This is a genomic window from Ectopseudomonas khazarica (genome assembly GCF_017915135.1).
Lineage (GTDB): Bacteria > Pseudomonadota > Gammaproteobacteria > Pseudomonadales > Pseudomonadaceae > Aquipseudomonas > Aquipseudomonas khazarica.
Genome location: NZ_CP068551.1, coordinates 798176 through 912869, shown reverse-complemented (window position 1 = coordinate 912869; position 114694 = coordinate 798176). Strand labels below are relative to the sequence as shown.

The 114694-nt window shown below is 64.6% G+C and carries 101 protein-coding genes, 4 tRNA genes and 1 pseudogene (1 of these 106 only partly in view); 56 read left to right on the top strand and 50 right to left on the bottom strand.

Annotation, left to right across the window (positions count from 1 at the left end; genetic code table 11):
• Positions 1-157: 157 nt before the first annotated feature.
• Positions 158-1006 carry a carboxylating nicotinate-nucleotide diphosphorylase gene (gene nadC, locus JLK41_RS04145; RefSeq protein WP_047592432.1) on the top strand — a complete coding sequence of 283 codons (849 nt, stop codon included), beginning with the start codon at positions 158-160 and terminating at the stop codon, positions 1004-1006.
• A 26-nt stretch (positions 1007-1032) separates the two neighbouring features.
• Here nadC and JLK41_RS25325 read toward each other — a convergent pair whose 3' ends face one another.
• The 4 genes from JLK41_RS25325 to JLK41_RS04125 form a co-directional block, all read right to left on the bottom strand.
• Positions 1033-1470 carry a pilin gene (locus tag JLK41_RS25325; protein ID WP_280527687.1) on the bottom strand — a complete coding sequence of 146 codons (438 nt, stop codon included), beginning with the start codon at positions 1468-1470 and terminating at the stop codon, positions 1033-1035.
• Between the two features lie 34 nt (positions 1471-1504).
• Positions 1505-2500 (bottom strand): acyltransferase family protein, encoded by a 996-nt coding sequence (locus JLK41_RS04135; RefSeq protein ID WP_210390434.1) that lies wholly within the window; start codon positions 2498-2500, stop codon positions 1505-1507.
• Positions 2500-3696: a serine hydrolase domain-containing protein gene (locus tag JLK41_RS04130; RefSeq protein ID WP_210390433.1), complete on the bottom strand. Its 1197-nt coding sequence runs from the start codon at positions 3694-3696 to the stop codon at positions 2500-2502. The genes JLK41_RS04135 and JLK41_RS04130 overlap by 1 nt, the downstream gene beginning before the upstream one ends.
• A gap of 97 nt (positions 3697-3793) precedes the next feature.
• Positions 3794-4267: a pilin gene (locus tag JLK41_RS04125; RefSeq protein WP_210390432.1), complete on the bottom strand. Its 474-nt coding sequence runs from the start codon at positions 4265-4267 to the stop codon at positions 3794-3796.
• 222 nt (positions 4268-4489) lie between these two features.
• Between JLK41_RS04125 and pilB the strand changes: the two genes are divergently transcribed.
• The 5 genes from pilB (at position 4490) to yacG (ending at position 9262) form a co-directional block, all read left to right on the top strand.
• A complete protein-coding gene (pilB, locus tag JLK41_RS04120) occupies positions 4490-6190 on the top strand; it encodes a type IV-A pilus assembly ATPase PilB (protein WP_210390431.1) in 1701 nt (566 codons plus the stop codon).
• A gap of 2 nt (positions 6191-6192) precedes the next feature.
• Entirely contained in the window at positions 6193-7413 is a 1221-nt protein-coding gene (locus JLK41_RS04115) for a type II secretion system F family protein (RefSeq protein WP_210390430.1), read from the top strand.
• Entirely contained in the window at positions 7414-8283 is an 870-nt protein-coding gene (locus JLK41_RS04110; protein ID WP_179553430.1) for a prepilin peptidase, read from the top strand.
• A 179-nt stretch (positions 8284-8462) separates the two neighbouring features.
• A complete protein-coding gene (gene coaE, locus JLK41_RS04105; protein ID WP_210390429.1) occupies positions 8463-9071 on the top strand; it encodes a dephospho-CoA kinase in 609 nt (202 codons plus the stop codon).
• Positions 9068-9262 carry a DNA gyrase inhibitor YacG gene (gene yacG, locus JLK41_RS04100; protein WP_037046227.1) on the top strand — a complete coding sequence of 65 codons (195 nt, stop codon included), beginning with the start codon at positions 9068-9070 and terminating at the stop codon, positions 9260-9262. Before coaE ends, yacG begins: the two co-directional genes overlap by 4 nt.
• 54 nt (positions 9263-9316) lie before the next feature.
• Here yacG and JLK41_RS04095 read toward each other — a convergent pair whose 3' ends face one another.
• Entirely contained in the window at positions 9317-9532 is a 216-nt protein-coding gene (locus JLK41_RS04095; RefSeq protein ID WP_047592473.1) for a hypothetical protein, read from the bottom strand.
• A 104-nt stretch (positions 9533-9636) separates the two neighbouring features.
• The gene (locus JLK41_RS04090) at positions 9637-10326 is read right to left on the bottom strand and encodes an energy-coupling factor ABC transporter permease (RefSeq protein ID WP_210390428.1); all 690 of its coding nucleotides are present in this window, start codon (positions 10324-10326) and stop codon (positions 9637-9639) included.
• A 119-nt stretch (positions 10327-10445) separates the two neighbouring features.
• Here JLK41_RS04090 and JLK41_RS04085 point away from each other — a divergent pair, with 119 nt between their 5' ends.
• The 4 genes from JLK41_RS04085 to JLK41_RS04070 all read left to right on the top strand — a co-directional run bounded on the left by JLK41_RS04085 (position 10446) and on the right by JLK41_RS04070 (position 13183).
• A complete protein-coding gene (locus JLK41_RS04085; RefSeq protein ID WP_037046220.1) occupies positions 10446-11075 on the top strand; it encodes a DUF1780 domain-containing protein in 630 nt (209 codons plus the stop codon).
• On the top strand, positions 11072-11620 hold the full coding sequence (locus tag JLK41_RS04080) for an MOSC domain-containing protein (RefSeq protein ID WP_210390427.1): 549 nt from the start codon (positions 11072-11074) through the stop codon (positions 11618-11620). The genes JLK41_RS04085 and JLK41_RS04080 overlap by 4 nt, the downstream gene beginning before the upstream one ends.
• Before the next feature lie 24 nt (positions 11621-11644).
• Positions 11645-11818, top strand: a complete 174-nt coding sequence (locus JLK41_RS04075) for a DUF3094 domain-containing protein (RefSeq protein WP_037046215.1) — start codon at positions 11645-11647, stop codon at positions 11816-11818.
• 63 nt (positions 11819-11881) lie between these two features.
• Positions 11882-13183, top strand: a complete 1302-nt coding sequence (locus JLK41_RS04070; RefSeq protein WP_037046213.1) for an NAD(P)/FAD-dependent oxidoreductase — start codon at positions 11882-11884, stop codon at positions 13181-13183.
• 210 nt (positions 13184-13393) lie between these two features.
• Here JLK41_RS04070 and JLK41_RS04065 read toward each other — a convergent pair.
• The 3 genes from JLK41_RS04065 to JLK41_RS04055 all read right to left on the bottom strand — a co-directional run bounded on the left by JLK41_RS04065 (position 13394) and on the right by JLK41_RS04055 (position 13636).
• Positions 13394-13469 (bottom strand) — tRNA-Lys (locus JLK41_RS04065).
• A 5-nt stretch (positions 13470-13474) separates the two neighbouring features.
• Positions 13475-13551: transfer RNA gene (locus tag JLK41_RS04060), tRNA-Pro, on the bottom strand.
• 9 nt (positions 13552-13560) lie between these two features.
• Positions 13561-13636, bottom strand: a tRNA-Asn gene (locus JLK41_RS04055).
• Positions 13637-13843: 207 nt separating this feature from the next.
• Here JLK41_RS04055 and JLK41_RS04050 point away from each other — a divergent pair.
• Together JLK41_RS04050 and JLK41_RS04045 are read left to right on the top strand one after the other, a co-directional pair.
• Positions 13844-16165, top strand: a complete 2322-nt coding sequence (locus JLK41_RS04050; protein ID WP_210390426.1) for a DUF1631 domain-containing protein — start codon at positions 13844-13846, stop codon at positions 16163-16165.
• Between the two features lie 9 nt (positions 16166-16174).
• On the top strand, positions 16175-16507 hold the full coding sequence (locus tag JLK41_RS04045) for a PilZ domain-containing protein (protein ID WP_037046209.1): 333 nt from the start codon (positions 16175-16177) through the stop codon (positions 16505-16507).
• 90 nt (positions 16508-16597) lie between these two features.
• On the opposite strand, the gene ettA is transcribed toward JLK41_RS04045, so the two are convergent.
• Positions 16598-18265 carry an energy-dependent translational throttle protein EttA gene (gene ettA, locus JLK41_RS04040; protein WP_037046207.1) on the bottom strand — a complete coding sequence of 556 codons (1668 nt, stop codon included), beginning with the start codon at positions 18263-18265 and terminating at the stop codon, positions 16598-16600.
• A gap of 372 nt (positions 18266-18637) precedes the next feature.
• Between ettA and JLK41_RS04035 the strand changes: the two genes are divergently transcribed.
• Together JLK41_RS04035 and glyA are read left to right on the top strand one after the other, a co-directional pair.
• Positions 18638-22858 (top strand): EAL domain-containing protein, encoded by a 4221-nt coding sequence (locus tag JLK41_RS04035; protein WP_210390425.1) that lies wholly within the window; start codon positions 18638-18640, stop codon positions 22856-22858.
• Between the two features lie 120 nt (positions 22859-22978).
• On the top strand, positions 22979-24232 hold the full coding sequence (gene glyA / locus JLK41_RS04030) for a serine hydroxymethyltransferase (protein WP_134676936.1): 1254 nt from the start codon (positions 22979-22981) through the stop codon (positions 24230-24232).
• A 69-nt stretch (positions 24233-24301) separates the two neighbouring features.
• Here glyA and JLK41_RS04025 read toward each other — a convergent pair whose 3' ends face one another.
• Positions 24302-24808: a DUF3015 domain-containing protein gene (locus JLK41_RS04025; protein ID WP_037046200.1), complete on the bottom strand. Its 507-nt coding sequence runs from the start codon at positions 24806-24808 to the stop codon at positions 24302-24304.
• A 164-nt stretch (positions 24809-24972) separates the two neighbouring features.
• On the opposite strand from JLK41_RS04025, the gene JLK41_RS04020 reads away from it, so the two are divergent.
• A complete protein-coding gene (locus JLK41_RS04020; protein ID WP_037046198.1) occupies positions 24973-25344 on the top strand; it encodes a PilZ domain-containing protein in 372 nt (123 codons plus the stop codon).
• Between the two features lie 5 nt (positions 25345-25349).
• Here JLK41_RS04020 and JLK41_RS04015 read toward each other — a convergent pair whose 3' ends face one another.
• A complete protein-coding gene (locus JLK41_RS04015) occupies positions 25350-25496 on the bottom strand; it encodes a hypothetical protein (protein ID WP_167494354.1) in 147 nt (48 codons plus the stop codon).
• A gap of 116 nt (positions 25497-25612) precedes the next feature.
• A complete protein-coding gene (radA, locus tag JLK41_RS04010; RefSeq protein WP_037046196.1) occupies positions 25613-26971 on the bottom strand; it encodes a DNA repair protein RadA in 1359 nt (452 codons plus the stop codon).
• A 93-nt stretch (positions 26972-27064) separates the two neighbouring features.
• Here radA and JLK41_RS04005 point away from each other — a divergent pair, with 93 nt between their 5' ends.
• Positions 27065-27559 (top strand): GNAT family N-acetyltransferase, encoded by a 495-nt coding sequence (locus JLK41_RS04005; protein WP_210390424.1) that lies wholly within the window; start codon positions 27065-27067, stop codon positions 27557-27559.
• Between the two features lie 15 nt (positions 27560-27574).
• Here JLK41_RS04005 and JLK41_RS04000 read toward each other — a convergent pair whose 3' ends face one another.
• Both JLK41_RS04000 and JLK41_RS03995 read right to left on the bottom strand, forming a co-directional pair.
• On the bottom strand, positions 27575-27853 hold the full coding sequence (locus tag JLK41_RS04000) for an HP1242/YdcH family protein (protein WP_037046191.1): 279 nt from the start codon (positions 27851-27853) through the stop codon (positions 27575-27577).
• Positions 27854-27932: 79 nt separating this feature from the next.
• Complete coding sequence (locus JLK41_RS03995; protein ID WP_037046189.1) at positions 27933-28175, bottom strand: HP1242/YdcH family protein; 243 nt, start codon at positions 28173-28175, stop codon at positions 27933-27935.
• Positions 28176-28346: 171 nt separating this feature from the next.
• Here JLK41_RS03995 and JLK41_RS03990 point away from each other — a divergent pair, with 171 nt between their 5' ends.
• Positions 28347-29375, top strand: coding sequence for a CNNM domain-containing protein (locus JLK41_RS03990; RefSeq protein ID WP_037046186.1), 1029 nt, complete (start codon positions 28347-28349; stop codon positions 29373-29375).
• On the opposite strand, the gene JLK41_RS03985 is transcribed toward JLK41_RS03990, so the two are convergent.
• Entirely contained in the window at positions 29376-30152 is a 777-nt protein-coding gene (locus JLK41_RS03985) for a ferredoxin--NADP reductase (protein WP_210390423.1), read from the bottom strand. It lies immediately after the preceding gene.
• 68 nt (positions 30153-30220) lie between these two features.
• Here JLK41_RS03985 and JLK41_RS03980 point away from each other — a divergent pair, with 68 nt between their 5' ends.
• Positions 30221-31345 (top strand): methyltransferase, encoded by a 1125-nt coding sequence (locus JLK41_RS03980; protein WP_210390422.1) that lies wholly within the window; start codon positions 30221-30223, stop codon positions 31343-31345.
• Between the two features lie 59 nt (positions 31346-31404).
• Here JLK41_RS03980 and JLK41_RS03975 read toward each other — a convergent pair whose 3' ends face one another.
• The 9 genes from JLK41_RS03975 to JLK41_RS03935 all read right to left on the bottom strand — a co-directional run bounded on the left by JLK41_RS03975 (position 31405) and on the right by JLK41_RS03935 (position 42243).
• Positions 31405-32724 (bottom strand): TldD/PmbA family protein, encoded by a 1320-nt coding sequence (locus tag JLK41_RS03975; protein WP_210390421.1) that lies wholly within the window; start codon positions 32722-32724, stop codon positions 31405-31407.
• Entirely contained in the window at positions 32724-34166 is a 1443-nt protein-coding gene (locus JLK41_RS03970; RefSeq protein WP_210390420.1) for a TldD/PmbA family protein, read from the bottom strand. Before JLK41_RS03970 ends, JLK41_RS03975 begins: the two co-directional genes overlap by 1 nt.
• 99 nt (positions 34167-34265) lie before the next feature.
• Positions 34266-36677 carry a TonB-dependent receptor gene (locus tag JLK41_RS03965; RefSeq protein ID WP_210390419.1) on the bottom strand — a complete coding sequence of 804 codons (2412 nt, stop codon included), beginning with the start codon at positions 36675-36677 and terminating at the stop codon, positions 34266-34268.
• A 246-nt stretch (positions 36678-36923) separates the two neighbouring features.
• Positions 36924-37841, bottom strand: coding sequence for a FecR family protein (locus JLK41_RS03960; RefSeq protein ID WP_081876403.1), 918 nt, complete (start codon positions 37839-37841; stop codon positions 36924-36926).
• On the bottom strand, positions 37838-38341 hold the full coding sequence (locus JLK41_RS03955) for an RNA polymerase sigma factor (protein WP_037046170.1): 504 nt from the start codon (positions 38339-38341) through the stop codon (positions 37838-37840). Before JLK41_RS03955 ends, JLK41_RS03960 begins: the two co-directional genes overlap by 4 nt.
• 95 nt (positions 38342-38436) lie before the next feature.
• A complete protein-coding gene (locus JLK41_RS03950; protein ID WP_037046168.1) occupies positions 38437-38583 on the bottom strand; it encodes a DUF2474 domain-containing protein in 147 nt (48 codons plus the stop codon).
• 77 nt (positions 38584-38660) lie between these two features.
• On the bottom strand, positions 38661-39668 hold the full coding sequence (gene cydB, locus JLK41_RS03945; RefSeq protein ID WP_037046165.1) for a cytochrome d ubiquinol oxidase subunit II: 1008 nt from the start codon (positions 39666-39668) through the stop codon (positions 38661-38663).
• A gap of 2 nt (positions 39669-39670) precedes the next feature.
• Positions 39671-41110 carry a cytochrome ubiquinol oxidase subunit I gene (locus JLK41_RS03940; protein WP_037046163.1) on the bottom strand — a complete coding sequence of 480 codons (1440 nt, stop codon included), beginning with the start codon at positions 41108-41110 and terminating at the stop codon, positions 39671-39673.
• A 242-nt stretch (positions 41111-41352) separates the two neighbouring features.
• Positions 41353-42243, bottom strand: coding sequence for a LysR substrate-binding domain-containing protein (locus JLK41_RS03935; protein WP_037046160.1), 891 nt, complete (start codon positions 42241-42243; stop codon positions 41353-41355).
• A 142-nt stretch (positions 42244-42385) separates the two neighbouring features.
• Here JLK41_RS03935 and ydiJ point away from each other — a divergent pair, with 142 nt between their 5' ends.
• The gene (gene ydiJ / locus JLK41_RS03930) at positions 42386-45415 is read left to right on the top strand and encodes a D-2-hydroxyglutarate dehydrogenase YdiJ (protein ID WP_210390418.1); all 3030 of its coding nucleotides are present in this window, start codon (positions 42386-42388) and stop codon (positions 45413-45415) included.
• A 164-nt stretch (positions 45416-45579) separates the two neighbouring features.
• On the opposite strand, the gene JLK41_RS03925 is transcribed toward ydiJ, so the two are convergent.
• Positions 45580-46857 (bottom strand): acetyl-CoA C-acetyltransferase, encoded by a 1278-nt coding sequence (locus tag JLK41_RS03925; RefSeq protein WP_210390417.1) that lies wholly within the window; start codon positions 46855-46857, stop codon positions 45580-45582.
• Positions 46858-47082: 225 nt separating this feature from the next.
• Between JLK41_RS03925 and JLK41_RS03920 the strand changes: the two genes are divergently transcribed.
• Positions 47083-48438, top strand: a complete 1356-nt coding sequence (locus JLK41_RS03920) for a 3-oxoacyl-ACP reductase (protein ID WP_210390416.1) — start codon at positions 47083-47085, stop codon at positions 48436-48438.
• A 131-nt stretch (positions 48439-48569) separates the two neighbouring features.
• Positions 48570-49517: an IS481 family transposase gene (locus JLK41_RS03915; protein ID WP_210390415.1), complete on the top strand. Its 948-nt coding sequence runs from the start codon at positions 48570-48572 to the stop codon at positions 49515-49517.
• Positions 49518-49603: 86 nt separating this feature from the next.
• Here the strand turns inward: JLK41_RS03915 and JLK41_RS03910 are convergent, their stop codons facing one another.
• Entirely contained in the window at positions 49604-50596 is a 993-nt protein-coding gene (locus JLK41_RS03910; RefSeq protein ID WP_210390414.1) for an AraC family transcriptional regulator, read from the bottom strand.
• 190 nt (positions 50597-50786) lie between these two features.
• Here JLK41_RS03910 and JLK41_RS03905 point away from each other — a divergent pair, with 190 nt between their 5' ends.
• The 8 genes from JLK41_RS03905 (at position 50787) to JLK41_RS03870 (ending at position 55471) form a co-directional block, all read left to right on the top strand.
• Positions 50787-51644, top strand: coding sequence for a MaoC family dehydratase (locus JLK41_RS03905; protein WP_210390413.1), 858 nt, complete (start codon positions 50787-50789; stop codon positions 51642-51644).
• Between the two features lie 210 nt (positions 51645-51854).
• The gene (locus JLK41_RS03900) at positions 51855-52160 is read left to right on the top strand and encodes a nucleotide pyrophosphohydrolase (protein ID WP_037046147.1); all 306 of its coding nucleotides are present in this window, start codon (positions 51855-51857) and stop codon (positions 52158-52160) included.
• Positions 52157-52906, top strand: a complete 750-nt coding sequence (locus JLK41_RS03895) for a methyltransferase domain-containing protein (RefSeq protein ID WP_150608030.1) — start codon at positions 52157-52159, stop codon at positions 52904-52906. Before JLK41_RS03900 ends, JLK41_RS03895 begins: the two co-directional genes overlap by 4 nt.
• A 76-nt stretch (positions 52907-52982) precedes the next feature.
• Positions 52983-53564, top strand: a complete 582-nt coding sequence (locus tag JLK41_RS03890; protein WP_134676952.1) for a DUF4136 domain-containing protein — start codon at positions 52983-52985, stop codon at positions 53562-53564.
• A gap of 18 nt (positions 53565-53582) precedes the next feature.
• Positions 53583-54140, top strand: a complete 558-nt coding sequence (locus JLK41_RS03885; RefSeq protein WP_421454884.1) for a DUF4136 domain-containing protein — start codon at positions 53583-53585, stop codon at positions 54138-54140.
• Positions 54141-54156: 16 nt separating this feature from the next.
• On the top strand, positions 54157-54639 hold the full coding sequence (locus JLK41_RS03880) for a GNAT family N-acetyltransferase (protein ID WP_047584416.1): 483 nt from the start codon (positions 54157-54159) through the stop codon (positions 54637-54639).
• Complete coding sequence (locus JLK41_RS03875) at positions 54636-55004, top strand: DsrE family protein (RefSeq protein ID WP_152487845.1); 369 nt, start codon at positions 54636-54638, stop codon at positions 55002-55004. The genes JLK41_RS03880 and JLK41_RS03875 overlap by 4 nt, the downstream gene beginning before the upstream one ends.
• 8 nt (positions 55005-55012) lie before the next feature.
• The gene (locus JLK41_RS03870; RefSeq protein WP_210390411.1) at positions 55013-55471 is read left to right on the top strand and encodes a glycine cleavage system protein H; all 459 of its coding nucleotides are present in this window, start codon (positions 55013-55015) and stop codon (positions 55469-55471) included.
• 8 nt (positions 55472-55479) lie between these two features.
• Here the strand turns inward: JLK41_RS03870 and JLK41_RS03865 are convergent, their stop codons facing one another.
• Complete coding sequence (locus JLK41_RS03865; RefSeq protein WP_210390410.1) at positions 55480-56490, bottom strand: HAD family hydrolase; 1011 nt, start codon at positions 56488-56490, stop codon at positions 55480-55482.
• 424 nt (positions 56491-56914) lie between these two features.
• Here JLK41_RS03865 and JLK41_RS03860 point away from each other — a divergent pair, with 424 nt between their 5' ends.
• Positions 56915-57538, top strand: coding sequence for a DUF502 domain-containing protein (locus JLK41_RS03860; protein ID WP_210390409.1), 624 nt, complete (start codon positions 56915-56917; stop codon positions 57536-57538).
• A gap of 90 nt (positions 57539-57628) precedes the next feature.
• Here the strand turns inward: JLK41_RS03860 and JLK41_RS03855 are convergent, their stop codons facing one another.
• Positions 57629-57835, bottom strand: a complete 207-nt coding sequence (locus tag JLK41_RS03855) for a hypothetical protein (RefSeq protein WP_210390408.1) — start codon at positions 57833-57835, stop codon at positions 57629-57631.
• A gap of 149 nt (positions 57836-57984) precedes the next feature.
• Here JLK41_RS03855 and JLK41_RS03850 point away from each other — a divergent pair, with 149 nt between their 5' ends.
• The 5 genes from JLK41_RS03850 to JLK41_RS03830 all read left to right on the top strand — a co-directional run bounded on the left by JLK41_RS03850 (position 57985) and on the right by JLK41_RS03830 (position 62181).
• Positions 57985-59187, top strand: a complete 1203-nt coding sequence (locus JLK41_RS03850) for an ISL3 family transposase (RefSeq protein ID WP_179553486.1) — start codon at positions 57985-57987, stop codon at positions 59185-59187.
• Between the two features lie 216 nt (positions 59188-59403).
• Positions 59404-59610 (top strand): hypothetical protein, encoded by a 207-nt coding sequence (locus JLK41_RS03845; RefSeq protein WP_080757014.1) that lies wholly within the window; start codon positions 59404-59406, stop codon positions 59608-59610.
• A gap of 480 nt (positions 59611-60090) precedes the next feature.
• Complete coding sequence (locus tag JLK41_RS03840) at positions 60091-60537, top strand: hypothetical protein (protein WP_210390407.1); 447 nt, start codon at positions 60091-60093, stop codon at positions 60535-60537.
• Positions 60538-60613: 76 nt separating this feature from the next.
• Positions 60614-60943 (top strand): RusA family crossover junction endodeoxyribonuclease, encoded by a 330-nt coding sequence (locus tag JLK41_RS03835; protein ID WP_210390406.1) that lies wholly within the window; start codon positions 60614-60616, stop codon positions 60941-60943.
• Between the two features lie 536 nt (positions 60944-61479).
• On the top strand, positions 61480-62181 hold the full coding sequence (locus JLK41_RS03830) for a BrnT family toxin (RefSeq protein ID WP_210390405.1): 702 nt from the start codon (positions 61480-61482) through the stop codon (positions 62179-62181).
• Positions 62182-62662: 481 nt separating this feature from the next.
• Here the strand turns inward: JLK41_RS03830 and JLK41_RS03825 are convergent, their stop codons facing one another.
• The gene (locus JLK41_RS03825; RefSeq protein WP_210390404.1) at positions 62663-62809 is read right to left on the bottom strand and encodes a hypothetical protein; all 147 of its coding nucleotides are present in this window, start codon (positions 62807-62809) and stop codon (positions 62663-62665) included.
• A 26-nt stretch (positions 62810-62835) separates the two neighbouring features.
• Between JLK41_RS03825 and JLK41_RS03820 the strand changes: the two are divergent.
• A pseudogene (locus tag JLK41_RS03820) lies at positions 62836-63096 on the top strand (tyrosine-type recombinase/integrase); the annotation flags it as partial.
• A 36-nt stretch (positions 63097-63132) separates the two neighbouring features.
• Positions 63133-63228 (top strand) — tRNA-Sec (locus JLK41_RS03815).
• A 290-nt stretch (positions 63229-63518) separates the two neighbouring features.
• On the opposite strand, the gene JLK41_RS03810 is transcribed toward JLK41_RS03815, so the two are convergent.
• From JLK41_RS03810 to fdnG, 8 genes are all read right to left on the bottom strand, one after another.
• Positions 63519-65213 (bottom strand): ATP-dependent nuclease, encoded by a 1695-nt coding sequence (locus tag JLK41_RS03810; protein WP_210390403.1) that lies wholly within the window; start codon positions 65211-65213, stop codon positions 63519-63521.
• 110 nt (positions 65214-65323) lie between these two features.
• A complete protein-coding gene (locus JLK41_RS03805; RefSeq protein ID WP_210390402.1) occupies positions 65324-65770 on the bottom strand; it encodes a hypothetical protein in 447 nt (148 codons plus the stop codon).
• Between the two features lie 289 nt (positions 65771-66059).
• Entirely contained in the window at positions 66060-68012 is a 1953-nt protein-coding gene (gene selB / locus JLK41_RS03800) for a selenocysteine-specific translation elongation factor (RefSeq protein WP_210390401.1), read from the bottom strand.
• Complete coding sequence (gene selA / locus JLK41_RS03795; RefSeq protein ID WP_210390400.1) at positions 68009-69415, bottom strand: L-seryl-tRNA(Sec) selenium transferase; 1407 nt, start codon at positions 69413-69415, stop codon at positions 68009-68011. The genes selB and selA overlap by 4 nt, the downstream gene beginning before the upstream one ends.
• A gap of 12 nt (positions 69416-69427) precedes the next feature.
• Positions 69428-70360 (bottom strand): formate dehydrogenase accessory protein FdhE, encoded by a 933-nt coding sequence (gene fdhE, locus JLK41_RS03790; RefSeq protein WP_210390399.1) that lies wholly within the window; start codon positions 70358-70360, stop codon positions 69428-69430.
• A gap of 838 nt (positions 70361-71198) precedes the next feature.
• Positions 71199-71831: a formate dehydrogenase subunit gamma gene (locus JLK41_RS03785; RefSeq protein WP_150607986.1), complete on the bottom strand. Its 633-nt coding sequence runs from the start codon at positions 71829-71831 to the stop codon at positions 71199-71201.
• A 9-nt stretch (positions 71832-71840) separates the two neighbouring features.
• The gene (fdxH, locus tag JLK41_RS03780) at positions 71841-72767 is read right to left on the bottom strand and encodes a formate dehydrogenase subunit beta (RefSeq protein WP_210390398.1); all 927 of its coding nucleotides are present in this window, start codon (positions 72765-72767) and stop codon (positions 71841-71843) included.
• 10 nt (positions 72768-72777) lie between these two features.
• A complete protein-coding gene (gene fdnG, locus JLK41_RS03775) occupies positions 72778-75849 on the bottom strand; it encodes a formate dehydrogenase-N subunit alpha (protein WP_210390397.1) in 3072 nt (1023 codons plus the stop codon).
• Positions 75850-76009: 160 nt separating this feature from the next.
• Here fdnG and JLK41_RS03770 point away from each other — a divergent pair, with 160 nt between their 5' ends.
• Positions 76010-76459, top strand: coding sequence for a DMT family transporter (locus JLK41_RS03770; protein ID WP_210390396.1), 450 nt, complete (start codon positions 76010-76012; stop codon positions 76457-76459).
• 1 nt (position 76460) lies between these two features.
• Here JLK41_RS03770 and JLK41_RS03765 read toward each other — a convergent pair whose 3' ends face one another.
• Positions 76461-77399 (bottom strand): SdiA-regulated domain-containing protein, encoded by a 939-nt coding sequence (locus JLK41_RS03765; protein ID WP_210390395.1) that lies wholly within the window; start codon positions 77397-77399, stop codon positions 76461-76463.
• A 288-nt stretch (positions 77400-77687) separates the two neighbouring features.
• Between JLK41_RS03765 and JLK41_RS03760 the strand changes: the two genes are divergently transcribed.
• Positions 77688-78824, top strand: coding sequence for a GGDEF domain-containing protein (locus JLK41_RS03760; protein ID WP_210390394.1), 1137 nt, complete (start codon positions 77688-77690; stop codon positions 78822-78824).
• On the opposite strand, the gene JLK41_RS03755 is transcribed toward JLK41_RS03760, so the two are convergent.
• The 4 genes from JLK41_RS03755 to JLK41_RS03740 form a co-directional block, all read right to left on the bottom strand.
• Positions 78814-80745 carry a methyl-accepting chemotaxis protein gene (locus JLK41_RS03755; protein ID WP_210390393.1) on the bottom strand — a complete coding sequence of 644 codons (1932 nt, stop codon included), beginning with the start codon at positions 80743-80745 and terminating at the stop codon, positions 78814-78816. The two genes, JLK41_RS03760 and JLK41_RS03755, sit on opposite strands and share 11 nt — an antisense overlap.
• Before the next feature lie 192 nt (positions 80746-80937).
• Positions 80938-83259: a peptidoglycan glycosyltransferase PbpC gene (gene pbpC, locus JLK41_RS03750; protein WP_210390391.1), complete on the bottom strand. Its 2322-nt coding sequence runs from the start codon at positions 83257-83259 to the stop codon at positions 80938-80940.
• A gap of 81 nt (positions 83260-83340) precedes the next feature.
• On the bottom strand, positions 83341-83685 hold the full coding sequence (locus JLK41_RS03745) for an endonuclease domain-containing protein (RefSeq protein WP_152487826.1): 345 nt from the start codon (positions 83683-83685) through the stop codon (positions 83341-83343).
• Positions 83686-83810: 125 nt separating this feature from the next.
• On the bottom strand, positions 83811-88709 hold the full coding sequence (locus tag JLK41_RS03740) for an alpha-2-macroglobulin family protein (RefSeq protein ID WP_210390389.1): 4899 nt from the start codon (positions 88707-88709) through the stop codon (positions 83811-83813).
• 163 nt (positions 88710-88872) lie between these two features.
• Between JLK41_RS03740 and JLK41_RS03735 the strand changes: the two genes are divergently transcribed.
• The 3 genes from JLK41_RS03735 to JLK41_RS03725 are packed head-to-tail and all read left to right on the top strand — an operon-like array spanning position 88873 to position 91731.
• Positions 88873-90252: an MATE family efflux transporter gene (locus tag JLK41_RS03735; RefSeq protein WP_210390387.1), complete on the top strand. Its 1380-nt coding sequence runs from the start codon at positions 88873-88875 to the stop codon at positions 90250-90252.
• The gene (locus tag JLK41_RS03730; protein ID WP_037052623.1) at positions 90224-91252 is read left to right on the top strand and encodes a GGDEF domain-containing protein; all 1029 of its coding nucleotides are present in this window, start codon (positions 90224-90226) and stop codon (positions 91250-91252) included. The genes JLK41_RS03735 and JLK41_RS03730 overlap by 29 nt, the downstream gene beginning before the upstream one ends.
• 17 nt (positions 91253-91269) lie before the next feature.
• The gene (locus JLK41_RS03725) at positions 91270-91731 is read left to right on the top strand and encodes a DUF2214 family protein (RefSeq protein ID WP_037052621.1); all 462 of its coding nucleotides are present in this window, start codon (positions 91270-91272) and stop codon (positions 91729-91731) included.
• 3 nt (positions 91732-91734) lie between these two features.
• On the opposite strand, the gene JLK41_RS03720 is transcribed toward JLK41_RS03725, so the two are convergent.
• The 3 genes from JLK41_RS03720 to JLK41_RS03710 are packed head-to-tail and all read right to left on the bottom strand — an operon-like array spanning position 91735 to position 93222.
• Entirely contained in the window at positions 91735-92166 is a 432-nt protein-coding gene (locus JLK41_RS03720) for a carboxymuconolactone decarboxylase family protein (RefSeq protein ID WP_037052619.1), read from the bottom strand.
• Complete coding sequence (locus JLK41_RS03715; RefSeq protein WP_037052616.1) at positions 92163-92786, bottom strand: FMN-dependent NADH-azoreductase; 624 nt, start codon at positions 92784-92786, stop codon at positions 92163-92165. Before JLK41_RS03715 ends, JLK41_RS03720 begins: the two co-directional genes overlap by 4 nt.
• A 1-nt stretch (position 92787) precedes the next feature.
• Positions 92788-93222, bottom strand: a complete 435-nt coding sequence (locus tag JLK41_RS03710; protein ID WP_051800588.1) for a GNAT family N-acetyltransferase — start codon at positions 93220-93222, stop codon at positions 92788-92790.
• 91 nt (positions 93223-93313) lie between these two features.
• Between JLK41_RS03710 and pdxR the strand changes: the two genes are divergently transcribed.
• Complete coding sequence (gene pdxR / locus JLK41_RS03705; RefSeq protein WP_210390385.1) at positions 93314-94726, top strand: MocR-like pyridoxine biosynthesis transcription factor PdxR; 1413 nt, start codon at positions 93314-93316, stop codon at positions 94724-94726.
• A gap of 3 nt (positions 94727-94729) precedes the next feature.
• Here the strand turns inward: pdxR and speA are convergent, their stop codons facing one another.
• The 4 genes from speA to JLK41_RS03685 form a co-directional block, all read right to left on the bottom strand.
• Positions 94730-96643 carry an arginine decarboxylase gene (gene speA / locus JLK41_RS03700; RefSeq protein ID WP_150607963.1) on the bottom strand — a complete coding sequence of 638 codons (1914 nt, stop codon included), beginning with the start codon at positions 96641-96643 and terminating at the stop codon, positions 94730-94732.
• A 123-nt stretch (positions 96644-96766) separates the two neighbouring features.
• Positions 96767-97138 (bottom strand): translation initiation factor Sui1, encoded by a 372-nt coding sequence (locus tag JLK41_RS03695; RefSeq protein WP_037052608.1) that lies wholly within the window; start codon positions 97136-97138, stop codon positions 96767-96769.
• Positions 97139-97435: 297 nt separating this feature from the next.
• The gene (locus JLK41_RS03690; RefSeq protein ID WP_047590801.1) at positions 97436-97984 is read right to left on the bottom strand and encodes an NUDIX hydrolase; all 549 of its coding nucleotides are present in this window, start codon (positions 97982-97984) and stop codon (positions 97436-97438) included.
• On the bottom strand, positions 97984-99051 hold the full coding sequence (locus JLK41_RS03685; protein ID WP_047590804.1) for a DUF2333 family protein: 1068 nt from the start codon (positions 99049-99051) through the stop codon (positions 97984-97986). Before JLK41_RS03685 ends, JLK41_RS03690 begins: the two co-directional genes overlap by 1 nt.
• 320 nt (positions 99052-99371) lie before the next feature.
• On the opposite strand from JLK41_RS03685, the gene JLK41_RS03680 reads away from it, so the two are divergent.
• The 13 genes from JLK41_RS03680 to JLK41_RS03620 all read left to right on the top strand — a co-directional run.
• Complete coding sequence (locus JLK41_RS03680) at positions 99372-100985, top strand: response regulator (RefSeq protein ID WP_210390383.1); 1614 nt, start codon at positions 99372-99374, stop codon at positions 100983-100985.
• A gap of 134 nt (positions 100986-101119) precedes the next feature.
• The gene (locus JLK41_RS03675; RefSeq protein ID WP_210390382.1) at positions 101120-103084 is read left to right on the top strand and encodes a methyl-accepting chemotaxis protein; all 1965 of its coding nucleotides are present in this window, start codon (positions 101120-101122) and stop codon (positions 103082-103084) included.
• A 153-nt stretch (positions 103085-103237) separates the two neighbouring features.
• Positions 103238-105013, top strand: a complete 1776-nt coding sequence (locus tag JLK41_RS03670) for a protein-disulfide reductase DsbD (protein ID WP_210390379.1) — start codon at positions 103238-103240, stop codon at positions 105011-105013.
• A 175-nt stretch (positions 105014-105188) separates the two neighbouring features.
• Positions 105189-105635: a type II 3-dehydroquinate dehydratase gene (gene aroQ, locus JLK41_RS03665; RefSeq protein ID WP_037052599.1), complete on the top strand. Its 447-nt coding sequence runs from the start codon at positions 105189-105191 to the stop codon at positions 105633-105635.
• Positions 105636-105685: 50 nt separating this feature from the next.
• Positions 105686-106150 carry an acetyl-CoA carboxylase biotin carboxyl carrier protein gene (gene accB / locus JLK41_RS03660; protein ID WP_037052597.1) on the top strand — a complete coding sequence of 155 codons (465 nt, stop codon included), beginning with the start codon at positions 105686-105688 and terminating at the stop codon, positions 106148-106150.
• A gap of 17 nt (positions 106151-106167) precedes the next feature.
• Positions 106168-107523: an acetyl-CoA carboxylase biotin carboxylase subunit gene (gene accC, locus JLK41_RS03655; RefSeq protein ID WP_037052595.1), complete on the top strand. Its 1356-nt coding sequence runs from the start codon at positions 106168-106170 to the stop codon at positions 107521-107523.
• A 127-nt stretch (positions 107524-107650) separates the two neighbouring features.
• Positions 107651-108529 carry a 50S ribosomal protein L11 methyltransferase gene (prmA, locus tag JLK41_RS03650; RefSeq protein ID WP_134678066.1) on the top strand — a complete coding sequence of 293 codons (879 nt, stop codon included), beginning with the start codon at positions 107651-107653 and terminating at the stop codon, positions 108527-108529.
• Between the two features lie 53 nt (positions 108530-108582).
• Entirely contained in the window at positions 108583-109818 is a 1236-nt protein-coding gene (locus JLK41_RS03645; RefSeq protein WP_210390378.1) for a DUF3426 domain-containing protein, read from the top strand.
• A gap of 229 nt (positions 109819-110047) precedes the next feature.
• Positions 110048-111046 carry a tRNA dihydrouridine synthase DusB gene (gene dusB / locus JLK41_RS03640; protein WP_037052578.1) on the top strand — a complete coding sequence of 333 codons (999 nt, stop codon included), beginning with the start codon at positions 110048-110050 and terminating at the stop codon, positions 111044-111046.
• Positions 111043-111363, top strand: coding sequence for a DNA-binding transcriptional regulator Fis (fis, locus tag JLK41_RS03635; protein WP_037052576.1), 321 nt, complete (start codon positions 111043-111045; stop codon positions 111361-111363). The genes dusB and fis overlap by 4 nt, the downstream gene beginning before the upstream one ends.
• Before the next feature lie 75 nt (positions 111364-111438).
• Complete coding sequence (gene purH / locus JLK41_RS03630) at positions 111439-113046, top strand: bifunctional phosphoribosylaminoimidazolecarboxamide formyltransferase/IMP cyclohydrolase (protein WP_037052574.1); 1608 nt, start codon at positions 111439-111441, stop codon at positions 113044-113046.
• A gap of 109 nt (positions 113047-113155) precedes the next feature.
• Positions 113156-114445 carry a phosphoribosylamine--glycine ligase gene (gene purD / locus JLK41_RS03625; protein ID WP_210390376.1) on the top strand — a complete coding sequence of 430 codons (1290 nt, stop codon included), beginning with the start codon at positions 113156-113158 and terminating at the stop codon, positions 114443-114445.
• Positions 114446-114653: 208 nt separating this feature from the next.
• A protein-coding gene (locus JLK41_RS03620; protein ID WP_210390374.1) for a hybrid sensor histidine kinase/response regulator crosses the window boundary here: on the top strand, positions 114654-114694 show its 5' portion. The gene runs 2740 nt beyond the window's last position; 41 of the gene's 2781 nt are visible here — the first part of the coding sequence; it begins with the start codon at positions 114654-114656; its stop codon lies off the right edge, out of view.

The window sequence follows — 114694 nt, the reverse complement described above, 5'->3', positions numbered from 1 at the left end:
TGGAGCCTACAGACTACCGCTGACAGCCGCGTGACGCCGCACCGACGGTCGGGCAGAGCTCGGCTCGTCACCCATGGATCGAAGCGATGCCCGCGAGCGCTGTAGCCCGATGCCGTCCTGCCTCTATAATCGCCCCTCGCCTACTCCGGAGCCGATCATGCCCAACCTGACCCTCGCCGACCTCAGCAGCGAAATCGAAGCCAATGTCCGCCGCGCCCTGGCCGAAGACATCGGCAGCGGGGACATCACGGCCCAGCTGATTCCGGCGGAGCGACTGGCCAGCGCCCGCGTGATCACCCGCGAAGCAGCGACAATCTGCGGCACGGCATGGGTCGATGCGGTCTTCCGTCAGGTCGATCCGCGGGTCACGGTGCACTGGCAGGTGCAGGACGGCGAGCGCGCCCAAGCCGAGCAGACCCTGTTCAGCCTGGAGGGCCCGGCACGCGCGCTGCTCAGCGGAGAGCGCGCCGCTCTCAACTTCCTGCAGACCCTGTCGGCAGTGGCGACCCGCTGCAGCCACTACGCCGACCTGGTCGAAGGCACCCGGGTGAAACTGCTGGACACTCGCAAGACCCTTCCCGGCCTGCGCCTGGCCCAGAAGTATGCGGTGACCTGCGGCGGCTGCCACAACCACCGCATCGGCCTGTATGACGCCTTCCTGATCAAGGAAAACCACATCGCCGCCTGCGGCGGCATCGCCCAGGCGGTGAACGCCGCCCACCAGATCGCTCCGGGCAAGCCGGTGGAGATAGAAGTGGAAAGCCTGGAAGAACTGCGCGAAGCCCTCGACGCGGGCGCCGACATCGTCATGCTCGACGAACTGTCACTGGAGGACATGCGCGAAGCGGTGAAACTCACCGCCGGCCGCGCGAAACTCGAAGCCTCGGGCGGCATCACCGACAGCACCCTGCGCGTGATCGCGGAAACCGGCGTGGACTACATCTCGCTGGGGACGCTGACCAAGGATGTGAAGGCAGTGGACTTGTCGATGCGGTTGGCGCTTTGAAGCGAGCAGACAGAACAACTTCCAGACTAGAAGCAACCCCGAGGCATATAGAAACTTTTCCAGGCGCCAGCACCTGACTCGTCTATATCGCAGCTCCACACACCGCTCACCGAACGCAATATAGAGACCTGAGCGCCTGACACAGTCGAGCTGACACTGCCACCAATTGTCACCTGTAGAGAGCCTGAACCGTCACTCAGAAAACTGGCGATATCTCCGGAGGCTGCCACAGTGACACTGGATGCGACATATCCCAGATCCGCATTGCTGATCACGTACTGCCCCTTGCTCAGCCGCTCCTCAACCGAGGTTTTATAGGCCGCCAACTCAGCATACGCGCGGTGCACCTGCGAACGCGCAACGTAATCCTGATATACAGGAATGGCCATCGCCGCCAGAACACCAACAATCGCCACGACGATCATCAGCTCAATCAGTGTAAAGCCTCTGCTATTTTGACACATGGACATTCCCTCCTTACCAACTCCTCAGCAAGCATCAGGCCAAGGTGTTGCGCGTCTCAGAAAAGCGAGGCTGGTAAAAGCGGCGCTCGACTAGGTAATGGCTGAGCACAGCGAACAGCAGCCCGAGACCTACCCCCAGCATCATGACTGCCGGCCACTCCCAGCCCTCACGACCTCGGACGATGCGCATGATCGGGTAATGCCACAGATAAAAGCCATAAGACATGCGACCTAGCCAAGCGAGTGGCGCAGCCCCCAACCAAGCGGGCTGGGCCAGTATTAGCAAGGCCGCCCCTACCTCTGTCAGCGTGAAACCATATCGAACAGTGGGCATCCACATCGTGCTAAAAAACGACATGGTGAAAAACAAAAGGAGCAGACCGACAGCCGCCCAATACCGATGAATGGTCATCCCCGAATAGCCCAACAAGCACCCTAGTAGCAATCCGCTGCTGTGAGTCTCCGTGCGCGTATAAAACCCCCAGAGCGAAAAATGCTCGCTACTCCACCAACGCAAAGCAGTAACTAATACGTACAATACAAATATCAGGCCCATCGCCATTGATCTGGGCAAGCGCAGCAGAGCAAGCAGCAGCAACGGCCAAAGTAGATAGAATTGCATTTCTACTGCCAGGCTCCAGACATTCCCCAGCACGGCCACCGGCGCCCCCAGAACCGTGGCGTAGTTCACCATATAAGTGGCCGACAGGAACGCGTCGCGTACGTGCTTGGCAAAGGCCACGTCAGGAAACAGCCACGGAGCTACTAGCAGATACGCCAGCAGCATCAGCAACAGCGCCGGCACCAGACGTCGCGCCCGACGAATGATGAAACGGTCGAACTGGAGGCCTCCAGTACTTGCCTTCTCGCACAGCAGCAAACGGGTGATCAGATAGCCGGACAGAACGAAAAAAACGTCTACGCCAAAAAAACCTCCCGTTAATCCAGGCAAATGAGCGTGATAGACCGCAACGGTCAATGCCGCAAGCGCACGAATTCCGTCTAGAGCTGGACTGTAAGCCTGGGGCATTATCGCGACATACCCAAGGCATAATAGGAGTCCAACTGCCTATAGATAAAGTCAATCATGTAATCGGTCGAACTCCCCTTGTATCGCATACCACTACCAACCCATACGGTAATACCACCATGATCGTCCAACAGCAGCAAAGAAGGACTGCCATACAGAAACCCTGGCTGTACCTGCAAGGTAAGCACGCCACCAGTTGTTCGGTAGCTAAATACGCTATATCCGTAGCAACCTCGGAGGCGCTCCTGCTCGCAGATGGGTTGCTCGACGGCCTGTGTCACGGGAAAACTCTGCCCTTCACGCAACGCTGCCCACAGAGATGCGAAAGCCGCAGCGCTACCAGACAACCCTGCAGCAGATGACAGCGCCCCGAAGTCGAAATAGCGCCAGTAACTCTCGCCGTAGAAGCCGCCATTACGAAAGTCATAGCTCACTTCATCATTCAGGTACGGCCCGTCGACAAAGCGTATTCCACGCACACTCAAACCATACTCGCGCTCCATCAACTCCCGGAACGACAATCCGGATACCTTTTCCAGCAGCATACCCAAGAGACAATAATTCAGGTTGGAGTAGGCATAGCGCTCACCCGGCACAAAGTCCAAGCGCACGGTAGCCAGCGGCTCAGCGGTGTACGGGCACCAAGGCCTACGATTCCGAACCACCATCGGATCTTCCGAGCGCAGACGGTCAAAACCTGAGCTATGGCGCAATAAGTTCTCAACCGTTACAGCCTGCAAACGGGCATCGACAACCTCTACGCCCGGCAATAGAAAATCCAGCACACGATCACTCAGCGCGAGTTTCCCAGCGCGCACTTGGCGTAGTACAGCATCGGCAGTCAACGCCTTAGTCATACTGGCATAGCGGAAGCGGCTTTGCTCGGTTACGCGGGGTGAAAAAAGGGGAAAACCGCTCCAGCCATAATGACACTCGTATACGTCCCCCTCTGCCGATACGTAGGCCAACTGACCGGATGGCGCCGAGTTATCTCGCATCGAAAACCCAGCCGATTTCTTGAGCCAGGCAGGAGAACCCGCAGTACAGGAGAGAGAAGGCGCTGTAACCGCAATCTGGACCGGATATAAAAAGCGCAAGACCTGCTGTCGATCACTGATCCAGAAATAGGCAGGCACACCCAGCAACAGCGAACCCAGCACGACTAGCAAGAACAGACTGAGCAGCCTTGAAAGCATGCAAACTCCCTAGCACCTACGATACGAATAGATCCATTTATAAAAAAGCCCCGCAAAAATGCGGGGCTTCTTAGGTCAGCAGACTAATCAGTGATGATTACTCTTCAGCTTCATTGGCACCGCAACCAGCAGGACGGTATTTGGCCTCAACGGAAGTTGTGCAAGCCCAAGTACCGGTGTCGCTGCGAGTCCAAGCAAGAGTCTCGTCATTAATTGCCGCAGAAGCGTTACCGCCGAACGTGGCAGTGACAGATGCAGTGTTATCTGCCAAGCTGATCTCTACATCCAGGCCATCTTGAGTATCAAAGCCTTCCGACTCGCCTTCACCAATCAGGTTGCTATCAGTCCAGCCCAGGTCACACACTGGATCGGTAGAAGAGTCTTTACCCTCCATCATGCAGGTTTCGATTGCAGTCTTCAGAGCACCAGTCTCGCTCATTACGCGGCTAACCTGCGACTTGGCAACATAGTTCTGATATTGCGGAATGGCGATGGCAGCCAGGATGCCGATGATCGCAACCACGATCATCAGTTCGATCAGGGTAAAACCCTTTTGCATTTGAGCTTTCATATTTCTCTCCTAGGAATGAACAGGTCCAGCGACCTAGCACCAGCAATGCAGCCAACGTGCCAACAACGATTTACGCACGCTACTGGCCCCGCGACGCTCTCGATCTCTCATGCCAGCCACGCTAGCCGGCACTAACTGCCATTTTTTGTCACCTCCGACACGCTCGTTTGGCAGCCCATCTGCAACTGCGCTATAACGCAGGCACTGTTTGTGGAGCATGTAATGAACGAGAGCATTTCCCTTTCCGGCCTGGCCAGGCAACTGGCGCAAACGGGATTGATGGACGAGAAGACCGCCCTGCAGGCCCAGCAGCAGGCCCAGCGCAACAAGCTGCCGCTGGTGACCTACCTGGTGCAGAACAGATTGGTAAAAAGCCGCGCCTTGGCTGAACTGGCTGCGGAGCAGTTCGGTGTCGCGTTTTTCGACCTGCATGCGATCGACAAAGATGGGCAACCCAAGGATCTGGTCAGCGAAAAGCTAATGCGCCAACACCGCGTGCTTCCCCTATGGCGCAGAGGCAACAAGCTCTTCGTAGCACTGTCTGACCCGACTAACCACCAAGCGGTTACCGATATCCAGTTCAGCACCGGTCTGACCACCGAAGCAGTCCTGGTCGAAGACGACAAGCTTGGCGATGCCATCGACAAGCTTTTCGATGCGGCCAATAGCGCACTGGATGACCTGGCTGACGTCGATCTCGACGGACTGGATGTCGAAAGCGCGGATGACGAGGCAGATGCAGAAAGCGGCACGGACGCAGATGACGCCCCCGTGGTGCGTTTCGTCAACAAGATGCTCCTGGATGCCATCAAGGGCGGCTCCTCGGACCTGCACTTCGAGCCCTACGAGAAGACCTACCGCGTGCGTTTTCGCACGGACGGCATGCTGCATGAGGTGGCCCGCCCGCCGATCCAGCTTGCCCCGAGAATATCGGCACGCCTGAAGGTCATGGCGGCACTGGATATCTCCGAGCGGCGCAAGCCGCAGGATGGCCGAATCAAGATGAAGATTTCCAAGACCAAGGCCATCGATTTTCGCGTCAATACCCTGCCTACCCTGTGGGGCGAGAAGATCGTGATGCGGATTCTCGACCCGACCAGTGCGCAGATGGGCATCGATGCACTGGGCTACGAGGAAGAGCAGAAGGAGCTTTACCTCAGCGCCCTCAAGCAACCACAAGGCATGATTCTGGTGACCGGACCTACCGGTTCAGGCAAGACGGTGTCGCTCTACACCGGGTTGAATATCCTCAACACACCAGACGTGAACATCTCCACCGCCGAAGACCCGGTGGAGATCAACCTGGAGGGGATCAACCAGGTCAACGTCAACCCGCGACAGGGCATGGACTTCACCCAGGCACTGCGCGCCTTCCTGCGTCAGGATCCGGACATCATCATGGTGGGCGAGATCCGCGACCTCGACACTGCTTCCATTGCCGTGAAGGCCGCGCAAACCGGACACATGGTGATGTCCACCCTGCACACCAACAGCGCCGCGGAAACCCTGACGCGCCTGCGCAACATGGGTGTGCCGTCGTTCAACATCGCCACCTCGGTCAACCTGATCATCGCCCAGCGTCTGGCACGCAAACTGTGTAACAGCTGCAAGAAGGTAATCGACGTACCACATGAGACCCTGCTGTCTGAAGGTTTCCCCGCAGACAAGATCGGCACCTTCAAAATCTATGGCCCGGTGGGCTGTGAAAATTGCAAGGGCGGCTACAAGGGCCGTGTCGGTATTTATGAAGTGGTTAAAAACACGCCCGACCTGCAGCGGATTATCATGGAAGAAGGCAATTCCATCGATATCGCCACACAGATGCGTAAAGACGGCTTTAATGACTTACGCACCTCCGCTTTGCTCAAGGCCATGCTTGGGGTTACCAGCCTTGAGGAAGTTAACCGCGTGACCAAGGATTAACCATGGCGCAGAAAGCTTTGAAAACCAGCGCGTTCACCTGGGAAGGCAAGAACAGAAGTGGAGCCGTCGTAAAGGGGGAGATCAGCGGCCAGAACCCGGCCATGGTCAAGGCACACTTACGCAAACAGGGCATCAACCCCACCAAGGTTCGCAGAAAGTCCAGCCTCGCCCTGTTCGGAAAAGGCAAGAAGATCAAACCCATGGACATCGCCCTGTTCACCCGGCAGATGGCGACCATGATGAAAGCCGGCGTACCGCTACTGCAATCCTTCGACATCATCGCCGAGGGCTTCGACAACCCCAACATGCGCAAGCTGGTGGACGAGGTGAAACAGGAAGTTGCAGCGGGCAACAGCTTCGCCGCCTCACTGCGCAAGAAACCCGAGTATTTCGACGAGCTTTACTGCAACCTGGTGGAGTCCGGTGAACAGGCGGGCGCCCTGGAAAACCTGCTGGATCGCATCGCGACCTACAAAGAGAAGACCGAAGCGCTGAAAGCCAAGATCAAGAAGGCAATGAATTACCCGATTGCGGTGATCGTCGTTGCAGTCATTGTTTCGGCCATCCTCCTGATCAAGGTGGTGCCGCAGTTTCAGTCCGTCTTTGCCAACTTCGGTGCGGAGCTGCCGGCCTTCACCTTGATGGTGATAGGCATATCGGAAGCCATGCAGAAATGGTGGTTCGTAGTATTGATCGCTCTTTTTGCGGGCGCCGTTGCTTTCAAGGAGGCGCACAAACGCTCGCAGAAGTTCAGGGACTCCATCGACCGGGGAATACTCAAACTCCCCATCGTTGGCGATATTCTCTATAAGTCGGCAGTTGCCCGTTTTGCTCGCACCCTGTCCACCACCTTCGCTGCAGGCGTACCATTGGTGGATGCACTCGACTCGGTATCAGGCGCGACCGGGAACGTGGTATTCAAAAACGCCACCAACAAGATCAAAGCAGACGTTTCCACCGGCATGCAGTTGAACTTTTCGATGCGGACGACGGATGTATTCCCGTCAATGGCCGTACAGATGACCGCCATCGGCGAGGAATCCGGTGCCCTGGATGAAATGCTGGGAAAGGTTGCCACGTTCTACGAGGACGAAGTGGACAACATGGTCGACGGCCTCACCAGCCTCATGGAGCCCATTATCATGTCGGTGCTGGGCGTCCTGGTCGGTGGCCTGATCATCGCCATGTACCTGCCAATCTTCCAGCTGGGTTCCGTAGTCTAAATGCTCGTCATCGATTTTCTGGCCAGCCATGTGCTGGCCTTTGTTTTATGCGCCCTCCTGCTGGGCCTGCTGGTAGGCAGCTTCCTCAACGTCGTGATCTACCGCCTGCCGAAGATGCTCCAGCGCGACTGGCAAACCCAGGCCCGCGAGGTGCTGGAGATGCCGCCGGCACCTCCAGCAGAAACCTTCAACCTGGTGCTGCCGAACTCCAGCTGTCCTGGTTGCGGGCATGAGATTCGCCCCTGGGAGAACGTGCCGGTCATCAGCTACCTGTTCCTGCGCGGCAAATGCTCGAACTGCAAGACGCCCATCAGCAAGCGCTACCCTCTGGTGGAACTGGCCTGCGGTGTGCTGTCCGGCTATATCGCCTGGCACTTCGGTTTCACCTGGCAGACCGGCGCCATGCTGGCACTGAGCTGGGGCTTGCTGGCGATGAGCCTGATCGACGCAGACCACCAGATCCTCCCGGACATTCTGGTACTGCCGCTGCTGTGGCTGGGCCTGATCGTCAACAGCTTCGGCCTGTTCACCAGCCTGGAAGACGCGCTCTGGGGCGCCATTGCCGGCTACCTGAGCCTGTGGTCGGTGTACTGGCTGTTCAAGCTGGTCACCGGCAAGGAAGGCATGGGCTACGGCGACTTCAAGCTCCTGGCGATGCTTGGCGCCTGGGGTGGCTGGCAGATTCTGCCGCTGACCATCCTCCTGTCTTCGCTGGTTGGCGCGGTACTTGGCGTGATCCTGCTGCGCATGCGCGGCAGCGACTCCAGCACGCCCATACCCTTCGGCCCCTATCTGGCCATTGCCGGCTGGATCGCGCTGCTGTGGGGCGATGTGATCACTGGCAGCTACCTGAAGTTCGCCGGCTTCTAGGAATCCATACCGCCCCCAAGATCCGCACTGCATGACGCTGACTCCTGCAGGAGTCAGCTCGCCAGCGATACACACGCTCATCCGCTCGCCAACAGGTACGTATCCACTGACTGTTCGCCTCACCCGGCAATCCCCCTTACAATCGCGCCCTTAAGCAATCACGGGACCGCATCGGCGTTATGAAACCCTGGATACTTGGCCTCACCGGCGGCATCGGCAGCGGCAAGAGCGCCGTGGCGCAAGGCTTCATCGAACGCGGCGTACATGTGGTCGATGCCGATCACGCGGCGCGCTGGGTCGTGGAGCCGGGACGACCGGCGCTCGCCAGGATCGCCGAGCATTTCGGCAGCGAGGTGCTGCAGGCGAATGGCGAGCTGGACCGCGCCGCGCTGCGCAAGCTGATCTTCACCGACCCGGAGCAACGCCGCTGGCTGGAAAGCCTGCTGCACCCACTGATCGGCCAGGAGATCGTGCAGGTCCTGGCGCGCGCCGAGTCGCCCTACGCCATCCTGGTTTCGCCACTGCTGGTGGAGTCCGGCCAGCGCCATATGACGCAGCGTATTCTGGTCGTCGACACGCCCGCTGACCTGCAGGTGCAACGCACCATCGCCCGCGACCAGAGCTCCGAGGAGCAGGTACGCGCCATCATGCAGGCACAGGCCAGCCGCGAGGAGCGGCTGCGGCATGCCGACGACGTGCTGAACAACGATCGCGACCTGGCCTGGCTCGATGCGGAAGTCGAGCGCCTGCATACCTTCTATCTGACCCTGCGCGGAGGCCAATCATGACCACCACCGTTCAATGCCCTACCTGCGGCGCGCCCGTCGAATGGAAAGCGGAAAGCACCTACCGCCCCTTCTGCTGCGAACGCTGCAAACTGATCGACCTGGGCGCCTGGGCTGCGGAAGAACACGCCATCCCCGGCGACAATCTGGAAGACGAGCTGTTCAGCGGCGACCTGCCAACGCGGCCGCACTGAGCAGCAACCGCCTGGCCGAGCAGCCCGTCGCTCGAAACGACTCCCCGCTGCCGCTCAAGGACGCATGAAGGCGTAGTCACGCTCCTCGTCGAGGTTGTCGGCAAGAAACTGCAGCTCGTGCGCCAGCTCCTGCGCGTCGCGCGACGCCTTGTTCTGCTGCACCACCTCCGCCAGCAACGCGCGCAGCGCCATCAGCCGATCGAAGCCCTGCGCCTCGGCCTCACGCAGGTCGTCGCCAAGGGCGTCTCTGGCCCACTTGTAAATGCTCATGCCGTAGCCTCCCGTGGTTTTCCACAGCATGGCGCACGCCCCTGCCCGGGCATTGACTCGCATCAACGCCTGGCCCGCCATTCAGGCGCTCGATGCAGCGCCATTCACTCGCCGCGATCGCCTTCCTTCCAGGGCGCCTGCAGGTAGCGACTGCGATTGAAGGTCTCCAGCCAGTCGGGATAGAACACCACCAGTGCCGTGACGATCGTGCCGTTGATGAAGGCCTCGGGAAACGCCACCAGCCACAGGTACCCGGCAAAATCATCGAGCCACGGCGGCATCGGGTACAGGCCATCCATCCACAGCAATGCCAGGCCACCGAGCAAGGTCATCAGGGTGGCCAATGCCGCGGGAAAGAAGCCACAGAAGAAGATGTAGACGAACAGGTTGCGGGGCTGCGCGCGCTCCACCCGCATCGCGCACAGCTCGGTCACCAGTACCGGGATCAGCACCAGCAGCACGCCATTGACGCCAAGCGCGGCCAGATCCAGACGCCCCATGATCAGCAACCCCACCTGCGCCGCCAGGCCCGCCAGTATCGCCAGGGGCCAGTCCAGCAACAGGGTGACCGCCGTCATGCCGATGAAGTGGTAGGACAGCCCCGAGTCGAAATCGCGGCGCACCAGCCAGAGCAGGAACAACCCCAGCATCGTGCCGAACAGCAGGTGCTGACGGCGCAGATCGCTGAACAGCTCCAGCCAGGGCGCACGCACCAGTGCCCAGAGCAGCGCCAGTGCATAGATCAGCCAACCGCCCAGCAATGTGCTGAACGCCAACAGCTCAGAAGCGATCATGGGGTCTCGACCTTCCTTTCCGTTCGTCGCTCGCGGGGTTTGCCAGGCAGTCTACACCGCCTCGGAACGCCTGTTCAGACACCTGGCGCATCGCCCCGTGCAACGGCTAAGCTTCGGTGATGGACGATTCCGACTACCTGCGTCTGCTCACGCACCAGGCCGAACAGGCCAACGCCTTCCTCTCCAACGCCAGGAAATGGGAGCGTGAACGCTGGGTCTGCCAGCGCCTGCTGCAGGCACTGAACGTGCGCCACCACAGCGACGACTTCAACCCGAGCGGCCAGGAACCGCCCGACGTGCTGTTTCGCGAGGCCAACTTCGAAGTGTTCTTCGTCCTCGACGAGGGGCGGCGCCTCAACGACGAATGGCGAGCCGAGCTGGAACGCCGTCGCAGTGCCTTCTCCCTGAGCCAGCTGGTGCGCCGCGAAGCCCGCCCCAAACGCATTCCCGCCAGCGAAATGCAGGCGCGCCTGGCCCCGACCTTGCGCAAGAAGGCACACAACTACCGCGAGCGCGGCATTGACCTGGGCGAGCTGGACCTGGTCGCGTTCGTCAGCCTCAAGCGGGCCGTGCTGGACTGCAACAGCCATTTCCCACCGCCCACCGAGTACCTGCGCCAGGGCTGGCGCTCGCTGTCGCTGGTCGGTCCGCGCTTCGCCCGCGTGCTGTTCGCCCACCCGGACGCCCCGGACTTCCTGCGCCACAACCTGGGCCGCAGCGTGCTGTTCGACATCGGTATCGGCCTGTGAACCCGCTGCAGGAACTGCTGGCCGATGTGCCGCAAAGCGGACGCGTGCGCTGGATTGGCGTGCGCCCCAAGGCACGGGAAGCCATGCTCGAAGTCGAAGCCGTCGAGGCCCGCCGTGAAGCCGGACTGACCGGCGACCACAGCCGCCCCGGACCACGCAACGCACGGCAGGTCACTCTGATCCAGTGGGAGCACCTGGCCGTGGTCGCCGCCCTGCTCGGCCGCGACACGCCGCTGCCGCCGGACGAGCTACGGCGCAATATCGCGGTCGCCGGCATCAACCTGTTCAGCCTCAAGGGCCGCTATTTCCGCATCGGCCAGGCGCTCCTGCAGACCACTGGCTGGTGCCAGCCCTGTGCGCGCCTCGAGGAGCGCCTTGGCCGTGGCACCTTCCAGGCCATGCGCGGCCATGGCGGCATCACCGCACGGGTGATCGAGGGCGGCATCATTCGCCTCGACGACAGCGTACAAGTCGAAATCCTCGACAACCTTTCTGACCCGCAGGACAACGACGCTCGCCAAGGCTGGCGGGCGCGCCTAGAATAGCCGCATTCACGCAGAGGCCCTTCCATGACCAGCCGCCTGAGCCCCGAAGACCAGCAGAAAGTCGATCAGTACCTGAGTGCGCCGCAGCATCAGGTCGAGCGTCAACCCTTTCGCGTCTGGCGCCTGCTCACCATCGTGCTGATCGCCGTCATCGGCCTGGGCCTGCTGAGCCGCTTTCTGAGTCGACTGGTGCTATGAGCTGCCTCGCGCTCGCCCTCTCGCACTCACACCGTCTTTTTCAAAGCCTTGTGAGCACTTTCCATGTCCCATCGCATCGTGATTGTCGGCGGCGGCGCCGGCGGTTTGGAGCTGGCCACCCGCCTTGGTAGAAAACTGGGCAAGAGCGGCGCAGCCCGGATCATCCTGGTTGACGCCAACCTCACCCACATCTGGAAGCCCCTGCTGCACGAAGTGGCGGCCGGCTCGCTGAACTCCTCGGAAGACGAACTGAACTACGTGGCGCAGGCCAAATGGAATCATTTCGAGTTCCAGCTCGGCCGCATGTCCGGTCTCGACCGCGCGGACAAGCACATCACCCTGGCCCCCACTCTGGACGATGACGGCCAGGTGCTGATGCCCGAGCGGCGCATCGCCTACGACAGCCTGGTGATCGCGGTGGGCAGCACCACCAACGACTTCGGCACGCCTGGCGCCGCCGAGCATTGCATCCTGCTGGACACCCGCGAGCAGGCCGAGCGCTTCCACCGCCGCATGCTCAGCCACTACCTGCGCGCCCACGCCAGCGAGCACGAGGATGGCTCGCAGATCAACATCGCCATCGTCGGCGCCGGGGCTACCGGGGTGGAACTGGCGGCCGAGTTGCACCATGCGGCGAAACAGCTGGCAGCCTACGGCCTGAACCGGATTCGCCCCGAAGACATGCGCATCACCCTGATCGAAGCGGGCCCGCGCGTTCTCCCGGCCCTGCCCGAGCGCATCGCCCGGCCGGTGCACAAGACCCTGGAAAAACTCGGCGTCACCGTGCTGACCGGCGCCGCCGTCAGCGAAGTGACGGCCGAAGGCCTGAAGACCGCCGACGGCAACTTCATCCCCGCCAGCCTGAAGGTCTGGGCCGCCGGTATCCGCGCACCGGGTTTTCTCAAGGACCTGGATGGCCTGGAGAGCAACCGCATCAACCAGCTGCAGGTACGCCCGACACTGCAAACCACGCGGGATGACGACGTGTTCGCCTTCGGTGACTGCGCCGCCTGCCCGCAACCCGGCAGCGAAGGGCGCAACGTCCCTCCGCGCGCCCAGGCCGCGCACCAGCAGGCGTCTCTGCTGGCCAAGTCGCTGCGCCTGAAGATCAGCGGCCAGGCACTGCCGGAGTATCGTTATCGTGACTACGGCTCGCTGATTTCGCTGTCGAGCTTCTCCGCCGTGGGCAATCTGATGGGCAACCTCACCGGCAGCGTGATGCTGGAAGGCTGGCTGGCGCGCGTGTTCTACGTGTCGCTGTATCGCATGCACCAGATGGCGCTGTACGGCGTGCCGCGCACGCTACTGCTGATGCTCAGCGACCGCATCGGCCGCAGCACCGAGCCGCGCTTGAAACTGCACTGAAAGCGGCCGCGGAGCGGCCTTCTGATGACCCTCTCCCATTCATGGGAGAGGGTGCCCGCAGGGCGGGAGAGGGTAAACCGGCGCCGCCATACCCCGCTTATACCCTCCCCCTCTCCGCAAGCGCGAGAAGAGACACAAGCGAGTGACCACGCCGCAACACCCGAACGCCAGACACGAAAAAGCCCGCGCTAGGCGGGCTTCTTCGAATGGTGGTGGGTCGTGTAGGATTCGAACCTACGACCAATTGGTTAAAAGCCAACTGCTCTACCAACTGAGCTAACGACCCAAATATGGTCGGGGTAGGGGGATTCGAACTCCCGACATCTTGCTCCCAAAGCAAGCGCGCTACCGGACTGCGCTATACCCCGATTGGAATTTGGCTCCGCGACCTGGACTCGAACCAGGGACCCAATGATTAACAGTCATTTGCTCTACCGACTGAGCTATCGCGGAACTACTGACATTCCAGCCTCAACCGCGTTTCGCTTTCGCGTTGCCGCTGCTGAGGCGCGCCATTTTACGTAGCAAAAATTCCCTGTCAACCCCTGCAAACTGCTTTTACGACAATGCTTTGCAGCACGGGCATGGACTACTATATGTTTCATCGAACTGCGGCACGACGCAGGACGCGCCAGACGACGACGCCAGTTAGGACAGTCCATGAGCAGCCAGGACCAGCCCCCCATTCACCCCAAGGTGGTCAGCCTCGCCAGCCGCGGCATACAGCCGCGCTTCAGCGACCTGGTGCAGGCGTGCCGCAAACTGGTGATGAATCGCCTGGCGGAGCACCTCAACGGCGTCTTCGGCCAGGTCGACGACACCCTGTTCGAGTGCGCCGAGAAGGCCGAGAACAACAAGGTGCAGACGCTGTTCTTCGACAGCATGCGCGAGATACGCCGGCAACGCCCGCAGATCGAGCGCAGCTACCATCAGCAGATCGCCACCAACTTCTCCGATTTCCTCGACGGCAAGCTGCAGAGCCAGAGCGCCGCGCAACTGGACTCCGAGCACCTGGAGCTGGTGCAGAACGAAGATTACGAAGAGATCCTGCAAGTCACCAACATGGTCAGCCGGGTCAAGGCCCGCTGCACGCAGCAGCTGTTCGCCCTGGAGCAGCGCCTGGCGTTGCTCAACAACGGGCAGAAGCTCGGCGAAGACAGCAACCCCTTCGGCCCGCAGGCCATCGCCCAGGCCTTTCGCGAGGCACTGGCGCCCTGCCCGTTCCCGCTGCAGATCAAGACCATCCTTTACATGCTCTTCGATCGCCATGTGATGCAGAGCCTGGACTCGCTGTACGGCGCCCTCAACCAGCGCCTGATCGATGCCGGCGTGCTGCCCAACCTCAAGTACAACGCGCAGATCAACCCGAGCGTCAGCCGCCCGGAGGCACCCAAGGCAGAAGCCCCCGCCCCAGCGCAGCCAGCCGGCAAACCCGGTGCGGCCCAGGCGAGCGCAGAGCCCGCGCTGCTCGACCTCGATCTGAGCGCGCCACCCCCGAGCGATCCCTCGGCGCTGTTCAGCGGCCTGTCCAGCCTGTTGGACGAACATCGCCACAGTCATCCGGATGCCCCCCTGCTCGGCGGCACGCGCAGCATCGTCAGCTTCTCGCCGCGTGAGGCCAGCCGGACCTACAGCGCCAGCGAGCTGCTCGCCGCGCTCAACCGCATGCAACAGCAGTCGGCGCACGAACTGGCCCAGCGACTGCAGAAGCCACAGGCGGTCGAGGGCCTGAAGGCCGATCTGCAACAGCAGCTGGAATCCCACAGCAGCCTGCCCGGTGAAAGCAAGGTTTCCGAGCAGGAAGCCGATGTGATCGACCTGGTCGGCATGCTGTTCGACTTCATCCTCGACGACGAGAATCTGCCGGACGCCTGCAAGACCGCGCTGTCGCACCTGCATACGCCCTACCTGAAGATCGCCCTGATGGACAAGGCGCTGTTCACCCAGCATCACCACCCGGCGCGGCGCCTGCTCAACACCATGGCCCAGGCCGGCGTGCTGTATGGCAGCGAGGGTGACGAGCGCGGCTTGCTGGCCAAGATGCAGTGGGTGGTCGAGCGTGTGATTCACGGCTTCAGCGGCGACCTGGCGCTGTTCGACGGCCTGATCGAAGAGTTCAACGAATATGTCGACACCCTGCGCCACAAGGTCGAGCTGCGTGAGCGCCGCGCGGTGGAGGCCGCCAAGGGCAGGGATCGTCTGCTCGGCGCACGCGAGCAGGCTCTGGACGTGGTGCAGCGCTGCCTGGAGCAACGCGACCTGCCGGCGATCATCCGCAACTTCCTCGAGCTGACCTGGGCCGATGTGCTGGTCTTCGTCCTGCTGCGCCATGGCGAACAGAGCGAGGAATGGCGACGGGCCAGCGAAGTGGCCGAGCAACTGGCCTGGAGCGGCACCCCGCTGGACGAGGCGGACACGCAGCGCCTGCAGGAGCTGCGCGTGCCCATGCTCAGCGACCTGCGCAAAGGCCTGGAGTTGCTGGGCGGCTACCACGAAGATGGCATTCGTCGCCTGCTGCAGGACCTGGTCGCCTGCCAGCACGCCGTGCAGGCCAAGCAGCCGCAACTGGCCGCACAACTGAGCCCCACCCTGCCGGAAAGCCCGCTGGGCGCCATGCTCGGCGAGGATGCCGACCTGGTGCGCCAGGCACCGTCACGCAACACGCTCTCGACACGTGCGCAGGCGCTGGCCAAGGAGCTGGCGGATGTCGAGTTCGGCACCTGGTTCGAATTCGTCAGCAACGGCCAGAGCCGCGTGCTCAAACTCTCCTGGTTCAGCCCGACCACGCACAACTACATGTTCGTCGACAACAGTGGTCAGCGTGTCGCGATCAAGCCGCTCACCGTACTGGCGAACGAAATGGAGAAGGGCCTGGCCCGCATCGTCACCCCCGAACGCGCAACACCACTGGTGGATCGCGCACTGACAGCCATCTACCGCGTGCTGCAGCGTTTCACTGGCCGCGCAGCCGAACCCCGCTGAGGAATTTCCATGGAAGAGCGTCGCCAACATAGCCGCCATGGCACCGAGATGCAGCTGGAGGTCTTCGACCTCAACAGCGGGCAGCGCCTTGGCCGTATCGTCGACCTGTCCGCGGACGGTTTCATGCTGTTCAGCGACACCCCGCATACGGCCGATGCCGTACTGGAGTGCCGCCTGGTCTGCACCTCGGAAACCCATGGCCTGCAGGAAGTGCACCTCGGGGCGGACTGCCTGTGGAGCCGGCCGGGTGCCGACGGCCAGCATTGCTGGGCCGGCTTCCATATCATCGACCTGGCCGAGGACCAGGCCAAGGCGCTGGAAGCGCTACTGGCCAAGCTGTAGCCCCGCCCGCCTGGCGCAGATGGCCACCGCGCCCTCTGCGCCACAACGAAAAACGGAGCCCGCAGGCTCCGTTTTTCATCCACCGGACGCTTACTGCGCCAGTTTCTTGTAACGCACGCGGTGCGGTTGCGCGGCGGCGTCGCCCAGGCGCTTCTTGCGATCGGCTTCGAACTCGGTGTAGTTGCCTTCGAAGAAGTTGACCTTGGCATCGTCCTCGTAGGAGAGGATGTGGGTGGCGATGCGGTCGAGGAACCAGCGATCGTGGGAAATCACGATGGCGGCGCCGGGGAAGTCCAGCAACGCGTCTTCCAGCGCACGCAGGGTTTCCACGTCGAGGTCGTTGGACGGTTCGTCGAGCAGCAGCACGTTGCCGCCCTGCTTCAGGGTCAGGGCCATGTGCAGACGGCCACGCTCACCACCGGAGAGGTCCTTGACGAACTTCTGCTGGTCGGCGCCCTTGAAGTTGAAGCGGCCGACGTAACCACGCGACGGTACCTCGTAGTTGCCCACCTTGATCATGTCGAAGCCGTCGGAGACCTGCTCCCACACGGTCTTGTTGCCTTCGAGCGCCTCGCGGCTCTGCTCGACGCTGGCGATCTGCACGGTTTCACCGATCTCGATGTGGCCGGAGTCCGGTTGTTCCTTGCCGGTGATCATGCGCAGCAGGGTCGACTTACCGGCACCGTTGCCGCCGATCACGCCGACGATGGCGCCTTTCGGAATGCTGAACGACAGGTCGTCGATCAGTACGCGGTCGCCGAACGACTTCGACACATTGACGAAGTCGATGACCTTGTCGCCCAGACGAGGACCGGCCGGGATGTAGATCTCGTTGGTCTCGCTGCGTTTCTGGAATTCCTGCGACTGCATTTCCTCGAAACGCTGCAGACGTGCCTTGGATTTCGACTGACGCGCCTTGGCGCCCTGGCGAACCCACTCCAGTTCAGCCTTCATGGCCTTGGCGTGCGACGCCTCGGCCTTGGCTTCCTGGGCCAGACGGTTGGACTTCGATTCCAGCCAGCCGGAGTAGTTGCCCTCGTAGGGGATACCGTGGCCACGGTCGAGTTCGAGAATCCAGCCGGCGACGTTGTCGAGGAAGTAACGGTCGTGGGTGATCGCCACCACGGTGCCGGGGAAATCGTGCAGGAAGCGCTCCAGCCAGGCCACCGAGTCGGCGTCCAGGTGGTTGGTCGGTTCGTCCAGCAGCAGCATGTCGGGCGCCGACAGCAGCAGACGGCACAGCGCCACACGGCGCTTCTCGCCACCGGAGAGGTGCTCGATCTTGGCGTCCCAGGCCGGCAGACGCAGGGCGTCGGCGGCGACTTCCAGCTGGCGCTCCAGGTTATGCCCATCGGCGGCCTGCAGAATGGCTTCCAGCTTGGCCTGTTCGGCGGCCAGCGCATCGAAGTCGGCATCCGGCTCGGCATAGGCGGCGTACACCTCGTCGAGACGTGCCTGGGCCTGTTTGATCTCGCCTACTGCCTCTTCGACGATGTCGCGCACGCTCTTGGCCGGGTCCAGCTGCGGTTCCTGCGGCAGGTAACCGACCTTGATGCCGGGCATGGGACGGGCTTCGCCGTCGATCTCGGTGTCGACGCCCGCCATGATGCGCAGCAGCGTCGACTTGCCGGCGCCGTTGAGGCCGAGCACACCGATCTTGGCGCCCGGGAAGAACGAGAGAGAGATGTCCTTGAGGATTTCACGCTTCGGCGGGACGACCTTGCTGACCCGATGCATGCTGTAGACGTACTGAGCCATGGAGAACCTGACTGGTGAGAATGAGAGCTGAAAAAGTGGCGCACCCGGCACGCGTGGCGAAAACATCGTGGGGACGCTGAACCTGCGATGCGCAACCGTCGTTTGCCGTCTGCGGCCGTTTTCGCGACCTCCGCAGCCTGACAACGTGCAGAGACCTTAGCCGCCACGGAGAGGAACGCCAAGTATGGCGCGGACAGTTCGCGCACGCGGCGCAAAGCTACCGCAATGCAGGCGACAGGGCAAACTACGCTCGTCGAGCGGAACTGGCACTTGGCCACATTTACAGGCATTCTAGCCGGCTGACGTGAGCAGAAGCCCGCTCGCGCTTGTCATAGCAGATACAACCCCGCACTGGCTGCAGGCTCATAGAACGTGTCGACTCCCTCATCCCAGCCGAACTCCCCCACGGGCGAGTCGCGTGCGCCAAGGCGTCGCGAAGCGCTGCGGCGTGCGCTGGTGGTCCTGGTGCTGGCGATTCTGGGCCTGCTGGCCTGGCAACTGGTGCAGGAGCATCGGCAACTGCTCGGCAGCCAGAAGCAGCTCAGCCTCAGCTACGGTGAACAGCTGGCCAAGCACCTGAGCCTGAGCATGCGCCTGAAGGCCCAGGCCGGGCAGGCCATGCTGCACAGCGCGGAGGACGCCAAGCACAATGACGCCGAACTGCTCGGCACGCTGCGCAGCATTTTCCCGACCCTCAGCAGCATGGCCTGGTTCGACGCCAACGGTCAGTTGCTCAGCGACAGTTTCGCCAGTGCGAACGACCGCAGCTTCATTCGCAACCAGCTGCAGCGCAGCGCTTCGGCCGCCTACCATTTCGCCTTCAGCGCCCAGGACGGCGGCGCCCTGTACCTGCTGCTGCGGCAGGCCGACGGTAGCCATCGCGTCCTGCGCATGAGCACCAAGGCGCTGAGGAACTGGCTGCGCGAGCAACACCAGAGCGAACACGACTGGCTGCTCGAGGACCGACAGAGCCTGCGCGTCATCGACCGGGCCGACCACCTGCAGCAGGCGGCCGGCAGCATCGCACCGGTCACCGGCGCCGAGCAGGCGCAGAGCCTCGCGCAGATTCCCCTGCCCGGCAGCGACTGGCAGCTGCGCCCGCTCTTCGATGCCGATCGCGCCAGCAACGAACTGATGCCAGCGCTGGCCGGCAAGTTCCTGCTGTTCGTCCTGTGCTCGCTGCTGACGCTCCTCGCCCTGTACGGCCTGCAACGCGAGCAGCGCCGCCTGCAGCGCCTGAACAGCGAATCGCGGCGCTCGCTGCATCGCGCCGCCAGTGCGCTCGGGGCAGTCGAAGAACGCATTCTCGTGACCCAGTCCGATGGCAAGCTGCGCTACCTCAACCCGCAGGCCGAGACGCTGTTCGGCCTCAGCAGCGAGGCCGCCTGGGACCTGCACCTGCTCGACCTGCTGCCCGATCTCGATCCGTTGTTGCTCAACAGCCCGCAGCTGGCCGGCGACCCCGGCCCCGAGCTGGTCCGGGTGGAGCGCCAGGGCAGCGCCCGCCTGTTCGCCGTGACCCGCAGCGACATCGGCAACGCCGGGCCAAGGGGTGGCTACGTCTGGGTACTGCGCGACGTAACCGACGAACAGCAGGCAATGCGCGTGCTGCAGGAAACCCGCAGGCGCTATCAGGACATCTTCGACGGCACCGGGGTCGCCCTCTGCGTGCTCGACCTCTCCGGCCTGCGCAGCCTGCTGCTGCAGAACAAGCTGCGCGATGCCGCCGGCCTCCAGCGCTGGCTGAAAGCCGATGCCCAGCACCACACGCTGCTGCTGGACCAGCTGCGCATTACCGAGGCCAATCAGGTGGCGCTCAACCTGCTCGGCGTCAAATCCATCGAGCAGGCCTGGCATCAACTGATCGACAGCGGCCCGATCAGGCCGGACGACCTGCGCTACCGGCTGGCGGTGGCCGTGCTCGAAGGTCCCAACCTGGTAGAGCTGGAGACCCAGCTGGTCACTGCGCAGGGCCTGCAGCGCCATGTCTGGCTGGTCCTGCGCCTGCCGGAGATGATCCAGGACTACCAGGCCGTGACGCTGAGCATCAGCGACATCACCAGCCGCAAGCGCATCGAGCTGTCGCTGATCGAGCGCGAGCGCTTCTGGTCCGAGGTGGTACGTTCGGTGCCCGACCTGCTCTACGTGCATGACATGCAGAACCGCCAGGTGCTGTTCAGCAACCACAGCCTCGGCCTGCAACTCGGCTACAGCAAGGCCGAGCTGCGCAGCATGCGCGAGGATTTCTGGGAGCAGGTGCTGCACCCGGACGACAGCGACTACTACTGGCGTATCCGCAACCTGCAGAAAGTGGTCGGCGACGGCCTGCTGCTCGAGTCGGTGCTGCGCTGGCGCCACCGCGACGGCCAGTGGCGCTGGTTCAGCATCCGCGAGCAGGCCCTGGCGCGTGATGAGCGGGGCCGGGTAAGCCGCCTGATCGGCGTCGCCAAGGACATCACCGAACAGATCGAACGCAACCAGTCGCTGCGCGACAGCGAGCAGCGCTATCGCCTGCTGGCGGAAAGCATCAGCGACGTGATCTTCTCCACCGACAGCAGCCTGGCGCTGAACTACGTCAGCCCCTCTGTCGAGCCGGTGCTGGGCTACTCCGTCAACTGGGTGATGGCCAACGGTTTCGCCAACATGGCCGCCAACCCGCAGCAACTGATCGGCCTCAATCACCTGCTCGAACGCATCCGCGATGCACTCGGCGAACGCGATCGCCTCAACCGCCTGCGCGACGAACTGCCGGACCAGCTGTTCGTGTTCGACTGCCTGCGCGCCGACGGCCACAAGATCCCGGTGGAGCTGCGCCTGGTGCTGATGTGGGACGAGAACGGCCGTTTCGAGGGCATCCTCGGCGTGGGCCGCGACATCAGCCAGCAGCGCCGCGCGGAAAAGGACCTGCGCATGGCGGCGACGGTCTTCGAGCACTCCACCGCCGCGATCCTGGTGACCGACCCGGCCGGCTACATCGTTCAGGTCAACAAGGCGTTCAGCCGGGTCAGCGGCTATTCCGCCGGCCAGGTGCTCGACCAGTTGCCCGGCATGCTCACCGCCGATCGCCAGCAGGCGACGCACATGCAGTACATCCTCGGCCAGCTCAACCAGCGCGGCAGCTGGGAAGGCGAGGTCTGGCTCAAGCGCAAGGGCGGCGAGAACTTCCCGGCCTGGGTCGGCATCACCGCGGTGCACGACGAGGAAGGCGACCTCGTCAGCTACGTGTGCTTCTTCAGCGACATCAGCGAGCGCAAGGCCAGCGAGCAGCGTATCCACCGCCTGGCCTACTACGACGCCCTCACCCACCTGCCCAACCGCACGCTGTTCCAGGACCGGCTGCACAGCGCCCTGCAACATGCCGAACGGCATGACGAGTGGGTGGTGCTGATGTTCCTCGACCTCGATCGTTTCAAGCCGATCAACGATTCGCTGGGCCACGCGGCCGGTGACCGCATGCTCAAGGACGTGGCCGTGCGCCTGTCGGCCTGCGTCGACGGTGACGACACCGTCGCGCGCATGGGCGGCGACGAATTCACCCTGCTGCTGCAACCGCGCGCCAGCCGCGAAGGTGCCCTGAACCGTGCCATTCATGTCGCCGAACAGATTCTCGCCAGCCTGGCACGCCCCTTCGTGCTCGAAGGACGCGAGTTCTTCGTCACGGCCAGCATCGGCATTGCCCTCGCCCCGCAGGACGGTGACGAGCTGAGCCAGCTGATGAAGAACGCCGACACCGCCATGTACCACGCCAAGGAACGTGGCAAGAACAACTTCCAGTTCTACCAGGCCGACATGAACGCCAGCGCCCTGGAGCGCCTGGAGCTGGAGAGCGACCTGCGCCATGCCCAGGAACAGGGCCAGTTCGTCCTGCACTACCAGCCACAGTTCTCCGGCGACGGCCGCCGCCTGACCGGCGTCGAGGCCCTGCTGCGCTGGAACCACCCGAGCCGTGGCCTGGTACCGCCGGACGATTTCATCCCGGTGCTGGAAGAACTCGGGCTGGTGGTACAGGTCGGCGAATGGGTCCTGGAAGAAGCCTGCCGCCAGCTCAGGGCCTGGCACGACGAGAAGATCCGCATCCCCAAGGTCTCGGTCAACCTCTCCGCCCGTCAGTTCGCCGAAGGCGACCTGAGCGCGCGCATCGCCGCCATCATCGAACGCACCGGGCTGCCGCCAGCCTGCCTGGAGGTCGAGCTGACCGAGAGCATCCTGATGCACGACGTGACCAGCGCCATGCAGACGCTGCACGAGCTCAAGCGCCTGGGCCTGTGCATCGCGGTGGACGACTTCGGCACCGGCTACAGCTCGCTCAACTACCTCAAGCAGTTCCCCATCGACGTGCTGAAGATCGACCGCAGCTTCGTCGACGGCCTGCCGGAGGGTGAGCAGGACGCGCAGATCGCTCGCGCCATCATCGCCATGGCCCACAGCCTGAACATGATGGTGATTGCCGAAGGCGTGGAGAGCCAGGCGCAACTGGACTTCCTGCGCGAGCACGGCTGCGACGAGGTGCAGGGCTACCTGCTCGGGCGGCCGGTGCAGGCCCAGCAGTTCAGCGCCCGGTTCAACGCTGCCGAGCTGTTCATGCTCAGCTGAGCGACGCGCATGAGGGCCACTTGTCTGCCTCATGACCGACCTTCATATGCCTGAATGCGACCTTTGCGGTAGAATCCGCCCCTTAATTTCTTCCGCCCAACTGGTTTTCAGGGGATTGCCATGTTCAGCCGTGATTTGAATCTCGCTCGTTTTGACGCCGAACTCTTTGCCGCGATGGAGCAGGAAGCTCAGCGCCAGGAAGAGCACATCGAGCTGATCGCCTCGGAAAACTACACCAGCCCGGCAGTAATGGAAGCCCAGGGCAGCGTGCTGACCAACAAGTACGCCGAAGGCTACCCGGGCAAGCGTTACTACGGTGGCTGCGAGTACGTCGACGTGGTCGAGCAACTGGCCATCGACCGTGCCAAGGAACTGTTCGGCGCCGACTACGCCAACGTCCAGCCGCACTCCGGCAGCCAGGCCAACAGCGCCGTGTACATGGCCCTGCTCAACGCCGGCGACACCGTGCTGGGCATGAGCCTGGCCCACGGCGGCCACCTGACCCACGGCGCCAGCGTCAGCTTCTCCGGCAAGATCTACAACGCCGTGCAGTACGGCATCAACGACCAGGGCCTGATCGACTACGACGAAGTCGAGCGCCTGGCCGTCGAGCACAAGCCGAAGATGATCATCGCCGGCTTCAGCGCCTACTCGCAGGTACTGGACTTCCCGCGCTTCCGCGCCATCGCCGACAAGGTCGGTGCCTACCTGTTCGTCGACATGGCCCACGTCGCCGGCCTGGTCGCCGCCGGCCTGTACCCGAACCCGGTGCCGTTCGCCGATGTGGTCACCACCACCACCCACAAGACCCTGCGCGGTCCGCGCGGTGGCCTGATCCTGGCGCGCAAGAACGAAGAGCTGGAGAAGAAGTTCAACTCCGCCGTCTTCCCGGGCGGCCAGGGCGGCCCGCTGGAGCACGTCATCGCCGCCAAGGCCGTGTGCTTCAAGGAAGCACTGCAGCCCGAGTTCAAGGCCTACCAGGCCCAGGTGATCAAGAACGCCCAGAGCATGGCTCAGGTGTTCATCGAAAACGGCTACGACGTGGTTTCCGGCGGCACCGAGAACCACCTGTTCCTGCTGTCGCTGATCAAGCAGGACATCACCGGCAAGGACGCGGATGCCGCCCTGGGCCGCGCCTACATCACCGTGAACAAGAACAGCGTACCGAACGACCCGCGCTCGCCGTTCGTCACCTCCGGCCTGCGTATCGGCACCCCGGCCGTGACCACTCGCGGCTTCAAGGAAGACGAGTGCCGCCAGCTGGCAGGCTGGATCTGTGAAGTGCTGGCCAACATCGGCAACGATGACGTCGAAGGCCGCGTGCGCGAGCAGGTCAAGGCCCTGTGCGCCCGCTTCCCGGTCTACGGCAACTGAGGCTCAGCCTGAAATGAAGAAGCCCGCCGATCGGCGGGCTTCTTTTTGCCTGGGATCCGACGCAGCACGTCAGGCCGGTTGTTTCACATAGCGCGCCAGCTGGGCGTCGCGACTCATCACATCGAGGGTGGCGGCCAGTACCTGCTCGCTGGTGGCGTCGGCCTGGCTGAAGATGCTGCCGAAATTGTCGTGGGTGACCTTGGCGAAGTGTGCACGGTCCTTGGCCTCCACACCCAGCAGGGTGGCGTAGGCATCCAGCGCCTCGCCCTCGCCGACCGCCATGTCTTCGGCGATGGAGTCGAGCATGCCGTTCATCGCCAGCATGGAGCGACCGTTGTAGCCCAGCGCACCGCTGGTGTCGCAGCCGTTGGTGCCGGAGGTCATGCCAAAGGTGGCATTGCCCGAGGTGCCGTTGGTGGTGGTAGCCAGGAAGTGCGGCGCCATGCCACGCTGCCCTTCGAACAGCATGTTGCCCCAGCCGCAGCCGTTGCCACCGGCTGCGTCGGCGAACGCGCCAACACTGGCCATACTCAACAGGCCAAAGACCAAACCCTTGCCCAGCAGTCGCTTGCTCATATCTATCGCTCCGCAATATCGAGTAGTAAAAACCGCATAAGGAGCTTTGGCGACACTTGCCCACCTGTCAAACTGATGTGTATCTGTCGTGAGCCACGACGTGGCGCACATCACACGACCAACAGCCTTGACTATAGTGATGTAAACACCTCAGGAGCATGGGCATGAGTGAACCAGCCAATGAGCGTCGGCGCTTCCAGCGCATCGCCTTCGACGCTCCCACCGTAATCGCCCAGGGTGAGCGGCAATGGAAGGCAGCGCTACACGACATCTCACTCAAAGGCCTGCTGATCAGGACGCCACGCGATTGGAGCGGTGACCCGGATCAACCGTTCGAGGCGCTGGTGGAACTGGGCGGCGAAGCCCGGGTGAAGATGGAGGTGGTGCTGACCCGGACGCAGCCCCACTACCTCGGCTTCGTCTGCCGCCATATCGACCTCGAATCCATCAGCCACCTGCGCCGCCTGGTCGAACTCAACCTTGGCGATGAAGAGCTGCTGGAGCGCGAACTGGCGGCACTGGGCGAAGACGACTGAGCCGATCAGTGACGCAGGCAGGCAGCCTCGGCCTGCTCGCGGCGCTGACGACGCGCCTGGAGACGCTGCGCCTCGCGGCGAGCATCGCGCGACTCGACAGCCTTGGCGTCGAAGTTGAAAGCACGGGAAAAGAAATCGAAGAACAGGAACATGAGGGTGTCTCCTTCGTTGGATACACCTTCATGCTGCGCGTAGATAGCCTGCTACCTATTGATCCCGATCAATTCTGCCCGGAGCCCCCTCGCGGCAGAACGCCGCAGCCCCGAAGCTACTCGAACAACGCATCCAGCGCCTGCTCCAGGCGCGTCACCGCGATGATCTGCAATCCTGCCGGTGCTTCCTTCGGCGCATTGCCCTTGGGCACGATGGCGCGCTTGAAGCCATGCTTGGCCGCTTCCTTGAGGCGCTCCTGGCCACTGGGCACCGGGCGGATCTCGCCGGACAGGCCGATCTCGCCGAACACCAGCAGGTCATGCTGCAGCGGGCGGTTGCGCAGGCTGGAGATGACCGCCGCCATCAGCGCCAGATCCGACGCCGTTTCCAGCACCTTCACCCCGCCGACCACGTTGAGGAACACGTCCTGGTCGTAGGTAGGGATGCCACCATGGCGATGCAGCACGGCCAGGAGCATCGCCAGGCGATTCTGGTCCAGGCCCAGGGTGACACGGCGCGGGTTGCCCAGGTGGCTGGTGTCGACCAGCGCCTGCACCTCCACCAGCATCGGCCGCGAGCCCTCCCAGGTGGCCATCACCACGCTACCGGGCACCGCCTCCTGGGCACGGGTGAGGAAGATCGCCGAGGGGTTGGAGACTTCCTTTAGGCCCTTGTCGGTCATGCCGAACACGCCCAGTTCATTCACCGCGCCGAAGCGGTTCTTCACCGCGCGCAGCAGGCGCAGGCGCCCGTCGGACTCGCCCTCGAAATACAACACCGTATCGACCATGTGCTCCAGCACCCGCGGGCCGGCCAGCGCGCCTTCCTTGGTGACGTGGCCGACCAGGAAGATCGCCGTGCCGCTCTGCTTGGCGAAGCGCACCAGCAGCGCCGCGCTCTCGCGTACCTGGGCGACGCCGCCCGGCGCGGACTGCAGCTGCTCGGTGAAGATGGTCTGGATCGAGTCGATCACCATGACCTTGGGTTTTTCCTGACGGGCGGTGGCGATGATCGACTCGATGCAGGTCTCGGTCATCACCTTGAGCTTGTCCTGCGGCAGGTCCAGGCGCCGGGCGCGCATGGCCACCTGCTGCTGCGACTCCTCGCCGGTGACGTACAGGGCCGGGAAGCGCTGGGCGACATTGCACAGGGTCTGCAGCAGGATGGTCGACTTGCCGATGCCCGGATCACCGCCGATCAGCACCACCGAGCCATCCACCAGGCCGCCGCCCAGCACCCGGTCCAGCTCACTGGAGGCGGTGGAGAAACGCGGAATCTCCTCGACGCTGACCTCGGCCAGGGTCTTGATGTTGGCCTTGTCTCCCGCCCAGCCACTGCGCCCACTGGGCGTGGCGCCCTCGACCACGGTTTCCACCAGGGTATTCCAGGCACCGCACTCGCCACACTGCCCCGCCCACTTCGGGAAGGTGGCGCCGCACTCGGTGCAGCCGTACATGCGTTTTGCCTTGGCCATGGGGTAGTCGTCCTGCCTGTTCAACGAAGGCTGGAACGATACCGAACAACTGGATAAATTTACAGACCAGGTCTATTTCACGTGGATACGTTCATGCAGATCGAACTGCTGCCCACCAGCGCCGAACAGCTTCCGCTGCTCGCCAACCTGTACCAGTTCTATGCCTACGAAAGCTCCGACTGGGAGCAGGAGGACGTGGAAACCGACGGACGCTTCTACATCCACGAGCCGCACCTGCAACGCTACTGGCAGGATGCCGGCTGGAGCGCACAGCTGGTCCTCGCCGACGGCTTCATCGCCGGCTTCGTGCTGATCGAGCGCAGCGAGCTACCCGGCATCGACGCCCCGGAGTTCGCCGACCTGTTCATTCTGAAGAAGTACCGCCGTCAGGGCATCGGCCGTGCGCTGGTGCAGCAGCTGATGGGCGATGGCCAGCCCTGGCTGCTGCGCTACTACTGCCAGGACAAACTGGCCCGGGCCTTCTGGCAACGGCTGCTGAGCGAGTGGCCCAGACCCGCGCGGGCGATCTGGACGGAGGATGAAGCGGACGGGCTGCTCACCTACCTGATCAACCCGCCGGTGCATTGAGGCCTGGGCCGGGGCTCAGTCCTTGCAGCCGTTACCGCAACCGCAGCACTGCCCGCTGGCACGCTTGAGCTGCCGAGCCAGTTCATCCTTGAGCGCGACGCGGTTGAGCTTGAGCGCCTGCAGGGAGACGTCGTCGAGCAACTCGATGCCGTCTTCGATCCGGCAGATGCGCTTGTCCAGCACCTCGTACTCCTCGGCCTGCCTGGCGAAGAGCGCATCGCCCTGGCGCAGGCGCTGCAGGGCGTCGCGGTGCTCGGGGAAATCATGGATCAGAGGGTGATGATCGACGTGCATGGTGCAGCTCCTGGCTAAGGTGTTGATCGCAGCCTAGCCCGCCGCCGTCGCCCCACCCTTGACCCTGATCAAGCCCCCATCAGGTAGCCCCGTGCAGCAGGTCCGCGATCTCGTCCTTGAGGCCGACGCGCTGCAGCTTGAGCCCCTGCAGCATCAGATCATCGGCGACCGAACGGCCGTCCTCTATCTCGTAGATGCGCTTGTCCAGTGCCTCGTACTCCTCCGCCAGCCTGGCGAAGCGCGCGTCGCTCTGCATCAGCTTGCGCAACGCATCGTGCTGCTGCGGAAATTCTCGGTTGAGCGGGTGATGTTCAAGCGGCATGGAGGACCCTCCCGGAGATCGTCCTATTCAGCCTAGTCGAAGCTGCGCCAGGCGTAGCCCCGCCACACGAGCGCAGCAGGTATCGAGAGGAAATGAAATGTTGCAGCTTGCGCGCATTGCGCAGCCTGTTTTCCGTTAAATTGGCAGGCCCTTGGTTACCAACACCCCTACATGACACTCCTGATAGCGTTCGCTGTCCTCTCCATCCTGGTTTCGTTCATCTGTTCCATCCTCGAAGCCGCGCTGCTCTCCCTCACACCCAGCTACATCGCTCAGCAGAAGCTCGAACGACCGCGCCTGTATGAACGCCTGAAGGCGCTCAAGGACAAGATCGACCAGCCGCTGGCGGCCATTCTCACGCTGAACACCGTTGCCCACACGGTCGGCGCCACGGGCGTCGGTGCGCAGGTGACCATTGTCTTCGGCGATGGCTACCTGGGTGCCGCCTCGGCGATCATGACCCTGCTGATCCTGGTGCTCTCGGAAATCCTGCCGAAGACCATCGGTGCGCGCTACTGGCGTACCTTCGCGCCCTTCCTGCCCGGTCTGCTGCAGGCGATGATCCTGCTGCTCAAGCCGTTCATCTTCATGTCCGACCTGATCATGCGCCTGTTCGGCGGCAAGGAGCCGGAGCATGACGTGCGCCAGGAGATCAAGGCCCTGACCCTGCTCGGCCGCGAAGTCGGCTCGCTCGACGAGGACGAGCAGCGCGTGATCGGCAATATTCTCGACCTGCACGAGATTCGCCTGCGCGACATCATGACCCCGCGCATCGTCTGCGAATCGGCCGCGCCGGATGAGTCCATCGCCGCGTTCAAGGCCCGCGCCCGGTTGAGCCAGTTCTCCCGTTACCCGGTGATCGGCGAGGACGAGTCGCCGCTGGGCGTGGTATTCCGCTACGACGCCCTGACCGCCGAAGATGATTCGGCCGCGCTGACCAGCATCATGAAACCGCTGAAGGTGGTGCCGGAAAGCATGAACGCCGAGAACCTGATGACCCAACTGATGCAGGAGCGTCAGCACATGTGCCTGGTGTACGACGAGTTCGGCAGCTGGCGCGGCCTGGTGACGCTGGAAGACATCATGGAAACCATCATCGGCAAGCCGATCCTTGACGAGACCGACGACATCCCCAACATGCGCCGCTTCGCCAAGCGCCGCTGGGAGCATCGCATCAAGGCGATCCGCGCAGAGGACTGATCACCAGTAGTTCTCCACCGCCACCTGACCCGGACGCCGGGTCAGGCTCAGGTTCAGGCCACGGGCCTTCAGGCGCTGGCGGATATCGTCGATCATCTGCGGGTTGCCGCAGATCATCACCCGCGAGTCCTCGGGCGTCAGCTGCAAGCCCGCCGCACGCTCCAGTTCACCGTTGTCGAGCAGTTCGGTGATGCGCGCTCCCAGACAGCCCGCCGCCGGCTCGCGTGTCACCACCGGCAGGTAGGTGAGCTTGTGTGCGAACTCGGCCAGGTGCTCCAGACCGGCAAACCCCGTGATCATCGACTGGTAGGCCAGTTCGGCGCGGGTGCGCGTGCTGTACACCAGCACGATGCGTTCGAAACGCTGCCACACCTCGAAGTCCTGGAGAATCGACAGGAACGGCGCGATGCCGGTGCCGCTGCCCAGCAGCCACAGGTCGCGGCCGTCGACGAAACGGTCCAGCGTCAGGTAGCCGGTGGCTTGTCGTTCCACCAGCAGGCTGTCGCCAGCGCGCAGACGGCTCAGTTCGCTGGTGAACTCGCCCCCCGGCACCACGATGGAGAAGAAATCGAGGAACTCGTCGTGTGGCGCGGACACCAGCGAGTAGGCGCGCCAGACCTGCGTGCCATCGGCCTTCTCCACGCCGAGACGCACGAACTGCCCGGCGCGAAAGCGAAAGCCGGCAGCGCGCGTGGTGCGCAGGGTAAACAGACTCGGTGTCAGGCCCTGCACGTCCAGCAGTGTCTGACGGGTGAACTTGTCTTCGCTGACGGTCATAATCGCCTCCTCATCGAATACCCGCCCAGTCTGGCGCAATCGGCCGACGACAAACACCGAAGGTTTGCATGCCTACTCTCGATACCCCCTTCGCCAGCCTCGACCTGCTGCGCCAGCCGCACCAGCCGAACGAGCCGCTGCAAGCCTGCGACGCCGCCGACGAGTACCTGCTCAATCATCTGCATGAGCAGGGCGTCCAGGCAGACACCCGGGTGCTGCTGCTCAACGACAGCTTCGGCGCCCTGGCCTGCTCGCTGGCGAGCCACTGCCAGGTGACCAGCAGCAGCGACTCGCACCTGGGCTTTCTCGCCCTGAGCAGGAACCTCGCCAGCAATGGCCTCAGTGCGGACGCGGTGAGCTTCGTTCCGGCCAGCGCCAGTGCGCAAGGCCCGTTCGACTGGGTGCTGATCCGCGTGCCCAAGACCCTGGCCCTGCTCGAGGAACAGCTGATTCGCCTGCATGGTCAGCTGGCCCCCGGCGCGCGGGTGGTCGCCGGCGCCATGGTCAAGCACCTGCCACGTGCCGCTGGCGATCTGCTGGAGAAATACCTGGGCCCAGTGCAGGCCTCACTGGCGGTGAAGAAGGCGCGCCTGCTGCAGGTGAGCGTCGCCGGCAAAGGCGCAGCGAGCTCGCCCTACCCGACGCGCTACCGCCTGGACACCCCCGCGCTGGAGCTGGTCAACCACGCCAACCTGTTCTGCCGCGAAGGCCTGGATATCGGCACCCGGGCGTTCCTCCCGCACCTGCCGCAGCACCTCGATGCGCGCCGGGTGGCCGATCTCGGTTGCGGCAACGGCGTGCTCGGCATCGCCTATGCCCTGAACAATCCGCAGGCCGAACTGACGCTGGTGGACGAGTCGTACATGGCCGTGCAATCGGCGCAGGAAAACTGGCGCGCGGCGCTGGGGGACCGGCCGGCGACCATCCGTGCGGGCGACGGCCTGGCCGAGCAGCCGGCCGACTCGCTGGACCTGGTGCTGTGCAACCCGCCCTTCCATCAGCAGCAGGTGGTCGGCGACTTCCTCGCCTGGCGCATGTTCCAGCAGGCCCGCGCCGCGCTGGTAACGGGCGGCGAGCTGTGGATCGTCGGCAACCGTCATCTCGGCTATCACGCCAAGCTCAAGCGCCTGTTCCGTGGCGTCGAGCAGGTCGCGGCCACGCCGAAGTTCGTCGTGCTCAAGGCCAGCAAGTAAGCGCCGCGCAGCCCCGACGCTCTCCGTAGCCCGGATGCAATCCGGGGCACGCGCAAGCTCTACAACGTCAGGGTGAAGCGCGACAGCAAGGCACCGGGCAGCGCCATGGAGCCAGTCTGGCGGGCGCCGTAGGTACCTCCGGGGAGCAGCAGCTCGGGCGTTCGACTCAGCGCCTCCAGATGCTCGCCGAAGAAGCTGAACAGCGAATCGTCGAAGCGCATGGTACTGACCGGGGCCTGGATCTCGCCGTCCTCGACCCAGAAGGTGGCGAAGCGGGTCATGCCGGTCAGGCGCCCGGCCGGCAGGTCGGAGAAGTTGCAGTACCACAGGTTGCCGATGTACAGACCGCTACCCAGGCGCGCCAGTACCTCGCCTTCCTCCAGTTCGCCGCCGTGCACGCGCAGCGACAAGGGGTATTCGCCGCTGCACGCGCCGTTGGCGGTCAGGCCGTATTCGGCGGCGCTGCGCGAGCTGACCAGGCGCTCGCCAGGCTGCCCGGCACGGATCAGCGTCACGGCCTGCCGCGGCCCTTCGCGGGTGAACGCCGGCGCCAGGCCGCCCTCGATACGCTCATCCATGCTCAACAAGGGGCTGAGCGCGGCCTTGCCGCTGAACAGGCGCTGCAGCGGGCTGCCGCCTGAGGCCAGCGCCTGCGCACCGAAGCCCCAGCAGAACAGGCCGAACAGCTCCTCCAGCGCCGCCGGGCTCAGGTAGGCGCGATAGTCCCCCGGCGCCAGCGCCCGCAGCGGTCGCCCGAGGTAGGCCAGTTGCTGGCGCGCGCCATGCAGCTTGCAGGCGAAGACCTCGGCATCCCAGCGCTCGCCGGCGTAGGTGCTTTTCACCGCCTGCGCGTTGCCGTGGAACAGACTGAACTCGAGATTGAAGCTGCTTGCCACGTGCCAGCCAAAGGCCCCCCAGGAGCTGGCGAAGCCCTGATACTGCGGCCCGGCGGCGAGAAAGCCGACCAGGTCCAGACCCTGCGCCAGCTCGCTGATCTGCACGGCCATGGCGGCGGCATCCTGCGGCGCGACCGCATCGCTCGATTCGCTGCGCCAGGCCTCGCGATTCAGGCGCAGATACGGATCGTCAGGCAGGCCCGGCAGGATGGCGCGCAACTGCTGCACAGCCTGCTGCAGCAACGGCAAGTCGGCCTCCCGCTCGCCACTGAGCGCCAGCTTGCTCTCGGCATGGCGCAGGCCCCGGTACAGCGCCAGGGTGACGTACACCTGGCGTACCGTACCGGCCTGGCGCACACGGCCCTGATTGAAACGAATGAAGGCCGAATCCTCGGCGTTGTAGCCAAGGGTGAAGCCTTCTTCGCCGGCCAGCTGCTCCTGCAGGAAGGCGAGCAGCCCGTTGAAATGCTCACGCGCGCGCATCAGGCCGCCCCTCCGAACACATCGATGTCAGCGAATACGCAGGCCGGCGAGGCATGGCCGACGCGAATCACCTGATTGGGCTCGCCCTTGCCACAGTAGGGCGTGCCCAGCACCTCGAAGGTGCTGGCATCGCCCACCGCCCGCAGGTTGCGCCAGAACTGCGCGCTGATGCCGCGATAGTTGGGGTTCTTCACCACGCCCTTGAGCTCACCGTTCTCGATCAGCTGGCCCCACTCGCAGCCGAACTGGAACTTGTTGCGCGCGTCGTCGATGGACCAGGAGCGGTTGTTGCTCATCAGGATGCCCTGCTCGATGCCACCGATCAGCGCGTCCAGGCACTTGTCGCCCGGCTCCAGATTGAGATTGGCCATGCGATCGATCGGCGGACGGTTCCAGCTGCAGGCACGGCTGTTGGCGACGCCCGGCAGACCACTGCGCCACTGCGACAGCGCGCCGCCGAGGGGGCGCTGGAGAATGCCGTCGCGGATCAGCAGCTCGCGCCTGGTGGGCGTGCCGTCATCATCGAAGCCGTAGCTGGCCAGCTCGCCGGGGACGTCCGGAGCGAAGCTGACATTGAGCAGCGGCGAACCGTAGCGGTAGTGACCGAAGTCCTCCCGGCGGATGAAGCTGGTGCCGGCGAAGTTGCGCTCGTCGCCGAGGATGCGGTCCAGTTCCAGCGGATGGCCGATGGATTCATGGATCTGCAGGATCATCTGGTCCGGCAGCAGCAACAGGTCGCGCGCACCGCTGGGCGTGTTCGGTGCCAGCAGCAATTGCAGCGCCTCGTCGGCGATACGCGACGCGCTGCCGGGCACCCCCAGTTGCCCGAGCACCTCGGCGCCACCCTGGCGCGCCAGGTGGGTCCCGCCGAAGCTGCGGCTCTGGCTGTCGTTGCCGTCGCTGGCGGTCACGCCCACCTGCGGGAACACGTAGCGCTGAGCACGGCGCAGACAGGCCCCTGCACTGTTGAGGTAGATCTGCTGGTGATCGGTGAAGACCAGGCCCAGGTGGCTGTCCACCAGCCGGCTGTCCTGCGGGATGCCCGCTGCCTCGCTGAGCAGCCAGTCGAACCAGTGCGCCGGTTGCGCCTGCGACTGTGCGTAGCCCGGCATGACGTCATCGGCCCGCGCCTGCGGCACCGGCTGCGCCTGCACGTCCAGCAAGTGCTGGCCGGCCAGGGCACGGGCAATCGTCTCGGCCCGCTCCAGCGCGTCCTGCAGGCCGCACTGGCTGATGTCGCTGGTCGCCGCATAGGCCTCGACGCCCGCGATGCGCACCGTGAGCATGGCGCCGCCGTCCAGCGAGAATGACGGTGCCTGCGCCACGCGTCGGCGTACCCAGTAGGACTCCCGGCCTTCCTGGACATGACGCAGCGCCCAGAAGTCAGCCGTGGATTTCAGCGCGGCAAAGCGCCGTTGCAGGGTGTCGCTGAGGGCGAACATCGGGCCTCCCGGAAGAATCGGTAGAGGCTGGCAGTATGGGAACAAGCGCCCGCCATGAGCAACTGCCGGCGCGTGCTGGCAGCGGGCGCGAAGCGAGCCTCAGAAATCGACCGTGGCCGAGACCTTGAAGGTCCGTGGCGCTCCCTGCGTCAGGTAGCCGCCATTGGCCGAAGCCCAGTAGTTCTCGTCGGCGACGTTCTCCACCACAGCGTTGAGCATCAGCGCGCGGTCGTCCAGCCGGGTCTTGTAGCGTGCGCCCAGGTCGACACGCGTCCAGGCAGGAATGCTGTAGTCGTTGGCAGCGTCGACATACTGGCCTCCGGTGCGCAGCAGCAAGCCATTGAAACTCAGCCCCGGCACGCCCGGCACATCCCAGTCGGCACCGACATTGAACTGGAATTCGGGTACGCCGACTGCCTGGTTGCCATCGTTGTCGCCACCTGCCGTGCCGCGCAGCTCGGCCTCCGTCCAGGTCACGCCGCCAAGCAGACGCAGGCCACGCACGGGCTCACCGAACAGGCTCAGCTCGACGCCACGGTTACGCTGCTCGGCATCCACCCCATAGTTGCCATTGCCGTCGATCACGCCTTGCGGCTGCTCGATACGGAAAACACTGAGGTTGCCGCCGAAGCGGCCCCAGTCGAGCTTCGCCCCTGCCTCGGTCTGCCTGGAGCGGTAAGGCGCGAACATCTGGCCTCGGTTGTTCGCCGCACTGGGTGCGGTCGGCCCTTGCTGCAGCGACTCCACGCGGTTGGCATAGAGGGAAAGGTAGTCGGTGGCCTTGAACACCAGGCCATAGGCCGGCGTGGTGATGCTGTCCTGATAGTTGGAGGTGCGCGCACCACTGGCTGCACTCCAGGCATCGGCACCGATGCTCTGGCGGCGCAGGCCCAGGGTCAGCAGCACACGATCGTCGATGAAACCCAGGGTATCGGACAGCGCCAGACTCCTGTTCTGCACCTTGGCGGTGGTATCCGGGTCGTGCAGGTCACCGGATGGCGCATTGGCCGTCGGCACGGCCACGGGCGAACCGTCGTACAGATTGCCCGTGACACGATTGCTCGCACTGGTCGACTCGAAGGCGTTGCGCTTTTCCTGCCAGATGCCGTTGGCCGCCAGGTTGATCCTGTGGCTGACCGGCCCGCTCAGCAGCTCGCCACGCAGCCCCGTGGCCAGGCTCAGGGTTTCCTGGTCCAGCGGCGAATAGAGGCGGCCGATACGCGCGGCGCCATCAGCGCCGTACACATAGTTGGAGGCGTACACGCCGTTCTCCCGCGTGTACTTGCCGCCACCGATCAGGTAGGCGGTCCACGACGGCGACAGGTCGTACTCGGCGCTGAACATGGCGTAGCTGTCCTCCAGCTGCGACCAGCTCCAGGGCTGCGCGTAGTTGTGCCTGGAGTCCGGCGCGGACGGCACCTTGCCGTTGAGGGTACTGGTGACGCTGCTGTTGGAGGTGGTGGTCAGGTACACCACCGAACGCCCCTGATTGACGCGCTGCTTCTGATAGCCGAGGTCGGCCGCCAGGCGCAGGCGCTCGCCGCGATAATCCAGGCCCAGCGTGGCCAGACTGAAGCGCGACTGCTCGTGATCGATACCACTCTCGCCCTCGCGCTGGGCCAGGTTCAGGCGCACACCGAAGCGCTTGTCCTCACCGAAACGACGGCCCAGATCGAGGTGCCCGCCGACCCGGCTGGCGTTGGCGTAATCCAGGGTGAAGCGGCGGGTCGGGGTGTCCTCGGCGCGTTTGGAGACCACGTTGATCGCCCCGCCCACGCCACTGCCACCCGGCGCCACGCCGTTGATGAAGGCGTTGGCGCCCTTGAACACCTCGACGCGCTCGACCGATTCGGTGGAGATGATCTGCCGCGGTAGGATGCCGTACAGGCCGTTGAAGGCGATGTCGTCGCTGTACAGCTGGAAGCCACGTACGACGAAGACCTGGGAGAAGTTGCCGAAACCGTAGGACTGGCGCACGCCCGGGTCGCTGGCCAGCACGTCGGCCAGGGTCTGCGCCTGGCGCGTCTCGATCAGCTCGGAGGTGTAGCTGACAAAGGCGAACGGCGTGTCCTGCATGTCCTGGTTACCCAGCAGCCCGAGATTGCCGCCACGCGCCACCTGACCACCGGCGTAGGTGCTCGGCAAGTCAGCACGCGCAGCGAGCTGCGCACTGACCGTGGCGGCATCCAGCTCCAGCACATCCGCGCCCTGTGCCGCGGGCACCAGGGTGACGGTGCCGTCAGCGCCCACCTTGAAGCTCAGGCCGCTGCCGCGCAGCAGACGCTGCAGCCCCTCGTCGACCGGGTAATCGCCCTTGAGCGCCACGCTCGTCGCCACCTCGCGGGTCAGGCTGGCGTCGTATAGCAGGCGCACGCCGGCCTGCTCGGCAAAATCAGTCAGCGCCGAATCCAGCGCCTGGGCTGGAATGTCCAGTTCCACAGCCTGGGCCTGGATGGTGGCGAAGCCGAGAGAAAGCGCGATCAAGCTCGGGAGGAAGGGAATCGAACGCATGCGGATGTCCTGTGTTCTGCTGTCTTTTATGCGAAGAAGTCGCATTTGCAAGAGCAGAAGACGAAGCTGTCAGGCATTCCTGAACCGGTGCCGTGATTTTTTTGCAAAAGATCCGGGGCAAAGGCACCAGCATCGAGACCACGGTGGACAGGAAAGCACTGTCCGCCCTGTGTGTAGCCCGGATGAAATCCGGGGATCGGGTCCAGCCCCGTGGCCGGGGCTTCAGTCGCGACCGGACGATCTCGATCAGTCGTCGGACGACACCAGCAGCACACCAGGCAAACGGGTCAGCTTCACCGGCAGGGTCGTTTCGATGGCGCGCAGCACCGCCTGTGGCTCGTGCAGGGCGAATACCCCGGTGACCTTCAGCTCACGTGCCTTGTCGTCGAGAAACAGCACGCGCTGCGCCCGCTGCCGCGACAGCTCGCTGAACACCTCGCTCAGTGGCCGATCACGAAACACCAGACGCCCGCGTTGCCAGGCCAGCGAGCGGGCAGCATCCAGCGCCTGCACCACCTGCAACCTCCCGGCCTGCCAGGCAATCTGTTCACCGGCCTGCACCGCCCTCTCGTGACCCTGCTCATCGCGAACCTGCACCTGGCCTTCGGTGACGGCCAGCAGCACCTGATCATCGAGCATGTTGACGTCGAAGCGTGTTCCGGTCACACGGATGTGCGCCTGGCCGGCATCGATCACGAAGGGGTGCCGGGCATCGGCTGCGACGTGAAAATCGGCCTGACCGCGATACATCCGCACATGCCGCAGACCACCCGCATCGGCATCCCAGTCCAGCGCCGTGGCGCCGTTGAGTTGCAACTGCGAGCCGTCGCTGAGCTGCACGCTGCGGATCTCTCCTGCGGCGCTGCGCACATCCGCATGCCAGCCAGGGGGGGCCAGCCAGAACGCCAGCAACAGACAGGCCGCCGTGGCCAACGGCACGGACCAGCGTCGGGTGCGGCGCGGCACAGACGGTGACACAGCAGGCGCTCGCTCGACCTGGCCCAGCAGTGCCCACAGCCGCTCCACCTCGGCCAGGGCAGCGGCATGCCGTGGGCTGGCCCGGCGCCAGCGTTCGGCAGCGGCGCACTCGGCCTCGCTGGCGTTGCCGGAGTTGAGCAGCACCAGCCACTCACGGGCCTGGCGCCGCAGATCCTGATCAGTCAAGGCGATTCATCCATGCGTTCCTGGCAGTACTCGAGAGCCTTGAGGATATAGCGCCCGGCCATGCTTTCCGAGACGCCAAGGCGCTCGCCGATCTCGCGCTGGGTCAGCCCGTCGAGGCGATTCCACAGCAGCGCCTGGCGCAGATGCTCGGGCAGCTCCTGCATGAGGCCTTGCAGACGGGCCAGGCGCCGGCTGTCCTCGGTCGCCCGCTCAGGCTCGGGCACGTCGCTTTCCAGCGTCTCGTCGATAGGCGCCCATTGCGGGCGGACCAGTTGCTGGCGATGGTGATCGATCAGCAGATTACGCGCGACCCGATAGAGAAAGGCGCGCACGTTGCCGATCTCCTCGGCGCGCCGCCCCTGCAGGCGCAGCCAGGTTTCCTGGCGCAGATCAGCGGCCAGTTCGCTGCAGCGCGTCTGGCGAACGAAGAAGCGCAACAGCTCCCCGGAGTGACGCCGGAACAACTCTTCCGAAGAGGATGGATCGCGAGGCGGGGACACGGAGAAGGCTCGGCACCGGGAAAGGCCGGAAAGTATTACACATGAAAATGATTTTCAAATGTATCGGCACTGAGCCGACCGCAGGCGCCTGCATCTCAGCCCGGCGTGCCCAACCCCGCCGCACTCATGAACAGGCGCAGCAGCCAGGCCACCACACCGAGGGCGGTGACGCTGCAGGCCCAGATCAGCACCAGCCAGCCCAGGCGCTGCCACAGCGGCTTCTTCTCTTCGACTTCGGTCATATCGCCTCTCTCGCCCCCCAATTCAACGCGCCACCCGCCCGAGCCCGCTGCCAGCGCAGCAGGCTTCGCGCAGATTCTCAGTGGTAGCCATCATCCACCGTGACCTTGCCGCGGAACACGTAGTAGCTCCAGGCGGTGTACATGAGGATGAAGGGAATGATGAACAGCGCCCCCACCAGCATGAAGCCCTGGCTCTGCGGCGGTGCAGCGGCCTGCCAGATGCTGATCGACGGCGGGATGACGTTCGGCCACAGGCTGATGCCCAGGCCGCTGTAGCCGAGGAAGATCAGCACCAGGGTGAGCACGAACGGCGAATAGTGCGCGTTGTCGGCCACCGCCTTGAGCAGCGCCCAGGTGCACAGCAGCACCAGCACCGGTACCGGCATGAACCAGAACAGGTTGGGCAGGCTGAACCAGCGTTCGGCGATGGGCGCATGGGCGAACGGCGTCCACAGGCTGACGATGGCCGTCACGCCGAGCAACACCAGCACCAGCGGTCGTGCCATGTCGTGCATCTGCTGCTGCAGGCGGCCTTCGGTCTTCATGATCAGCCAGGTGCAGCCGAGCAGCGCGTAGGCCGCGATCAGGGCCAGCCCGCAGAACACCGAGAACGGCGTCAGCCAGTCGAAGGCGCCACCGGCGAAGGTGCGATCGACCACTTCGAAACCGTCGATATAGGCGCCCAGCGCCACGCCCTGGCAGAAGGTCGCGGTCAGCGAGCCGCCGATAAAGGCCTTGTCCCACAGATGCCGCTTGGCGGCCTTGGCCTTGAAGCGGAACTCGAAGGCCACACCGCGGAAGATCAGCCCCAGCAGCATCAGGATCAGCGGCAGGTAGAGCGCATCCAGCACCACCGCATAGGCCAGCGGGAAGGCGCCGAACAGCGCCGCGCCACCGAGCACCAGCCAGGTCTCGTTGCCGTCCCAGACCGGCGCGACGGTGTTCATCATCACGTCGCGCTCGCCGTCGTCACGGACGAAGGGGAAGAGGATGCCGATGCCGAGGTCGAAGCCATCCATCACCACGTACATCATCACACCGAAGGCGATGATCACCGCCCAGATCAGCGGAAGGTCGATACCCATGTTCAGTTCCTCTCCGGCAAGCTGTCGGTTTCACCGTCTTCCAGGCCTTCTTCCGCAGCGGACATCGGCCGTGCCGGGGTCCGCGGCTGGCCAGGCCCGCCTTCGGTGCTGTCCTTGCCCTCGTCGATCTTCGGTCCCTTGCGCACCAGGCGCAGCATGTAGCCGATACCGGCGCCGAAGAGGACGAAATACACCAGCACGAACAGCGCCAGGGTGATGCCCATCTGCGCCGCACTGTGCCCGGACGAAGCATCGGCGGTGCGCATCAGGCCATGGATGATCCACGGCTGGCGGCCGATCTCGGTGGTGTACCAACCGGCGAGAATGGCGATGATCCCCGAGGGTCCCATCCACACCGCCAGGTGCAGGAACGGCCGCGACTGGAACAGGCGCCCGCCGCGCCGCAGCCAGGTGCCCCAGAGGCCGACCAGGATCATCAGCAGGCCCATGGCGACCATGATGCGGAAGGTCCAGAAGACGATGGTGGAGTTGGCCCGGTCCTCCGGGGCGAATTCCTTGAGCGCCGGTACCTGCTTGTCCAGGCTGTGGGTCAGGATCAGGCTGCCGAGCGCGGGAATCTCCACCTTGAAGCGCGTCTCCTCGCGCTGCATGTCCGGCCAGCCGAAGAGGATCAGCGGTGTCGGCTCGTCACCGACGTTCTCCCAGTGGCCTTCGATGGCGGCGATCTTCGCCGGCTGGTACTTCAGCGTATTGAGGCCATGCAGGTCGCCGATGAAGGCCTGTACCGGCGCCACCAGCAGCGCCATCCATACCGCCATCGAGAGCATCTTGCGGATCGCCGGGTTGTCGCGCCCGCGCAGCAGGTGCCAGGCCGCCGACGAACCTACGAAGAAGGCGGTGGCGAGGAAGGCCGCCGTGGCCATGTGCGCCAGGCGATAGGGGAACGACGGGTTGAACACCACGGCGAACCAGTCCACCGGAATCACCCGTCCGTCGACGATCTCGAAGCCCTGCGGGGTATGCATCCAGCTGTTGGAGGCGAGAATCCAGAAGGTCGAGATCAGCGTGCCGATGGCTACCATCACCGTGGAGAAGAAATGCAGGCCCGGCCCGACGCGGTTCCAGCCGAACAGCATGACGCCGAGGAAGCCCGCCTCGAGGAAGAACGCGGTGAGCACCTCGTAGGTCAGCAACGGTCCGGTGACCGCCCCGGCGAAGTCGGAGAAGGCGCTCCAGTTGGTACCGAACTGATAGGCCATGACCAGGCCGGAGACCACCCCCATGCCGAAGTTGACCGCGAAGATCTTCGACCAGAAGTGGTAGAGATCGCGGTACACGGTGTTGCCGCTCTTCAGCCACAGCCCTTCGAGCACGGCCAGATAACTGGCCAGACCGATGGTGATGGCGGGAAAGATGATGTGGAACGAAATGGTGAAGGCAAACTGGATTCGGGCGAGATCGAGCGCCTCTAGGCCGAACATGTTACATCCTCATTCAGGGTTATCTCGGCCCCGGCACGCAAAGCCGAGCCATAGACTCCGAGTGTTGGAGTCGAACGCGCTGGAATTGTTCTTATGAAATGAGCAACGGCCGGCAAGCCGCTGGAGACGACGCGCGAAACGCGGCATTGATCTGGATCAATGCACGTTGAAAGACTAGCCGCTAATGGGCCACCTGGCGCTGTGGTGATTTGCCGCGTGACAGGCCGCCACAGGTGCCGCGTTCAACGGCCAAGTTCGGCGAGCAGCCACTGGCGGAACGCCTTGAGCGAGGGCAGCACCGCGTTGCGCGGCGGGTAGGTCAGGCAGTAGGTGCGCTGGCTGGGAATCGCTTCGCCGACGCGCAGCAGATGGCCATGGCGCACGTCGTCCGCCACCAGCAACTGCGGCACCAGGCCCACGCCGATACCGCTGCGCACCGCCTGCAACAGGTGCGAGGTCAGCTCGAAGTTGGGCCCGCTGCGCATGCGCTCCGGCGCCAGGCCATGGCGGGCGAACCAGCTGGCCCAGAGCGGCGGATGGCTGGCCACCTGCAGCAGCGTCTGCGCGGCGATGGTCTCGGCGTCGACCACCTCGCCCGCCGCCAGCAGCGCGGGGCTGGCGACCACCACCATGGTTTCTTCCAGCAGCGGGTGCACCACCAGTTCCGGCCAGTCGCCGCTGCCGACGGTGATCGCCGCGTCGATCTCGCCGTCGGCGAAATCCACCGCCTGGATGCGCGAATGTACATGCACCTGCACACCAGGGTTGGCCGCGTAGAAGCGATTCAGCCGGGGCAGCAGCCAGGTCGAGCCGAAGGTCGGCAACAGCGCCAGGCGCAAGGTGCCCATGCCGGAGCCATAGGCCACCGCCTGCAGCGTGGCGCTGCGGATCTGCGCCAGGGCATCGCCGAGTTCACGCAGGTACAACCGGCCCACGTCGGTCAGCACGATGTTGCGCCCCTCGCGGCGAAACAGGCGCACGCCCAGCTGCGCCTCCAGCGCCTGCACCTGACGACTGACCGCACTCTGCGTCAGCGACAGCTCCCTGGCTGCACGGGTGTAGCTCTCGTGCCGGGCAGCGGCCTCGAAGGCCAGCAGCAGCGACATCGAAGGCGTCAGGCGCCGATGATTCATTCATACTCCTCATGAATTGATCGCGAAAAATACCCTTGTAGCACGGTCATGGCCCTTGGAAAATCGACATTATCCATAACGATACCGAGCCGTAGCCCTTCGCATTCAGAAGGTTTGAACGGCCATCTGCCGAGAACCGACCATGATTGCCCGCATTCCCACGCCCGCCGCACCGGCGGCCCCCTACCTGGCCTTTCTCGACGCCCTGCGCGGCGCCGGCTTCCGCGGCGAGATCGCCCGCGATCACGCCAGCCGCACGGTACTGGCCACCGACAACTCGATCTACCAGCGCCTGCCGCAGTCGGCGGTGTTCCCGCTGGATGCGGAAGACGTGCAGGTCCTGGCCCGTGTCGCCGCCGAACCGGCCCATCGCAGCGTGCGCCTGACTCCACGCGGCGGCGGCACCGGCACCAACGGCCAGTCGTTGACCGACGGCGTGGTGGTGGACCTGTCGCGGCACCTCAACCGGATTCTCGAGATCGACCCTGCAGGGCGCTGGGTGCGGGTGCAGAGCGGCGTGGTCAAGGACCAGCTCAACGCCGCCCTCGAGCCGCACGGCCTGTTCTTCGCCCCGGAGCTGTCCACCTCCAACCGCGCCACCATCGGCGGCATGATCAACACCGACGCCAGCGGCCAGGGCAGTTGCACCTACGGCAAGACCCGCGACCATGTGCTCGAACTCGACAGCGTGCTGCTCGGCGGCGAGCGCCTGCGCAGTGCCGCACTGGACGACGAGCAACTGGCCCAGCAGCTGGCGCGCCAGGACCGGGTCGGCCAGCTGTACCGCTGCGCCGAGGCCATCCAGCGCGAGAAGGCCGAGCTGATCGAGGCGCGCTTTCCCAAGCTCAACCGCTGCCTGACCGGCTACGACCTGGCGCACCTGCGCGAGGCCGACGGACGCTTCAACCTCAACAGCGTGCTGTGTGGCGCCGAAGGCTCGCTGGGGCTGATCGTCGAGGCCAAGCTCAACGTACTGCCGATCCCGCGCTACTCGGTGCTGGTCAACGTGCGCTACGCCAGCTTCATGGACGCCCTGCGCGATGCCCGCGCGCTGCTCGAACATCAGCCGCTGTCGATCGAGACGGTAGATTCCAAGGTGCTCCTGCTGGCCATGCAGGACATCGTCTGGCATGGCGTGGCCGAGTACTTCCCGCAGAATCCGGACGTCCCGACCCTGGGCATCAACCTGGTGGAATTCAGCGGCGATGAGGCAAAGGAAGTCGACGCCCGCGTCGCCGCCTTCGCCCAGCACCTGCAGCACGACAGCAGCGTGCAGCGCCTGGGCCACACCCTGGCGACAGGCCGCGCCGCCGTGACCCGCGTGTACGCCATGCGCAAGCGCGCGGTGGGCCTGCTCGGCAACGTCGAGGGCGAGGTGCGCCCGCAGCCGTTCGTCGAAGACACCGCCGTGCCGCCGGAGCATCTCGCCGAGTTCATCGCCGAGTTCCGCGCCCTGCTCGACGGCCACGGCCTGGCCTACGGCATGTTCGGCCACGTCGATGCCGGCGTGCTGCACGTGCGCCCGGCACTGGACATGAAGGACCCGGCCCAGGCGGCCATGGTACGACCGATCTCCGACGCCGTGGCGGAGCTGACCCAGCGCTATGGCGGGCTGCTCTGGGGCGAGCACGGCAAGGGGGTGCGCTCGGAATACGCGCCGGCCTTCTTCGGCGAGCTGTACCCGTCGCTGCAGGCGCTGAAGCACGCCTGCGACCCGCACAACCAGCTCAACCCGGGCAAGATCGCCACGCCCCTGGGCAGTGACGAAGCCCTGCTGAAGATCGACGAAGTGGTGATGCGCGGCGACCTGGACCGGCAGATCGACGAGCGCGTGTGGCAGAGCTACGGCAGCGCCGTGCACTGCAACGGCAACGGCGCCTGCTACAACTTCGACCCCAACGACGCCATGTGCCCATCCTGGAAGGCCACCCGCGAGCGCGTGCAATCGCCCAAGGGCCGCGCCTCGCTGATCCGCGAATGGCTGCGCCTGCAGGGCCTGGCCGGCGTCGACGTGCTGGCTCCGGTCGCCAGCGGCCCGTTGCAGTTCCTGCGCACGCTGCCCGAGCGCTGGCGCAACAGCCGCCAGGGTGGCGACGACTTCTCCCACGAGGTCTACGACGCCATGGCCGGCTGCCTGGCGTGCAAGTCCTGCGCGGGGCAATGCCCGATCAAGGTCAACGTGCCGGAGTTCCGCTCGCGCTTCCTCGAGCTCTACCACCGCCGCTACCTGCGCCCGCTGCGCGACTACCTGATCGGCTCGCTGGAGTTCAGCCTGCCGCTGCTGGCCCACCTGCCCTGGCTGTACAACGCGCCGATGGGCTCGCGCCTGGTCAATACGCTGCTGGCCGAGCGCCTGGGCATGGTCGACAGCCCGACGCTCAGCGACTTCGACTTTCGCGCCACCTGCCGGCGCTTCGCCGTGCAGACGGCGACGCCAAAGCGCCTGGCCGAACTGGACGAGAGCCTGCGCGCCAGGAGCCTGATCCTGGTGCAGGACGCCTTCACCCGCTACTTCGAGACACCGGTGTTCGCCGCCTTCATCGAACTGGCCAGCCGCCTCGGCTATCGGGTGCTGCTGGCGCCCTACTCGGCCAACGGCAAGCCGCTGCACGTTCAGGGCTTCCTCGGCGCCTTCGCCCGCACCGCCCGGCGCAATGCCCGGCGCCTGCAGGCACTGGCGAACTTCGGCATTCCGCTGGTGGGCCTGGACCCGGCCATGACCCTGGTCTACCGCCAGGAATACGCCAAGCTCGACGGCCTCGACTGCCCTCCGGTGCTGCTGCCGCAGGAATGGCTGGCCGAGGTGCTGCCGAGCAGCGACGCCGAGGCGCCGAGTAGCAGCTACCGGCTGCTGGCACACTGCACCGAGAAGACCAACGCCACCGCTGCCACGGCCCTGTGGGGCCAGGTGTTCCGCCAGGCCGGCCTGCAACTGGCGACACAGGCCACCGGCTGCTGCGGCATGTCCGGCACCTACGGGCACGAGGCGCGCAACCTGGAGACGTCACGGGCGATCTTCGCCCAGTCCTGGGAGCCGGCCCTGGCTCGTGAGGACGCCGGCGAAGCACTGGCCACCGGCTACTCATGCCGCAGCCAGACCCAGCGCCTGCGTCAGCAGCGCCTGCGCCACCCGATCGAAGCGCTGCTGGAGCACCATCGCGCGCGCGGCTAGGGCGCCACGCTACGGCGAGACACCCGCGAGGCTGTAAGGCTTCGCACCGGGCTGAGCGCCGTAGCAGGGCGAAAAAAAGGGCGGCCACGCGCTACGCGGGCCGCCCGAATCACGGAGTTGCTTACATCGCGTGACCACGATGACTTGTGGCCACCCGTATTGGATTACCGTTCGAGGATTGCGGTCACACCTTGACCACCTGCGGCGCAGATGGAGATCAGCCCGCGCCCCTCGCCGGCCGCCGCCAGCAGCTTGGCCAGGTTGGCGACGATGCGCCCGCCCGTCGCGGCGAACGGGTGTCCGGCGGCGAGCGAACTGCCCTTGACGTTCATCTTGCTGCGGTCGATGGAACCCAGCGCGGCCTCCAGCCCCAGGCGCTCCTTGCAGTATTCGGCATCCTCCCAGGCCTTGAGCGTGCACAGCACCTGGGCGGCGAACGCCTCGTGAATCTCGTAGTAGTCGAAGTCCTGCAGGGTCAGGCCGTTGCGCGCCAGCAGGCGCGGCACGGCGTAGACCGGCGCCATCAGCAACCCCTCCTTGCCCTGGACGAAATCCACCGCTGCCGCCTCACCATCGCGCAGATAGGCGAGCACCGGCAGGCCACGGGCCTTGGCCCACTCTTCACTGGCCAGCAGCACCACCGAAGCCCCGTCGGTCAACGGTGTGGAGTTGGCCGGCGTCAGGGTGCCACGCGGACCACGCTCGAAGCAGGGCTTGAGCGTCGCGAGCTTCTCCGCGCTGATGTCCGGACGCAGGTTCTGGTCGCGGGTCAGGCCCAGGAACGGCGTCATCAGATCGTCCTGCCAGCCCTCGGCGTAGGCTGCCGCCAGCTTCTGGTGACTGGCCAGCGCCAGCTGGTCCTGCTCGTCACGGGGGATGGCCCAGCGCTGCGCCATCAGCTCGCAGTGCTCGCCCATCGACAGCCCGGTACGCGGCTCGCCATTGCGCGGAATATGCGGCGCGAGGTGGCGCGGACGAATCTTCAGCAGGCTCTTGATCTTGTCGCCGGTGCTCTTGCCACGATTGGCCTCCAGCAGAATCTGGCGCAGCCCTTCGTTGACGCCGATGGGGGCATCGGAGGTGGTGTCGACGCCACCGGCGATACCGCAGTCGATCTGCCCGAGGGCGATCTTGTTGGCCACCAGAATCGCCGCTTCGAGGCCGGTTCCGCAGGCCTGCTGCAGGTCGTAGGCCGGGGTTTCCGGCGCCAGGCGCGAGCCCAGCACGCACTCGCGGGTCAGGTTGAAATCACGCGAATGCTTGAGCACCGCGCCGGCGACCACTTCGCCGAGGCGCTCGCCGTGCAGGTTGAAACGCTCGACCAAGCCCTCGAGGGCGCTGGTCAGCATCTCCTGGTTGCTCGCCCGGGCGTAGAGGGAGTTGGAACGGGCGAACGGAATACGGTTGCCGCCTACGATGGCGACCCGGCGCAACTGGGTCATGAGGACTCCTTGCTGGTCGAGAGAGCGAAGAGACGAGCGACTGCGCGTCAGCCGGCCCCCGGAGAATGTCAGGTTTACACTTTAGCCTTCTGGCCGCACAGGCTAAACCTCGCGCCGTTGCGAACATTGGCCGCCTTGCCGGCACATGAGGCAACAGAGTCAATTGCGCTTTGCCGACTGCCGCGTACAGTGGCAGCACTTCCGATTCGTCCGCAGGAGTCTTTCATGTCCGACCGTTACCTCGCCTTCGCCAACTCCTCCACTGGCCGTCGCCTGGTCGGCGCACTCGGCCTGCCGGCCCCGGTACGCCTGGAGCGCTGGATGGCCGGCCGAGTCAGACCGGTGGACGGCGCCCTGCTGTTCGGGGGCGAGGGTGACCTGCTGAAGAGCGTACTGCCGTTCGCCAACAAGCTCACCGACCAGCTGTTCGCCGCGCGCGAGGGCCTGCTGGAGCTGCCGCGCTGGACCGCCGAGCACGGCCCCAGGCTCAAGGCCCTGGTGTTCGACGCCAGCCACCTGACCCGCTTCGAACAGCTGATCGAACTGCGTGATTTCTTCCAGCCGACCTTCAAGGGCCTGGCCAACAGCCCGCGTGTGGTGGTGCTGGGGCGCGCCCCCGAGTCGATCAAAGACCCCATCGCCGCCAGCGTGCAACGCTCGCTGGAAGGCTTCACCCGCTCGCTGGGCAAGGAAATCCGTCGTGGCGGCAGCGTGCAGCTGCTCTATGTCGGCAAGGGCGGCGACCAGCAACTGGAAGGCGCGCTGCGCTTCTTCCTGTCGCCGAAGAGCGCCTACGTCTCCGGCCAGGTGCTGCGCCTGGGCGCCTGCGCTGAACAGGTGAAGGACTGGACACGACCGCTGGCCGGCAAGAAGGCTCTGGTCACCGGCGCCTCACGCGGCATCGGTGCCGCCATCGCCGAGGTCCTCGCCCGCGATGGGGCCGAGGTCGTGCTGCTCGATGTCCCGCAGGCGGCCGATGCGCTGCAGGCCCTGGCCGCACGCCTGGGCGGCCGGGCCGTAACCCTGGACATCTGTGCCGAGGACGCGCCACAGCGCCTGGTCGACGCCCTGCCCGAGGGGCTGGATATCGTCGTGCACAACGCCGGCATCACCCGCGACAAGACCCTGGCGAAGATGAGCGATGCGTTCTGGAACTCGGTGATCGACGTCAACCTCAAGGCGCCGCAGGTGCTGACTCAGGCGCTGCTGGACGCCGACAAGCTGCACGACAACGGCCGCGTGGTGCTGATCGCCTCGATCAGCGGCATCGCCGGCAACATGGGCCAGACCAACTACGCCGTGAGCAAGGCCGGGGTCATCGGCCTCGCCCAGGCCTGGGCGCCGACACTGGGCAAGAAAGGCATCAGTATCAACGCAGTGGCGCCGGGTTTCATCGAGACCCAGATGACCGCCGCCATTCCGCTGGGCATCCGCGAAGCCGGGCGCCGCATGAATTCGATGAGCCAGGGCGGCCTGCCGCAGGATGTCGCCGAAGCCGTGGCCTGGTTCGCCCAGCCCGGTTCCGGCGCAGTCACCGCGCAGGTGCTGCGGGTGTGCGGACAGAGCCTGCTCGGGGCCTAGCCACAACGACCCGGCGCGTAGCCTGCAATCAGGAACGCGCCGGGCTAGATGTGATCTCTCAGTAGGTTGTTCATCCGGGGCATTCCCGGAATTCTGGAAGCGCGACCAACACAGCCTTCCAGGAGCCCCGGATGAACCTGCATAAACATGCCCGTCTTACCCCGCGAGGTCGAGCCCTTCTCGTGCAGCGCATGCTCAACGGTCTGCGAGTCGAAGATGCGGCACAAGCCGCTGGCGTCAGTGTGCGTACAGCCTACAAGTGGCTCAAACGCTTTCGTGAGGAAGGTGAGATTGGCCTGATGGATCGTTCATCACGTCCGCACTCATGCCCCCATGCCACGGCAATCGCTCTGGTCGAGCAACTGATCGAGCTACGTCGCTCTCGCAAGACTTACCGGCAGATCGCTCAGATACTCGGCCTGGCCGTCAGTACCGTGGCCCGCCGCCTCAAGCAGGCCGGCTTTCATCGGCTGGCTGAGCTGGAACCCGCTCCTGTGGTGGTGCGTTATGAATACGCCAATCCTGGCGATCTCCTGCACTTGGACATCAAGAAGCTTGGCCGCTTCTGGAAACCCGGGCATCGAGTCACTGGCGACCGTCAGCAGTGCTCCGACGGCGCCGGCTGGGAGTTCATGCACGTGGCTATCGACGATGCGCCCCGACTGGCGTTCACCAGCCTGCATCCAGATGAGCGCGGCAGCAGCGCCTGCCGGGCCTTGCTGCAAGCACTGCGCTACTACCGCGGGCTGAACATCTGCTTTCGGCGCGTCATGACAGACAACGGCGCCTGTTATCGGTCCCGGGCGTTTCAACGGTTGTGTGCTCGACTCAGGCTGAAACACATCCGTACCAAGCCCTATACGCCACGCACCAACGGTAAGGCCGAGCGCTTCATCCAAACGAGCCTGCGTGAATGGGCCTATGCCCGTAGCTACGACACTTCACAGCAGCGAGCAGCGCACCTGCTGCCCTGGCTGCATCACTACAACTGGCACCGACTGCACGCCAGCCTCGGATACCTGCCCCCGATCAGCAGAGCACCGCTTCCACTGAACAACGTACTGGGTTTACACAGCTAGAGACCGAAGGTACTGCGACAGAAGCGTGCAGCAAGGCAGGGATTGGGCGGCGACCGTCGCCACTCAAGCGCCGGCCACTTCCCGCGTCACGCCTTGCCGCGCTTGCGGAACTCCACCGGGGTCTCCCCCACCCAGCGCTTGAACGCACGGTAGAAGGTGCTCGGCTCGGAAAAGCCGGTGCGCTCGACGATCACCTCGATACGCTCGTCGGTCTTGAGCAGCAGGTCCTTGGCCAGGCGGCAGCGGTAATCGGTGATCAGGTCGTTGAAGCGCACGCCGGCCATCGCCAGGCGCTCGCGCAAGCGTCGGGCCGGCATGTTGAGGCGGCCGGCCACCTGCTCCAGCGTCGCGCCACCGTCGACCAGCAACTCGGCGATCAGCTCGCGTACCTGGCGCACCAGGTCCAGGCGCTCCACCTCGGCCAGCTGCCGCCGCGCCAGGGACTCGTGCATGCGCAGCAGGTCCGGGGCGGCGTGGCGCGAGGCCTTGTCCAGCACCGCGGCGTCGAACAGCAGCGCGCAGTCCTCGGCCCCCAGCCGTACCGGGCAACCATAGACCGCCTGGTAGCGTTCGGCCGGCGCGCCCTCGGCGTGCATGAAGCGCACCTCACGTGGACGAAAGTCGTTTTCGGTCAAGGCGGCGAATAGGCGGATCACCGCGCCTGCGAGCATCTCCGGAAAGTGTCGCGGGGTATCGGCTTCGACACCGAGGGTCAGCACCGCCATCTCGCCGTCGACGGCAAGATGGGCGTTGAGGGTATCGGAGAGCAGCCGCACGTAGCGCAGCGCATGGCGCAGACCGGCGCCGAAGGTTTCACTGGAGAGAAACAGGTATTCCAGGAGCAGGCCATGGAACGCCGGCAGATGCTCGGCCAGGAACAATCCCACATGCGCCTCGCCGCACTCTTCGCTGGCGGCTTTCCAGAACGCTGCCTGCGCGGCATGCGGGAAGCGGCCAGCCGGGAGTCCGCCAGGAGGCAGGCCAACCCGCACCAGCACACGGTCGGGGTCGGTTCCGCTGGCGCGCAGGGCATCGATTACCGGGCGCATCAGCGCCACATCGTCGGTCAGATCACGCATGATTCCTGCTGTTCTTCTTATTAGTGAGCGTTATTCGTGAACGGCGCCATCTTAGGGGCAGCGGGCCGCCGTGCGCAAACCGCGCAGCAGAGGGATTGGCTGCCCGGCATGCACGCCAGGCAGCACAGCCAATGCCAGCGCGTCAGCGGCGGTTAAGCTGCTGCCATCCATTCGCCAAGGAGTTCGCCCAATGTCCATCGACTGGCTCGATCTCGACACCCCGCCGGCCCTGCCCGGCCTGTTCCTGCGCGCAGCCCTGCGGCGCAAGGTGACCGGCCGCCAGTTGCCCGACCTCGGCCTGCGCTGCCGCGTGGAAGTAGACCCGCAGCACCTGGCGCGCTATCGCCAGGTCTGCGCCATCGATGACAGCCCCTACCTGCCGCCGGTGTACCCGCATGTGCTCGCCTTCGGCCTGCAGATGCAATTGCTCACCGACCGGCGCTTCCCCTTCCCGCTGCTGGGCCTGGTGCACCTGGAGAATCGTATCCGCGTGTTGCGCCCGCTGGGCGGACTGGGGCCGTTCCAGGTCAGCGTGCAGGTGGCCGATCTGCAACCCCATGACAAGGGCGCCACCTTCAGCCTGATCACCCGCCTGGAAGACCAGCTCGGCCTGCTCTGGGAAGGCGACAGCCGCATCCTCTGCCGCGCCCTGCGCCTCGACGGCCAGGCGCAACCGCGTGCCGAACGAACGCCACTGGAGCTGACGTCACTGGCCGACTGGTCCGCCCCTGCCGACACCGGCCGCCGCTATGCGCGCGTGGCCGGCGACTACAACCCGATTCACCTGTTCGCCGTCACCGCGCGGCTGTTCGGCTTCCCTCGCGCCATCGCCCATGGGCTGTGGAACAAGGCGCGCAGTCTGGCAGCGCTGCAGGAGCACCTGCCGCTGGCCGGCTACGAAGTCGAGGTGCGCTTCCAGAAACCGGTCCTGCTGCCCACCCACGTGGCCCTGCAAGCCAGTGCAGCTGCGCCCGCTGGCCAGTTCCACCTGATCGGCGAGCAGGATACGCCGCACATGGCCGGGAGCTGGCAGCCGCTGCAGCGCTGACCCAGGGCGGCAAACACGCTTGGTGCAGGAGCCGGCTTGCCGACGATCAGCGGTAACGCGTGATCGCCGGCAACAGCGCATCGACGCCTGGCCTGAACAGGCTCCGGGAAGGCTGCCGAAGCGAGGCCCCGAGTTGCATGCGGGCTTCACACTCCGCTTGCAGCGCATGGCGTTCGCGCCGAAGCTATGCGGCTTGAAAGGAGCCAGCCGATGAACCTGCCCGAACTCACCGCCCGCATGCACGCCATTCGCGATCACAACGACTGGCGTCGTTACCAGAGCCCGAAGAACCTGGCCATGGCCGCCAGCGTGGAAATGGCCGAACTGGTGGAGATCTTCCAATGGCTGAGCGAAGAACAGTCGCGCCAGCTGCCCCCTGAACAGCTCGCCCACGCGGGGCAGGAAGTGGCCGACGTGGTCCTCTATCTCCTGCAGCTGTGCAGCGAACTGGGTCTCGACATGAATCAGGCGGTGCTCGACAAGCTCGCCGACAACGAACGGCGCTTCCTCAAATGAGCGACCGCCACTTCGATGAACTCGCCACCCGCTTCGCCGAGAAGATCTACGGCGGTGCCAAGGGTGCGATCCGCCTGGCCGTGCTCCAGGCCGACCTGGCCGAAGCCTTGCCGGAGCGCAAGCTGCGCGTGCTCGACGTTGGCGCCGGGCTCGGCCACATGAGCCTGTGGCTGGCCCAGCGCGGCCATGACGTCACCCTCGCCGAACCTGCCGAGCCGATGCTCATCGGCGCGCGCCAGCGCTTCGCCGAGGCCGGACAGAGCGCCACCTTCATCCAGGCCCCCTGGCAGGAACTGCTCGGCCAACTGCAGCAGCCCTACGACCTGGTGCTCTGCCATGCCGTACTGGAATGGCTGGCCGAACCGGCCGCCATCCTGCCGGTGCTGCACCAGCTGACCGAGAACAACGGCTGGCTGTCGCTGGCCTTCTACAACAAGGATGCGCTGATCTACCGCAACCTGCTCAAGGGGCACTTCCGCAAGCTGCGCAAGGAGCGCTTCGCCGGTGAAGGCCAGAGCCTGACCCCGCAACGCCCTGTCGACCCGCGCGAACTGGCCACGCAACTCGAGCAGCACTGGCAGGTCGAAAGCCGTAGCGGCGTGCGCGTGTTCCACGACTACATGCCGCAGGAGTTCCAGGCCAAGGCCGAGTTGGTCGACCTGCTGGAAATGGAGCTGGCGCACCGTCGCCACCCCACCTTCGCCGGCCTGGGCCGCTACCTGCACTGGATCTGCCGACCGCGCTGAGCACGTTGGACGAAGCAGGCCGGGCGGCGTAGCCTGACCCTCATCGGAGATGCCGCGCGCGACCACGGAGACGACCATGCGCACCGCCATAGCCTTACTCGTCCTGCCCCTGCTGGCGGCCTGCCAGAGCCCGAATCCGTACCAGGCCGAATCGCTGCCGATGCCGCCGGCGCCTCCTGGTGCGGCCAGCACCTTCGACCACAGCGCCTATCCGGCGGCCCAGCGCGACTACGGCCGCTACCGCAGCTGGAGCTGGCTCGACGGCCGCGCCCCGGGCGGCGAGCAACTGGCCGAAAGCGTCAGCGCCGGCCTCGACCAGTACGGTCTGCGCCCCGCCCTGCAGGGCCCCGGCGATCTGCTGGTGCACGCCCGCATCAGCCAGGAAACTCGCCAGCGCCAGTACTACGACGATGTCGGTGGCTACTACGGTGCTGGCAGCCGCTGGGATCGCCACTACGGTGCCTGGGGCAGCGTGCCCATCGTGCGCACCTACGAACAGAAAGTCGCCGTGGTACGCATCGAACTGATCGACCCGCGTGACCGCCAGGTGGTCTGGTCCGGCAGCGGCGAAGCCATCGCCGGCAAGGACCAGAGCGCCCAGGCCGAGGCCATGCGCGTGGCCATCCGGGCCGCGCTGGACGGCTACCCTCCCTATTGATCGAACGCACTGGAGCTCATCATGCGCGCCCTGCCCTACCTGCTTCTCACCCTGCTGCTGAGCGGCTGCGCCAGCGTCAGCCTGGAGCACGACTTCGACCCCGGCCGCGACTTCTCCGCCTATCGCAGCTGGAGCTGGAAGGACACCAAACTGCTCTACCAACCCGATGACGCGCGCCTCAAGAGCGACATCACCGAGGCCCGCATCAGCCAGGCCGTCGCCGACCAGCTCGAACAGCGAGGCCTGCGCCAGGCCAGCGCCGGCCAGGGCGACCTGAAGGTACAGAGCGTACTGATCGTCGACGAGCGCCAGGACCAGATCACCACCCAGTACGGGGGCGGCTGGGGCGGGTACTGGGGAGGCTACTGGGGCGGCCCGGCCTTCACCGAAACCCGGCGCGTCGACTACAAGGTCGCCACCCTGCAGATCGACCTGTACGACGCCCGCGACGGCAAGCTGGTCTGGCGCGGCAGCGGCGAGCAGATCATGCGCAACCAGCCGCCGAGCCCCGCCGAGCGGGAACGGGCGATCCGCGACACCGTCACCCAGGTGCTCTCGCAATATCCACCACGCTGAACGAGGAACGCAGCGCGTGAATGCCCACCTGCAGTACCGCCCCGCCACGGCCGCCGACCTCCAGACCGTGGTCGGCTTTCCACAGAACGCCGATGAACTGTTCTTCTGCTACCCCAAGGCCATCTGGCCGCTGGATGTCGGCCAGCTCGCCGCCGCCATCGCCGAGCGCCGCGACAGTGTCGTCGTGGAGCTGGACGGCAGGATCGCCGGCTTCGCCAACTTCTACCAGTGGCAACACGGCGAGTTCTGCGCCCTGGGTAACCTGATGGTGGCACCCTGGGCACGCAGCCGGGGGGTGGCGCAGTACCTGGTCAACGTGATGGAGCGCATCGCCCGCGAACACTACAAGGTGCCGCTGATGAAGGTGTCCTGCTTCAACGCCAACGCGGGCGGCCTGCTGCTCTACAGCCGCATGGGCTACCGCACCGTCGGCATCGTCGAGCGCCGCGCCCCGGATGGCAGCCGCGTCGCCCTGGTGCAACTGGAGAAACCCTTGTGAGTGCGGTGCGGCGTGTGCTGATCATCGTCAGCAGCGGCCCCAGCACCCCGGCCCGCTGCGCCGCCCCCTTTCACACCGCGACCCTGCTGGCCTGCATGGACGCTGAGGTCACCCTGTTCCTCAGTGGTGAAGCCGCGCAGCTCGCGCAGCAGTCGGTCGCCGACACCCTGCGCGCCAGCGAACAGGGCGAACCGATTCGCCACTTCATCCAGCAAGCGAAACTGGCGGGAGCGCGCGTGCTGATGTGCCGTGCGCCAGGCGTCGTCATCGATGAGGACGCCCTGATCCCCGAGCTGGACGAGATCGCCAGTGGCGGTGAACTGGCGCAGATGATTCTGGAATACGATCGCGTGCTGACCCTCTGAGGACCGCCATGAACCTGCACGGCCTGGCCTTTCCCGACGATCTGCTCTACGCCCCGGAGCACAACCTGTGGTTGCGCGAAGAAGCGGATGGCTGCCTCACCCTGGGTCTGACTGCATATGGCTGCGCGCTATACGGGCAGATCTTCGCCTTCACGCCCAAGCGCGACGGCCAGCGCATCGAGCAGAACCGCAGCTTCGGCGTCGTGGAGTTCGCCAAGGCCGCCTCCTCCGCAAGCAGCCCGCTGAGCGGCATCCTGCACAGCAGCAACGCCGAAGTCGTCCGGCGCCCGGCCCTGATCAACCAGGACTGCTATGGAAGCGGCTGGCTGGTGAGGCTGATAGCCGATGACCTGGCGCTGCTGAAAACGCAGCTGCTCACTGGCACAGCCGCCCGTCAGGCATTCGCCGAGCGGATGACACGCGACGGCTTCGACCCAGGCAACGATGGCTTGCAGGGGCTTAGGTAACGCCGCCGTCAGGGCTGCAATGTCTCGAAAGGGTGAACACGACGCCATTCGCCAGCCATATCGACGACTGTCCAGCCTCTGCGGCGCGCCTCATCCAGCGCCTTGTCCAGATGGCCGAAATGCGAGTCGCGGTCATAAGCCCATTCCCGCCGAGCGTCGGTGTGATGGACCAGGCCCAGCAGACGCCGGCCGTTACCTTCCGCAGTCCACTGCAGCATCTGCAGATCCCCATCGGAATTGCCAAATGCCAGGATCGGCCGACGCCCGATGACCTGCTCGATGCTGACCGGTTTGCCGGGACCATCATCGTTGTGCAACAACCTGGGCTGGCGCAGGATCGACAACTCGCCGCCCTGGTCCTGAAACTGCGTAGCGAAGGTGGTGCCGATCACCTGTTCTGGCGGAATGCCATAGACCTCATCGGCAAAGGCACGGATGAACGTCACCTCGCCGCCTGACACGATGTAGGTCTTGAAGCCATGCGCACGCAGGTAGTCGAGCAGCTCCAGCATCGGCTGGAAGACCAGCTCGGTATACCGTCTGCCGTTTTCAGGGTGCCTGGCGCTGGCCAGCCAGGCGCGAGCCCTGCCAGAGAACTCCGCAGTGGTGATACCCGTGTGCGTGGCCGTGACGATCTGCATGACACCCTGCATGCCACTCTCGCTCAGGGTTTTCTGATCTCCCTCCAGCACAGCCTTGAACGGCTGGGTGGTCTGCCACTGGGGATTTTCAGGTGCCAGGCGCCTGACCTCGTCGAAGGCGAACAACACCTGGAAATACATGGGCAGCTCGCTCCACAGCGTGCCGTCGTTATCGAACACGGCAATGCGCTCGGCAGGCGCCACGTAGTCCTCCGCCCCCTCGCGGGTCACCGCCTCGACGAACCGCAGGATCGCCTGCCTGGAAGGCCCCTCCTTCCAGCTCGGCAATGGCTCTGCGGCGCTTGCCAGCGATGACAGACAGAGCAGTAGCGCCAGCAACCAACGGAAAGAAACCACAGCAAACGCGTGTCTGTTCATCGTGCGTCCCTGCCTGAAAGGCCCCAAAGGGCCGATGGGTGTGAGAGTAATGCCTGCTGCATCAGGCATCGGTGCCGCGTGTCGGGCATGCGAAGTGCACCGCCAAAGGCTAGCAGATGCACCTGGGCACGACGCGCCATCGATCCGTTCGTGCAACGGCTCAAGGACAACGGCTCAGCACTGCCAGGCAGGTCCCGTCGGCCATGACAAAACACCCGCATGTACTAAGCTCTGCATGCCTCAGCCCACCGTAACAACAAACGCGATGCGTCACTCATCCGGCGCATGTACGGGCCCAACAAGGCATTCCAGGGGGCGTACCTTTTCTCACGATTCGGGCCGCGAAATAACGATCCACCTCATACGGCCGCCAGCTCGGCAGCCGCATGTGAGCATGCAACCAGCCAACGGAAGGAGAGCAGCCATGAAGCAGGCGCTTGTGTTCGCAGGGAAATGCATACTGGCAGGCTTGCTGCTCATCATCCCCGTGTATCTGGCGATCATCGTTCTGCTCAAGGGCATGCAATCGACCGAGCGGCTGATCCACCCACTCATCCACCTGCTACCGGAAGATCTGCCGGCCGAGCAGATTCTGTCGCTGCTTCTGGTCCTGACCCTGTGCTTCCTCCTTGGCCTGGCCATGCGCACCACACTCGGCCACAGGGCCAGAGTCAGACTGGAAAGCGCCATCATCGAGAAGATTCCGGGCTATACCCTGTTTCGCAGCCTCAGCCACCAACTGGCAGGTCAGGACAAGGACAGCATCTGGAAACCAGCCCTCGTGGACATCCACGGATCACTGGCTCCGGCCTTCATCATCGAGATACTCGACGACTCACGCTTCACCATCTTCGTCCCGTCGATCCCCACGCCCTTTGCCGGCGCCACCTACGTCATGGACGGCGCCCGGGTCCATCCCGTCGACATCCCCTTGGCGGATGCCATCAAAGTCATCAGCAACTGGGGCTCGGGTACCAGCCGGATGTTACAGGCCATGGAAAAATCAGCGTCTATCGACACAGTTGCCGAGGCCGGCCGAAGACAGTGAGAGGCGACCCCTGCGCGATGGAATGCCCTCTTTGCTCAAGGACTCCTGGCGCGTCCGACACCCGACCGAAGCGTAAGAACCCTCGGCTCATCAGATGATGCAGTCCAACTCGGTCACCTGCTCGAACGCCTCGGACTCGATCACTGGCAGCGAGTGGGGCGCCTCAACCCGTTCCTTCAGCTTGCTCGAGAACGCCATTGCAGACGGCTGATCGTTGAAGCTCATCTTCAGCGAGCCTGTACAGACGATCCATTGCTCGGTCCCCTTGCTCTCAACCTTTTCAATCGCGATATCCATGCTGCCTCCATCGGTATACGGGTTCAGATCGGCAGGTCGGGTAAAAAAAAGGTTCTTCGCGGAGTCTGGGGGAAGAGCGCATTGACAGTCAGGGAAGTGGGTAAATTGGCAGTCGCCAAACGAACCAACCCCCACGCCCTGCTGCCACCGTGCATCCTATTGATCTTGCCCAGTTCTGGCCAGGCTACGCAGTCGTCGCCTGTCGCCCCTCTGCCGACAACATCCTGTTGATCGAACTCAAGCCTCAAGCCGACGCCATCCCCGAATGTGGGCGCTGCGGCCAAGCTTGTCCGCTGATCCACGAGCGCCGACTGCGTCGGATACGCGATCGGGATTTGTTGGATCAGCGCGTTCTGCTCCAGGTGCCTGTGCGCCGCGTTGACTGCCTGCGCTGTGGGCGGGTGACCGAGCGGATCGCCTGGCTGGAGCCGGCGTCACGTCTGACGCGGCGCTTGCAGGCCTGGCTCGAGGCTTTGCTGCAACTGCTGCCGATCAGCCACGTCAGCCGCCTCACCGGCATACACTGGCACACGCTCAAGCAACTCGACAAACGTCGGCTGGATGCCGCCGTCGGCACCTTCGAGCCGGGTGATGTGCGTTGCCTGGTGATGGACGAGTTCGCCCTGCACAAAGGCCATCGCTACGCCACGGTGATCATGGATGCCGAGCGCACGCGGGTGCTATGGGTCGGTCATGGCAACAGCCGCGAGGCGATCCGCCCATTCTTTGAGTTACTGGGCGAGCGCTGCCAACGGATCGAAGCGGTGGCGATGGACATGAACACCGCCTTCGATTTGGAGGTGAAGCGGCACTGCCCTCAAGCCGAAGTGGTGTACGACCTGTTCCATGTGGTGGCGCGCTACGGGCGTGAGGTGATCGACCGTATCCGCGTCGACCAGGCCAATCTCCTGCGCGATGACAAACCGGCACGCAAGGTGGTCAAGCAGAGCCGCTGGCTGTTGCTGCGCAATCGCGAAAACCTGAAGGACGGCCAAGCCGTGCAGTTGCAAGAGTTGCTCGCCGCCAACCAGCCATTGGCCACGGTCTACGTGCTCAAGGATGCGTTAAAGGAAGTCTGGTACGCCCCCAATGTGCGGGAGGGCTGGCGGCGCTGGCGAAGTTGGCTGCGGCATGCTCGGGACAGCGGTCTGGCGCCGCTCCAACGCTTTGCCCGGAATCTGCGCAAATACGCCCGTGGCATCCTCGCAAGCGCCCGCTTCCCCCTGCACACCAGCGTCCTGGAAGGCGTGAACAACCGCATCAAGGTGATCAAGCGGATGGCCTATGGCTTCCGGGACTCTGACTACTTCTTCCTGAAAATCAAGGCCGCCTTCCCCGGGAAAGCGCGATGAACCAAAAAAAAGGCCAACCATGCGGTTGGCCTTGCCTAGTAGGTATGAGCAGCACCCACTTGCTCAGGGTGCTACTCCAATCTCCCTCTACGACATTGCAAAAATATGACGATAGCCGCGTTTCTCGGCCTGTCCACTCGTCCGACGCTGATGTGCTGCAACATTTCAGTAACATTCATTGCCTACCTTGCACGCGTCTAAACCGAGGGTTTCACCTTGATCCGCAACGTACGCAAGTCGCTAGACTCCATAGCAAGCAACAATGAAGACGCGGCATTCGCGCTGATGCGCGCCGCAGAGAACACTCGGGACGAGGTACTGCGCCAGCAGATGCTCCGCCTCGTCCACCGCCTCAATCAGGATGCCGTAGACCTTCGCATGCTGCGCGACGAGGTCTCCTACGTAGGCGAGAAACGCGCCTGAGCTGGCAATCATCCGCTACCAGGTACCGCCCCCTCGCAGGATCATCAGGCTCCTGTAGCGAGCAACGAGGGGGTGAACCTGCGCCTTGAAAGTGGCGGAAGGCAGTGAGAGTCGAACCCGTTTGAACCACTGCCCGCTACTGCCCTTCCCAGCCCAACGCTAGAAAAATCGGGGCTTTCGCCCCTTCCCTCCTGCCCACTGCGGCCTTGTGTCGCCCGTTGATTTCGACACTTTTTCGACACGCCAGCTAGACAGGTTCGGCGGCTATAGCTAGCTTCTGGCCATCACGCCCCTGTGCTTTAGGTCATCGGTGTCGCTTTTCCAACCTGAGCGTGTCGTGTTTCTCACCTTTGATACGCGATAAATCAAAGGCTTGTGCCGACTTATGGTTGATTATCAGACATTACTGGGGATGTTATGCGACAGCAATGTCGCCTAATTTATAGTTAGGCGTAGAAGGCAAAATTCGGAGAACCTGGAATGACCGATTTAAGCTGGAGCACTGTTCAAGATCGTCCAACTGAGCGAATGGAGTTTGGAGCTAGTCATGTACGATGTGGATGGAGAACTCATCGGAGATTGGCCGATAAATTCAAATTCTTAGGGTTACAGTCCGCATTACATGGCAGCAAAAATTCCTTACAGCAACTGCTGCAAGAAGTTGGTAGCAATGTTAACGCGAGACAGCACGCTGAGCGAGGCGAGGCCATTTTTGCCGCTGTCTGGTTTCACAATAGCAATTGGGCGATCTTGTGTGACGCAACAAAGGCAACACTTATACCCAGAGAGCAGATTGAACGTATTGACGAATGCAATGAACGTAATGACGCCATAACAAATATGTTGCGCGAATTACTCGAAAGTGCAGAGCCTGAGCTAGTTAAAACATTCGACGACAGGCTATATCAGCAAATATTCAACGCCTAAAATATGGTTAAAACCGTTCGCTCACTGGGACGGGCTAAAGCCCGCCCCGTCACCAAACGTTAGGCGCATAAGCTCAATGGTCAAACTCACCTTACATACAAGGAACTGCGATCCAACCAGCCTCTACAAACTTGAAGAGTTGGCGAACTCGGAGCTAGAACTGCGGCTTGAGTTCGATCGAATTGTCAGCATTCAATCCCAGAAAACGGCCCGCGACGAACTCTGCGCTGCAATTCAGGAGCAGTTGAGAAGCTTTGAGTGGATATGTGCAGGCCCAGTCAACCTTGAGCTACTCTGGTATTTGCATGGCACACAAAGGCAAGAGACCGACAAAGTCGGAGACATCGACAACATTACCAAGCCAATCATCGACTCCCTAACCGGAGAAGGGGGGGCTACTGATTGATGATTCGCAAATTGGGTCTCTACACACCTTCTGGAACTCTCGGAACCACCTACCCCAGAAGGATGCGCTTTACATCAGATTGCAGTTCAACAACGAAGAGTGCCTGCGTAAAAACGGCTTAGTTTTTGTCCAGTATGCGGGTGCCGTCTGTCTTCCTCTTAATCTTGACTTCAATAACATCAAAGACATGCTCGGCGCATTACTTTTGATTAGTGCCAGGCTTCGTCATCGCAGGACGGCTGGGAGGATAAGAGCCCTTGGGGCAGATTTCGATCGCGCGCTTGTAGTGTCTTCTTGGGACGTACATCGCACTAGGCTAGGGGGATTCAGCAATGCAAGGATTTATAGGCTCGCCGATTTTCGTGCCAAGTGCTGCGCAAATGGGCTTTCATGGCGCCGCCTTCTTGGCCAAATCCGGGAGACAAGGAAGAAGCGCGCCTAACAACTCATTCAAGCCGACGCCGCTTCGCGGGGCGGCTTAATTCAGACGTTAGGCAAAGCGCGTAGCACACGAAAATCGCAAGGAGAGCACTGATTTGATCGAATACAGAATCTCGTCAGAAATAGAGCATATTTTTAAAAGCATGCCCGAAACCGAGCTAAGCCTGAAGCTGAAAATTCTAAATCTACCCCAAGATCGGGAAGGAATTCTTAGGGAAATATTAACTGGGAAGAAAGGGCTAGATATAGCCGACGAGCTTGACATAAAGATCTATGCTTTAAAGGCGTTATTTCCCGACTCCCAAGACTCACTTAAGCTCAAGGAGACAGTCTTTTCAAATTCCGAGCCTTGCCAATATGACCCCGCAAAGAATGGCCAAAACATAATAAAGCATGGAGTTTCCTTTCGGGAAATCGTGAGCTATTCAACCCAGTTCGGAACGCTAATGGTTCCGTGTCCAGAAACAAATAACGAGCGAAGAATCATAATATTTTCTGACCTTTCTATAGACAACAGAAAATATCACTTAAGCCTTCCTCTGGAGGCATCAGAAACACGATCTAAATTTTACACATTAACAGTCGCCCAACAAATTCCTGCCGGCTTCAGATTTATCTCATCAAGAATTATTAGCAGGAAAAGATTTGCGAAAACCATGAAAAATGCTTTTAAAAATATATACAATGACAACCCTGAGCAAAGACAAGATTTTATTAATCATTGCATTGAAATATTAAGGCACCATTTGTTCGAAAAAACCACAACCGGAAATAAGAGTGACTTTCAAAAATCCTAACAATTGGTTCAAATCACTCGCTGTGCTCGCTAGGACGGGCTAAAGCCCGCCCCTTAACCAAACGTCAGAAAGGAAAGGGGACTAATTTACTTCTGACTGGCGAGCACAATAAATCCGCTCGATATTTGATGACTCTTTCCCTAGCTCCGCGTCAGTTCCTATTATTCAACTGATACCGCGATTTACAGTCACGCCGCCTTAGGCTTCCATCCTTCCCGACGTATGAGCAGATCCAATCCTCTGGCCTGTTCTGCTCTCCGATCACCATGATCGTCTGTTCTTCCTGGCGCTTTCGGGTTTGCTCGTATGGCTCGGCGGTGCCCCACTCTCTCGCGTCGACAAGGTTTATCGCGCCCTTCGGGGTGTAGTTCTGATCGTTGAATACGGTTTGTTTGGTGGCTGGGCTGTCTGAGCTGGTGGGTTGCTCAGCTCGCTGTCGAGACATTGCGTCTCGCCTTGCCTGCTCTTACACGATCTTGTCTCAGTCGTTCCTGGGCGTTGGCTCTGATCGGGTGATCTTGGCAACCGGCTTGGGCTTCGGTTGCCGATTGTTCGTGGCCAGGGTCGTGACTGTGTTCTGCATGAAGGCCTGGCCGCCCAGTGTGAGCGCACCAAGGGTGACGACCATGCCTATCACTCCAGCCAGCACCACTCACCAACTGCCGCAACGCCTTCGATGAAGCGGTCGACAAGGCTGGGCTACGACTACCGGCCGGACAGAAAGCCCACGTACTGCTACACACCTTCGCCTCTCACTTCATGGCCAACGGTGGCAGCATCCTTTCTCTTCAGAAGATTCTTGGGCACTCTTCGTTGAGCATGACGATGCGCTACGCTCACTTGGCACCCGGACACATGCAGGATGTGTTGTCGTTCGGGCCCAGTCGGGACTTTCGACACTTCCGCGAACGCTGATCCAGCAGGGCAAGAAAAAGCCTTGTGAATCAATAAGGAAGGCAATCACGCCCGGTGGCGTGGCCGGGCTTCAAACCCGGTGGGGGACGGCATCCGTTCCTGGGTGAGTTCGACTCTCACTGCCTTCCGCCATTTTCCCCGCTGGAAGCCCCGAACGACGCGGGTTCTAGCGTTCTTCTTTTTCGCTTTCGGCGTCAGTGTCGAATAAGTGTCGAATAAGTGTCGAAAACCCCTGGTCGGTCCGAGCACCATGGCTTCCTTGGGAAAAAAGGGGACAGATTTATTTTTAGATCAGTGGAGCTGCACCATAAATAAATCTGTCCCTTTTCCTCTGTCCCCTTTTCCTCGTTTATCGTTCTCGGCAGAACGAAAAATAAATATGCCCCCTTTTTCTTTATAATCCTTTATAAAGAAAAAGAATTCTAACTGGAAAGCATCGACTCTAGGCTGACCACTAAAGCATCAATGGAATTACGCTTATGCGGATTCAACGCGATTTCAGGCTTATTCTTCACGCAATTAGCAACCGTAAACTTAACTCTCGACTCAACTTTATCATCCCACGGCTTGCCTTGTGAAAGAAATGCCGCACGAGCCCTATCGCTCCACTTGCCATTACCTCTAAATTGAGCACACCCCAAATCAACCCTGTACTCATCCATAATTTTTTGCTTATAAGAAGACAAATCCAAACAATCTTCAAATTCCGAATTAGGAGAACCATTACAATTAACGAAAGTATTAGACCTTAAATCAATAAGACCATCAGATTCGGAGTCACCATAAGCCTTCCTACCTGCCTCATCATTATCTAAAAACGTCTGGTAAACACAGAGCGAGTTCTTTAGAAGACTCAGCTTATATGAGAGATTACCAGCTCCTCCTATAGATTCAACAATGAGCATATGATCTTCGATCATGTGCTTCAGCTTCGGACTTAAAAATTTAAGCAACGCTTTGAGAGAAATCACATCATCCTCCCCCTCAACAACAAGGACGTAGCTAGCATTAGTAAGATTGTCAGAAGCTTTTATACCAAGAAGGTCGCGAATTTGCTTAATACTCTTAGCAGGCGTCGCCAAACCCTTATCGATAATAATATTAGTTTTGACATCATGCCTATCAACAAACAATGGATTATGCGTTGAAAGGATGACCTGATTCTCCTCACCCAAGGCTTTAATAACGCCGTACAATTGATGAATTGCTGCAGGATGCAAGTGTGACTCTGGCTCCTCAATAGCAATAATCGAGGCACCCCCAGATTTCGCTCGATCTTTAAGCAGACCAAGAGCCGCTAGGCTTTTCACTCCATCACCTTTAAATGCAAGACTTGTTGGAGTTCCGTCATCAACGACAATATCGAAGTCCCGACGAAGAGAACTGCGCCTAGTATCCTCGGGTATGTCTATGCTAACCGACCTTATTCCGGGCAAAAATTGCTCCAACGGCTCCTTAATCCGTGCACATAGGGAATTTAATATCGGCTGCTGCAACTCCCTAATTGTTTGAAGAGCCTTCAAATACTCTTCATCCTCTTCAAGCACCCTGAGTCTCTGAGAGAGCATTCTGGCCACGACATCAATAGCTTCCTGATCAGTGCGAACAGCCGGAATATAATTAAATACTATCTTATTGGCGATAAAGCTAGCTATCTGCCCAGACTTTAAGTTCAGCGATTTAGAGCCCTTGCCACTTTTTGAAACCACAATAATCGGAGCGCTATCCTTACCAATCTTAACAAGAATTGGAAGCGTACCATTTAAGCTCGAATTAATACTTTCCTTAAACTCAACAACCTCATCAGCATCCAACAAAAACTCAAGCCTTATAATTGTCTGTGTTCCGGACTTCCGTCCCTGAAGGCTAATAGGGAAATCGCGCAGCCAATAAAATATCTTCTCATCCCGCCGTGAAAAGCTTCTAGCAGCTCTCCCCCCCATCCTATGGGATATAGCATGTTGCTGAAGAGAAGTCATCGCGACATCAAGCGCTCGCAATAAATTTGACTTACCTTCATTATTACGACCAATTAAAACAGTAGTATCAGAAACAGGAACCTTGTGAGCCTTTGTAATACTTCGATAATTCGTTACTGAGAAATTCACCAATTCCATAGCAATTATTCCCACTCAAATCAAAATAAAATCACAAAGCCAAGAGCCAGCCCAAAATACAGCGCTCACATAATCAACAGAGAGCAATCAAAACAAACACTCAGAAATACCTAAAACCTTGGCTCTCGGCGGGCGACAGTATTTCTCCGCCGAGCAAGCCCCTTCGGGGCAAGTAAATTCCTGTATGCGCTACGAACAGACTCCAACTCAATACCCAATTCAATTACTTCATCTGATTCATACCGTTTTGGATTAAGCCAGTACTCTGCTTTTTGATCACACCGACGCGCTAAACCAGGGTCGACACGACTCATTGGAATTGCTGCTGCAGACCAGTATCGGACAAGCAATGCTTCTCTATCTAAGTCTCTCTGACTACCTCGCTCAATATCTCGGTAATACAGAAATGTCTCATCCAGGGCCACAAGAATGCCGCGTAAAGCATTATCTCTAAGCTCTCGCCTTTCCTTGGGAAGGGCTAAAAGATTTGGAACCACCCCAAAACATCCACTGATTATTGCGCTCAGATCCATAATGCCTTCCTGACGTAAATCCAACTGCCACCATCCTGCATAATGGCCAAACGCTACTGCGTTCAGATAAAGGCTGTCTAGCCTAGCTGTCGAAAAAGTGTCGAAAACACTGCAAGGGATAGAGGGACAATGTGCCCATGGATAGAAGCCGAGACTAGAAAAGCCGGGCTTTGCAGAGCAATGCGAGAGCGAACCAGAGGGTTGAAGCCCGACCACACCACCTGGCGTGATTGCCTTCCTCGTTCGTTGGCTGCGTGGTGCATGGCAGCCGTCCTTGTTCTTGCGCAGGGTAGCCGATGGCTACCGTCTTGCGTCAATGGATGTCACTGGGTAAGCAGCCCTCCTCTTCCTTGACTCCCATCAGTTGAACAGCCAATGCCGAGTCGCCGCGAATGCGGCGCTCGGTGGCCAGGCGGCGGGTGAAGCCGATGCGGTCGAAGTACTCCAGCAGCTGGATGCTGCGCTTCCGGCCAACGGCTATGCGGTCGCGCCAGTCGATCACGCGCAGGCCGCCATGCTGCTGCTCCAGCGTCAGGGCATGAAGTGCCAGGCTGTGCAGCGTTGGCTCGGGGTAGAACAGATCCTTGACCACCTGATGCAGCAGGCCCAGGCGCGCCAGTTTGCGCAGCAGCAGGCGTACGCTGGCTTCATCCTGCTGCACCGCGCCAGCCAGGTCGCGGACCCAGGGCGGGTCGAAGCCGCCGGCGAGCAGCAGCGGCCAGAGTCGTTCGCGCAGCGCTTCGTCCTCCGCAGCCAGTTGCACGCGGTGATCCGGCAGGTGCAGCCATGGCCCGCTGCTGCTTATACGCCCCTCGGCCAACGCCTCGTCCAGCAGGGCGATGAATACCGGGCGCTCCAGTTCGCTCAGGGCATAACGGCGCAAGCGGTCGCGGTCCGGGCCGAGCTCGTCCGGCGACTCAGCATGAAAGCGTCGCAGGCCTTCGACCAGTGCCTCGCGCAACGCCTGCAGCTGAGTCGCATCGAACAGTCGCGTGCCCTGGCGAGTAACCAGCTCGCAGAGACCAGAGGGCAACGTCCAGCTGTCACGCTGGCGGTTGAACTGGCGCTCCAGCAGCGCGGGATCAAGGCCATTGCCGGCAGACTGCAGCAATGCCGGTAGTGCTTCCTCCAGAGAAGCGCTGCGCAGCGCCTGCAGCTGTACAAGCCTCGGCGATGAGCGACGCCCACGGGCCGGAGCGAAAGGGTCGAGGACCTGCCCCCCGCCCAGGGTGCGCTGCGCGGACTGGTCACGCAGCACCACGCGATCGCCGTGTACGGCATGCGCCGGGGCATTGAGCACCAGTTGGGCCAGGCAGGACTGGCCGGGCGCGAGGCTGTCCGTATCGAGCAGGGCGACACGCCCGCTGACGTCCTGCGCTGCCAGGTGCACATGCACCGGCGTCCAGTGCGCCAGCGCACGTGTTTCCGAGGCGAGCAGCCGCAGCTCGATGTCCAGGCGGGTGCTCGGCGCCAGCAGCTCCGGTGCCAGCAACCAGTCACCCCGGTGCAGTTGCTCAACCGTCAGGCGCTCACCGGCCAGGTTCAGCGCTACCCGCTGGCCGGCGACGGCACGTTCGGCCTGGCGGTTCTGTGCATGCAGGCCGCGTACACGCACGCGACGCCCGGAGGGGCTGAGCAGCAACTCGTCGGCCAGCGCCACCTGCCCAGCGAAGGCCGTGCCGGTGACCACCACACCGGCACCGTCGACACTGAAAGCGCGGTCGATGGGCAGACGGAAATAGCCCTGCGCGCTGCGCGCCGCCTGCGCGGCCGCGAATGCCAGCAGGTGCTGGCGCAGGGTGTCGATGCCTTGCCCACTGAGGCTGTCCACCGCCAGCAGCTCGGCGCCAGCCAGCGGGCCGGGGGCGAGCAAGTCGCGCACCTGCTCGCTCACCTGTTGCACGCGTGCGGCATCCACCCGGTCGACCTTGCTCAGCACCACCAGCGCCTGGCGAATGCCCAGCAGCTCGGCGATGGCCAGGTGCTCGCGGGTCTGCGGCATCACGCCGTCGTCAGCGGCCACCACCAGCAACAGCAGGTCGATGCCACAGGCGCCGGCGAGCATGTTGTGGACGAAGCGTTCATGCCCGGGCACGTCGATGAAACCGGTGAGCTGGCCGTCGCCCAGGTCGGCATAGAGGTAGCCCAGGTCGATGGTGATACCACGGGCGCGCTCCGCCGGACGGCGGTCGCCCCGCTGGCCGGTGAGCGCCTGCAGCAACGCGGTCTTGCCGTGGTCGATGTGGCCGGCGGTGCCGACGATCACGGCAGTGCCTCGCGCAACCTGGAAAGTTGCGCGACGAAGGCGGCCTCATCGTCGAGCTGGCGCAGGTCGAGCCACAGAGCGTCGTCGTCGACCCGGCCGATCACCGGGATCGGTAACTCGCGCAGCAGCCCTTCCAGTTCGCGCAGCGCACGACCGCGCAGGCGCTTGGAGGTCTGCGGACGAATGCACAGGGCCGCGCTGGGCAGACGCGCCACGGGCTGGGCGCCGCTACCGATCATGCCCAGGGCGTCGACCACGGTAACCTGCCAGGGCCCGCCGAGACTGCCAGCCAGTGCCGGGGCGACGCGCTCGGCCTGGGCGCGAATGTCCACCTGCGCCCGGCTGAGCAGGCGCAGGCTGGTCAGGCGCTCACCCAGGCGGTCCGGATCACGGTACAGGCCGAGCACCGCCTCCAGCGCAGCCAGGGTCAGCTTGTCCACGCGCAGGGCGCGCTTGAGCGGGTTTTTCTTGATCCGCCCGATCAGCTCCCGGCTGCCGAGGATGATCCCGGCCTGCGGGCCGCCGAGCAGCTTGTCGCCGCTGAAGGTGACGATATCGGCGCCATCGCGCAGTGCTTCCTGCACGGTCGGTTCCTTGGGCAGGCCCCAGCGAGTGAGGTCGATCAGGCTGCCGCTACCGAGGTCTTCCAGCAGCGGCAAGCCGTGGGCATGGGCGATGGCGGCCAGGTCACGGGTGGCGACGCTGGCGGTGAAGCCCTGCACGCTGTAGTTGCTGGTGTGCACGCGCATGAGCAGGCCCGAGCGCAGGCCGATGGCGGCCTCGTAGTCCTTGGCGTGGGTGCGGTTGGTGGTGCCGACTTCGACCAGCTTGACCCCGGCGCGCGCCATGATGTCGGGGATGCGGAAAGCACCGCCGATCTCGATCAGCTCGCCACGGGAAATGATGCCTTCCTTGCGCGCCCCCAGGCTGTTCAGTGCCAGCAGCACGGCGGCGGCATTGTTGTTGACCACAGTGACGGCCTCGGCGCCCGTCAGCTCGCGAATCAGGCCAATGATCAGGTCGTCGCGGTCACCGCGCTTGCCGCTGGCCAAATCGAACTCGAGGTTGAGCGGATAGCGCGCGGCCTGGGTGATGGCGTCGATGGCTTCCTCGGGCAACAGCGCCCGGCCGAGGTTGGTGTGCAGCACGGTGCCGGTGAGGTTGAATACGCGGCGCACGCGGCTGGCATGGCGCGCCGCCAGCCGCTCACCGGCGCGGCCGGCGAGCACGGCCTCGCTCAGTTCGACGGCTGCGAGCTGGCCACTGCGCGCGGGTTCGCGCAGCTCGTCGAGCAGGTCACGCAGGGTGGCCAGCAGGGCATCGCGGCCATAGCGTCGTTGCAGCGGCGCCACGCTGTCGCAGCGCAACAGGCGGTCGATGGAAGGCAGGCGGGCAGCGTTCATCGTCACGCTCCGTCAATCGGTATTGCCGGGGGCCAGCAGCAGATTCGGCGCGCGGCGCAGATGCCCGTCGTCGCTCAGGCGCATGTCCAGATCGAGGCTGGCCAGGTCATCGGCGACGGCATCGGCCTGATCGTCGAACTCCAGGTAGCACTGCTTGAGATAGCCCTGGCACGCCGGGCAGACCTCGGCGCGAATCGCCGCCCGCTCGGCAGTCACGCCTTCGCGCTGCAAGGACAGGTAGCCAAGGTGTTTGGACGACTCGCAATGGCTGCACTTGACCCGCACGTAGTGCCATTCGCAGGCGCACAGCGAACAGCTCAGGTAGCGCAGGCCGGCATACTTGCCGCGATGGCGCAGCATGCCGGCCACCGGCGGCGCGCCGCAGGCCGGGCACTGCGTCTGGCTGCCGGACTCGATCAGACGTTCGCTCGGCAGCGCCAGCAGCCAGTGACTGAACGCGACCTGCAACGCGGCACCGAGAAAGGGCGCCAGGGCGGCAGGCAGCAGGTCGAACTGGCCGCCTAGCAAAGCGATGGCCCAGACCTTGCGCTGACCGCTGTCGGCTTCACGCAGGGCTGCCAGGGCAGCACTGACGGAAGGGTTGCCGGTGCCCTGGAAGCTGCTCAGCAGCGCATCCAGCGCCGGCAGCCAGGCATCGCCACGTACCAGCGTGTCGAAGCCCAGCGGCGGCATCTGGTGTTCCAGGCAACGACTCAGGGTGTCGGCCGAGGGGCCCGGCAATGCAGGCGGCGCGTCCAGCACGCGCTGCTGGGCCTCGCACAGCTCGGCCATCAGCAGCAGATAGGCGGCCAAGGGGTGATCCACGGCGAGGTGGCGCAGGCGTTGGGCACGGCGGCGGAACAGGTCGGGCTCGGGCAAGTGGAGAAAGGGCGGAATATTGGCCGCAGCTTCGATCTGCCCCGGCTCGAGAATCTGGCCTGACACGCAGGACTCCTTAGGGACTGCTCCCGTGGAAATGGCTGTGATCAGCCTAGACCAGGCTGATGGGGTTTGCCGGTGGGGATGGGCAGGTTGGTGGGGGGTCAGCTGTGTGGTTTCTGTTACAGGGCTGTCGCGGCTGAAGCCCCTCCCACAGAGACGTACGTTGGCGCTTGGTCGGGTGCGGCCCCGGATTGCGGGCTACGGGGTGGTGTGCGGCGATGGTGTGGGAGGCGCTTTAGCGGCGAGCTTTTATCGCGACTGAAGCCGCTCCTACGGAGGTTTACGGTGGTGCTTGGCCGGGTGCGGCCCCGGATTGCATCCGGCCAGCGGGGTGATGTGCGGCGATGGTGTGGGAGGCGCTTTAGCGGCGAGCTTTTATCGCGGCTGAAGCCGCTCCTACGGAGATGTACGGTGGTGCTTGGCCGGGTGCGGCCCCGGATTGCATCCGGGCTACGGGGTGGTGTGCGGCGATAGGCGTGGGAGGGGCTTTAGCGGCGCGCTTTTATCGCGGCTGAAGCCGCTCCTACAGAGGCTTACGGTGGTGTGTGGCCGGGTGCGGCCCCGGATTGCATCCGGGCTACGGGGTGGTGTGCGGCGATGGTGTGGGAGGCGCTTTAGCGGCGAGCTTTTGTCGCGGCTGAAGCCGCTTCTACAGAAGCGCACCGTGGTGCTTGGCCGGGGGCGGTCCCGGATTGCATCCGGGCTACGGGGTGGTGTGCGGCGATGGGTGTGGGAGGCGCTTTAGCGGTGCGCTTTTATCGCGGCTGAAGCCGCTCCTACATGAGGCCATATCCCGTAGGAGCGGCTTCAGCCGCGATGGAACGCTCATCCAGCAACGCGCTCAGTGGTTCTTGTGGCTGTCCTTGCTCACTTCCTCGTACCAGGCGGCGTGGTGCTTGCGGGCCCAGCCCTTGCTGACCCAGCCGCTGACCATCGCGCCGATGGAGCCCTTGACCCAGATGCCGGCGTAGACGTGCACGATGATGCAGATGATCAGCCCCCAGGCCGCCGCCGCATGCAGCAGCGAAGCGAGGCGGATCAGGTCGATGCCGAACAGGTGGCTGAAGTACTGGCGCCACATGACGATGCCCGTCGCCAGCAGCACCAGCATGCACAGCAGCAGCACCCAGAACAGCAGCTTCTGCCCGGCGTTGTAGCGCCCCACCGGCGGCAGGTTTTCCTCACGGTTGGCGACCACGTCGCGCCACTGTGCCAGCCATTGGCGGTCGCCGGCTTCGAGGCGGTTGTGCCCGGCGAAGCGCATCACCAGCCAGAGGAAGAACAGGAACATGCCGAGGCCGAGGAAGGGGTGCAGGATGCGCGTCCACACGCCGCCACCGAACAGGTTGCTGAGCCAGAACAGCGCCGGGTGGAACAGCGCCAGGCCGGACAGGCCGGCGAGGATGAAGAGGATCGCCACCACCCAGTGGTTGCTGCGTTCGCCGGCCGTGTAGCGTTGGATATCGTGTTTCATGCTGGTCTCCTACGGCCGCTGGTTCGGATCATAGGTATGCACGGCCGGGTCGACCTGATGCACCGCAGGATCGCCGGTCACGGGCTCGTCTTCCTCCACGCGGTTGCGTCCGACGCGGATGTAGTGGAAGAAGCCGAGCAGCGCCGTGGCGCCCATGGCCAGCAGGCCGAGCGGCTTGGCCACGCCCTTCCACAGCGCCACCGTCGGGCTGATGGCCGGGTCGTCCGGCAGCCCGGCGTACAACGACGGTTTGTCGGCGTGGTGCAGCACGTACATCACGTGGGTGCCGCCGACGCCGGCCGGGTCATAGAGACCGGCATTGTCGTAGCCGCGCGACTTGAGGTCGGCGATGCGCCCGTCGGCGTGCTCCTTCATCGCCTCCTTGCTGCCGAAGACGATGGCGCCGGTCGGACAGGTCTTCACGCAGGCCGGCTCCATGCCGACGGACACGCGATCGGAGCACAGGCTGCACTTGTAGGCCTTGTGGTCCTTCTGCGAGATGCGCGGGATGTTGAACGGGCAACCGGTGATGCAGTAGCCGCAGCCGATGCATTTGTCCTGGTTGAAGTCGACGATGCCGTTGGCGTACTGGATGATCGCCCCCGGGCTCGGGCAGGCCGCCAGGCAGCCCGGCTCGGCGCAGTGCATGCAGCCGTCCTTGCGGATCAGCCACTCCAGCTTGCCGCTTTCCTCCTCGTGTTCGGTGAAGCGCATCAGCGTCCAGGAACTGCCCGTGAGGTCGGCCGGGTTGTCGTAGGTGCCGTGGTTGTGACCGACCTCGTCACGCAGGTCGTTCCACTCCGAGCACGCCACCTGGCAGGCCTTGCAGCCGATGCACTTGGAGACGTCGATGAGCTTGGCCACCTCGCCGAGCTCGCGCACGGAGGGCATCGGCGTGGTGGTGGCGGAGCGGGCAATGATGTCTTGTGAGGCCATGGCGCTGCTCCTATGCCTTTTCCACGTTGACCAGGAACGACTTGAATTCCGGGGTCTGCGTGTTGCCGTCGCCGACGAAAGGCGTGAGGGTGTTGGTCAGGTAGCCGTTGCGCGCCACGCCGGCGAAGCCCCAGTGCAGGGGAATGCCGACCTGGTGCACGGTCTTGCCATCCACGGTGAGCGGTTTGATGCGCTTGGTCACCACCGCCACCGCCTTGATGTAGCCACGGTTGGACGACACCTTGACCCGCTCGCCGGCGACGATGCCCAGTTCCCTGGCCAGCGCCTCGCCGATCTCGACGAACTGCTCGGGCTGGACGATGGCATTGAGGCGGCAGTGCTTGGTCCAGAAGTGGAAGTGCTCGGTGAGGCGGTAGGTGGTCGCCGCATAGGGGAACTCGTCCGCCTTGCCGAACAGCTCCATGTCGTTCTGGAACACCCGGGCCGCCGGATTGCTGATGGCCCCCGGGTTGTCCGGGTGCATCGGGTTGCGCCCGATGGGCGTCTCGAACGGCTCGTAGTGCTCGGGGAACGGCCCTTCGGCCATCTTGTCCACGGCGAACAGGCGCGCCACCCCCTCGGGGTTCATGATGAAGGGGTTCATGCCGGCATCCGGCGGCGAGTCGACCTTGAAGTCGGGCACATCGGTGCCGCCCCAGGCCTTGCCGTTCCACCACACCAGGCGCTTCTTCTCGACATCCCAGGGCTGGCCGCTGACATCGGCCGAGGCACGGTTGTAGAGAATCCGCCGGTTGGCCGGCCACGACCAGGCCCAGCCGAGGGTCTGGCCCATGCCATAGGGGTCGGCGTTGTCGCGCCGCGCCATCTGGTTGCCCTGCGCGGTCCACGAACCGCAGAACAGCCAGCAGCCACTGGCGGTGCTGCCGTCAGCGCGCAACTGGGCGAAGCCGGACAGCTGCTCACCGCCCTTGACCAGCAGCGCGCCGCTGGCCGGGTCGGTCAGGTCGCTCAGGGCCTTGCCGTTGAACTCGCGGGCCAGCTCGTCCGGGCCGGGTTCGTCGGGTTTCAGGTACGACCAGTCGAGGTTGAGGATGGGCGCGGGGAAGGCCCCGCCTTCCTTCGCGTACAACCCGCGCAGGCGATGGTAGAGCCCGGCCATGATGGCGATGTCGGTGCGGGCCTGGCCGGGCGGCTCGGCGCCCTTCCAGTGCCACTGCAGCCAGCGCCCGCTGTTGACCAGCGAACCGTCCTCTTCGGCGAAGCAGGTGGTGGGCAGGCGGAACACCTCAGTCTGGATGCTGGCGCTGTCGACATCGTTGAACTCGTCGACGTGCTTCCAGAACTCCGAGGTCTCGGTGGCCAGGGGGTCCATGACCACCAGGTACTTAAGCTTGCCCAGCGCCGCGCCGACCTTGGCCTTGTTGGGGAACGAGGCGATCGGGTTGAAGCCCTGGCAGAAGTAACCGTTGACCTTGCCCTGGTACATCATGTCGAAGACCTTGAGCACGTCGTAGCCGGGAATATCCAGCTTCGGCAGCCAGTCGTAGCCCCAGTTGTTCTCGGCCGTGGCGTTCTTGCCGTACCAGGCCTTCATCAGGCTGACGTGGAACTTCTCGTAGTTCTGCCAGTAGGACAGCTGCCCCGGCCGCAGTGGCTTCGGCGCGCGCTTGGCGATGTAGGCGGCATAGTCCTGTTCGGCATCGCCAGGCAGGTTGAGGTAGCCCGGCAGCAGGTTGGAGAGCAGGCCCAGGTCGGTCAGCCCCTGGATGTTGGAGTGGCCGCGCAGGGCGTTCATGCCGCCGCCGGGCATGCCGATGTTGCCCAGCAGCAACTGCAGCATGGCGCCGGTGCGGATCATCTGCGAGCCCACCGAGTGCTGCGTCCAGCCCAGGGCGTACATGATGGTCATGACCTTGCCCGGCGCCGAGCACTCGGCGATGGTCTCCCACACCTGCAGCATCTGCGCCTTGGGTGTGCCACAGATGCTGCTGACCAGGTCCTGGGTGTAGCGGCTGTAGTGCTTCTTCAGCAGGTTGAACACGCAGCGCGGGTGGCTCAGGGTCGGGTCGACCACGGCATAGCCGTCCTCACCGATCTCGTAGCCCCAGCTGGCCTTGTCGTAGCGCCGCTTCTCGGCGTCGTAGCCACTGAACATGCCATCTTCGAAGGCGAACTCCTCGCGCACCACAAAGCTGACGTCGGTGTAGTTGCGCACGTACTCGTGCTGGATCTTGTCGTTCTCCAGCAGGTAGTTGATCAACCCGCCGAGGAAGGCGATATCGGTACCGGTGCGGATGGGCGCGTACAGGTCGGCCACCGAGGCCGAACGGGTGAAGCGCGGATCGACCACCACCAGCTTGGCCTGGTTGTGCGCCTTGGCTTCGGTCACCCACTTGAATCCGCAGGGGTGAGCCTCGGCGGCATTGCCGCCCATGATCAGGACCAGATCGGCATTCTTGATGTCGACCCAGTGGTTGGTCATGGCGCCGCGGCCAAACGTCGGGGCAAGACTTGCCACCGTCGGGCCGTGTCAGACACGTGCCTGGTTATCGAACCCCAGTATGCCGAGTGAACGCACCACCTTGTGGGTGATGTAGCCGGCCTCGTTGCTCGACGCAGAGGCGGCCAGGAAGCCCGTGCTGAGCCAGCGGTTGACCGTCTGCCCCTGCTCGTTCTTCTCGATGAAATTGGCGTCGCGGTCGGCCTTCATGTGCCGGGCGATGCGGTCCAGCGCCTGGTCCCAGTCGATGCGCTTCCACTCGCTGGAGCCGGCTTCGCGCACTTGCGGGTACTTGAGGCGATTGGGGCTGTGGACGAAGTCCAGCAGGCCTGCGCCTTTCGGGCAGAGGGTGCCGCGGTTGACCGGATGGTCGGCGTCCCCTTCGATATGGATGATGTTCTGCGCCACGTTCTTCGCCGCATCGCCCTGGCTGTACATGATCAGGCCGCAGCCGACCGAGCAGTAAGGGCAGGTGTTGCGCGTTTCGGTGGTACTGGTCAGTTTGAAATGTCGCACCTGGTCGGCGAAGGCATCCGGGGGCGCGACCCCCAGAGCCGCCAGGCTCGATGCTCCAAGGCCTACGCCGCAGACCTTGAAGAACTGTCGACGGTTCATGTCCATCGTGGGTTCTCCGAATCAGGCTGACGCCCGGTGCGTTGCCGGGCGCATCGCATTCAAGCCTAGCCGAAGCCTCCGGCTTCGCCAGGCGCCTCGTCGGATAGCGGCGCGGGTGCGCCGGCGCGTCATAATGGCGCCCTTTCCCTGCCTCTGGAGTGCTCCCATGAATCAAGTCAGCGGATGGCTGCTCGCCCTGCCCTTTCTGGCCGGCGCCGTGCTGCCGCTGCAGGCCGGCATCAACGGCCAGCTCGCCCGCCATCTGTCCAGCGTGTTCGCCGCCGCGCTGATCTCCTTCGCCGTCGGCACCCTGGCGCTGCTGCTGATGACCCTGAGCCAGCGCGAGCTGCCCGGCCTGGGCCTGCTCAGGGAGCTGACCTGGTGGCACTGGAGTGGCGGCCTGCTCGGCGCCTTCTTCATCGCCACCGCCGCCTTCGCCGGCCCCCGCGTCGGCGCCCTGCTGTTCATGGTGCTGGTGATCGCCGGCCAGTTGGCCATGGCCATCACCCTCGATCATTTCGGCTGGGCTGGGTTTCGCGAGTCGCCGATCACCTTCGGCAAGGTGGTAGGCCTGCTGCTGATCGTCGCCGGTATCTGGATGATCCGCCGCGGCTGAGTCAGCGGCGCTGCAGGCGATAGAACAGATTGGGTTCGCTGGCCAGGTAGAGATTGCCCTGGCCATCGAACGTCACGCCCTCGGCCTGCGGCACGCTGCTGTGCAGGCCGGCAAAGCCTCGCAGCAGCGAACGGAAACTGATCAGCCGACCATCCTGGCCGAGTTCGATCAGCAGCTTCGACTCATCGCTCAGCAACACCAGGTGACCGGTGCGCTCGTCGAAATGCACCGACGACAGGTCGCTGGCGAAGATCTTCTGGTCGATCCAGGCCTGGCGGTCGATCACTTCCAGGTTGAAGCGGCCCTGCAGGCTGCTCTTGAGCCCCCTGACCTCGTAGAGTTTGCGTGGCGAATGTTCCTTGACCACGAACAGCCGATCACCGGCGCGGTCGTAACCAAGCCCCTCGAAGCCCTGGTTGCCTCCCAGATCGATGCTCAGCGTCAGCGCCCGATGCTGCGTGCGGCGAATCGCGCCTCCGGGTTGCCTTGGAACGGCGACGGCGATCAGCGCGTGCTTGCGCTCTTCGGCCAGCAGCAAGAGGTCGTCGCCCAGGTAGGTCACGCCCTCGACATCCTCGAAACCTTCGAGCGGGTAGCGTGCGATCAGCTCGCCTTCAGGCGACAGCCGCAGCAGTTGCTCCGGGTTGTTGACCACCGCCCAGATCTGCTGGCGATCATCGTCGAAGCTGAGCCCGGAGAAGTTGTTGCTGACACCGGCGACCGGCTTGGCGTCGATCGCCACCCGGTATTCGGGCAGCCACAGGCTGCGATGCTCCCAGGCATCCGCATGCCAGGAGGTCTTGATCCAGAAGTACAGCCGCTCATCGAGATGCAGCAGACGCAGGGAGTAGGTCGCCAGCAGCAAGGCCAGCAACAGCGCCCATTTCCATGGGCTGAGGACAGGAAGCTTTCCAAGCATCCCCTTGGCAGCGGACAACATCGCAGGCGCTCGCATGAAGGTGAATGAACGACAGCCTGCGCCCGTTATGTTGCAATCGTGCGCAGTGCAGTCTCCGACTGCGACGAACACCCACGGTTCTTCCGCCACAGGCAGGCAAACGTAACGGGACATTGCCCACCGGGGCCGGCAACGACAGGCGGCACACAGTAGTGGCGATTCGACACTCATCTCCCCGCCAAAAGCGCTATGCTCTGGCGAAATAGCTTCTGTGATCACAAAAACGCCAGGAGAGGGCGCCGACCTCCCCAGCGAGGCCCAAGCAGAGAAATGACCGACGCCGAAGTACCGCGCCAGCCAACGACCTTCGCCCTGTGGCGCGAAGTGGACGACACGCGCATCCGCACCCGCGTGGGCGGACTCTTCTACCTGCTCGCCTGGCTGCTGACCTGGATATTCAGCGCCTCTCCGGCAGGTGTCGTCGTCAGTGGCGTGCTGGGCAGCTGCCTGTTCGCTGGATTGCTGATCGCCCGACTGCTGCATCGCCCCAACGCGATCGACGATCCGCAGCAGCTGAAACACTGGCTGGATCGTCACTGGGGGCTGATTCTGCTGACGGCGTTCTGCTGGGGCCAGGCGCACGCCCTGGCGCTCTACAGCGACGCCTACGACGGCTCGGAACTGATCGCCACGCTCGCCACCGTGGCCTTCAGCACGGCGATGACCTTCAACTTCGCCATGCGCTACAGACGTGCCCTGCTGGCGCTGATCCTGCTCTACCTGCCAGGGCTCGCCGTGATGGCGTCGAACTGGGACGAGCGCCACGCCGTGCTGATCACCCTGCTCTTCTACCTGGGCTATCTGGTCCTGGTGCTGGGGCGCAATCACCGTGAGTACCGCGCCACGCTGGAGCTGGAGCTGAAACTGCTGGATCAGCAGCGCCAGCTCGACCTGCTCAGCCGTACCGACAGCCTGACGCAACTGGGCAACCGCTATCAGTTCAACAACCTGTTCCCCAGCCTGGTGGCCAATGCCATACGCCAGGGCGAAGCGCTGTCGCTGGTGTTGCTGGACATCGACTTCTTCAAGCAGGTCAACGACGAACACGGCCATGCCAGTGGCGATGCCTGCCTGACTGCCTTCGCCGAACGCATGCGCCGGGTCTTCCGACGCGATGCCGATGCCCTGCTGCGTCTCGGTGGCGAGGAGTTCGGCGTGCTGCTGCCGGGTACGACCCTGGCACAGGCCTGGGACCTGGCGGAGCACTTCCGGCGCGAGCTGGAAGAGGAAGGCCTGGAGCTGCCCGGACAACGCCTGGTGCTGACCACCAGCCTCGGCGTCGGCTGCTTCAACAGCCGCCACGACAGCGATGCCGACGCCTTCTTCCGTCGCGTCGACAGTGCGCTGTACCGGGCTAAGCGCGAAGGCCGCAACCGCCTGGTCTCGGCCGAGCCGGTCAGAGCCTGAACTTGCCCATCTGCCCCGTCAGGTCGTCGGCCAGGCGGCTGAGGGTCTGACAATCCTCGCGACAGGCACGGACTTCACCGGCGGTGGCATGCGCCAGGTCGGCGATGCCCTGCACGTTGCGGTTGATCTCCTCGGTCACCGAGCTCTGCTCCTCGGTCGCGGCCGCCACCTGGGTGTTCATGTCGCTGATGCGCTCGACCTGCTCGGTGATCGCCCCCAGCGACTGCCCGGTGCGCTGGCTGGACTCGACACCGGTGCTGGTCGCCGCCTGTCCTGCATGCATGGAGCTGACTGCCGTCTCGGCGCCCTGTTTGAGGCGCTGGATCATCTGCTGGATTTCATCGGTCGAGGCCTGGGTACGGCTGGCCAGGGTACGCACTTCATCGGCGACTACCGCGAAGCCACGGCCCATCTCGCCAGCGCGTGCGGCCTCGATGGCGGCGTTGAGCGCGAGCAGGTTGGTCTGCTCGGAAATCCCGCGGATCACCGCCAGCACCTGATCGATGGAAGCCACCTGGTCGGCCAGTTCGGTGACCGCCTCGGCTGCGCTGCCGATGTCCGCCGACATCCGCTCGATATGGGCGATGGACTGCCCGACCACCTGGCGCGCACCCTGCGCCTCGTCACGCGCGGCATGCGAGGACTGCGCAGCGCTGCTGGCGTTGCGCGCGATCTCCTGCACGGTGAGGCCCATCTCATGCACGGCGGTGGCCACCATGTCGGTCATTTCCTGCTGCTGGCCGGCACGTCCGGCCGTGTTCTCCACCACCCGCGTCACCTGGCCGACCGCCGTGCGCAGGCGCTCGCTGGTCGCCAGCACGTCACCGATCAGGTCGCGTTGGCTGGCGAGAAAACGGTTGAAGCCGCGCGCCAGATCACCCAGCTCATCGGCCCTCGACTCATCGAGACGACGGGTCAGGTCACCACCGCCGCCGCCGATTTCCACCAGCGCCTGAGTCACCTGACGAATCGGCCGCACCAGCCCACGCGCCAGCAGCACCACCAGGCCGAGGAACAGCAGCGCCACGGCGACACCGATCAGGCTGGTCACCCACAGTGCCTGCCGCGCCTCGGCATAGACCTCCGCCTCCGGCACCTCGCTGACCAGCAGCCAGTCGATGCTGGCGAACTTCTGCGCCACCGCGAGAAAGATCTCGCCATCACGCTCGAAACGCACCGCATGGCTGTCGCCGGCCAGGACCTGGCGAGCGGCATCGGCACCGAAGAGTTCGCTCAGCTTGCCGCTGCCGCTCAGCTCCGAGCGCGGATGCACCTTGACGTTGCCCTGGCCGTCGACCAGGAACACCTGGCCACGCTCGCCGAAGTGGAACTCGCTGATCATCTTCGACATGTCCGCCAGGCTGTAGCCGAGGCCGGAGACGCCCAGGGTCTTGCCGCCCTGCTTGATGCGCTGGTTGATGAACAGCGTGGGCAGGCGCGTGGTCTTGTCGATGTCGATCTCCAGCGCCCGGTCGCGGTCGCTGTCGACCAGGCGATAGAACCACTGGTTCTCCGTCTGGCTGCGGTCGAGGGTGCGCATCAGCCCTTCACCGGTGGTGTAGTTGCCGCTGGCGAGGGCGACGATGGAAGTGGTCATGGCGTTCTGCTGAGCGCGCACGCCCTCGAGGTAGCGGGCGAACTCGTCGCGCCGGGTCGCGTCCTCGCCGGCGGCCAGCCAGTCCTGCACCAGGCTGTTCTCGGCGATCGAGGCATTGGCGGTGATCGGCGCGGTCAGCACCCGCTCCAGGTCGTTGCGTATCGCCAGAACCCGTGCGGGCAGCGCCTCTTCGATCAGGTAGCGCTCGGTCAGGCGATTGACCACCGCCGAGTAGATGCCGACGACGATCAGGATGCTGGCCAGCAGAGCGGCGCCCATGCTGAGGATCAACTGCCACTGGATACTGCGTTGCCAGAGACGCATGGAGGGTTCTCCCGGAGGTGGTTCGGAGCTCGACCGAGCAATTGGATACAAAATTGTACACAGATTGCAAATCAGTGACCGACAGATGTCCTATCGGCGGCGCCGGCCCGGACTTTACTCGCGTCGTCCGCGGCGCTCGGCCAGGCGCCCGCGCAGAGCGGCCGGCGCCTGCCTGCGCGGCGTCGGGCGCACTCAGGGGGCGACGCTGAATTCCAGACGAGCGGTCTGGCCACCGTCGTCGAGCACGCTGAGCTGATGCCGACCGCTGTCGAAGACCTGGCTGAAGGTCGCGTCCATCGCGCTGTCACCAAGCGGCCGACCGTCGAGGAACCACCAGCGTCGACCACTGCCGCCCAGGGCCGAGAGGCTCAGGCGCAGCGGCTCGTGATTGCCCTGCGGCCTGCGCAGGCGGTCACCGTCGCGCACACCGACGATGGACAGCGGCGCCGCCTGGTTGCGCGGCGGCGGCGGGCAATCGGCATCCACGCCCGGCAACCGCGCACTGCGCCGTTCGCGGCGTGGCAACCAGGGCTCCAGCGGCGCCGGCCACAGGTCCAGTTCCCGCGCCTCGGCCCCCGCACAACCGGGGCCGACGCGCTTGCCCTGGGCGTTGACCCAGTAGCGCTCGCGCAGGCCGCTGCCCAGCGGCTGATCGGCCGCCAGCAGGGTCGGTGGCGTGGTGCCCTCCAGCGTCCAGGCGAAACGCAGGCGCCGGCAGTTGGGATCGTCCTTGCTCATCGGCTGCCCCAGTGGCCAGCAGACGGCGGCGACACCGACCTCGGCCGGCTGCGGATCGGGCGGCACGGCGATGCCGCGCTGGCTGTCACGGTTGACCAGCAGATCATGCACCTGCAGCAGCAGCGGCGCGGCAGAGGCCAGGCCGAACTGGCCGGGCACCGGCGTACCGTCGGGACGACCGATCCACACACCGATCAGGTGACGCGGACCGACGCCGATGGCCCAGGCATCGCGAAAACCGTAGCTGGTGCCGGTCTTCCAGGCCAGCGTCGGGCGCTGCGCCAGGTAGGCACGCGGGTCGCGGTCGGGACGGGCCTGGCCGCTGAGAATACGGCGGATGATCCAGGCCGCCCCCGGGGACAGCAGGCGCCGCTCACGCAGCACATCGCCGGGCTGCAAACGCGGCTTGGCGGCCATGCCGCCGCGGGCGAAGGCGCTGTAGCCGGCCACCAGGGACTCCAGTCGCGCCCCACCACCGCCGAGAATCAGCGCCAGGTTCGGCTCGGCCAGCGGCGGCAGGCGGATCGGCACGCCAGCACCGCGCAGCTCGCCGGCAAAACGCTTCGGCCCATAGGCTTCGAGCAGTTGCACGGCAGGCAGGTTGAGCGATGTGGCCAGCGCCTCGCTGGCCGACACCGGGCCGATGAAGCCCGCAGCGAAGTTGCCGGGACGGTAGTCGCCGTAATGGCGCGGCACGTCCTGCAACAGCGACTCGGAATGGATCAGCCCGGCATCCAGCGCCATGCCGTAGAGGAAGGGTTTCAGCGTCGAGCCGGGCGAACGCAGCGCTCGAACCATGTCGACATGACCGAAGCGCGCGGTATCGCCGATGTCCACCGAACCCAGGTAGGCACGCACGGCCATGCTCGGATGCTCGACCACCAGGATCGCCGCCGAGGTGCGCTCGGGCAGACGCGCGCGCCAGCCCAGCAGCAGGTCTTCCAGGCGCAGCTGCAGGCCGGCGTCGAGCGTGGTGCGGATCAGCGGCGGGCTGCCGGCGCGATTCAGGCGCCTGGCCAGCAGCGGCGCGAGGCTCGGCTCGCGGCGCGGGGCCAGGAACACCGGTTCCTCCAGCGCCTCGTCCACCTGCGCCTGTGGCCACACCTGGAACTCGCCCAGGCGGCGCAGCACCTTGTCACGTGCGGCCTGGGCGCGCTGCGGATGGCGGTCCGGGCGCAACCGGCTGGGCGCCTGCGGCAGTACTGCGAGCAGGGCCGCCTCGGCGCGGGTCAGCTGGCTCGGCGGCTTGCCCAGGTAACTCCAGCTCGCCGCCGCCACCCCCTGCAAGGTGCCGCCGAACGGCGCCCGGTTCAGGTAAAGGGTAAGGATCTCGTCCTTGGACAGGTGCCATTCCAGCTGCGCGGTACGCCACAGCTGCTTGAACTTGCCGGGCAGGTCGCGGCTGTGCGGGTCGAGCAGACGCGCGACCTGCATCGACAGCGTGCTGCCGCCGGACACCACGCGCCCACCCGTCAGGTTCTGCCAGGCCGCCCGTGCCAGCGCCAGCGGATTCACCCCGGGGTGCTGACGAAACCAGCGGTCCTCGTAGGTCAGCAAGGCCTCCAGGTAGTAGGGTGAGACCTCGTCCGACGTCACCGGGTAGCGCCACACGCCGTCATGGTCAGCGAAGCGCCACAGCGGCGTGCCATCCTCGGCCAGCACCACACGGGCCAGGTCGTCCTCGGGCAAGGGCAGCGGGAACAACTGGTCGGCGAGCCAGAGCAGGGCCAGGGGCAGCAGAAAAATCAGGAGCCAGCGACGGACTAGGCGGTGCATGCACAACCCTCTCCCCCAGCCCCTCTCCCATTTATGGGAGAGGGGAGCAGATCAGTATTCTGCGAAGCCTCGCGGCAACGTTCACGGACCATCTTGCTCGCCGATTTCAAGACGAATCTGTTCAAGTACGGCCTCCGTTTCAGCCAGTAGCTGATGATTCCAGAAGCGCAGCACACGATAACCTCGATTTTGTAGATAACGTTCACGCTGTTGATCGTATTCCCCCTGCTGCAGGTGCTGCCCACCATCGAGCTCGATGACCAGCCAGCGCTCGGTGCAGATGAAATCGACGATGTAAGGACCAATGGGTTTCTGCCGTTTGAACTTCAGACCGAGGAAACGATGCCCACGCAGGTAGTACCAGAGCCGTTGCTCGGCATCGGTCATCTCGCGACGTAGGCGTTTGGCGTTGTCGAGTAACGTCATGGTTCCTCCCTGAACCCTTGCCCTCTCCCGCAAGCGGGAGAGGGCGCGGTCTGACGCGCCAGCAGAACCTGATGCGGTCGTCCCCCTCTCCCATTTATGGGAGAGGGTTGGGGAGAGGGCCGTTTCTAACGCCCCCGCACCACCAGAGTACCCGGCGAGCTGCCCAGCGCCTGCCAGCTGGGCCGGTACATCGATTCCACCTGGGGTGGCGGCACGCGGTAGCTGCCGGGGGTCACGGCGCGGGCCAGGTACAGCAGGTGGGTGGTGCCGTAGCCTTCGACGTCCACGGCGGCCACGTAGCGGTCACCGCGATATTCCTGGTGCTTGATGCGGGCGTTCTGCATGGAGCGGCGCCATTCCTTGACGCTGCTGCCCGCGTCGTCGAGGCTCGCAGCGCTTTGCGCCAGGTTCTGGTTTTCCAGCTCCAGGCCGGCGGGCAGCAGGTCGACCACCAGTGCATCGGGCACGCGCTGCTTGGCGCGCACGGCCAGGTGCACCAGCACCAGTTCGCCGCTGTCCAGGCGCTGCAGATCGAGCGGGCGACCATCCATGCCGAGGTACTCGCGCTCGATGCTCAGGTTGTCACCTCCAGCTCGCGGCGCCTGGGTCGGGTAGCCGGACAGGGTCAGCTGCTGGTACAGCGTGGCGCTGCCGGCGTTGCTCACGCTCAGCGGCTCCGCCAGTTCGGCGCGTTCCAGCTTGATGCCCGGCTGCTGGTCGCTCAGTTCGAACTGGAAGGCACCGCTGGCGAGCGCTGCGCGCCAGTTCTGCTCCGGCTTGCTGAGAATGCCGCGACCGGCAAGGAACAGCGAGTTGCGCTCCTGGGTCGACAGCCAGCGCCTGCCGGCCAGTTCATCGGCCAGATCGAACAGGCGCTGTTCGCTCTGCTCGGCAGCCAGGTCGTTCTCTTCGAGCACCGACAGGATCAGCGCCTGGTCACGCAGCGGGCTGCCGTAGTCGGCCATCCAGCGCTCGCCATCACGCTTGCGGCTCAGCCCGGCAGCCAGAGCCTGACCTGCACGCGGACCATCGCCCATCAGCTTCAGCGCCGCCGCCAGCTGCACCAGCGGCAGACCGGAACGGGCGTCGTTGCGCCGGTCGAACAGGCTGCGCAGGGCCCCCAGCGGGGCCTGCTGGCTGCGCGCCAACACGTAGCCGGCATAGGCCTGCACGGCGAAACGGGTGTGCGCGAAGTCCTGGCTGTAGCTGGCCTCGATCAGACTGCTCTGCTGCAGGTAGCGCAGCAGGCGATCGTTGGCTTTCTTCAGCGCCTCGGCCGGCACGCCGAAACCCTGCTCGCGGGCGCGCAGGAGGAAGTCGGTGACGTAGGCGGTCAACCAGTACTCTTCCTCGCTCTCGGCGCTCCACAGGCCGAAACCACCGCTGTGGCGCTGCATGCCGAGCAGGCGTTCGATACCCAGCTCGATGCTCTTGCGCCGCTGCTCGTCGGGCTCGCCTTCCAGGCCAAGTCGCTTGAGGCTGGCGGCATCGGCATACAACGAGGGGTACAGGCCACTGGTGGTCTGCTCCAGGCAGCCGTAGGGATAGGCCTTGAGTGCGCGGATCTGCTCGCCGAGGTTCAGCGGCGGCCGGCTCGACAGCGCCAGCACCGCCTCCAGACCGGCCGGTTCGAACTGGTTCAGGGTGCCAGCCGGCATGCTCCACGGCTCGCCCTCGCCCAGCACGGCACGGAAGTGCTGTAGCTGCGCCGGGTAGGCCGGACGAATGCCCAGTGTCCACTCGCGGGTGAAATCACCCAGCGCCTCGTTCGGCAGCGCCAGGCCCTGCACCTCGACATGGATGCGCCCCTGGCCCAGGCCACCTTCGGCCCGTACCGGAATGCGCAGCGTGGTGCGTTCACCGTCCTTGAGGTTGATCGGCGACTCGCCCTTGCCGAGCAGACGCAGCTGGCCTTCCACGCCCAGTTGCACGTCGAGCTTCTGCTCGCTGCCGGAGAGGTTGGTCAGGTCCAGCGCCAGCGTGGTTTCGTCGCCGCCGGCGAGGAAGCGCGGCATCGACAGTTCGGCGACCAGCGGCGCCGCCACCACCGTCTTGGCCTCGGCCATGCCGAAGCGCTCATCGGTCCAGGCCTGCGCCATCAGCCGCAGCTCACCGTTGAAGTCGGGGATGTCCAGGCTGACCTCGCCTTCGCCCTTGGCGTCGAGCTTCAAGGCATCGCTCTGCAGGGCGACGATCAGCACGCTGGTGTCCGGGCGCTTGCCACCGGCGGCGAGGCCGGCGTCACCCCCGAAGGCCAGGCTGGCGACGCGGCCCTGCGCCTCGATCAGCTGGCCATAGATATCCAGCTGGTCGGCGCCATAGGCCTTGCGCCCGAAGAAGTTGGCGAACGGGTCGGGCGTCGCGTAGCTGGTGATGTTGAGGATGCCGACGTCCACCGCGGCAACCAGCACGCGCACCGTCTCGGGAATGCTGCCATCGGCGTTGCGCGCGCTGACCTTGACCTTCAGCGGCTGCTTGGGTCGCATCTTCTCCGGCGCGTCCAGGCTCACCGCCAGCTTGCGCGGCGCACGCTCCAGCGGCAGGTGCAGCAGGCCCACGGCACGCTTCGGCGTGACTTGCGCCTTGCGCTCACCGGGGCGCACCACCAGGGCACTCAGGTACAGGTCATGCCGCGCCCACTGCTTGTCGATCGGCAGCTCGAAGGTCTTGCCTTCGGCCGGCACGCTGATTTCCTGCCACCACAGCGGCCCCTCGCTGGATTCGACCAGTAGGTAGCCATTGCCGGCAGCCGGCGGAGTGACGGTGATCTTGGCCACGTCGCCGGCGGCGTAGGCCGGTTTGTCCAGCGCCAGCTTGACCTGGTCCGGGCGCACCGCGCCGCCGTCGGCGTTGTCCTGCCAGCGGTAGCCGGCCCAGAAGCGCAGGTTGCTGACCAGACCGGTCTGGTTGTCCACCACCTCGACCCGATACGGGCCCCACTCCACCGGGAAGCGGACCTTGGCGGTGCCGCCGGCGGCGATCTTCAGCGGCTCGTCGCTGAGGGTGAGGAATTTCTCGTTGTAGTTGTGGCGCCAGCCCTCGCCGTCGGAGAAGCTCCAGAAGTAGTCGCGGCGCTCGCGCACCAGACGCACGTTGAGGTTATCGGCGGCCAGCTTGTTGCCATCGGCGTCGGCCACGAGAATTTCGAACTCGGCGAGGCTGTCGGCATCGACCTCTTCACCGTCGAACAGGCCGCGCACACCGGGCAGGCGCTCGGCCGGCCATACCGGCTGCACCAGGCGCCGGGTGATCGGGCGACCACCGGACTCCTGCAGGCTGGCCTGGAGGATCAGACGCAGCGGCGACTTGGCGTCGCTCCAGCGGTTCTCCGGACGCAGTACGGCACGCCCTTCATCGTCGAGGTTCTGTTCGTCGAGTTCCTGGTCCTGGCTCAGGTCGGCCTCGGTGATATCGCCGAACTGGTAGCCGGGCAGGCTCGCCACGGCTTCACGCAGCGGGCGCACGTAGAGCTGCCCGCTCAGGCGATTGCCGGCGGCCGGTGCGCCATAGAGGTAACGCCCGGTCACCGCGAACTCGGCGCTGTCGCTCGGTGCGTAAGGCTGTTCCTGACCCTTGAGTTCCAGCGCCATGCGCTCGGGCAGGAAGTCCTCGACGAGGAATTCATAGAGCTGCGGGCTGCCGTCGCCGAGGTCGAGCAGCAGTTGCCAGCGCCCGGTCGGCGCTTCCTCGGCCAGCGGCAGCTGGTATTGATAGAGGCCACCCTCGTCGGCGTTCCACACGAATTTGCGGCTGACCTGCTCATCCGGGCGACGCACCTCGACGCTGATCGGCTGAGCCTTCACCGGGCTGCCATCGGCATCGCGCAGCAGGCCATTGAGCAGCACGGTCTCGCCTGGGCGATAGAGGTCACGCGGGCCGAACACGAAGAACTGCAGGGCGTGGGCCTTGGGACCGGTGATATCGAATTCGGCCAGGTCCAGCGCCGGGGTGTTCAGGCGCAGCAGGCTGGTCTGCTCGTCCTGCTTGGCCAGCAGCACCTGGGCCTTGGCCGGCAGCGGCAATTGCGCATGGCCGGCGGAATCGGTCTTGCCCTCGGCGAGCAGTGCGCCTTCGCCGTCGAGCAGCTCCAGCTGCACGCCGGACTGGGCCTTGCCGCCCTCCAGCGCCTGGGTGAAGACATCTAGGCGATCCTGGTAGCGATGCGCCGACAGGCCGATGTCGCTGAGGCTGAACAGGGTCGCCGGCTGCGAATAGCTGTAGCTGCCGGCTTCACGCATCACCGCCAGGTACACGCCGGGCTGCTTGAACGGCTCCAGGCCGGCGATCGGCAGTAGCAGGGTCTCGCGGGTGTTACGCGCCGGGTTGAGGTCGAAGCGCCCGCCGTAGACCAGATCGGCCATCGGCAGCAGCTCGCGGGCTTCCCAGGTATCCAGGTTGCTGGCGCGGCCCCAGCGCGAGAGGAAACGTGGCAGCATATCCGGCTTGATGCGGAAGAACTCGACATTGACCTTGTCGACGTTCAGGGCGATCACCGGCAGGCCCTCGGCCAGGCGGGTGGGCAACAGCGAGCCACGACTGGCGAAGCCGACGCTGGCCTGCAGGTCGCGGGTCTGGAAACGGCTGACATGCTCGCTCGCCAGTTTGCCGCCATTGATCGATTGCAAGCCGGCATCGACGGTCAGCACCAGCTTGCGCTTGGGCTCCAGGTGGCGCAGGCGCAGTTCGCTGAGGTTCTCGGTCAGCTCCCAGGCGCCGTCGACCTTGCCGCTGGTGCTGTCGACCAGATGCAGGCGCTCGGCGAAGGGCTGCTCGGGATCGAGGGGAATGGAAAAGGTCACCGACAGCGTGCTGGCGCCGTCGAGCTGCACTTCGGAAACGTCGACCACCTCCAGCTCGCGACCGGCGTAGCGCTTGGCCAGCGCCTCGCGATCGACTGCGGGTCTCGCGGCCTCGGCCTGCTGCGCGGCAGGGGCGGCGGGGGTCACCGTGGCGGGAGGTTGAGAGGAATCACAGGCACTGAGCAGACTCAGTACCAAGGCCAGAAGCAGTCCTTTGTTCGGCATTGCGGGCTCCATGATCGGGGGGCGCAGAAGCCGACAACTATAGCCGAGGCATCCCCCCAGCGACGAGCCGTCCCGACGAATTCGCCAAGCCACTCACACTCCTGCCACGGCATGCGGGCAGCACAGCCCTGTGCCTATAATCGCCGCTTTGCCGGAGCCGTCCATGTCCGCCCTGCTCGACGCCTGGCGCCACGCCCCGACCCAGCGCAAGGTCTGGGCCCTGGCCGCGCCGATGATCCTCTCCAACCTCTCGGTGCCGCTGGTGGCCCTGGTGGATACCGCCGTGGTTGGCCACCTGCCGCATGCGCACCAGCTGGCGGCGGTGGCGGTCGGCGGCAGCCTGTACACCCTGCTGACCTGGGCCATGGGCTTTCTGCGCATGGGCAGCACCGGCTTCGCCGCCCAGGCGGCCGGCCGTGGCGATGGCGGCGCGCTGCGCCAGGTGCTGCTGCAGGGCCTCGGCCTGGGCGTGTGCCTGGCACTGCTGCTGAGCCTGCTGGCCATTCCCTTCAGCAGCGCGGCGCTGAGCCTGATGCAGCCGTCGGCCGAGTTGGATCAACTGGCGCGCCAGTACTTCCAGATTCGCCTGTTCGGCCTGCCCGCCAGCCTGGCGACCTATGCCCTGATCGGCTGGCTGCTGGGCACGCAGAGCGCACGCGGGCCGCTGGCCATTCTGCTCACCGCCAACCTGCTCAACGTCGGGCTGGACCTGCTGTTCGTGCTCGGCCTCGAATGGGGCGTGGCTGGCGCGGCCTGGGCCTCGGTGATAGCCGAATGGAGCGGCGCCCTGCTCGGCCTGTGGCTGACTCGCGGCGCCCTCGCACGCTACCCCGGCCACCTGGACGGCCGCGCACTGCAACGCTGGAGCAGCTGGCGCCCGCTGCTGGCGGTCAACCGTGACATTTTCATCCGCACGCTGGCGCTGCAGCTGGTGTTCTTTCTGATCACCGTGCAAGGCACGCGCCTGGGCGACGCCACGGTGGCAGCCAATGCCCTGCTGCTCAACGGCCTGACGCTGACCGCCTATGCCCTCGATGGCCTGGCGCATGCCGTCGAAGCGCTGTGCGGTCATGCGCTCGGCGCCCGTGATCGCCATGCGCTGAGGCGTGCCCTGCTGGTGGCCGGTGCCTGGTCATTGCTGGCCAGCATCGGCTTCGCGCTGTTCTTCCTGTTCGGCGGCCACTGCTTCGTCGCCCTGCTCACCGACATCAGCGAGATACGCGCGCTGGCCCAGGTGTTCCTGCCATACCTGGCCGTGCTGCCCTTGCTGGCCGTGTGGAGCTACCTGCTCGACGGCCTGTTCATCGGTGCCACGCGGGCCCGCGAGATGCGCGACGCCATGCTCATCGCCCTGGCGCTGAGCCTGCCGCTGGCCTGGTGGCTGCAGAGCCTGGGCAACCACGGGCTGTGGTTGGCATTTCTGGCATTCATGGGGCTGCGAAGCCTGGTTCTCGGGGGCTATGCTTGGAGCATGAATCGTCGCAACCTCTGGTTTCCCCCTGGAGTGATCACCGATGCTCAGTGCACCGCTACCCGCGAATGAAACTGAACGCCAGCAGGCCCTGGAGAGCCTGGACGTGCTCGACACACCGGCCGACCCCTACCTGGATGCGCTCACCCGTCTGGCCCGCGACCTGTTCGGGGTCAAGACGGCGCTGATCAGCCTGATCGACAACGAGCGCCAGTGGTTCAAGAGTCGCCAGGGCCTGGAGGTCGCCGAGACCCCACGCGCGGTGTCGTTCTGCGCCCACGCGATCCTGCAGGATACGCCGCTGGTGGTCGAGGACAGCCACCGCGACAGCCGTTTCTGCGACAACCCGATCGTACTGCGCGCCCCGCACGTGCGTTTCTATGCCGGCCACCCGCTGTTCGATGCCCAGCAGCAGGCGCTCGGCACGCTCTGCCTGATCGACCCGGCACCGCGCCGCCTCGATCGCCAGGAGCTGATGCGACTCAGGGATCTGGCCTACGTGGTGCAGGGCTACCTGCAACTACGCCACTGCGCCCACCAGGCCGATGACCTGCGCGATGCGCTGAGCCGCGAGCAGCGCAAGGGCATGCTCGACCCCCTGACGCAGCTGTGGAACCGTGCCGGGCTGCTGCATTTCCTGCCGCTGGAGCAGGCGGTGGCCGAGCGCAGCGGCTTGCAGCTCGGCCTGATCTACTGCGACCTGGACCACTTCAAGCGGGTCAACGACGAGCATGGCCACGATGCCGGCGACCACGTGCTGTGGGAAAGCGCACGGCGCATGAGCGCGACGGTACGCCCGCAGGACGTGGTCACGCGCAACGGCGGCGAGGAGTTCGTCATCCTCGCCCTGGTGAAGGATGACCAGGAGCTGCTGCTGATCGCCGAACGCATCCGCCTGGCCATCGCCAGCCAGCCCATCGTGCTCGAGCACACGCAGTTGCAGCAGACCGTCAGCCTCGGCTGTGCCCTGCTCGGCCCCGGCGAGAGCAGCGGCGCGGCGCTCAAGCGCGCCGACCAGGCGCTGTATCGCGCCAAGCACGAAGGCCGCAACCGCAGCCTGCTCGCCCCCTGATCCGGAGAGGAACCCGCATGGCCGCTGCCCTCGTCGCCTACCTGCACTACCTGTCGATCTTCGCCCTGTTCGCCCTGCTCAGCATCGAGCACGTGCTGTTCAAGGCGCCGCTGGACCTGTCACGCGCGCGCAGCCTGATGATCACCGACATCGCCTACGGCATCTGTGCCGGCGTGGTCCTGGCGACCGGCGTCGCCCGCGTACTGTGGTTCGCCAAGGGCACCGACTATTACCTGGGCAACAGCCTGTTCCATGCCAAGGTCGGCCTGTTCATCCTGGTCGGCCTGCTGTCGATCCTGCCGACCTATGTCTTCTTCAACTGGCGCAACGCGGTTCAGGCCGGCCAGGTCCCGGAGCCCAGCCCCAGGCAACTGCGCCTGGTGACCTGGACCATCCGCCTGGAACTGCTGCTGTTGCTGGTAATTCCCCTGCTGGCCGCGCTGATGGCGCGTGGCTATGGCGTGATCAGCGCGGGCTGAGCGTCACAGACGCATGCCGATGGCCAGGCGATTGAGGCCACTCATCAGGGCCACGGCAATGGTCAGGTCGGAGATTTCCCTGGCACTGAAGTGCGCCTCCAGCGGCTGGTAGTCCTGATCGTCGGCATGGCTGCGGGCGATCTCGCTCAACGACTCCGCCCAGGCCAGCGCCGCTCGCTCACGCGCCTGGAAATGACGACTCACGCGCCAACCGGCCAGGCCGTCCAGCTTGGCCTGGGGCACACCCTCCGCACGTAGCGACTCGCTGTGTTTCTCCAGGCAGTAGGCACAGCCGTTGATCTGCGAGACGCGCAGATAGAGCAGTTCGATCAGTTCCTTGCCCAGCGGGCCACGCTCCAGCGCGGCCTTGGTGGCGAGCAGACCCTGCATCGCTTCGCCGGACAGATCGTAATAGGGCTGGCGCAACGCGCTCATGGCAGGACTCCCGGCGCAGCAAGATGGGGGTTGGCATCCAGCTGCGCGCGCGCCTGCGCCAGCATCGCCTCGGCATGCGCCTGGCCGCGGACCAGGCCCTGCAGGTGAATGAACTCCAGGTCGTGGATACCGATGGTACTCAGCACATGGCGCAGGTAGGAGGTGAGGAAGTCCGGCTGCCTCGCCTGCTCGCCACGGTAGAAACCGCCCGAACTCACCACGACGAAGGTCGGACGATCCGCCAGCAGCCCCACCTTGCCAGCCTCGGTGGCGGCGAAGCTGCGCCCGATGCGCAGCACGTAGTCGATCCACAGTTTCAGCGCCGCCGGCACCGTGAAGTTGTGCATCGGCGTGGCGATCACCAGGCAGTCGCTGCCTTCCAGCTCGCCGATCAGTCGCTCGGAGACCTGCAACGCCGGATCGTCGCCAGGCGCTTGCGCCACCAATGCCTCGGCATAGGCCGCGGCCAGAGCCGGCAAGGGCTCGCTCGCCAGGTCGCGCTCCAGCACCTGGGCCTGGGGGTGACGCTGACGCAGACGCTCGACCAGCTCCTGCGCCAGGCCGCTACCGCGACTCTGGCGACCGAAGGGGCCGCATTCCAACAGGAGGATTCGCTGCATTTCAAAGCACCTCGCGAAAGTGCATGCCGATGGCCAGCAAACCCTGACGGTAGTAAAAACGCTGCCCGCGTGCGTTGCCCAGCGCCGTGTCCAGCACGAAGTTGGCGCAGCCCAGGCGGCGTGCCTGGGCCCGCGCCTCATCCAGCAGCCGCTCGCCGATGCCCTGGCTACGCAGGTCCTCGCGCGTCACCAGGTCATCGACATAGAAGAAGCGCCCGTGCAGCAGGTTCTCCTGCAGGCGACAACCGGCCAGGCCCAGCACCTCGTCGCCCTGGCGCGCCGCCAGCAGGCGATAACCCTGCTCGGCCTGGCGTTGCAGGCGCTGGACGAAATCGTCGGCGTCGCTCAGGTGTGGGCGCAATACGCGCATCAGGGGCAGGCAGGCACGCAGTTCGTCCGGGTCGTCGAGCCAGTCGCAGCGGTAGTCGGAAATCATGGCGGTTCTCCATCGAAGATGGCCGCCACTCTAGGCGGAACATGGCATAGTCAGTAGAGCCAAGAATCATCGAATCGATTAGGACATAGGCATGTACAGCATTCGCCTGGAAAGCGCACGCGACAAGGCGACACCGATCTACCTGCAGCTCTATCAGCGCCTGCGCGAGGCGATCGCCGAGGGCCGCCTGCAGCCAGGTGAACGCGTGCCCTCGGTTCGCGCCCTGGCCAGCGAGCTCAATCTGGCGCGCGGAACGGTAGAGGCGGCCTACCAGTTGCTGGTCGGCGAGGGTTATCTGCTGCCGCGCGGGCCGGCCGGCACCGTGGTCTCCCCACAGTTGCCGCATGCCCCCGGCAACCCTGTGCTGCCCGCCAAACAGCGCCAGGCCTCGCGCTCAGGCGATGAGCCGAGCGCAGAGGCGCTGCCGTTCCAGCTCGGCCTGCCGGCCCTGGACAGCTTCCCGCGCAAGCTCTGGAGCCGGCTCGGCGCGCGCCACCTGCGCCAGCTGAGCAGCCCCGACCTCAACTACCCACCCGCACAGGGCCTGCCCGCGCTGCGGCGCAGCCTGGTGCGCTATCTGGGGGTGTCGCGCGGCATCGCCTGCGAGCCGGAACAGGTCTTCATCACCGCCGGCTATCGCAACGCCCTGCTGCTGATCCGCCAGGCCTTGCTGCAGGCCGGCGACCGCTGCTGGTTCGAAGACCCGGGCTATTTCAAGGCACGCCAGATGCTCGAGGGCAGCGAGGTCACGCTCGTCCCGGTGCCGGTGGATGAACACGGACTCTGCGTGGAGCGCGGCCAGGCGCTCGCCCCGGATGCCCGCTGCGCACTGGTCACGCCGTCCCACCAGAGCCCCCTGGGCGTGTCGCTGAGCCTCCCCCGGCGACTGGCCCTGCTCGACTGGGCGGCGAGCCGCCAGGCCTGGATCATCGAAGACGACTACGACAGCGAGTACCGTTACGTCGGTCGCCCATTGCCGGCCCTGAAGAGCCTCGACCATGCCGGCCGCGTGCTGTACTGCGGCACCTTCAGCAAGGTGCTGTTCCCCGGCTTGCGCCTGGCCTACCTGGTGGTACCGCAGGCACAGGTGGCGCGCTTCGCCGCCTGCGCACAGGACTTCGATCACGGCTGTCCGGCGTTGCCTCAGGCGATCACCGCAGACTTTCTCGACCAGGGCCACTTCGCCCGCCACCTCAAGCGCATGCGTGCGCTCTATGCCGAGCGCCGCGCTCATCTGGCCACGGCGCTGCAACACGTCCTGGGTTCACGCCTGCGCGTCGAGTTGCAGGCCGGTGGCATTCATCTGCTGGCCCGGCTCGACGAGCGCGAGGACGACCGCGCCCTGGCAGCCCGCGCACAAGGCGCCGGGCTGGCAGTGATGGCATTGTCGGAGTGGTCGCGGCAGCATCCCTGCGGCAGCGGGCTGCTGCTGGGCTTCACCAATATCGCCAGCGCCGAGCAGGCGTTGCACCTGGCTCGACGCCTGGCCGAGGCGATCAGTTGAGCATCAGGACGCCAGGTAGGAGGAGCGGGTCAGCCCCAGGCGCAGCGCGTCGAGGAACTGGGTGCGCTCGCGGGCACTGATCCGGGCGCTGGCCACCTTGTCGCGGTAATGCGTCATCAGCTCCTCGGGCGACAGGTGCACGTAGCGCAGCATGTCCTCGATGGTGTCGTGGGTCTCGATGCCGGCATGCACCGCACTGCCATCGGCGGCCTGGTAGATGTTCACCGAGTCGGTGTCGCCGAACAGGTTGTGCATGTCGCCGAGAATCTCCTGGTAGGCACCGACCAGGAAGATGCCCAGCACATAGTCCTCGCCCTCCTTGATCTCGTGCACCGGCAGGCTGGTCTCGATGGACTGCTCGTCGACGTACTGGCGGATCTTGCCGTCGGAGTCGCAGGTCAGGTCCTGCAGCACGGCACGGCGCAGCGGCTCCTCGTCCAGGCGCGACAGCGGCAGGATCGGCAGGATCTGGCCGATGGCCCAGGTGTCCGGCAGGCTCTGGAACACCGAGAAATTGCAGATGTACTTGTCGGCCAGCTTGTCGTTGAGCTCGTCGAGCACGGCGCGGTGCGAACGCTGACGGGCCTTGAGCTGGTTGTGCAGGCGACGGCAGATGGCGAAGTAGCACTGCTCGGCCAGGGCCTTCTGCGCCAGGCTCAGCTTGCCGGCGGAATACTGCGCGGCCACTTCCTCGATGTAGTGGGTGGCACGCCAGTAGGTCTCGGCGACCATTTCCGGATCGCTGTCGTCGAGCAGCTCGATCAGCACCTGGAGGATTTCCGGCTGTTCGACGCTCGGATCGATCTCCGGCACCTTGTCGTTGTGCCGCTCGACATCGGTGACCTGCACCAGCAGCACGGCGTGGTGCGCGGTCATCGCCCGGCCGCTCTCGGAGAAGATGTGCGGATGGGGGATTTCCTGGCGGTCGCAGAACTCCTTGAGCATGTCGACCACGGCATCGGCGTAGTCCTGCATGTCGTAGTTGATCGAGCTGGCGTTGCGCGAGTGGGTGCCGTCGTAGTCCACGCCGAGGCCGCCGCCGACATCGATGTGATCGACCGGCAGGCCCATGGCGCGCAGCTCGCCGTAGTAGCGGATGGCCTCGCGGAAGCCCTTGCGGTAGTCGGCGATGTTGGCGATCTGCGAGCCCATGTGGAAGTGCAGCAGGCGGATGCCCTGGTCCAGCCCGGCCGCGCGGAAGCGCTCGACGACCTGGAGGATCTGCGCGGCCGAGAGACCGAACTTGGATTTCTCGCCGCCGGTGTCGGCCCACTTGGAGGAGGCCAGCGAGGACAGGCGCACGCGCAGGCCGATCTGCGGCGCGACCTTGAGCTCGGCCGCCTCCTCGATCACCAGGCGCACCTCGGATTCCTTCTCGATGACGATGAACACGTTGTGGCCGAGCTTCTGCCCCATCAGCGCCAGACGGATGAACTCGCGGTCCTTGTAGCCATTGCAGACGATGGTGCCGCCCTTCGGCGCCAGCGCCAGCACGGCCAGCAGCTCGGGCTTGGAGCCGGCTTCCAGGCCGATGGAAACGTTCTGCGTGGCGATGATGTTCTCGACCACCGCTTCCTGCTGGTTGACCTTGATCGGGTACAGCGCGGTGTAGCGGCTCTGGTATTCCAGGCGCTCGATGCTGGAGTCGAAGGCGCCGGTGAGGCGACGCACGCGGTCCTGCAGGATGTCCGGGAAGCGCACCAGCAGCGGCAGCGACAGACCGCTCTGGCGCAGCTCCTCGACCTGCTGGCTGAGGTCGATGGGCTGGCTGTCGGGCCCGTTGGGACGCACCTCGACGCGACCGGCATCGTTGATCGAGAAATAGCCGGCGCCCCAGTGGCGAATGCCGTAGACACTGCGGCTATCGGCTACGGTCCATTGGCTGCCGTCGTCTTTGCGGGTGCGTCGTGCGGACATCGGGTTCTCCCATGAGAAAGCCTGGCCTGCGGGCGGCCAGTCGGAAAATTTAAGCAAGCAAGATGACGTTTGCTCGGCGGTTGACCCTCCGAGCTTCATCGAAGTTTAGAAAATAATGGCGCGTCAGCCGCCGGACTTCTTCGCGGTGAAACCGCGCTTGCCCAGTTCGGCCAACAGCAGGTCGACGTGATCGCCCTGGATCTCGATCACGCCGTCCTTGAGCGCACCACCGGTGCCGCAGCGCTTCTTCAAGGCGCTGGCCAGCTCCTTGAGCGGCTCCTCGGCCAGCGGCACACCGCTCACCGTGGTGACGGTCTTGCCGCCACGCCCCTTGGTTTCACGGCGTACGCGGGCGATGCCATCGCCTTCGGGAATGCGCGTCTGCTTGCAGACACAGGCATCCACCGGCTGGTTGCAATCCGGGCAATGGCGACCACCATCGGTGGAATAGACGAGACCGCTCAGAGCGGAGAATGAAGAGGCTTTCTTGACCACCGGCTTGTCCTCGTAGGGGTCAGGATAGCGACTGGCCGACGCAGGTCGACCGCGAAGCCCCACTCAGGCAGGGGCAGCGCTGGCGGACAGAGGTCCGCCGAAAAGGTCGCGCAGTGTAACGGCAAAGACCGAGCTTGCTAAGTACGTATTTGCGTCATTGTCCGGCACGATGGCGACGCTGTTCGCCATCGTGCACGAAGCGCTCGGAATCCGCGACACCACAGGCGTGCAAGCGCCCAACTGGCATGCCCTACGAGGCGTTGCCGGGCTTGCTGCGACCGCCCAGTAACAAAGGCATCAGACAGCCGCAGGCGGTCTGTTCATGTAGCGTTCCAGCGCCGCCAGCGAGTCCGGGCAGTACGGCATATGGCGGGTTTCCTCCAGGGCCTGTTCGACACTGATGAAACGCGCTTCGAGCACCTCCTCCGGCTGCAGCACCAGCGGCGCATCGGACACCGCCGAATAGGCCATGCACCACAGGCGGCTCTCCGGCGCGTCGTAGAGAAAGTGCGCATGCTCGACCAGCTCGGCGTCGACGATCCCCAGCTCCTCGGCCAGCTCGCGCTCGGCGGAGAGGCGGTAATCCTCGCCTTCGAGCACCATGCCGCCTGCCGCGACATCCCAGTAGCCTGGGTACAGCGCCTTGCTCAGGGTACGCCGGTGCACGCACAGCAGGCCAGCAGAGTTGAACAGCAGGATATAGGTGCCACGGCCGATCAGGTGACGCTCACGCAGCTGCGCCCGCGAGACGCCACCCAGCGGCCGGTCGTTCTCGTCGACCCAGGCGACCCGCTCGCTGTCGGAGGCGGCACGATGCGCCGCCTCCGCCGCCGAGATCCTGCTCATCAACCCTGGCTCAACAGCTGACGCAGATCGATGATGCCGGCGTTGGCACGCGAGATGTAGTTGGCCATCACCAGCGAGTGGTTGGCGAGGATGCCGTAGCCACTGCCGTTGAGGATCATCGGGCTCCACAGCGTCGCCTGCGCCGCCTCCAGCTCGCGGATGATCTGGCGCACGCTGACGGTGGCGTTCTTCTTGGCCAGCACATCGGCGAAATCGACTTCGACGGCACGCAGCAGGTGAGCCAGCGCCCAGGCCTGGCCACGGGCCTCGTAGAACACGTTGTCGATCTGCAGCCAGGGGGTCTCGTACACGCCGCCCTCACCGACCAGGCCCGACTCCGCAGCATCGTTGCCGACCTGCTGGTTGTCGCTCAGACGTACCTGGCCGACGCTGGCCGACAGACGCTGCGACAGCGAACCGAGACGGGTGCCGGCGTCGCCCAGCCAGTTGTTGAGGTTGTCGGCACGCGCATAGAACTGCGCATTCTTCTGCCCCGGATCGGCCAGACGGGCGAGGTAGCGGTCCAGCGACTTGATCCCTTCGCGGTACTCGGATTCGGAGGCAGGCAGCGCCCAGCTCTTGTGGTCGAAGTGGAAACGGGGCTCGGCCTTGGCCAGGTCCGGGTCTTCCGTGGACTGCGACTGCGAGCGCGAGAAGTCCTTGCGCAGCGCCCGGGCGAAGTCGCGCACCTGCACCAGTGCGCCGTATTCCCAGTTCGGCATGTTGTCCAGCCACAGGCCCGGCGGTGCCAGGTCGTTGGACAGATAGCCGCCCGGCTTGTCCAGCAGGGTACTGGCGACCTGCTTGAGCGTTTCCACCGTGGTGTAGCCGGTGACCATCTGCCGCTGCGCCTGCTGCGCGGCCGCCTGGGCATGTTGTTGCACCTGAAAGGCGCCAGGTTCCTGGCTCCAGTACCAGCCCACGACCAGGGTCACCAGCAGGTACACACCGAGCAGCCCGCCGAGCGCGCGTCCGATCAGGCTGGAGCTGCTGCGCTCACGCCCCAGTTTCGCGGTCTTGTCGGTACCGTCGGGCGAGCTCGCCGCGCGATTCTTCCAGTCCAGCATGGCAATGTCCTTTTTAAGCGAATTCGAATGTTCGACCACAAGCCGACCAACGGGTTGCGACCTGTCCCGCACTATAAGGCAAGCTCGCAGCAAAACGCAGGGCGCGCGGGCAAACTTACCGCTGGTACGAGGAAAAGCCGTTTTTGTGACTCGCCTCGCCTGACGAACCGGCACATGTGACGTCAAAATAGCCCAATGCACATTTTTGTCGCCTATTCGACAGAAATACCGCCGCCAATTGATCGGCGGCAATGCCAGCACCGCCGACAAGTGATAGCATCAAGCCACCACTGACTTAACACTCGATAGAAGTCGGCCCCATGACCGAGCACCCGGATCCCAGTCGCGACCGCCTCAAGAACCACTTCGCCCAGCGCGTGATCCATCAGGCGCGTCAGGTGCTGGAAGTCTGGCAGCGTCTGCAGCGCAGCGAGTGGAGCGATGCCGGCATGGCCGAGCTGACCGAGGCCAACCTGCGCCTGCTGCGCTACGCCGAGCGTTTCGAGCAGATCGAGCATGCCCAGCTGGCGAAGACCATCAGCACCAGCCTCGATGAGGTGGTGGAGAATCGCGGGCGCCTCAACAGCAGCCTGATCGCCCGCCTCAACCAGGCCATGCAGCGCCTGTCGCGGACGGGCCTGCGCCACAGCGATGCCTTCGAGCAGACCTTCCTGCCGCCCCTGCGCAAGCCGGTCTACCTCGCCCTGCAGGATGCCCAGCGCGCCGAGCGCCTGGCCCAGCAACTGGAGTTCTTCGGTCTCGCGGCGCAGCCACTCGGTGACGAGCGCGCCTTCCGCGCGGCCATCGCCGAACGCCACCCGGCGGCCATCGTCATGGACGTCGACTTCGCCGGCATCGGCCTGGAACTCGCCGACTCCATCCAGCACGGCCTGGAACAGAAGATTCCCCTGCTGTTCTTCAGCCATTGCGACACCGATACCCCGACCCGCCTGGCGGCGGTGCGTGCCGGCGGGCAGGAGTTCTTCACCGGTTCGCTGGATGCCTCGAGCCTGCTCGAACGCATCGAGGTGCTGACCCATGTCTCCCAGTACGATCCGTACAAGGTGCTGATCGTCGATGACTCCAAGGCCCAGGCCACGCATACCGAACGCGTGCTCAACAGCGCCGGCATCCTGACCCACACCCTCACCGAGCCGATCAAGGCGATGGACGCGCTGGCCGAGTTCCAGCCGGACCTGATCATCCTCGACATGTACATGCCCGAGTGCAATGGCACCGAACTGGCCAAGGTGATCCGCCACAACGACCGCTACGTCAGCGTGCCGATCATCTACCTGTCGGCCGAGGACGACCTGGACAAGCAGCTCGACGCGATGAGCGAAGGCGGCGACGACTTCCTCACCAAGCCGATCAAGCCACGCCACCTGATCGCCACCGTGCGCAACCGGGCGGCGCGCGCGCGCAACCTCAAGGCGCGCATGGTGCGTGACAGCCTCACCGGCCTGTACAACCACACCCACACCCTGCAGCTGCTCGACGACGCCTGCTACCGCGCCCGCCGCGAAGAGCAGCCGCTGGCCTTCGCCATGCTCGACATCGACCATTTCAAGAAGGTCAACGACACCTACGGCCACCCCATGGGCGACCGGGTGATCAAGAGCCTGGCGCTGTTCCTCAAGCAGCGTCTGCGCAAGACCGATCACATCGGTCGTTACGGCGGCGAGGAATTCGCCGTGGTGCTGCCGGACACCGACGAGCAGTCGGCGCTCAAGGTGCTCGAGGAAATCCGCCAGCGCTTCGCCGAGATCCACTACCCGGCGCAGCCACAGGACCTCTCCTGCACCTTCAGCTGCGGCATCGCCATGCTGCAACCGGGCCTGGACGGCAACGCCCTGTCCAAGCGGGCCGACGAGGCGCTGTACAAGGCCAAGCATGGCGGCCGCAACCGGGTCGAGCTGTACAGCGACGACTGAAACGCTCGCCCGTGCGACCCACCGAGGGCGACGGCTGGACAGGCGGAAAACGTGACGCAGCGCACATCGTCATCAGGCTGTAACCAAACCGCAATAACCTCGCTGGCATCGTTCAGTCTTCGTTCGAGCCTGCCATGCGCCTCAAGCTGCTCACCAACCTCAACACCCTGCTGCTGGTCACCGTCTGCGTAGCCCTGGCAGCCACCCTCTGGTGGTCGCAACGCGCCCTGCAGCAACCGGTCCAGCTGATGGAGCGCTACCTGACGCTGTCGCAGCAGTTCCAGCACGAAGTCGCCGATAACATCCAGGCCTACCTGGCCAGCGGCAACGCCGTGCAGCACAGCAGCGCGACCCAGGCCATCGACGCGTTCAAGCAGGCGCTCGACCAGCTTCCGCCGCAACTGGCCGACGAACTGCGCCCCAGCCTCGAACAGCTCCGCGAATTCAGCGGCAACCAGCTGCTGGCCGCCGGCAAGCTGGCGGGCGACCCACAGGGCCTGCTGCTGCAGGCCGAACGGGAAATGCTCGCGGCGATGGAACAACTGACCCAGTACGCCGACAGCGCCGACACGCCAGCCGCGAGTGCCTACCGCAAGCCCCTGCGGGAGGCGGGTTCACGCCTGCTGAAACTGGTGCATGCACGCGAGCGCTTCATCAGCCAGGGGCGCAGCGAGCTGCTGGGCGATGTCGAGCGCGAGCTCAAGGCGCTCGGCCAGCAGGTCTCGGCGCTGGACGCCCTGCCACTGCTCGGCGTGCAGGAAGCCGACAGCTCCGCCAGCATCGGCTTCGCCGCCCTGCTCGGCCTCGACGAAGGCCAGCAGGAACAGCAGGCGCAGGACCGGGGCATCGACCTCAAGCGCGAGCTGAGCACGCTGGTGCGCCGCTACCCCAATGAACTGCAACGCACACGCGAGCTGGTCGAGCAACGCCAGCAACTGGCCCAGACCACCAGCGAGCGCGTGACCCAGGTGCAGCAGGCGCTGGCCGGGCTGGAACCGCTGGTCAGGGCCGAATATGCGCGCATCCAGGGCGAGGTGCGCCTGATCCAGGGCCTGATGATCGGCCTGATCCTGCTCATCGCCCTGGTCATCGACCGTATCCAGCGCCGCCTGTCACGGGTCCTCGGGCACCTGGTCCCGGCGCTGTCGAAGTGGGCCCATGGCGACTTCGCCGAGGCCATCACCATCAACTCGCGCACCCGCGAGCTGAGCGATATCGAGGATTCGCTCAACCACCTGCGCCGCTACCTGGTGGAGCTGGTCGCCAGCATTCGCGGCCATGCCGAACAGGTTGCCGGCTCCAGCCGCACCCTGGCCGAGCTCAGTGGCGGCCTGCACAGCGGCGCCGAGCGCCAGGCCGGCGACACGGCCCTGATTCGTGACGCCCTGGGCGAGCTGGAGGCGACCATCGGCCAGGTGGCGCAGGACGCCAGCCAGACGGCGGACGCCAGCCGCGACGCCGACCGCGCCCTGGTCCAGGGCCAGCAGGTCATCGGCCAGAGCCTGGAGGGCCTGCACGCTCTGGTGACGGAAGTTCAGGGCAACGCCCAGGCCATCGAGCGCCTGGCCGATGAAACCGCCACCATCGGCAGCGTGCTGACGGTGATTCGCGGCATCGCCGAACAGACCAACCTGCTCGCCCTCAACGCCGCCATCGAGGCGGCGCGGGCCGGCGAGGCCGGGCGAGGTTTCGCCGTGGTCGCCGACGAAGTCCGCTCGCTGTCGCAACGCACCGGCAGTGCCACCGCCGAGATCCAGGACGTGATCGGGCGCCTGCAGCAGGCCGCGCACCAGTCGGTGCAGGCCATGCGCGCCCAGGTCGAGCACGCCGAACAGACCGCGGGCAAGGCCGAGGCCGCCGACGGCGCGCTCGACGAGATCGTCAGCGCGATCCGCACCATCGCCAGCATGGCCGAACGCATCGCCGAGGCCACCGCCCAGCAGAGCGACTCGGTCAGCGAGATCCGCGAGCACGGTGAGCGCATCCACCAGCTGGGCGACGACAACCTGCAGCGCATCGGCCAGGGGCGTGACCAGGGAGAGCAGCTGATGCAGCTGGGCGGCCAGTTGCACGAGGCCGTGCAGGCGTTTCGCGTCTGACCTGCGGCATACCGGCGCAGGCCTGGAACTCGGCGCGCGGCCGCCGATCCAAGCGACGCTCATCCGAGCAGATCGGCAGTCCGTTCAGCTGGCGAAATGTGCATGGGCGCTTTCCGGTATCATGCCGCCACCTTCCGCCGAGATAGTCGCCCGATGTCACTGCGTCGTCTGCTCCTTCCCCTGCTCCTGCTGTGCCTGAGCCTGCCGGCCAGCGCCAACCTGTTCGATCAGCGCCCGGCCGCGTCGCCGCTTGGCGCCCCGCTGAACAACAGCAGCGATTTCCTGCCGGTACGGGAAGCCTTCAAGCTGAGCCTGGTGAGCAGCGATGCGCAGAGCGTGACCCTGCGTTTCGTCGCGGCCGAGGGCTACTACCTGTACCGCCACCGCCTGAATTTCAGCGTGGAGCCGGCCGGCTTCGACCTCGGCGAGGCGCAACTGCCTGCCGGCAAGGCCAAGCACGACGAATTCTTCGGCGATGTCGAGGTGTACTACGGCGTGCTCGACGTGCGCCTGCCGCTGGACAACCCGGACAACCGCCCGCTGCGCCTGCAGGTGGGCTACCAGGGCTGTGCCGACAAGGGCCTGTGCTACCCGCCCGAGACCGAGTACATCGAGATCGGCGAGATGCCCGCCAGCGTCGCCGACCTGCAGCAGAGCGAGTGGACCTGGAAAGATCTGGCGCTGTTCTTCCTCGCCGGGCTGGGCCTGACCTTCACCCCCTGCGTGCTGCCCATGCTGCCGATTCTCTCCGGCGTGGTGCTGCGCGGTCGCCCGAGCAATGCCCGCGGGCTGGTCCTGTCGCTCGCCTACGTGCTGCCGATGGCGGCCTGCTATGCCGTGCTCGGTGCGCTGATGGGGCTGTTCGGCGCCGGTCTCAACCTGCAGGCCATGCTGCAGTCGCCCTGGGTACTGGTGCCCTTCGCCGCCTTCTTCGGCCTGTTCGCCATGGCGATGTTCGGCGTCTTCGAACTGCGCCTGCCGGCCTTCATACGCGACCGCCTCGACCAGCGCGCCAGCCAGACCCGGGGCGGCACCATCGCCGGTGCCGCGACCCTGGGCGTGCTGTCGAGCCTGATCGTGTCGCCCTGCATCACCGCGCCCCTGACCGCCCTGCTGCTCTATATCAGCAGCACCGGCGACGCCGTCGGTGGCGGCCTGCAACTGTTCGCCCTGGGCCTGGGCATGGGCACGCCGCTGGTGCTGTTCGGCGCGGGCGGCGGCGCCCTGCTGCCGAAGTCCGGCCCGTGGCTGGTCACCGTGCGCAACGCCTTCGGCGTGATGCTCCTGGCCGTGTCCGTCTGGCTGCTCGAACGCGTGCTGCCGGGCAGCCTCAGCCTGGCGCTGTGGGGCCTGCTGGCCGGCGGCGTGGCGGTGTTCCTCGGCGCGCTGGAATTCGGCCCGAAGACGCACCGGCAGAAACTCGGCCAGATCGTCGGCCTGGCCCTGCTGGTCTACGCCCTGGCCGCCTGGGTCGGTGCCCTGCAGGGCACGAGCGACCCGCTCAAGCCGCTCGGTCAGCTGTCGGCCACTGCCAGCCAGGGCAGCACCAAGAGCGGTGCCTGGCAGACCCTGAGCAGCCCTGCCGAGCTGGACGCCGCGCTGGCCGAGGCCAAGGCAGCCGGGCAACCGCTGCTGCTGGACTGGTACGCCGACTGGTGCATCAGCTGCAAGGTGATCGAACGCGAGGTGTTCGGCAACGCCGAGGTGGGTAGCAAGCTGGCCGGCTGGAGACTGATACGCTTCGACATCACCGAAAGCAGCGCCGCGCAGCGCGCCCTGCTGGATCGCTACCAGCTGTTCGGGCCGCCCGCCATCCAGCTGTTCTCCGCCCGGGGTGACGAACTGCTCGATCTGCGTGTCGTAGGTGAAGTCGACGCCGCGACCTTCGGCGTGCGCCTGGATCGAGCCGCGGCACGCAGCAGCCGCTGACCAGCCACACCGCGGACATTGCGACCTCACAGGGGCAGCGCAACGATCCGATAGCGACCAGACCAGCTGCTATAGTCATATTCTTGCCGCAAACGGCAGGCATCGTGTCGACTATTGCTGACATCGCACGGCTGCGGCATAGTCCCGCGCAGCCCGAACAACAAGGAACGCGTCCATGGCCACTCTACTGGTACTTCACGGCCCCAACCTGAATCTGCTGGGTACCCGTGAGCCAGACAAATACGGCGCCACCACGCTGGCCGAGATCAATCAGGACCTGGAGCTGCGCGCCCGCGAAGCCGGCCACCACCTGATGTACCTGCAAAGCAATGCCGAGTACGAACTGATCGACCGCATTCACGCCGCAAAGGGTGAAGGCGTCGACTTTATCCTGATCAATCCTGCCGCTTTTACCCATACGAGTGTCGCATTACGTGACGCGTTGCTGGCAGTGAGCATCCCATTCATCGAAGTGCACCTGTCCAACGTGCACAAGCGTGAACCATTCCGCCATCACTCCTATTTTTCCGACGTTGCAGTAGGGGTGATCTGCGGCCTTGGCGCCAGCGGTTATCGGCTGGCCCTGGAAGCGGCACTCGAACAACTGGCCGAGCGCGCCTGACGCGACGCTCGGTAGACAAGTCCTACCTCACCTCTGGGAGTTGAACCTTCATGGATATCCGTAAAGTCAAGAAACTGATCGAGCTGCTGGAAGAGTCCGGTATCGACGAGCTGGAGATCAAAGAGGGCGAAGAGTCCGTACGCATCAGCCGTCACAGCAACAAGCAGCCGGCTTACGCCGCGCAGCCCATCTATGCACCGGCCCCGGCCGCTGCTCCGGTTGCCGCCCCGGCCCCGGCCGCCAGCGCTGAAGCCGCCCCGGCTGCCGCTCCGAAGCTGAACGGCACCGTCGCCCGTTCGCCGATGGTCGGCACCTTCTACCGCGCCGCGTCGCCGACCTCGGGCAACTTCGTCGAAGTGGGGCAGAGCGTGAAGAAAGGCGACATCCTGTGCATCGTCGAAGCGATGAAGATGATGAACCACATCGAGGCCGAAGCCAGCGGCGTGATCGAGTCCATCCTGGTGGAAAACGGCCAGCCGGTTGAGTACGACCAGCCCCTGTTCACCATCGTTTGATGCACGGGGAGCCTGCAATGCAGAAGCTGGAAAAAGTCCTTATCGCCAACCGTGGCGAAATCGCCCTGCGCATCCTGCGCGCCTGCAAGGAACTGGGGATCAAGACGGTGGCCGTGCACTCCACCGCCGACCGCGAACTGATGCACCTGGGCCTGGCCGACGAGTCCGTCTGCATTGGTCCGGCGCCCGGCGCACAGTCCTACCTGCACATCCCGGCGATCATCAGCGCGGCTGAAGTCACCGGCGCCACTGCCATCCACCCGGGTTACGGCTTCCTTGCCGAGAACGCCGACTTCGCCGAACAGGTGGAGAACTCCGGCTTCGCCTTCATCGGCCCGAAAGCCGACGTGATCCGCCTGATGGGCGACAAGGTGTCGGCCAAGGACGCCATGATCAAGTCCGGCGTACCGGTGGTACCCGGCTCCGACGGCCCGCTGCCGGAAGACGAGGAAGAAGCCCTGCGCATCGCCCGTGAAGTGGGCTATCCGGTGATCATCAAGGCCGCCGGCGGCGGTGGTGGTCGCGGCATGCGCGTGGTGCACAAGGAAGAAGACCTGATCAAGTCGGCCAAGCTGACCCGCACCGAAGCCGGTGCCGCGTTCGGCAACCCGATGGTCTATCTGGAAAAATTCCTCGGCAACCCGCGCCACGTCGAAGTCCAGGTGCTGTCCGACGGCCAGGGCAACGCCATTCACCTGTACGACCGTGACTGCTCGCTGCAGCGTCGCCACCAGAAGGTGATCGAAGAGGCCCCGGCCCCGCTGATCGACGAGAAGGCCCGCGCCGAAGTGCTCAAGCGCTGCGTCGATGCCTGCGTCGAGATCGGCTACCGTGGCGCCGGCACCTTCGAGTTCCTCTACGAAGATGGCCGTTTCTACTTCATCGAGATGAACACCCGTGTTCAGGTGGAGCACCCGGTCACCGAGATGGTCACCGGCATCGACATCGTCAAGGAGATGCTCAGCATCGCCGCCGGCAACAAGCTGTCGATCAAGCAGGAAGACGTGAAGATCCTCGGTCACTCGGTCGAGTGCCGGATCAACGCCGAAGACCCGGACAACTTCATGCCCAGCCCCGGCAAGGTCAAGCACTTCCATGCCCCGGGCGGCAACGGCGTTCGTGTCGACTCGCACCTGTACAGTGGCTACAGCGTACCGCCGCACTACGACTCGCTGATCGGCAAGCTGATCACCTTCGGCAAGGATCGCGACGAGGCCATGGCGCGCATGCGCAATGCCCTGGACGAGATCGTCGTCGACGGCATCAAGACCAACGTGCCGCTGCACCGCGACCTGACCCGCGACAAGGGTTTCGTCAAAGGCGGCGTGAACATCCACTACCTGGAAAAGAAACTGGGTATGGACAGGCACTGAGCCTGATACGCGTTGCAACAAGGGCTGCCCACGGGCGGCCCTTGTCGTTTCGGCGGGCACGCTGGCAAGCCGGCCGTCCGTTCAAGTAAGCTGCGCGGCCAAACGCGCCCCGTTCATGAGGTTTTCCATGCCCTGGTTACAAGTCCGTCTCGCCATCACCCCCGAGCAGGCGGAAACCTACGAAGATGCCCTGCTGGAAGTGGGCGCCGTGTCGGTGACCTTCATGGATGCCGAAGACCAGCCGATCTTCGAACCGGACCTGGGCACCACGCCGCTGTGGTCGCATACCCACCTGCTGGCGCTGTTCGAAGCCGACACCGATGAAACCGCGCTGCTCGCTCACCTGCAGCTGCTGTGCGGCGGCGCACTGCCCGAGCACCAGGTCGAGCGCATCGAGGACCAGGACTGGGAGCGCAGCTGGATGGACAACTTCCAGCCCATGCGTTTCGGCCGGCGCCTGTGGATCGTCCCCAGCTGGCACGCCGCGCCGGAGCCGCAAGCCGTGAACCTGCTGCTCGATCCGGGCCTGGCCTTCGGCACCGGCACCCACCCCACCACCGCCCTGTGCCTGGAATGGCTCGACGGCCAGCAGCTCGAAGGCTGCAGCGTGATCGATTTCGGTTGCGGCTCGGGCATTCTCGCCATCGCCGCCCTGCTGCTCGGCGCACCGCAGGCGGTCGGCACCGATATCGACCCGCAGGCGCTGGAAGCCTCGCGCGACAACGCTTCGCGCAATGGCATCGACCCGGCGCGTTTCCCGGTCTACCTGCCTGCGGACATGCCCCAGCAACAAGCCGACGTGGTGGTCGCCAACATTCTCGCCGGCCCGCTGGTAGCCCTGGCCGCGCAGATCACCAGCCTGGTCAGGGGCGGTGGACGCCTGGCGCTGTCGGGCATTCTCGCCGAGCAGGCCGAGGAAGTCCGTGCCGCCTACGCAGAGGCGTTCGACCTCGACCCGACGGCCGTCAAGGATGGCTGGGTGCGCATCAGCGGCGTCAAGCGCTGAACCGCACATAGCCGTTGCGTTAGACTAGCCGCCTCGTTTTCCCGGACCCGCGCATGAGCGAAAGCCACGTCACCCAGTGCCCCAATTGCCGCACCAGCTTCCGCGTCAGCCAGGCGCAGCTGGCTGCGGCCCATGGCGCAGTCCGCTGCGGTGCCTGCCTGCACGTGTTCAACGCCGCCGAGCAACTGTTCGGCCCGCGCGGTGCGGCAGCGGCGAGCAGCGTCAAGCCGGTCAGTGCCCCCGCCAGCAAGCCGCAGCCACCAGGCAGCCCCAAGGCGCCTGCGGCGAAGGCCGTCGACGAGACCCTGTGGATTCATGACGATCTCGACCTGGACAATCTCGACCTGGACGAGGAGCTGGCCAAGCTGGAAGAGCAGGAGCAGCAGCTGTCGCAGCAGTTCCTAGCCCTGGAGCGCGCGCCACGCTACAGCGAGAGCTTTGGCAGCGCCACGGCACAGGACGACGACGATGTGCATGACGAGGCCTGGGCCGAAGCACTGCTGCGTGACGAACAGGTAAAGCGCGACAGCTTCGAGCTGGAGCCGACGAACGCCCCCGAGCCTGCGCCGCGCCAGAGCGACGAGCCGCTCGCAGCGGCCTCGCCAGCCGCGAGTGGCGTCGAACGCGAACAGCCGCAAGAGCCTCGCATCGGCGCACTGGACGCGGCGGACGCTGAGGACGACCGGCCTCGCGACGAGCCCGAACCCGACGACAGCGCACGCAGCGAGCCTGCACTGCGCGAGGAACGCCTGTTCGACCTCGACGACGAACCGCTGCAACTCGACTGGCAGCAGCAGAAGGAGACGGCCTGGGGTCGCCTGTTCGGCTGGGGCCTGCTCAACCTGCTGGCCGCAGCTGGGCTGCTGGCGCAGTACGCCGCCTACAACTTCGACGAACTGGCGCGTCAGGATCGCTATCGCCTCTGGTTCGAACAGCTCTGCCCGAACATCGGCTGCGAGCTGCCGTCGAAGGTCGACATCAGCCAGATCCGCAGCAGCAACCTGGTGGTGCGCAGCCACCCGGAGTTCTCCGGCGCACTGATCGTCGACGCCATCCTCTACAACCGCGCGCCCTTCGCCCAGCCCTTCCCGCTGCTGGAAATGCGCTTCGCCGACCTCGGCGGCCAACTGGTCGCCAGTCGTCGCTTCAAACCCAGCGAATACCTCGCCGGCGAGCTCGCCGGGCAGAGCGAAATGCCGCCGCAGACGCCCATTCACATCTCGCTGGACATCCTCGACCCGGGCACCCGCGCGGTGAACTACAGCCTCAGCTTCCACTCCCCGGAATAGCCTGGAGGCCACGCGGCCTGTGGTCGCAGGCCGTCCATCTAACTACTGGCGATAAGCCCATAGCTGTTCAGAATTTGTTCAAAACAGCCTTTATCCGGTCACCCAGAGCGGGTATCATGCCCACCCTTTCGCGAGCACCGACCCACCATCGTTTCCCCTGAGGACACAGTGGAGGGCAGGTGTTGATCGCCCTTTGTCTCAACTGCGAACCAACAAGCAGGGACGCCCCATGTCGGCCCCACGTATTGGCCCCTACACATTGCCCAATCGGTTGATCCTGGCCCCCATGGCCGGTGTCACCGATCGCCCGTTCCGCCAGCTGTGCCGCAACCTCGGCGCCGGCCTGGTGGTGTCGGAGATGGTCACCAGCGATGTGCGCCTGTGGAATAGCCGCAAGTCCAGTCTGCGTCTGCTGCACGCCGGTGATCCCGAGCCACGCTCGGTGCAGATCGCCGGAGGCGACCCGCAGATGCTCGCCGAAGCGGCGCGCAAGAACGTCGAGCTGGGCGCACAGATCATCGATATCAATATGGGCTGCCCGGCCAAGAAGGTCTGCAACAAGGCCGCCGGCTCCGCCCTGCTGCGCGACGAGCCGCTGGTGCGCGAGATCCTCGATGCCGTGGTCGGCGCGGTGAGCGTGCCGGTCACCCTGAAGATCCGCACCGGCTGGGACCGACAGAACAAGAACGGCGTGACCGTGGCGAAGATCGCCGAGGACGCCGGCATCAGCGCACTGGCCGTACACGGTCGCACCCGCGCCGACCTGTACACCGGCGACGCCGAGTACGAGACCATCGCCGCCATCAAGCAGGCGGTCAGCATCCCGGTGTTCGCCAACGGCGACATCGACTCCCCACAGAAAGCCAAGGCCGTGCTCGACGCCACCGGCGCCGACGCGCTGCTGATCGGTCGCGCCGCACAGGGCCGGCCGTGGATCTTTCGTGAAATCGAGCATTACCTGCGTACCGGCAGCACCCTGCCGGCGCCCGGTCTGCTCGAAGTGGAACGCATTCTGCTAGAACACCTGGCCGCACTGCACGCCTTCTACGGCGAATTGATGGGCGTACGCATCGCCCGCAAGCATGTCGGCTGGTATCTGGCAACCCTGCCGGGCGCCAGGGAGTTTCGCGCCCAGTTCAACCGTCTGGACAGTACGGACGCACAGTGCGCCCACGTTCGCGAGTTCTTCCGCGAGCGGCACGATGATGGAAACGAGGTGGCCGCATGACGTTGATGACAGAGACCTTAGTGAGTGGAATTGCACCCGTGAGTGACAACACCAGCCTGAAACAGCACCTGAGCACGCCGAGCGAAGAGGGCCAGACCCTGCGCGGCGCCGTGGAGAAGGCGCTGCATAACTATTTCGCCCACCTGGAGGGCGCGGACGTCACCGACGTGTACAACCTGGTGCTCACCGAAGTGGAAGCGCCGCTGCTGGAAACCGTCATGAATTATGTGAAAGGTAACCAGACCAAGGCCTCCGAACTGCTCGGCCTCAACCGCGGCACGCTGCGCAAGAAGCTCAAGCAGTACGATCTGCTGTAACCCTGAACTCCTGAAAAGGGCGGCCCGCATGAGCCGCCTTTTTTGCTGATATCCCCCGCTCTGATGGATAGTGACATGACCGACCAGACCACCCTTCTGCCCGTCCGCCGCGCGCTGATCAGCGTTTCCGACAAGACCGGCGTCCTCGAGTTTGCCCGTGAACTGAGCGCCCTCGGTGTCGAGATCCTCTCCACTGGCGGCACCTACAAGCTGCTCAAGGACAACGGCGTAGCCGCAGTGGAAGTGGCGGACTACACCGGCTTCCCGGAGATGATGGACGGCCGCGTGAAGACCCTGCACCCGAAGATCCACGGCGGCATCCTCGGCCGTCGCGCCCTCGACGCGGCGGTGATGGACGAGCACGGCATCAAGCCGATCGACCTGGTGGCGGTCAACCTCTACCCCTTCGAGGCCACCGTGGCCAAGCCTGACTGCGACCTGGCCGACGCCATCGAGAACATCGATATCGGCGGCCCGACCATGGTCCGTTCGGCCGCGAAGAACCACAAGGACGTAGCCATCGTGGTCAACACCGGCGACTACGCCGGCATCGTCGCCGCGCTGAAAGCCGGTGGCCTGAGCTATGCCCAGCGTTTCGACCTGGCCCTCAAGGCCTTCGAGCACACTGCCGCCTATGACGGCATGATCGCCAACTACCTGGGCACCATCGACCAGGCGCGTGACACCCTGTCCACCGAAGGCCGTGGCGCCTTCCCGCGCACCTTCAACAGCCAGTTCGTCAAGGCGCAGGAAATGCGCTACGGCGAGAACCCGCACCAGAGCGCGGCGTTCTACGTGGAAGCGAAGAAGGGTGAAGCCAGCGTCTCCACCGCCATCCAGCTGCAGGGCAAGGAGCTGTCCTTCAACAACGTGGCCGACACCGACGCCGCGCTGGAATGCGTGAAGAGCTTCGTCAAGCCAGCCTGCGTCATCGTCAAGCACGCCAACCCGTGCGGCGTCGCCGTGGTTCCGGAAGACGAAGGCGGCATCCGCAAGGCTTACGACCTGGCCTACGCCACCGACACCGAGTCGGCCTTCGGCGGCATCATCGCCTTCAACCGCGAGCTGGATGGCGAAACCGCCAAGGCCATCGTCGAGCGCCAGTTCGTCGAAGTGATCATCGCCCCGAAAATCTCCGCCGCAGCCCGTGAAGTGGTCGCGGCCAAGGCCAACGTGCGCCTGCTCGAGTGCGGCGAATGGCCGGCCGAACGTGCCGCCGGCTGGGACTTCAAGCGGGTCAACGGTGGCCTGCTGGTGCAGAGCCGCGACATCGGCATGATCAAGGCGGAAGACCTGAAGATCGTGACCCAGCGCGCACCGAGCGAGCAGGAAATCCATGACCTGATCTTCGCCTGGAAAGTGGCCAAGTTCGTCAAATCCAACGCCATCGTCTACGCCAAGAACCGTCAGACCGTGGGTGTCGGCGCCGGCCAGATGAGCCGCGTCAACTCCGCCCGCATCGCCGCGATCAAGGCCGAGCACGCCGGCCTGCCGGTACCGGGCGCGGTCATGGCCTCGGACGCCTTCTTCCCGTTCCGCGACGGCATCGACAATGCCGCCAAGGCCGGCATCACTGCCGTGATCCAGCCAGGTGGCTCGATGCGCGACAACGAAGTGATCGCGGCGGCCGACGAAGCCGGCATTGCCATGGTGTTCACTTCGATGCGCCATTTCCGTCACTAACAGCGAGCCGCAAGCCGCAAACTGCAAGCCGCAAGAAGAAGCAGAATCGTATCCGCTCCACTTGTAGCTTGTAGCTTGTAGCTTGTCGCTCTCTCCGCAGGAGAGATTTATGAACGTACTGATCATCGGCAGCGGCGGCCGCGAGCACGCCCTGGCCTGGAAAGTGGCGCAGGACAAGCGCGTCGAGAAGGTTTTCGTTGCCCCGGGCAACGCCGGCACCGCCGTCGAGGCCAAGTGCGAGAACGTCGCCATCGACGTGCTGGCCATCGAGCAACTGGCTGACTTCGCCGAGAACAACGTGCAGCTGACCATCGTCGGCCCGGAAGCGCCGCTGGTCAAAGGCGTGGTCGATCTGTTCCGCAAGCGCGGCCTGGACATCTTCGGCCCTACCGCCGCGGCTGCTCAGCTGGAAGGCTCCAAGGCCTTCACCAAGGACTTCCTGGCGCGCCAGCGGATCCCCACCGCCGACTACCAGAATTTCACCGAGATCGAGCCGGCGCTGGCCTACCTGCGCGAGAAGGGTGCGCCCATCGTGATCAAGGCCGATGGTCTGGCCGCCGGCAAAGGCGTGATCGTCGCCATGACCCTCGAAGAAGCCGAGGCAGCCGTGCGCGACATGCTCGCCGGCAATGCCTTCGGTGACGCCGGTTCGCGCGTGGTGATCGAAGAGTTCCTCGACGGCGAGGAAGCCTCCTTCATCGTCATGGTCGACGGCGAGAACGTGCTGCCGATGGCCACCAGCCAGGACCACAAGCGGGTCGGCGACGCCGATACCGGCCCCAACACCGGCGGCATGGGTGCCTACTCCCCGGCTCCCGTGGTCACCGCCGACGTGCACAAGCGCGTCATGGACGAAGTGATCTACCCCACCGTGCGAGGCATGGCCAGCGAAGGCAACGTCTACACCGGCTTCCTCTATGCCGGCCTGATGATCGACAAGAGCGGCGCGCCGAAGGTCATCGAGTTCAACTGCCGCTTCGGCGACCCGGAAACCCAGCCGATCATGTGCCGCCTGGAAAGCTCCCTGGTGCTGCTGGTCGAGGCCGCGCTGGCCAAGGCGCTGGACAAGGTCGAAGCGACCTGGGACCCGCGTCCGACCGTGGGCGTGGTGCTGGCAGCCGGCGGCTACCCGGGCGACTACGCCAAGGGCGATGTGATCAGCGGCCTGGATGACGCTGCTCAGCTCGACGGCAAGGTGTTCCATGCCGGCACCGCGCTGAAGGACGGCCAGATCGTCACCGCAGGCGGCCGCGTGCTGTGCGCCACGGCCATCGGCGCCAGCGTCGCCGACGCCCAGCAGCAGGCCTACCGCCTTGCCGAGAAGATTCGCTGGAACGGCATGTTCCACCGCAACGACATCGGCTACCGCGCCATCGCCCGCGAACGCGGCGAGGACTGAGGCACAGGTGCGGACGGGCCAGCGAGCCGGCGGGTTCGACTCGCCGGTCACGCCTGCTGGCTCGCCAAGCAGCCGCCACGGGCCCGGAACGCCCGTGGCGAGCCGCGTTGCCAGTAGGCCTGACGGGTCACAAAAAGCCGCTCTGTAGCGTATTCCCCCAAACGGATGCTTGGCTATAATCCGGCCACTTATATAGAAGGACTTGCCCGTGCGCCGGCTCAGGATTGCCATTGGACTCATCGCCAGCTT

What these genes read in the sequence shown, in the direction of transcription:
- nadC (WP_047592432.1), top strand. Translation starts at nt 158, where the DNA reads ATGCCCAACCTGACCCTCGCCGACCTCAGCAGCGAAATCGAAGCCAAT.
- JLK41_RS25325 (WP_280527687.1), bottom strand. Translation starts at nt 1,470, where the DNA reads ATGTGTCAAAATAGCAGAGGCTTTACACTGATTGAGCTGATGATCGTC.
- JLK41_RS04135 (WP_210390434.1), bottom strand. Translation starts at nt 2,500, where the DNA reads ATGCCCCAGGCTTACAGTCCAGCTCTAGACGGAATTCGTGCGCTTGCG.
- JLK41_RS04130 (WP_210390433.1), bottom strand. Translation starts at nt 3,696, where the DNA reads ATGCTTTCAAGGCTGCTCAGTCTGTTCTTGCTAGTCGTGCTGGGTTCG.
- JLK41_RS04125 (WP_210390432.1), bottom strand. Translation starts at nt 4,267, where the DNA reads ATGAAAGCTCAAATGCAAAAGGGTTTTACCCTGATCGAACTGATGATC.
- pilB (WP_210390431.1), top strand. Translation starts at nt 4,490, where the DNA reads ATGAACGAGAGCATTTCCCTTTCCGGCCTGGCCAGGCAACTGGCGCAA.
- JLK41_RS04115 (WP_210390430.1), top strand. Translation starts at nt 6,193, where the DNA reads ATGGCGCAGAAAGCTTTGAAAACCAGCGCGTTCACCTGGGAAGGCAAG.
- JLK41_RS04110 (WP_179553430.1), top strand. Translation starts at nt 7,414, where the DNA reads ATGCTCGTCATCGATTTTCTGGCCAGCCATGTGCTGGCCTTTGTTTTA.
- coaE (WP_210390429.1), top strand. Translation starts at nt 8,463, where the DNA reads ATGAAACCCTGGATACTTGGCCTCACCGGCGGCATCGGCAGCGGCAAG.
- yacG (WP_037046227.1), top strand. Translation starts at nt 9,068, where the DNA reads ATGACCACCACCGTTCAATGCCCTACCTGCGGCGCGCCCGTCGAATGG.
- JLK41_RS04095 (WP_047592473.1), bottom strand. Translation starts at nt 9,532, where the DNA reads ATGAGCATTTACAAGTGGGCCAGAGACGCCCTTGGCGACGACCTGCGT.
- JLK41_RS04090 (WP_210390428.1), bottom strand. Translation starts at nt 10,326, where the DNA reads ATGATCGCTTCTGAGCTGTTGGCGTTCAGCACATTGCTGGGCGGTTGG.
- JLK41_RS04085 (WP_037046220.1), top strand. Translation starts at nt 10,446, where the DNA reads ATGGACGATTCCGACTACCTGCGTCTGCTCACGCACCAGGCCGAACAG.
- JLK41_RS04075 (WP_037046215.1), top strand. Translation starts at nt 11,645, where the DNA reads ATGACCAGCCGCCTGAGCCCCGAAGACCAGCAGAAAGTCGATCAGTAC.
- JLK41_RS04070 (WP_037046213.1), top strand. Translation starts at nt 11,882, where the DNA reads ATGTCCCATCGCATCGTGATTGTCGGCGGCGGCGCCGGCGGTTTGGAG.
- JLK41_RS04050 (WP_210390426.1), top strand. Translation starts at nt 13,844, where the DNA reads ATGAGCAGCCAGGACCAGCCCCCCATTCACCCCAAGGTGGTCAGCCTC.
- JLK41_RS04045 (WP_037046209.1), top strand. Translation starts at nt 16,175, where the DNA reads ATGGAAGAGCGTCGCCAACATAGCCGCCATGGCACCGAGATGCAGCTG.
- ettA (WP_037046207.1), bottom strand. Translation starts at nt 18,265, where the DNA reads ATGGCTCAGTACGTCTACAGCATGCATCGGGTCAGCAAGGTCGTCCCG.
- glyA (WP_134676936.1), top strand. Translation starts at nt 22,979, where the DNA reads ATGTTCAGCCGTGATTTGAATCTCGCTCGTTTTGACGCCGAACTCTTT.
- JLK41_RS04025 (WP_037046200.1), bottom strand. Translation starts at nt 24,808, where the DNA reads ATGAGCAAGCGACTGCTGGGCAAGGGTTTGGTCTTTGGCCTGTTGAGT.
- JLK41_RS04020 (WP_037046198.1), top strand. Translation starts at nt 24,973, where the DNA reads ATGAGTGAACCAGCCAATGAGCGTCGGCGCTTCCAGCGCATCGCCTTC.
- JLK41_RS04015 (WP_167494354.1), bottom strand. Translation starts at nt 25,496, where the DNA reads ATGTTCCTGTTCTTCGATTTCTTTTCCCGTGCTTTCAACTTCGACGCC.
- radA (WP_037046196.1), bottom strand. Translation starts at nt 26,971, where the DNA reads ATGGCCAAGGCAAAACGCATGTACGGCTGCACCGAGTGCGGCGCCACC.
- JLK41_RS04005 (WP_210390424.1), top strand. Translation starts at nt 27,065, where the DNA reads ATGCAGATCGAACTGCTGCCCACCAGCGCCGAACAGCTTCCGCTGCTC.
- JLK41_RS04000 (WP_037046191.1), bottom strand. Translation starts at nt 27,853, where the DNA reads ATGCACGTCGATCATCACCCTCTGATCCATGATTTCCCCGAGCACCGC.
- JLK41_RS03995 (WP_037046189.1), bottom strand. Translation starts at nt 28,175, where the DNA reads ATGCCGCTTGAACATCACCCGCTCAACCGAGAATTTCCGCAGCAGCAC.
- JLK41_RS03990 (WP_037046186.1), top strand. Translation starts at nt 28,347, where the DNA reads ATGACACTCCTGATAGCGTTCGCTGTCCTCTCCATCCTGGTTTCGTTC.
- JLK41_RS03985 (WP_210390423.1), bottom strand. Translation starts at nt 30,152, where the DNA reads ATGACCGTCAGCGAAGACAAGTTCACCCGTCAGACACTGCTGGACGTG.
- JLK41_RS03980 (WP_210390422.1), top strand. Translation starts at nt 30,221, where the DNA reads ATGCCTACTCTCGATACCCCCTTCGCCAGCCTCGACCTGCTGCGCCAG.
- JLK41_RS03975 (WP_210390421.1), bottom strand. Translation starts at nt 32,724, where the DNA reads ATGCGCGCGCGTGAGCATTTCAACGGGCTGCTCGCCTTCCTGCAGGAG.
- JLK41_RS03970 (WP_210390420.1), bottom strand. Translation starts at nt 34,166, where the DNA reads ATGTTCGCCCTCAGCGACACCCTGCAACGGCGCTTTGCCGCGCTGAAA.
- JLK41_RS03965 (WP_210390419.1), bottom strand. Translation starts at nt 36,677, where the DNA reads ATGCGTTCGATTCCCTTCCTCCCGAGCTTGATCGCGCTTTCTCTCGGC.
- JLK41_RS03950 (WP_037046168.1), bottom strand. Translation starts at nt 38,583, where the DNA reads ATGACCGAAGTCGAAGAGAAGAAGCCGCTGTGGCAGCGCCTGGGCTGG.
- cydB (WP_037046165.1), bottom strand. Translation starts at nt 39,668, where the DNA reads ATGGGTATCGACCTTCCGCTGATCTGGGCGGTGATCATCGCCTTCGGT.
- JLK41_RS03940 (WP_037046163.1), bottom strand. Translation starts at nt 41,110, where the DNA reads ATGTTCGGCCTAGAGGCGCTCGATCTCGCCCGAATCCAGTTTGCCTTC.
- JLK41_RS03935 (WP_037046160.1), bottom strand. Translation starts at nt 42,243, where the DNA reads ATGAATCATCGGCGCCTGACGCCTTCGATGTCGCTGCTGCTGGCCTTC.
- ydiJ (WP_210390418.1), top strand. Translation starts at nt 42,386, where the DNA reads ATGATTGCCCGCATTCCCACGCCCGCCGCACCGGCGGCCCCCTACCTG.
- JLK41_RS03925 (WP_210390417.1), bottom strand. Translation starts at nt 46,857, where the DNA reads ATGACCCAGTTGCGCCGGGTCGCCATCGTAGGCGGCAACCGTATTCCG.
- JLK41_RS03920 (WP_210390416.1), top strand. Translation starts at nt 47,083, where the DNA reads ATGTCCGACCGTTACCTCGCCTTCGCCAACTCCTCCACTGGCCGTCGC.
- JLK41_RS03915 (WP_210390415.1), top strand. Translation starts at nt 48,570, where the DNA reads ATGAACCTGCATAAACATGCCCGTCTTACCCCGCGAGGTCGAGCCCTT.
- JLK41_RS03910 (WP_210390414.1), bottom strand. Translation starts at nt 50,596, where the DNA reads ATGCGTGATCTGACCGACGATGTGGCGCTGATGCGCCCGGTAATCGAT.
- JLK41_RS03905 (WP_210390413.1), top strand. Translation starts at nt 50,787, where the DNA reads ATGTCCATCGACTGGCTCGATCTCGACACCCCGCCGGCCCTGCCCGGC.
- JLK41_RS03900 (WP_037046147.1), top strand. Translation starts at nt 51,855, where the DNA reads ATGAACCTGCCCGAACTCACCGCCCGCATGCACGCCATTCGCGATCAC.
- JLK41_RS03895 (WP_150608030.1), top strand. Translation starts at nt 52,157, where the DNA reads ATGAGCGACCGCCACTTCGATGAACTCGCCACCCGCTTCGCCGAGAAG.
- JLK41_RS03890 (WP_134676952.1), top strand. Translation starts at nt 52,983, where the DNA reads ATGCGCACCGCCATAGCCTTACTCGTCCTGCCCCTGCTGGCGGCCTGC.
- JLK41_RS03870 (WP_210390411.1), top strand. Translation starts at nt 55,013, where the DNA reads ATGAACCTGCACGGCCTGGCCTTTCCCGACGATCTGCTCTACGCCCCG.
- JLK41_RS03865 (WP_210390410.1), bottom strand. Translation starts at nt 56,490, where the DNA reads ATGAACAGACACGCGTTTGCTGTGGTTTCTTTCCGTTGGTTGCTGGCG.
- JLK41_RS03860 (WP_210390409.1), top strand. Translation starts at nt 56,915, where the DNA reads ATGAAGCAGGCGCTTGTGTTCGCAGGGAAATGCATACTGGCAGGCTTG.
- JLK41_RS03855 (WP_210390408.1), bottom strand. Translation starts at nt 57,835, where the DNA reads ATGGATATCGCGATTGAAAAGGTTGAGAGCAAGGGGACCGAGCAATGG.
- JLK41_RS03840 (WP_210390407.1), top strand. Translation starts at nt 60,091, where the DNA reads ATGACCGATTTAAGCTGGAGCACTGTTCAAGATCGTCCAACTGAGCGA.
- JLK41_RS03835 (WP_210390406.1), top strand. Translation starts at nt 60,614, where the DNA reads ATGGTCAAACTCACCTTACATACAAGGAACTGCGATCCAACCAGCCTC.
- JLK41_RS03825 (WP_210390404.1), bottom strand. Translation starts at nt 62,809, where the DNA reads ATGGTCGTCACCCTTGGTGCGCTCACACTGGGCGGCCAGGCCTTCATG.
- JLK41_RS03810 (WP_210390403.1), bottom strand. Translation starts at nt 65,213, where the DNA reads ATGGAATTGGTGAATTTCTCAGTAACGAATTATCGAAGTATTACAAAG.
- selA (WP_210390400.1), bottom strand. Translation starts at nt 69,415, where the DNA reads ATGAACGCTGCCCGCCTGCCTTCCATCGACCGCCTGTTGCGCTGCGAC.
- JLK41_RS03785 (WP_150607986.1), bottom strand. Translation starts at nt 71,831, where the DNA reads ATGAAACACGATATCCAACGCTACACGGCCGGCGAACGCAGCAACCAC.
- fdxH (WP_210390398.1), bottom strand. Translation starts at nt 72,767, where the DNA reads ATGGCCTCACAAGACATCATTGCCCGCTCCGCCACCACCACGCCGATG.
- JLK41_RS03770 (WP_210390396.1), top strand. Translation starts at nt 76,010, where the DNA reads ATGAATCAAGTCAGCGGATGGCTGCTCGCCCTGCCCTTTCTGGCCGGC.
- JLK41_RS03765 (WP_210390395.1), bottom strand. Translation starts at nt 77,399, where the DNA reads ATGTTGTCCGCTGCCAAGGGGATGCTTGGAAAGCTTCCTGTCCTCAGC.
- JLK41_RS03760 (WP_210390394.1), top strand. Translation starts at nt 77,688, where the DNA reads ATGACCGACGCCGAAGTACCGCGCCAGCCAACGACCTTCGCCCTGTGG.
- JLK41_RS03755 (WP_210390393.1), bottom strand. Translation starts at nt 80,745, where the DNA reads ATGCGTCTCTGGCAACGCAGTATCCAGTGGCAGTTGATCCTCAGCATG.
- pbpC (WP_210390391.1), bottom strand. Translation starts at nt 83,259, where the DNA reads ATGCACCGCCTAGTCCGTCGCTGGCTCCTGATTTTTCTGCTGCCCCTG.
- JLK41_RS03745 (WP_152487826.1), bottom strand. Translation starts at nt 83,685, where the DNA reads ATGACGTTACTCGACAACGCCAAACGCCTACGTCGCGAGATGACCGAT.
- JLK41_RS03740 (WP_210390389.1), bottom strand. Translation starts at nt 88,709, where the DNA reads ATGCCGAACAAAGGACTGCTTCTGGCCTTGGTACTGAGTCTGCTCAGT.
- JLK41_RS03735 (WP_210390387.1), top strand. Translation starts at nt 88,873, where the DNA reads ATGTCCGCCCTGCTCGACGCCTGGCGCCACGCCCCGACCCAGCGCAAG.
- JLK41_RS03730 (WP_037052623.1), top strand. Translation starts at nt 90,224, where the DNA reads ATGCTCAGTGCACCGCTACCCGCGAATGAAACTGAACGCCAGCAGGCC.
- JLK41_RS03725 (WP_037052621.1), top strand. Translation starts at nt 91,270, where the DNA reads ATGGCCGCTGCCCTCGTCGCCTACCTGCACTACCTGTCGATCTTCGCC.
- JLK41_RS03720 (WP_037052619.1), bottom strand. Translation starts at nt 92,166, where the DNA reads ATGAGCGCGTTGCGCCAGCCCTATTACGATCTGTCCGGCGAAGCGATG.
- JLK41_RS03715 (WP_037052616.1), bottom strand. Translation starts at nt 92,786, where the DNA reads ATGCAGCGAATCCTCCTGTTGGAATGCGGCCCCTTCGGTCGCCAGAGT.
- JLK41_RS03710 (WP_051800588.1), bottom strand. Translation starts at nt 93,222, where the DNA reads ATGATTTCCGACTACCGCTGCGACTGGCTCGACGACCCGGACGAACTG.
- pdxR (WP_210390385.1), top strand. Translation starts at nt 93,314, where the DNA reads ATGTACAGCATTCGCCTGGAAAGCGCACGCGACAAGGCGACACCGATC.
- speA (WP_150607963.1), bottom strand. Translation starts at nt 96,643, where the DNA reads ATGTCCGCACGACGCACCCGCAAAGACGACGGCAGCCAATGGACCGTA.
- JLK41_RS03690 (WP_047590801.1), bottom strand. Translation starts at nt 97,984, where the DNA reads ATGAGCAGGATCTCGGCGGCGGAGGCGGCGCATCGTGCCGCCTCCGAC.
- JLK41_RS03685 (WP_047590804.1), bottom strand. Translation starts at nt 99,051, where the DNA reads ATGCTGGACTGGAAGAATCGCGCGGCGAGCTCGCCCGACGGTACCGAC.
- JLK41_RS03680 (WP_210390383.1), top strand. Translation starts at nt 99,372, where the DNA reads ATGACCGAGCACCCGGATCCCAGTCGCGACCGCCTCAAGAACCACTTC.
- JLK41_RS03675 (WP_210390382.1), top strand. Translation starts at nt 101,120, where the DNA reads ATGCGCCTCAAGCTGCTCACCAACCTCAACACCCTGCTGCTGGTCACC.
- JLK41_RS03670 (WP_210390379.1), top strand. Translation starts at nt 103,238, where the DNA reads ATGTCACTGCGTCGTCTGCTCCTTCCCCTGCTCCTGCTGTGCCTGAGC.
- aroQ (WP_037052599.1), top strand. Translation starts at nt 105,189, where the DNA reads ATGGCCACTCTACTGGTACTTCACGGCCCCAACCTGAATCTGCTGGGT.
- accB (WP_037052597.1), top strand. Translation starts at nt 105,686, where the DNA reads ATGGATATCCGTAAAGTCAAGAAACTGATCGAGCTGCTGGAAGAGTCC.
- accC (WP_037052595.1), top strand. Translation starts at nt 106,168, where the DNA reads ATGCAGAAGCTGGAAAAAGTCCTTATCGCCAACCGTGGCGAAATCGCC.
- prmA (WP_134678066.1), top strand. Translation starts at nt 107,651, where the DNA reads ATGCCCTGGTTACAAGTCCGTCTCGCCATCACCCCCGAGCAGGCGGAA.
- JLK41_RS03645 (WP_210390378.1), top strand. Translation starts at nt 108,583, where the DNA reads ATGAGCGAAAGCCACGTCACCCAGTGCCCCAATTGCCGCACCAGCTTC.
- dusB (WP_037052578.1), top strand. Translation starts at nt 110,048, where the DNA reads ATGTCGGCCCCACGTATTGGCCCCTACACATTGCCCAATCGGTTGATC.
- fis (WP_037052576.1), top strand. Translation starts at nt 111,043, where the DNA reads ATGACGTTGATGACAGAGACCTTAGTGAGTGGAATTGCACCCGTGAGT.
- purH (WP_037052574.1), top strand. Translation starts at nt 111,439, where the DNA reads ATGACCGACCAGACCACCCTTCTGCCCGTCCGCCGCGCGCTGATCAGC.
- purD (WP_210390376.1), top strand. Translation starts at nt 113,156, where the DNA reads ATGAACGTACTGATCATCGGCAGCGGCGGCCGCGAGCACGCCCTGGCC.